Source organism: Hydrotalea flava (assembly GCF_001623405.1).
Classification (GTDB): domain Bacteria; phylum Bacteroidota; class Bacteroidia; order Chitinophagales; family Chitinophagaceae; genus Hydrotalea; species Hydrotalea flava.
The window spans coordinates 1-115,343 of record NZ_LUHG01000050.1; the positions used below are offsets into that span (position 1 = coordinate 1).

A 115,343-nucleotide genomic window follows, 5' to 3' on the forward strand; every position below is an offset into this window, starting at 1 on the left:
GGCGGAATACTGCCGGCAGCTGTAATAAACATGGGGAAATATCTGCCGTAATTTGCAGCGGCCATCACCACAGCTTTATATCCTGCTATGTTAGCCTGACTGCTTAACACATCCATACTTTGTGCACGGGTTGTGCGGGGAATAGCATCTAAACTAAATGTGGTGATGGATTTTGAAGCCCACTCCTGCATGGTTTTAAACGCATACAAGGGTTGAAAGACACCCACTACAATTGTTCCGGGCTTAATCAGTTGTATATCATCATTGGTAAGGGGATGAATAGAAAACAGAACATCAGCCTGCTGCAAAATTGCCGTTCGGTCATTGATATTTGCGCCTGCCTGTGTATAAGCTGCATCAGTTGCATAAGCTGCAATGCCGGCCTGTTGCTGCACCCAAACCTGTATGTTTTTTTTAAAAAGTAACGGTAATTGTTCGGGTAAAAGTGACACCCGATTTTCTCCTGACGGTTCTTTTAATACCCCTGCTATCATGTGCATTACATTATAAAACAAATGTAGGCGATTTGAAGTTGTTCAAGGGATTTTTTACATGAAATACAAGGTCAAAATTTAAGAACCAGGATTTTGCAGATTCTGAATGTATTTTTTCATGTGCTCTTTTATATTGATTTTTGACCACATAGAATTCGCCTATGATCATTCCTGTTGGTATTAAACCTAATGATGGCTCATTGCATGCTAAAAAAAGGTATTGCAACAGTAACAATCAAAATCGTATGGTAAAATGCTGTTTCGATTTAAACGATTTTCGAAACAATACAATGCCAATAAAAAACAAATCTATTGTGGCGGTAACGGCGGGGTTATTTTGAATTTCATGCCAGGCTTGTTCCATTTCTTTACTCCAGTGAATATCATCAAATATCATAATAGTATCTTCATTAGAATGCTTTAATAACCAATGGAAATATTGTAAGGTTGGTTGTAACCGATGATTCCCGTCAATAAATACAAAATCTGTTGCCTTATTAATTTGTTGCAACAATTCGGGTAATACAATATCGAAATTTCCTACATAAGAGCGAATATTCTTCAATCCCAAAATTTCAAAATTTTTATTGGCAGCTGCAGCCACCTCTTGTGCGCCTTCAATGGTAGAAACCGTTGCGTTGGGATTGGCTGCAGCCATATAGGCAGTAGTAATTCCTAAAGAAGTACCCAATTCAATAATGGAAGCGGGTTGATAAAAAGCCACCATTCTGGCCAATAAACTGCTGTATTTTCGGGGCTTTAATGAAGACCGGGCAATGGTAGCAATACTTCTTTTACTCTGCTTCACCACTCTGGATCCGGCTCCAAAATCATCTAACAGTATTTCCTGTTGGCTTATTTTTAGTTGTTGACGCATTCGCTCAATATCAGAAGCAGCTGCTATATGAATTTTAGAGACCAATACCTGCTGAACAAATTCAAATACAAACGGAGAGTGAATACCATGCCCCTTACCGTTAGAGGCTTTTATCCAGTACTGTATATATTTTAAAGCCAGTTTAGTTTTTGAATACATAATATTTTGAGGCTGTATAGCGAAAAAATTTTGTTGCTACATCTGTGAAAATCTTATCCAATTTTATACTTTTCGTTCCCAGCACTGAAAAGCGTAAGCGTACGCATGTTTCGCATCGGCATTATACTTTATTTCCGATGTTAAGCGCCATTCCGTTGTACTGAATGCAGGAAAAAATGCATCGGCATCTTCAAACACATGATGCACTCTTGTAATATACATTTTGTGCGCCAATGCTATGGTTTGCGCATAAATTTCACTCCCACCTAAAACCATCAATTCTTTATAACCCAATTGAAGTGCTTTTTGCCGGGCTTCCTCAAATTCGTGCACTACTGTAATACCCGGTGATTGAAACAATTGATTACGGGTTAATACCATATTATAACGCCCGTTTAAAGGCTGATTATTCAATGCGTTAAAAGTTTTTCGGCCATATACAACCGGCATTGCCCATGTTTTATTTTTAAAAAACTTTAAATCGTTGGGTAAGTGCCAAAGCAATGCATTGTTTTTTCCAATGGCATTATTTTCGGAAGCAGCTACTACCAGTGTAATAATAAATTCTGTTGGATTGAAAGTGGTTAATGACAAAAGTTAAATCATTTAAGTTAAAACTAAACAGCTATAGGTGCTTTAATAACCGGATGGTACTGATAATTTTCTAAGGTAAAATCATTAAAATCGAAATCAAAAATATTGGTAATTTGTTTATTCAGGTGCATTTGCGGTAACGGAAACGGATTTCTGCTCAATTGCAACGCAGCCTGCTCTATGTGATTATTGTATAAATGCACATCTCCAAAAGTATGAATAAACTCACCGGGTTGTAAGTTACAAACCTGCGCTATCATTAAAGTTAACAAAGCATATGATGCAATATTGAAGGGCACCCCTAAAAACACATCGGCACTGCGTTGGTATAACTGGCAACTTAATTTGCCATTGGCAACATAAAACTGAAATAAGGCATGGCAGGGCATTAGGGCCATTTTAGGCAAATCTGCTACATTCCATGCACTGACAATCAGCCTCCTGCTATCCGGATTGGTTTTAATTTGTTGAATTACTTCTGTTATCTGGTCAATGCTTGTACCACCAGCACCCTGCCAGCTTCTCCATTGATGGCCATATACCGGGCCCAGTTCTCCATTTGCATCTGCCCATTCATCCCAAATAGTAACACCATGTTCATTGAGGTATTGAATATTGGTACTACCTTTCAAAAACCACAACAATTCATAAATAATACTTTTTACATGCATTTTTTTAGTAGTAACCAATGGGAAACCTTTTTCTAAATCGAAACGCATTTGATACCCGAAACAACTACGGGTACCGGTGCCGGTGCGGTCATGCTTTTGCTGACCATTTTCAATAACATGCTTTAATAATTGTTGGTATTGCTCCATGCTGCAAAATACAAACAGGCATTGAAACCGGCCTGAAAATCTATTTAAAATGTTCAAAAGCTGTGGATATTTGAGATAATGTATTGAAGGAGTGATATTTATCACTTTTTCTACGCGGCAATTGCTTATATTTATTTCTTATTAGCCTGAAACAATTAATAATATTTTACAAAATTATTCCTATTGAAGTAAGGTTACCGATGCACATCAAATACCGCATTCAAACGAATGATGATTGCTAATGCAAAAGTACCAAAAGCCAATTTTAAGCAGTATGAAAAATAATTTCCTTAGCTGCTTTGCAACAACGCTGGTGTTGGCAACCAATGCCCGGGTAGTTATCGAAAATATTTGGCCTGAGGAAACCCTGCATTTTAAAAACAACAACCAATGGTTGAAGAAAAAATTTCAAAACCTTATTGTTGCAAAAGAGCGCTCTGCTTTTACGGCAGCATTTAAAAATTTTGCTGCTGCATCATTAAAAAAAATAACAATTAAAACTGTTTTGCAAAATGAAAAAGGAAAAAAATTTTCTGCTGAAATAACCATTCAAAAAATTAAAAAATTAAATGTTCCCCTGCAATATGTTTTTACCATTCAAAACATTCAACCCGTTCAAAACAAAACAAAATCTTTTCCGGTTGAATTGCTGTTAAGAGAAAACATTATTGATAATGTACATGCCATTATTGTAATATTGGATCATGCAGGCAATATTACTTACTTAAACAAAGCAGGCGAACAAATTACCGGTTATCAATTATCATCCGTTTTACATCAAAACTGGTTTAAGATTTTTATACCGGAAAATGAGCAATTAAAAGCACTGCAGGTTTTTAAAAACCTGAAAACCGGCAAACAGGCTATTGATTTTGAAAATACAATTCTCACCAAAAAGCAAATACCCAAAACCATACAATGGAAAAATACACCCATATACTCTGGAGGTACTTTTAAAGGAACCTTGAGTGTGGGTATGGATATTTCTGATTTAAAAAATACCATTGCAGCATTACAACAAAGTGAACACAATTTTAAATCACTCACGGAAGCATTGCCCGTGGGTATTTCCTTTTGCAGTACAGAGGGTGAAATTTTATACATCAACAAAGCATTCAAAAAAAATTTTGGATACAGTGCTAAAGAACTGAAAACTATTTACGATTGGTTTAATAAAGCCTATCCTAATAAAATATCCGTACAACAGGCAAAAGAACGCTGGGCCAATCATGTAAAGCAGGTTCAGCAGGAACACATCAGCACCACCCATGAACTTGTTTTGGTTGCAAAAAACGGGGCAAAAAAAAACATAGAAATAAAAACATCTTACAGCAATGGTTTTATATACAATATTTTTATTGATTTAACTGAAAAAAGAAGCATTGAGGCAAAGGCAAAAGAAACTGCTTTAAAATTTAAACGTATTATTGAAAACTTTCCGGTACCCATGGCCAGTTGCGATCTACAATACAATTTATTGTTCGTAAATAATAAATTCAGAGAGGTTTTTGGTTATGAGTTGGACGAAATTAAATTATATCCTGCCTGGTTTAAAAAAATACAATTCGATTCTCCTGAAGCAGAAGCTGAACACGATACTGAATTTTATGGTTATTTAAAAGAAGTACAAACCAATCCCGAAAAAATAGCACCTGTATTATACAGACAGATATACAATAAAAAAGGAGAACTAAGAGATATAAATATAATTTTTAATTTATTTGATAACGAATTATTTGCCATTTTAGAAGATGTTACCGAACAAAACAATTACATCAAATTATTACAGGAAAGTGAAGAACGGTTTAAAGCATTGGCACAAAATATGCCCATTGCCATTGGCAGTTATAATACGGATGGAACTGTAAACTTTATCAATAACTATTTTACCAAAACCATTGGGTATGTGGCAGAAGATTTACCCACCATTGAATACTGGTATTACCGTACACAACCCGACCCGGTAAAAAGAAAACAATATTATGAACACTGGGTAGCATTGATTGATGCTTTCAGTAAAAATCCACAACAGGAAATTCCTTATTTAGAAAGCGATATTACCTGTAAAGATGGCAGCATTAAAACATTCAGCTATTTATTTAGCATTTATAAAAAAACAGTTTACATTATTTTTGTAGATGTTACAGAAAGAAAAAAAGCTGAAAAAGAGTTGATAGCTTCACATATACAATTGCAACGTTTATCGGCTCACCAACACCGAACCAAAGAGCAAGAACGCAAATTTATTGCCGAGCACATACATGATACCATTGGACAACAAATTACAGGTATAAAAATAGATTTAACCGTTCTTAAAAATAAAATTCAAAAAACAGATCCGGGTTTAGCTGAAAAAATTAACCATGATATTGAAATTGCCAATAGTGTTATTTTGGCTATTCGTAAAATGGCCGCTGATTTAAGACCCAGTATTTTAGATGATTTTGGACTGGCTGCTGCCATTGAATGGGAATGCAGGGAATTTGAAAAAAGAACAGGAATTCATTGTTTTTTTGAATATGATAACAGCCTGAAAAATGAATCTGCAGAACTGCAATCCAACTTATACCGAATTGTGCAAGAAGCACTTTTAAACATTGATAAACATGCCAAAGCCAACAAAATAATCATCACCCTCAGCAAATTAAATGGAGAAATTATGCTATCTATCAAAGACAATGGCAACGGGTATGATTGGGAGAAAAAAAACAAAAGTCTTGCCATGATAGGTATAAAAGACAGAGCCAGAAATCTGAAAGGTAATTGCACCTTTCAAAGTATGAAAGGGGCAGCAGGAGGCCAATTGTTGATTAAGATACCTGCCAATACCACTGCTTAGTTTAACAAACTACACTTTACAGCATACAAACGTATGAATTGTAGAAAATACACTACAAATAAATGATACGTTACACTATTTACCATCCCGGCAAGTGGTTGTTACTTTGTTCTATCAAAATACGAATACCTATTGAGAGCCAAATTTACTCCGGTCCGTCTTTAATACCCAATATCCCCTAATCTTATTCCTTTGAAAAGTAGAAACATCCATCTCCCAACAAAAGGGAGCATGATGTATTTTCTAATACGGGATATCAAAATTAAAAAATACTCGTATTTAAAATATAGCACTATGATCATTTATAAAAGTGAAAGATTGGCTATGGCTAAAAATTTGAAAGTATTATTAATAGATGACTCAACCATCATACTTACTGTAATGTCAGAAGTACTGGCCAGTATTTCCTGTGTAGCAAGTATTAAAACCAGTTCAGCACCAGTGCAGGCATTACAAACCATTGAAGAATTTAAACCCGATGTATTATTGTTAGACATTAATATGCCCGAAAAAAATGGCATAGAGGTTTTAAAAGAAGTAAAAGAACATTATCCTGCTGTAAAAGTAATTATGCTCACCAACCACTCAACTGAATATTATAGAAATACCTGCTACAACATTGGTGCTTATCATTTTATAGATAAAGCCAATGAATTTGATCAGATAGCTCCTCTGATGGAAAAAATCAGTACTGAGTCAGATGAAATTTTAAAAGCCATGTAATAAAAGGTTAACCCTGCTTTTAAGCTTTGATGGTACCCGCCAGTTTCCTGCGTTTCAATTCTTTCTTAATTAAACTCAACTCCCTATTGGTTTGTCCGCTTACACTCGAGTTTTCCTGAGCCCTTCGCATTAAATAAGGAATTACATCCCGAATTGGACCAAATGGCACATACTTACTTACATTAAAACCGGCTTTGGCCAAATTAAAGGTGATATGATCGCCCATACCATACAATTGAGAAAAATGAACATGGACATGAGCCGGTGAATCACTTCTTGCATTTAATAGCTCAGCCGCCAATAAATTACTGGCTTCATTGTGAGAGGCTATAATGGTAGAAATTTCGTGCATGTGTTGGATGCAATACCGAACTGCTGCATCAAAATCGCGGTCGGTATTCTCTTTGTTTACCTGTATAGGACTTTCATATCCCATTTGTTGTGCCCTTGCCCGCTCTTTTTCCATATAAGCACCACGTACCAATTTCATACCCAAAATAAAATTTTGGGCTTTTGCAATTTGATGTGAAATCTGTAAAAATTTCAATCTATCGTGCCGGTATAGTTGAATGGTATTGTAAACAACTGCTTTTTCTTTATTAAAAATTTCCATCATTTCCATGGTGAGCCGATCAATGGGATCTTGAATCCAGGTTTCTTCCGCATCAATTAAAACCCCAATATTTTTATCGGCAGCTGTTGCACAAATGGCATACATTCTATCAACCACCCTGTTCCATTCATTCATTTCTGATTCATTATCATGAATACCACTTCGCAACCGGGGTGCTTCATTTAACTTTTGTAACAAATCAAACCGGGCAATTCCCGTAACCTTTACACTTATAAAAGGAATATTTTTTTGAGTTCCGGCATATTCAATGGTTTTAATGAAAGATTCTGTTGCATGATCAAAATCTGCTTCATCTTGTTTTCCTTCCACACCATAATCTAATATTACCTGAACGTTATATTTTGCAAGGGTTTCCACAACAGGTGTAGTTTCCTCTAATGTTTCTCCGCCCACAAATTGTTTAAAAATGGTTTTACGAACAATTCCATGAATTGGCAAGCCCGTTTTCATTAAAAACGGCGTAACACGTGTACCAATAGGCACAAATAATGGATAGCCCATGGTATTAAACAAAAATCTTGATTGTTTAAGTTCCTTATCTGTTTTATAGGCAAAAGCCTGTTCTGTATTTTCAAATGAAATATCCATACTAACAATTGTTCGCGATGCGAATATCGTATGCAAACAGTAAACTAAAAAATAGGATAACGGTTTTAGAACAAAATTTGCAAAAAAGCGAAGCAGAAGCACCAATTCTTATTAGTAAATTAAATAGCCTGATGGTTAAATGGCTGTAAAACCATTTCGCTTACCACACCGCTGGCCGGTTGCTGACAAAGGAACCAGATAGCTTTTGCAGCTTCTTCAGCCACAATCATCTTATCTTTTTGTACACGCAAATCAATATTATCCCAAAATGGAGAATCAACACCTCCTAAATACAAATTAGTGCATCGAATTTCTGTTCTCTTCAGTTCTTCCCGAATACTTTGCATCATGCCCACCAACCCATATTTAGAAGCACCGTAAGCAGCAGCACCTGCCATGGGTACTTTACCCAATACGCCGGGTATATTAATCAAAAGCCCTTTTCTTTGTTGTTTCATGGCGGGTAAAAATGCCTGAATTAACAAGAAGGGTGCCAATAAATTGTATTCTATACTTTTTAAAAAATCGTTGGCTGATAATTGTTCAACAGGCTTGATAATACCTATTCCTGCAGCATTGATTACAATATCTATATTTTCAAATACAGAAAAAAAAAACATTTTTTAATGCAGTTACCTCCTCCTGCTGACTAATATCTGCAACAAACATTTGCTGCGCAGGCAATTTTAGCGATGCTGACAATGCTGCTAACTTTTCCTGATTTCTCCCGGTAATAAACACACGTGCACCTGCATAATGCAACAATGGTAACAATTTACTGCCTATTCCACCGGTTGCTCCTGTTAATAATACGCATTTGTCTTTTAAAGTTTCCATAGTTATTCAATTGCACAATACCAACAAAAAGAAAATGGTTTTGGTTTAACCAACCATATAAACCATACCAATCAATTGGAGTGTAATACAAAACAATTGGTAAAACAATGCACACCTGTTTGAATATGCGCTGTATAACAAGGACCACTTAAAAAAGAATGGCGCAAGTAATATTAAATATCATTATTGTGCAACAAAATTTAACTAAAAAATTGCTGTAATCCTTTGTTGTAAATGATTATAGGCTAAAAAATGGTTGTTTCAAAATTGGAGGAAGTCCCCCATCTTTTGAAATCGGTTGAAATAGGGTTCTGTAAAGGGTTTGAACCATTATTTTACAATTTTAGTCGGACAACAATGATTAAATATTATTTTTTCAAGAACTGATTGAAATTACACGATACAGATGATCTAATGAACTGAGTAGTGAATGGCTTTACTGCAATAAGTCAATATTTCCATCAGCATGGGCCACAACTACTATTGAAGCCATATTGATAAATAAACCATTTTCAACCACACCAACAATATCATTAATACGGTTATGCAATGAAGATATCTCTTCAATTAAACCAAAATCAGCATCTACAATATAATTGTGATTATCGGTTATCAATATATTACCTTCTTTTGTTAGGCGTATTGTAGCAATTGCGCCCAAAGACTGAATTTTACGAATGGTAGATTCGTATCCAAAAGGTACCACTTCAATTGGCACTTTAAACTTACCCAATTTATCAACTACTTTATGTTCATCTACAATGATGATATAAAATTCTGTTGCAGCAGCTACAATTTTTTCACGAAGCAATGCAGCACCGCCACCCTTTATCAATTGACGATCACGGGTGGTTTCATCCGCCCCATCAATGGTAATATCAATTTTTGAGATTTCGGCAAAATTCGTCATTGGTATGCCCAATGAACGGGCCAATTCATCACTTTGTTGTGAAGTAGCAATACATTGAATAGCCAGTCCCTGCTTCACTTTTTCTCCTAAAAATTGAATAGCCCAATAAGCTGTGCTACCGGTGCCTAAACCAACAGTCATTCCACTTTTTACATAAGTAATGGCCTTTTCAGCAGCTTTTTGTTTCAGTTGAATTGTATCCATTGTACAAATATCTATTTTCTTTTTTAAAACTACAGCAACATCATTTTAAATGATGCAACTTGTATACTGCCATATATGCCTCTATAAATGCTGGTTTTTATTTTTTCAACGAACATTGTATAAATTTAGGCCTCACAAAATACCTGAACAGATCAAAATGAAAATAAAATATATTTCAATTTACAAGTATTCAATTCCCATGGTACCTTTCACTATTGCCACCGGCACCATGCATTTTGCTCAGAATATTTTAATTAAAATATTTACGGATGAAGGCATTACAGGGCTGGGTGAATGCTCAGCATTTCCAATGATTGTTGGAGAAAATCAAAATTCCTGCTATACACTGGCGAAAGATTTTGCACTTTTATGGAAAGACAAAGACCCACTTGATATTGAATGCAGGATGCAGGAATTGCATCAACACATCACCGGTAATTATACCATTAAAAGTGCATTTGACATGGCTTTATATGATATAGCTGCTCAATACCAACAGGTACCACTCTATGCATTTCTTGGAGGTAAGAATAAAACGATTGAAAGCGATTTAACGATTGGGATAGATACCCCTGAAGTTATGGCTGAAACTGCATTCAAATTTGCACAAAAGGGTGTGCGTTGTATTAAAGTAAAATTAGGAAAAACCAGAATGGACGATATTGAGCGAATCAAACAAATACGCAACGCAATTGGCAATGCAATTACCTTAAGAATTGATGCCAATCAGGGATGGAGCCCTGCTGATGCATCATCAATTTTACATGTACTTGCCCCCTACCACATTGAATTTTGCGAACAACCCATGGCCAAATACAATGATGACTTTTTGCCTACATTATGTGCCGGTTCGCCTATTCCAATAATGGCAGATGAAAGCGTATTTACACAACATGATGCGGAAAGAATTATCAGAACAAAATCCTGCCATTCCATTAACATCAAATTTTCTAAAAGCGGGGGTATACTGGAAGCAAAAGCAATTCACCAGACAGCTGCTGCACATAGCATACCTTGTATGATGGGGGGAATGTTAGAAAGCAGGCTGGCATTAACTGCCATGGTACATTTTGCAATTGCACACAATAATATTCATTTTTATGATATAGATACATGCTTGTTAGGACATTTAGAAGATCCTGTTTTGGGTGGTGTAACCTATAATGGATTACAACTTACCGCTACTGAGGCACCAGGTATTGGTGCAACGGTAGATGAAAGCTACCTGAACGCACTGGAAAGTACCACAATTTAAAATTGCTTTTTTTACTACAAGGGGCTATTGTACTATCTTCGCACCCAAATCAATCCATCATGCAAGGCAGAAAAGCAAGCAATAGTTTTACCATTATGAATGAATTGGTATTACCAAACGATACCAACAGCTTTGGCAATTTAATGGGTGGTCGTTTAATGTATTGGATGGATATTGCTGCTGCGCTCTCGGCCATGAAGCACAGCAATACACCCTGCATGACTGCGAGTGTAGATAATATTAGTTTTAAAAATCCCATTAAATTAGGAAATATTGTTCATATTGAGGCAAAGGTTACGAGAGCTTTCAACACATCTATGGAAATATTTTTAAAGGTATGGGGGGAAGACAGCCTGCATCAATACCAATATGAAAGCAATGAAGCTTATTTTACATTTGTTGCATTAGATCCAAACGGTAAGCCCAGACCTGTACCGGCATTAATACCAGAAACAGAAGAAGAAATTAAATTATTTGAAGGGGCATTAAGAAGAAGGCAATTAAGGTTAATACTGGCAGGTAAAATGAAACCCGATGATGCCAATGAATTAAAAGCTTTGTTTGGCAAATAAAATTATTGTACCCCTGAATGATCATGCGGACCTTTCAGCATAAATTGTCTGCTTTGTTCTATTGCATCCATTACCTGTTCTAAAATTATATTTACATCAGCATCATAATCAATTTGCAAGGGTGGTTTAAATTGTACGCTTAGCAAAACACCTCTTTTTTTAAACTGCAATCCTTGTTTAGTAAAAGCTCGCCAAAATCCATTAATCACAACAGGTATCACAATTGGCCGGTTATTTTTAATAATATAGGCAGTTCCTTTTCTGCCGGGTGCAAAGGGCTTTGTTGTTCCCTGAGGAAAAGTAATTACCCAGTTTTTTCCCAAAGCACGATGGATTTTTCTGGTATCAAAAGGATCAAGCCCTCTTCTTACTCTTCTTACTTCTGTTGCTTCATGCCGCCAGGTACGTTTAACAGTTAAAGCGCCGGCTAAAATAAATAAACGACTAATCCAACTGCTACGCATGGTCTCTTCAGCAGCAACAAAATAAACATGTGTAAATGGATTGAATAAGCAAAACGGTAATCCTAATCTATTATGTCTGCGCCATTTTACTGCACAAAATATGTGTATAAAAACAATAACATCTGCGAAATATGTTTGATGATTGCTTACAAATAAAACATTATTTTCAGGCAACTGTTCCAGATTTTCGGTTCCCTCAATTTTAAGTCGGTTAAAAATGGCAATTCCCGGATAAGATATCAAACCAGCAATGATATAAATACATCTGCGAACTAGCTTAAAATGTTTTATTTTTTCTATGAAGGACAAGTGCAAGTATTTTAAAAACAAAGCTGCACAATATAAACATTGTTATTAAATTTTCTTTGTTTGATGGAAGTGAATGTGCATTGAATTTATCACTCATCATTTATTGCATTAGAATACCTTTGCGCAAAAAAATAATGGCATTAAATACTGTAATATTTGATATGGATGGTTTATTAATTGATAGTGAGCCATTATGGAAAGAAGCAGCAGATGAAGTTTTTTTGCACTATAATATTCAACTAACCGAAACTGAATACCATACTACTACGGGTTTACGTACCAATGAATTTGTAGCTACTTGGTTTTCCAAATTTAAAATTCCAGATACTGAAATAGGTATTGCTGAAACAAAAATATTGGAGGTTGTTAGTTATAAAATTGCAGAAAAAGGCGAAATAATGCCCGGCGTTGGGTATATTTTTGAATTTTTCCAATCACATCATTTTAAAATTGGGCTGGCCTCCTCATCTCCTCAATTTATTATAGATCAGGTAATACAACAAATAAACATTGCCCCCTACCTTATGGCCACGGCTTCGGCAGGTAATTTAAAATATGGGAAACCGCATCCGGAAGTGTATTTAAATTGCGCGTCAGCACTCAACTCAGTTCCAACTGAATGTCTTTGCTTTGAAGACTCATTTAATGGCATGATTGCAGCGAAAGCTGCCAGAATGAAATGTGTAGTAATCCCAATGTATCATCAGCAAAAAGAAGAGCGGTGGAGTGCTGCAGATTTAAAATTAAGTTCTTTGCAAAATTTTGGAGCCCTGCATCTGAATGTGCTCAATCAATAATTTTTGAAAAAAATTGTGAAAAAAATTGGTGATTGTTAAATTATCTTTAACTTGCTGTGCCGAATAAAAAAAGGGTCATCCCGTAGAAACAGAACGACCTCTAACGATTGCTTGCCATATGAAAATTCTTGAATCTTATTGTTGAAAGGTAGGAACGAAAAGTACTACCTTAAGATTTTGCCTCTAACGATTTGCCACTCTAACGATTGCTTATTGCCTTTAACTCATCTTTCTTCCACAAAAGTAAGGTGGGTTTTTTATTGGTAGAAATCAATTTCGGCACGATTTTATTACCTTAAACCGTAATTAAAATACGAAAAAACCGCATAGAGACTGTGTTTCATAAAAAAAATTACATGATGCCCAACAAAAATTCAGACCCATTATTTCTATTAATTCAATCCTTACAAAAGTCAGAAAAAAGGCATTTTAAACTGTATATTAAAAGAAGTTCTAATAAAGACGATCTAAAAATTGTACAATTGTTCGATGCATTGGAAAAAATGCAGGATTATGATGAAAAAACTTTACTGAAGCGCTTAAATAACATCAATAAACCACAATTAGCCAATTTAAAAACACATCTGTACAAACAGGTTTTAGCCAGTTTGCGTTTACTAAAAAGTACTGACAGTATTGATTTACAATTGAATGAGCAGTTAGATTATGCCAGAATATTGTACAATAAAGGCCTTTTTTTACAAAGCCTTAAAATTTTAGAAAGAGCAAAGGAAATGGCCAAAACTGCCAATAAGTTCAATTTCATGACGCAGGTACTTTCACTGGAAAAGAAAATTGAAACCCTCCATATTACCCGAAGCATGCCTGGTAAAACCATGCAAATCACTTCCGAATCAATAAAAGTAAGTGAGCATGTTACACAGGTTGCTGCATTATCCAACTTGGCTTTACACCTGTATACCTGGTATATTAAAAACGGACATGCCAGAAATGAACAGGATGAGGCAGATGTAAAACTATTCTTTAAAGAAAACCTTCCTGCAAATGCCTATACTCTAAAAGGGTTTTATGAACGTTTGTACCTATACCAAAGCTATACCTGGTATGCATTTATTCGGCAAGATTTTTTAATGTATTATCGTTACAGTGAAAAATGGCTGGGTTTATTTGATGAGCAGCCGAATATGATTGCAGTTGAAACCGGCCATTACATTAAAGGATTGCACAACTTACTCAATGCTCATTTTGATTTAAGGAATTTTGACAAATTTCAACTCATATTGCAACGATTTGAAGCTTTTGCTGCAACGGATGTAGCCAACCAGCACGACAATTTCAGAATTCAAACCTTTATCTATATTCATAGCGCAAAAATTAACTGGCATTTAATGACCGGTACCTTTTCAGAAGGGTTAACCATCGTTCCGTTTATTGAGGCTCAATTACATCAATATGGACGATTTATTGATGCACACCGTATTCTGGTATTTAACTATAAAATAGCCTCATTATACTTTGGCAACCGGCAATTTGCCACCTGTATTGACTATTTGCAAAAAATAATTAATGATAATTTTTCTTTACGAAATGACCTGCAATGTTATGCCCGTTTAATGCATTTATTAGCACATTACGAAATGGGTAATAATGATATTATTGATTCTTTAATAAAATCGGTATACCGATATATGGCCCGCATGCAAAATTTAACCATTGTTGAAGAAGAAATTTTTGCTTTCTTACGGAGATCCTTTTATGTAGCTGAAGAAAAATTACAACCCGAACTGGTTATTTTACTTTCTAAAATAAAACATCTTGAAAAGAACCGTTTTGAAACCCGTGCATTTGCCTACCTGGATATTATTTCATGGGTTGAATCGAAGGTATATCACAAAACCATGAGTGAAATTATTTACAATAAGTACAAGGAAAGTAAAAAAAGAAGATACGCTTAAAGAAGCCTTTTAACTGTATCCGAGCCGACCGTTTCACGAATGATACACTGCTGTACAATTGGTTAAAAATTAAATGTGCTTCAAAAAAAAACGTCCCATGCCGGGTTCGACATGAGACGTTAACTTATTCGAAAAAAGGATTTATTTATTTGCTATCTCCTTCTTTTTCGTCGCCTTCTAATTTGGCACGAATATCGGCCAATGCACCTAAATCGCCTAAAGTTGCTTTTTCAACTTTGCTCTGAATATTCTTTACGGCTTTTTTGGTTTTTTCAGCTTCGGCTTTGGCTTCTTTCTTCACTGATTCTTTTTCTTCAGCATGCGCCTGTTCCCAAATTCTGCTATGGCTCAACACAATTCTTTTTTCATTTCTATCAAACTCAATTACCACAAATTGTGCAGTTTCATCGGCACCAACAGATTTTCCATCTTCTTTAACCAGATGACGGTTAGGAGCAAAACCTTCTAAACCATAAGACAGTTGCACTACGGCACCTTTATCATCTTTACGAATCACAGTTCCTTCATGAACAGTTCCAACGCCAAAGGTTTCTTCCAGTGCATTCCAAGGATCTTCTTCCAATTGTTTGTGGCCCAATTGTAATTTTCTGTTTTCTTTATCAATACCTAAAATGATGGTATCAATATATTCGCCCACTTTTACATATTCACTGGGATGATTGAAGCGTTTTAACCAGCTTAAATCGCTAATATGGATCATTCCACCAATTCCTGCTTCCAATTCAACAAACACACCATAAGGCGTAATGTTTTTCACTAATCCTTTGTGTTTGCTGCCTTCTGCAAATTTGGTTTCAATGGTGCTCCATGGGTCTTCTGTCATTTGTTTGATAGAAAGACTCATTTTGCGTGCTTCTTTATCTAACGTAACCACTTTGGCTTCATACTCATCACCTAATTTAAAGAACTCTTTTGCGTTGATGGGTGTATTTGCCCAGGTAATTTCTGAAACGTGTACCAGGCCTTCAACGCCGGGTTGAATTTCTAAGAAAGCACCATAATCTTCAATATTCACCACTTTACCTTTTACAACTGCACCTTCTGCTAAATCAGCAGGTAATACATCCCATGGATGTGGCGTTAATTGTTTCAGACCCAGACTGATGCGTTTTTTGTCATCATCAAAGTCTAATACAACCACCTGTAATTTTTGATCCATTTTTACCACTTCTGATGGGTGAGAAATTCTTCCCCATGAAATATCGGTAATATATAATAAACCATCTAATCCACCTAAATCCATAAATGCACCAAAGTCTGTAATATTTTTTACAGTACCTTCTAATACCTGACCTTTTTCTAATTTACTCATAATTTCAGCTCTTTGAGCTTCAATATCACTTTCAATCAATGCTTTGTGTGATACAACAGCATTTTTAATGGTTTCATTAATTTTAACCACTTTAAATTCCATTGTTTTTCCAACAAACTGGTCGTAATCAGTAACCGGTTTCACATCAATTTGAGAGCCAGGAAGGAAGGTTTCCATACCAAAAACATCAACAATCAATCCGCCTTTGGTTTTAGAGGTAACAGTTCCGGTAACAACTTCACCGGTTTTGTGTACTTCTACAATTTTTTCCCAAGCACGGAAAATACGGGCAGATTTGCGGCTTAAATGAAGATTGCCATCTCTGTCTTCTTTTTCTACCACCATTACTTCCACTTTATCACCAATTTTCAAACCGGGTGTATCGCGAAATTCATTGAGAGAAATTAAACCATCACTTTTAAACCCGATATTAATAACAGCATCTGTTTTGGTTAAGCCAACAATATCACCCTGTAAAATTTCGCCATCTTCAATTTGCACAAAAGTGTTTTCATACACTTTGTCGTATTTGGCTTTTTCATCAGGGGTGTACAGACTTACATTGCGTTTATCAATACTCCAGTCAAAATCATCATGAGCGGTTGCCACTTCTTCAACCGGCTCAGCTACAGGTGCATTTGTTATCGCTGCAGATTGTTCCTGTACTGCTTCCTGAGCAGCACCGGATACATTCTCCTGTGCATCAGCGTTTAATTGTTTGTTAATAGAAATCATAATAATACCCGATTGTTTTAATTCGGGCTGCAAAAGTATGTATTTCAAGTCAAAAAAACTGATTTTATAGCAATTTTTTCACCAATCTGAAGCCTCATAACAACGTTAATAACCAAAACATTAATAAAATATTAAAAGAGGAATAAATGTTTATTGGTTTAAAATTTTATTTAAATTTAACCGGGTTATTCAAAACAGATAAACCCTGCATTCAACTACTTTATTCACTAAAAACACAAAAAATGAAAAGAATTTTTGCACTGGTGCTGGCTTTAGCTATTTTCTCAACAGCGTCTTTTGCTCAAGCAGCTAAAACTCAGCCTAAAAAAGAGAAAAAAGAAATGACAGCGCCTAAAACAACCCATGTTAAAAAAGATGGTACTGCCGATATGCGTTACAAAGAAAATAAAGGCAAAAAAGAGGCAGCCGGCCCAATGAAAAAAGATGGCACACCGGATATGCGGTATAAAGCCAATAAGCCCGCCGACAAAAAGAAGAAAGGATAAATGTTGCGATGAAATAATAAACTGCTCCTGTTGTTTCAGTGAGCAGTTTTTTTATGCACTTGCAGAACTATCTGCAGCAATGGCTTTCGCTGCCATAAATGCTGTTGTCCATGCGTTTTGAAAATTAAATCCGCCTGTTATACCATCAATATCTAACACTTCACCGGCAAAAAACAAATGGGGTATTTTTTTACTTGCTAAAGTATTGGCATCTACTTCAGATAAATCGATGCCGCCGGCCGTAACAAATTCATCCTTGAAAGTAGTTTTGCCCTGAATGGTATACTTATCCTGCTGCAATTTTAAAACCAGTTGATTGATTTGCTGATTACTGATATCGGCCCATTTTTTTTGAGGTGAAAGATGGATTTGTTCTAAGAAATAAAGCCACAACCTTAGTGGAAAAGAGAAAAAGCATTTAGAACCAATCATTTGCCGGGATGCATTCATTCTGAAACCATTCAGGGTATTTCGCAATACCTGCTCATTCATTTCTGGAATCCAATTGATAAGTAAATCAAAAACATAATTTTTTTCAGCCAAATAACGGGCACCCCATGCCGAAAGCTTTAAAATGGCAGGTCCGCTGAAACCAAAATGGGTAATTAACAGAGGGCCTGTTTGTTTCCATTTTGTTCCGTTAATTTTTATTGCAACAGCAGGAATACTAATACCTGTTAATTCATGAATAGGGTGCGAAGAAAGGTTGAATGTAAACAACGAGGGTACAGGCGGAACAATAGCATGACCTAAATCGGCCAACCAATTCCACTGCAATAATTTAGGAAAACCACCTGTTGTAATACATACATAATCTGCTACCATTTCTTTTCCATTTACAGCAGTTAATTTGAAGTAATTCTCAACAGGCAAAATTTTGATAATATTTGTTTTCAACAGAAGATTAACCTCATAACGTTTTGCTTCGCCTAACAAACAATCAATAATTGTTTGAGAGGTATTGGTATCGCTAAACATCCGCCCATCTGGTTCTGCAATTAGGTTTACATGGCGCTCTTTAAACCACTCAACCGTATGTTTTGCATTAAACCAATGAAAACATTTTTTTAAAAACTGCGCACCACGTGGATAATATTGAATAAACTGATTGAGTTCGAAACATGCATGGGTAACATTACAACGCCCACCACCACTAATTTTTACTTTTGAAAGCACTTTATCTGATTTTTCAACAATCATTACCCGCAAATCAGGGTTCATCCGCGCAGTGTTTACCGCACAAAAAAAACCGGCAGCACCTCCTCCAATTACTATTAAAGATTTTGAATTACGCATTTATTGCATTATCATAATTGAAATGATTTCCTGAATACCATTCCAAAAATTACCCATTTGGATATTTTCATTGGCCGCATGTTGATTATCATCGTAATTGGCAATGGGTATAGAAATGGCTTTGGCATTGAGTTGTTGTTCAATAACATACAAAGGCAAGCTGCCACCTGTGGAAGGCATGATTACTAACCCCTTTGTTGAAGTTGCAGCAAGTGCATGAATGATTTGCTGCGAAACCGGTAAGTACATTGGTGTTTTTTGCGCATTATACCCATCACTACAAATAACTTTGGCAATGAAGGGATGAGCCATTCGTTCCGCATCAGTAGGATCTCTGTTAATGATGTAATAACCTTTATCTTGAATATGTTTAATGACTCTTTCTTGCTGTACTTTGTAATCGTTTCCGGGCACCAAACGTAAATCTAAACTTACTGAAGCGGTAGCAGGAATACTATTGGTAGACAATGCACCAAACTTTCCGCTTTCGATACCATTGATATTTAAAGTGGGTAAAAGAATGGCTTCAGATAAAGCAATATTTTTCATTTCCGGCATAATAAAACCGAATTGATGTTTCAATTCTTCATCATTTTGATCTAATTGTGCCAATACATTTTTTTCCAGATTGGATAAGGGCGTTACATCACTATAAAAATTTTTGATGGTAACATAACCGCTATTGTTTTTCATGGAAGATAATAAGCGAACCAGATTCCATGCAGGATTGGGTGCCCAATTGCCATAGTGACCACTATGTAATGGAAATTTGCTTCCATATAAAGTGATGTCTATATGTGTATCGCCCCGAACGCCAAATGATATCAAATTTTTTCCAGATGAGGGTTGTGGGCCATCGCAAATAATCCAAACATCAGAACAAAGCAGATTTTTGTATTTGAATAATACCTCAGCCAAATGTGGCGAACCGGCTTCTTCTTCGCCTTCAAAAAAGAACTTTACATTTACTGCAGGCGCAATATTTTTCTTTTTTAAAGCAATGTAGGCATTGATGATTGCCATTACACCGGCTTTATCATCGGCAGCACCACGAGCATAAATTCGAAATTCATCCTGCAAATTATTAATAAATTCATCTTTCGTCAATGGCCTACCGCCAAGTTCAATTTTATTACTGTATAAAGCAGGTTGAAAGGGATGTAAACCGATATGCCAGTTAGCGCTATCAACGGGCTGTCCATCATAATGGGCATAAAATACAATAGTTTGCCTGGCTCCGGGCACTATTACTTCTCCATATACTACCGGTGGTGCTGATTCATCTTCAGGAAAAAGAAAACGGGTATGTTCAATACCGGCAGATTGCATTAGCCGCATTAAATATTCCGCATTATTCTGCAAGGCCAACTTATTTACTGCAATATTGGGGATGGCAATAAAATCAATATAATCCTGCAGAATAGTGGCTTTGTTTTGCTGTTGATAATCTTTGAACCAAGGCAATGGATGCTTTTGCTGTGCCTGCACTTGCATGAAAGCTAAAAAAAAAGCAAACGATAAAATAATCAATCTATTCATGTATTTATTTTATTGTACGTAACAATACAGTCAATGCATTAGATTGCAGCCAAGTGAAAACACAATCAAATATACCATGCACTTGATTTTCTGGATTATTTAGAATAAAATCAAGTACTGAAACAGATTATGCGTAATAACTGGTATTTAGATTCGTATTGCTTTTTTCAGCAGCTTCTATAATGCTATAATCAGATAGAATGAGCGGATGCTCCTTCTTCACACAAACATCGTGTTCAAAATGTACAGAAACTTTGCCATCCCTTGTTCTAACCGTCCAGCCATCTTGTTCTGTATACACGTCTTTGGTACCTAAATTAATCATCGGTTCAATAGCCAACACAAGATTTTCTTTCAGCTTTGGCCCATTACCGCGTTTACCATAATTAGGCACTTGTGGCTCTTCATGTAATGAACGTCCTAATCCATGACCTACTAATTCACGTACTACCCCATAACCCATTTTCTTTTCAGTATGTTCTTGAATGGCGAAAGAAATATCGCCTACTCTGTTACCGGCTATTGCTTTTTCAATTCCTTTATAAAGGCTTTCTTTTGTAATTTTTACCAATTGCAATACTTCAGGTGCAACCTCTCCAACAATAAAGGTATACGCATGATCGCCATGCCATCCATTTAAAATGACACCCATATCAATTGAAACAATATCACCTTCTTTAATTAGAGTATGATTCGGAAAACCATGTACCACCACGTCGTTCACCGAAGCACATACTGAGTATGGATATCCGTGATAATTTAGAAATGAAGGAATAGCCTGATGATCTTTCACAAATTCAAAACAAAGTTTATCTATTTGTAAGGTAGTAACGCCGGGTTTTAAAAATGTAGCAACAGCCGTTAATGTTTTACTAACCAGCAAAGCGGCTTCTTTCATCAATGCAATTTCCTGTTCAGTTTTAGCATACATCATATTTACATTATTTCTTCGTGACATTTGAAAATAAAATTAATTGATTCAATTTAAATTAGTGCTATTATCTAAAGTATAAATGGAACGTCAATAAAAAGAAAACCTGCTGAGCCAAGGCTCAACAGGTTAATATTTAAAAAGCAATTCTTCAATATTATAATACAGAAGATGTTACACCTTGCCTTCCCTGTATTCTACCGCCACCAGACATTAATCCATCGTACTGACGCATTAATAAATAGGTTTCTATTTGTTGCAGTGTATCTAAAATTACCGCTACCATAATTAACAAAGAGGTACCTCCATAAAACGTACTGAATGAACTAGTTACACCTAATTTTTGAGCAAAACCTGGCATGATACCTACAATTGCAAGAAAAATGGCACCGGGTAAGGTTACTTTATCCATAATAGCGCCTATAAAGTCTGTTGTAGGTTGGCCGGGTTTAACACCGGGTATAAAACCGTTATTACGCTTTAAATCTTCAGAAATCTGTTTGGGGTTGAATATTAAAGCGGTATACAAGAAGGTAAATCCAATTACCATAACACCATAAATCAGCATGTACCAAGGGTTACTGTGATCATTGAATATTTTTATAATTCCTTTTGCAGATTCAATATTAGTGAAAGAAACCAATGTAGGTAAAAACATAATTGCCTGTGCAAAGATGATAGGCATTACACCTGCACTATTCACTTTTACCGGTAAAAATTGTCTTGCACCGCCAAACTGACGATTGCCTATAATTTGTTTGGCGTAATTCACAGGTATTTTACGTACACCTTGCACCAATATAATTAAGCTCATAATGACAGCAACCAGAATGGCAATTTCAATCAGGAAAATTAATAAACCACCACCCGCTTTTTCACTTTTTGCAGAAAATTCCTGAATGGTTGCCTGAGGAAAACGTGCTAATATACCCACCATGATAATAATAGAGGTACCATTCCCCAAACCTTTATCCTGGATTCTTTCTCCTAACCACATTACAAACAAAGTTCCTGCTGAAAGTGTGATAACAGTGGTAATTGTAAATACTGTTCTGTCTAATAAAATAGCCTGTGCATAACCGCCCTGTGGGTTAGTTAAATAAGCAACATAAGCACCTGCCTGAAAAGCGGTTACAATTACAGTTAAATAACGAGTCCATTGGTTAATTTTATTCTGACCGCTGGTACCTTCTTTTTGAATTTTTTGTAATTGAGGCACTAAAATGGTCATTAACTGCATAAAAATAGAGGCAGATATATAAGGCATAATGCCCAATGCAAAAATGGAAGCTTGTGTAAAAGCTCCACCTGCAAAAGTATCGAACAAACCTAACAGACCTTTATTTGCTGCATTTAATTTTGCCTGATCTAATAAATTCGGGTCAATTCCGGGCAATACCACATGGGTGCCAAACCGGTATACTAATATTAAAGCAAGCGTTACAATAATTTTATCACGCAACTCTTCAATACCCCAAATATTCTTAATTGTTTTGATGAATTTTTTCACAAATACTGTTGTTAAGAGATTAAAACCTAAAGCATTTCAAACGCTAATGAATGCGGGGGGCAATATACAGTAAATTATTTAATTAGCTCTACTGTACCGCCAACGGATTCAATGGCAGCTTTAGCTTTATCGCTAATCGCATTTACTTTAAAGTTTAACTTGGTTTTTAACTCTCCGTTACCCAGAATTTTAACTTTATCGGTTCTGTTCACCAATCCGTTAATGTATAAATTTTCTAGTGAAAATTCAGAGAAGGCATATTTCTCATTCAAGGTTTCAATTTGTCCTAAATTGAATACTTTATATTCAACACGATTGATGTTTTTAAATCCACGTTTGGGCAATCGACGTTGAATGGGCATCTGACCGCCTTCAAAAGCATTTTTACGTTGGTAACCGGCACGACTTTGTCCACCTTTGTTACCTTTTGTAGATGTACCACCTTTACCGGAAGCTTCACCTCTGCCTAATCTTTTTTGTTTGTGCGTTGCACCTTCAGCTGGCTTTAAATTGTGTAGTTTCATTTTTTTGATTTTGTACTTATCGGGGAATCGCCCCTCGCATGATGAATAAATGGTAATGCTAAATGGTATGTGATGAACGTTCACATAATACATTTAGCATGAAAAAATATAATTGATTATTTAACTTCTTCTACCTTAACCAAATGGCTTACTTTGTTTAGCATGCCAACAATTTGTGGTGTTGCTTCCAATTCACGTGATGCATTTAACTTATTTAAACCAAGGGCTTCTAAGGTTTTCTTTTGACGTTCAGACCTGTCGATGCCGCTTTTTATTTGAGTAACTTTAATTTTTTTCATAATCTTCAGAATTTTAACCTCAGCAAAATATGCTAAAGTTTACCCGTTAAAAACTTTATTTAATTTTACGTTACGATTTTTGGCAACTTGAATTGGCTCACGTAATTCGGTTAAAGCTTTAATGGTAGCCTTAACAACATTATGCGGATTGGCAGAACCAAGGCTTTTGGCCAATACGTCGGTAACACCTGCACTTTCCAAAACAGCACGCATGCTGCCTCCAGCAATTACACCGGCTCCGTGTGCTGCGGGTTTAATTAATACTTTGGCTGCACCGGCTTTTGACCATTGTTCGTGTGGTATGGTTCCATGCATTACAGGAACTTTTACCAAGTTCTTTTTTGCATCATCAATACCTTTTGCAATAGCTTCCTGAACTTCTTTTGCTTTTCCCAAACCCTGGCCAACAATTCCTTTTTCGTTACCTACTACTACTAAAGCAGAGAAACTAAAAGTACGTCCGCCTTTTGTAGTTTTTACAACACGGTTAATTGCAACTACTTTTTCTTTCAATTCAATTTCGCCGGTTAGCTTTACTTTATTTTCAGTTATTTTAGACATGGACCTAAATTATTAAGTGTTTGTTTAGATTAGAATTGAAGACCACCTTCTCTGGCACCATCTGCTACACTTTTCACTCTGCCATGGTATAAGTTCCCGCCTCTGTCGAATACACAGGTAGTAATACCTAACTCTTTTGCTTTTTGTGCAATAGCAGCGCCCACCATTTTGGCTTTTTCAATCTTGGTTACTTTTTGAGCCACTAAATGTTTATCTCTTGAAGAGGCAGCAGCCAAGGTTATGCTATTATCATCATCAATTAATTGTGCATAAATTTCTGCATTACTTCTAAAAACCGATAAACGGGGCTTAGTAGCAGTACCGGCAACTTTTTTACGGATACGGTACCGGATTTTTTGTCTTTGAACAAGTTTACTATTCATTTCTATTTATTTTGTCTTCCGATACTGCCGGAAGTGTCATTTATAATTATTATTTACCAGCAGCTTTACCAGCTTTTCTTCTGATAATTTCATCGCTATATTTTACACCTTTTCCTTTGTATGGTTCAGGTTTACGTAATCCGCGTATCTTAGCAGCCACCTGTCCTAATAATTGTTTGTCAATACTTTCTAAAGTAATGGTTGGGTTCTTACCTTTTTCAGTAGCAGTGGCAACTTTCAACTCTTTAGGCACTTCAAAAATAATGTTGTGAGAGTAACCTAATGATAAATCTAAAGTATTTCCCTGATTGGCAGCTTTAAAACCCACACCCACCAATTCCAAGTCTTTTCTAAACCCGTCTGTTACACCTTTCACCATATTGGCTAAAAGAGAACGGTACAAACCATGCATGGCACGATGCCGAATTTGATCAGTAGGTCTTTTTAAATTCACTTCAGTGTCAGAAATTTCAATCACAATATCTCTGTCAACTGCTTGCTTTAATTCACCTTTAGGCCCTTTCACTGTAATTACGTTATCTTTTCCAAGTGTAACAGTAACGCCTTTGGGAAGTATTACGGGTTGTTTTCCAATCCTAGACATAGTCGTTTCGTTTTTTATAATTACAATTTAAGTTGTGTTCAGCCCCGACTAAAAGGCTTAATTATCTACTTAAATCAAAAAGTGATTAATAAATATAACAAAGCACTTCACCACCAACATTTTGCGCTTTTGCCTGTTTGTCGGTTAATACGCCTTTAGAGGTGCTGATAATAGCAATACCCAACCCATTAATAACACGTTTCATATCAGCGGGTTTTGCGTATTGACGTAAACCTGGTCTGCTAATTCTTTCTAAAGAGCGAATAGCAGGTTGTTTACTCGTAGGATCATACTTCAGTGCAATTTTGATAATACCTTGTTTGGTATTTTCTTCAAATTTGTACTTTAAAATATAACCCTGCTCATATAAAATTTCAGTCATCCGCTTTTTTAAATTAGAAGCGGGAATTTCTACCAGTCTGTGACCGGCCATTTGAGCATTACGAATCCTTGTTAAAAAGTCTGCAATAGGATCAGTTACCATTGTATATTAATTAAATGCTGTTCTAAATTTTGTTTACTAAACGGATTAAAATTACCAGCTGGCTTTTGTTACACCAGGAATTTTACCATTTAAAGCCATGTCTCTGAATATTACCCTGGATACACCGAAATAACGCATATATCCACGGGGTCTGCCGGTTAACTGACAACGATTTTTTAATCGTACCGGTGAAGCGTTTTTGGGTAATAAATCTAAAGCAGCATAATCACCTGCAGCTTTCAGAGCAGCACGTTTTTCTGCGTACTTGGCCACCATTGCTTCTCTTTTTGCTTGTCTGGCTATGATTGATTTTTTTGCCATAATTTTAATGTTGATTCTGAATGGGCAATTCGCCCATTTATATTTTAATTATTTTCTTTTTTTGCACTTTTAAAAGGCATTCCCAATTCTTTCAACAGCTCATATGCTTCTTCATTGGTTTGCGCAGTTGTAACAATGGTTATATCAAAACCGGTAATTTTATTAACTTTATCAATATCAATTTCCGGAAATATAATTTGTTCAGTTACGCCTAAAGTATAGTTACCACGCCCATCAAAAGCTTTATCACTAATTCCTTTAAAATCACGTACCCGGGGTAACGCTACAGATACCAGCCTGTCTAAAAATTCATACATTTTTTCGCCACGTAAAGTAACTCTTGCGCCAATGGGCATGCCTTTACGTAATTTAAAATTAGAAATGTCTTTTTTAGAATAAGTAGGTACGGCCTTTTGACCTGTAATTTGTTCTAATTCGTTTACGGCAACATCTACCAATTTTTTATCGGTAACAGCACCGTTCACGCCACGGTTAATACAAATTTTTTCGATTTTAGGAGCCTGCATTACACTTTTATAAGCAAACTTCTTCATCAATACGGGAATTACTTCCTGGCGATATTTTTCCGCCATTCTTGGAGTGTATTTAGTTGTACTCATTATTTAATAACCTCCCCTGATTTTTTTGATATTCTAATTAATTTACCTTCTTCTCGGCTTTTTTTAATTTTTGCAGGGCAGCCGGCTTTTGCATCCCAAAGCATTACATTACTGATATGCACAGGAGCTTCTATTTTAACAATACCACCTTTTGTATTTTGAGCATTGGGTTTGGTATGTTTTGTCACAATGTTTACCCCTTCTACAACAACTCGTGCTTCATCAATCAGAACTTCTAATACCTTTCTGGGTTTTTTCAAGTCCTTGTCTTCACCGGCAATTACTACTACAGTATCGCCTTTTTTGATGTTAAATTTGGGTTTAAATCTTTTACTCATGGTGTTTACCCTTTTATATAACCCTTTTTTAAAGGGTTAGTTATTTGTTTTGTTACCAGCTTTAAAATCTATATTCAGCTTCGTTGCGTCGCACACTTGTACAGTTGTTACGCTATGGAGCGATTTATAAAACCTCAGGTGCCAATGAAATAATTTTCATGTAACCTTTATCTCTTAATTCACGGGCTACCGGTCCAAAAATACGTGTACCACGTGGTTCATCTGCATTGTTTAATAAAACAACGGCATTGTCATCAAAACGAATATAAGAACCATCTTTTCTACGTAATTTGTTTTTGGTTCTTACAATTACGGCTTTAGATACCGTTCCTTTTTTTATACCACCGGCAGGAATGGCATCTTTAACAGTTACCACAATTTTGTCGCCAATTTTGGCATAATCCTGGCCACTATTCCCAAGTACTTTAATACAAAGTACTTCTTTGGCACCGCTATTATCAGCTACATTTAGTCTGCTTTCTTGCTGGATCATTGTTTAATAATTTGATAGTTAACAGGCTGCTATGAGCAGGCTATCGATAATAATTTTATTTGGCTTTTTCAATCACCTCCACTAATCTCCAACGTTTGGTTTTGCTTAGTGGGCGGGTTTCCATTATTTTAACCATATCACCAATTGTGCACTCATCTTTTTCATCGTGTGCATGGAATTTAGTCGTTTTCTTAACGAACTTTCCATAAATAGGGTGTTTTACTTTTCTTTCTACAGCAACGGTAATGGTTTTAGCCATTTTATTACTGGTTACTACCCCAATTCTTGTTTTACGCAAATTTCTTTCAACCATTGTTAGCAATTTATTGGTTATTAAGCCATAGCTCTGTTATGTAATGCCGTTTTTAAACGGGCAATATCTTTTCTTAACTCACGAATACTCATTGGGTTTTCCAATGGAGAAATTGCGTGTGCAAATTCTAATTTCTTTAACCTAAGGGTATCTTCCTCGATTCTGGCTTTAATGTCAGATTCAGTCATCTCCTTCAGGCTCTTATTAAAATCAAATTTTTTTGCCATTGCAAATAATATTAAAATGTTTATTTTATGCTTGCAAATCTCTTCTTACAATAAATTTGGTTGCAATTGGTAATTTTTGAGCTGCCAAATGCAATGCTTCTCTGGCAACTGTTTCACTTACACCATCACACTCAAAAATAATACGACCCGGTTCCACTACAGCAGCCCAAAATTCAGGGTTACCTTTACCTTTACCCATCCTTACCTCTAAAGGTTTACGGGTAATAATTTTATCGGGGAATACTCTAATCCAAACGTTTCCTTCACGCTTCATGGCACGTGTCATACTTTGTCTGGCAGCTTCAATCTGACGATTGGTTAACCAAATGGGTTCTAAAGCTTTTAATGCAAACGAACCGAAAGCAATAGAGGTGCCCCTTTTAGCAACATTCCGAATGCGGCCTTTTTGTTGTTTTCTATGTTTACTTCTTTTTGGCTGTAACATTTTTTTGTTGTTTTTACACAGTATTTACTGTGCGGTATTCAAAAAAAGTATAGCAAATTGCTAGTACCTATTTTAATGTTGTGGTTTTCTTGGTCCTCTGGAATCATTGTTCCTTCCACCGCCACGGTGATCTCCGCGATTACCACCTCCGCGCCTGTCATCTCCACCGGTTCTCTCTCTTCTATCGCTTAGGTCATTTTTCCCGCCAACAAAATTTGGGTTCAATTCGCGTTTACCTAAAACTTCACCTTTACAAATCCAAACTTTGATACCAATTTTACCATATACTGTTTGTGCAAATACACTTGCATAATCAATATCCATACGTAATGTATGCAATGGTACACGGCCTTGTTTAAATTCTTCGCTACGTGCAATTTCAGCACCACCTAAACGCCCACTTACTCTTACTTTAATACCTTCTGCACCCATTCTAAGTGTGGAGGCAATAGCCATTTTAATGGCACGTTTAAAGTTGATACGATTTTCAATTTGCCGTGCAATAGTATCGCCAACAATGGTTGCATCTAATTCAGGACGACGTATTTCAAGAATATTGATTTGAACATCATCCTTACCCGTTAATTTCTTCAATTCTTCCTTAATACTATCTACTTCACCACCACCTTTACCGATGATAATACCTGGTTTTGATGTATGAATGGTAACGATAAGTTTACCAAGCGTACGCTCAATAACTATTTTTGCTATACCACCTTTGTTGATACGGGCATTCAGGTAAGTACGGATTTTTTGATCCTCAATTAACTTAATGGCAAAGTCTTTTTTATTGCCATACCAGTTACTTTCCCATCCGCGGATGATACCTAACCTGTTACCAATTGGATTTGCTTTCTGACCCATAATATGGTTTCAATTAGTTTTTAGAATCTACAATGATTGTTACATGATTGCTGCGTTTTCTTACTCTGTAACCACGACCTTGTGGTGCCGGGCGCATTCTTTTTAGAGTGCGGCCACCATCTACAAAAATTGTTTTTACAATAAGACTACTATCTGCAGCACTGGCTCCATTATTTTTTTGTTCCCAATTATTAATGGCACTCTTCAACAGTTTTGCTAACGGGGTAGCATTGTGTTGCGGGTGAAATTCTAATATAGCCAAAGCCTTTTCTACTTCCATTCCACGGATCACATCGGCTAATAACCGCATTTTCAGCGGACCAGTGGGATAATTTTTCAGTTTAGCTACTGCTTCCATTTTGATTTGATTTCTATCATTCGGCAAACTGTTTTAAGGTTTGCCCTGAATTAATTTATTTTTTTTGTCCTGAGTGACCTCTGAAGTTTCTGGTAGGCGCAAATTCTCCTAATTTATGTCCAACCATAAATTCAGTTACATATACCGGTATAAACTTGTTACCATTGTGTACAGCAAATGTATGCCCAACAAAATCGGGTGTAATTGTACTGCGGCGGCTCCAGGTTTTTATCACCCCTTTCTTTGTTTTACCTTCGTTGATGGCGGTTACTTTTTCATCAAGATTTGCGTCAACGTAAGGACCTTTTTTAATCGAACGACCCATTTGGATTTACGATTTAGTGCGTTTATCTAAATATTGTTACTTGGTAATTTTTTTACCATCTCTTCTTTGAATAATCAGCTTATCACTGGCTTTGCCTCTTGTTCTGGTTTTTTCACCTTTGGCATATTTACCGGTTCTGCTGCGTGGATGACCTCCGGAAGCTTTACCTTCACCACCACCCATTGGGTGATCTACGGGGTTCATGGCTACGCCTCTAACTCTTGGGCGAATTCCTTTCCAACGATTTACACCTGCTTTACCGGCAGTTTGTAAATTATGATCGCTATTAGATACCACTCCAACAGTTGCATAACAGTTAATTAAAACTTTTCTCAACTCACCGGAAGGCATTTTTAATACAGCGTATTTTTCTTCTTTATTGGCCAATTGAGCTGATGCACCGGCACTACGTGCTAGTTTTCCGCCCTGACCGGGTTGCATTTCAATATTATGAATATTGGTACCCAAGGGCATGTTCTTCATTTGAAGCGCATTTCCAATTTCGGGGGCTACTGCATCGCCGGCAATAACTTTGGCACCTACCTGTAAACCCTGTGGAGCCAGAATATACCTTTTTTCACCATCTGCATATTGTAACAAAGCAATAAATGCGGTACGGTTAGGATCGTACTCAATTGATACAACAGTTGCTTCAATATTTTGCTTATTGCGTTTAAAGTCAATAATACGGTAATGTCTTTTATGACCTCCACCTATATAACGCATTGACCTGCGCCCCTGAGCATTACGTCCACCTGTTTTTTTAAGTGGTTCTAACAAGCTTTTTTCAGGCTCATTAGTGGTAATTTCAGCATAAGCATTGCCAATTCTCCAACGGGTGCCGGCAGTGATTGGTTTGTACTTTTTTAATGCCATTGTTTCTTAAATTTTAATGCGAAATTTTCAGCTTCGCTGCTATAACTAAATGTTTGCGTATAAATCAATTGTATCACCTTCAGCAACTGTTACCAATGCCTTTTTATAAGATGATTTTTTTCCTTTGATAAAGCCAGCTTTTGTATAACGGGTTTTATTTTTTCCGGGAACTACAACTGTGTTTACATCCACAACTGTAATGCCATAAAAAGCTTCAATTGCCTGTTTTATTTGAAGTTTATTGGCTGCACGAACTACTTTAAAAGTATAACGGCGTAACTTTTCCTGTTGAGCATTTGCCTTTTCAGATAAAATAGGCTTAATTAAAATATCAGTTGGTTTCATTCTATTTCTTTTGAAACGTTTGTTAAATTATGCTTCTACTATTTCGTTTTCTGCAAATATCTTCGCTGCATTTTCTGTAATTACCAAAACATCCGCATTCATTAGGTCATACGTATTAATATCTGCCAACAATGTACTGGTAATGTTTGGAATATTTCTGGTACTTAAATACACATTATCATTATACTCGGGTAATACAATCATTGCTTTCTTTGCAGCTATCTGCAAAGCACGCATTACATTGGTAATTTCTTTTGTTTTAGGAGCATTCATAGCAATATCTTCTATCACAATAATGGCATTTTCTTTTGCTTTATAGCTTAGGGCAGAAATTTTTGCCAAATCTTTTACTTTACGGTTTAATTTAAAAGCATAAGCATGTGGCTTAGGTCCGAAAATAGTACCACCACCTTTATACAAAGGGTTACGGATATTACCCTTACGAGAACCACCTGTACCTTTTTGTTTGTGTAATTTACGGCTGGCACCATGTACCTCAGCACGGGTTTTTACTTTATGTGTACCCTGACGCTGTGCAGCTAAATGTTGTTTAACAGCCAAATAAATAACATGGTCATTAGGTTCAATACCAAAAATATCTTCCGGTAACTCAACCGTTCTGCCTGTTTTTTCGCCTTTTATATTTAATATTTCTAATTGCATGATTTGTGTGAATTATAGGTGACTACTTCTGGATATAAACAATAGAACCGTTATGACCCGGTACTGAACCACTAATTAACAGATAATTTTTCTCAGAAAAAATTTTTACTATTTTCAATCCTTTCATTTTTACACGGTCATTACCCATTCGACCTGCCATTCTCATTCCTTTAAAAACTCTTGAAGGATAAGATGAACCACCGATTGAACCGGGAGCTCTTGAACGGTCGTGCTGACCATGTGATGCTTCACCAACACCGCTGAAACCATGACGCTTTACAACACCCTGAAAACCTTTTCCTTTTGTGGTGCCAATTACTTCAACAGCATCACCTTCAGAAAAGATATCGAGTGTAATGGTTTCGCCTAATGCTTTTTCAATGGAATAGTTGCGAAATTCTTTTATAAATCTTTTGGGAGAAGTTTGAGCTTTTACGAAATGATTCAGCTCAGATTTAGTGGAGTGTTTTTCTTTTTTATCGGTGAAGCCTAATTGCAAAGCTTCGTAACCGTCTGTTTCTTTGGTTTTCACTTGTGTTACTACACAAGGACCTGCCTCAATAATGGTACATGCCACCTGTTTGCCATCTTGGGCAAAAATGCTGGTCATTCCAATTTTTTTTCCAATAATACCTTTCATGTTTTGCGGTTTTTGCCCCGCTAAGGTGTAGAGGACATTTTGCCATGAAGCAAAATTCAATCCTTGTTTGCTGCCGACCTTTTCCCTTTTGCCACCAAAACCCGGTGGTTTTGCTTGCTCTTTGAAATATACATTTCAAAGACGATGGAAGTACCGGAAGTAAACAAACCTCGAAGGGCCTGTTTATATGTCAAATTTTATATTCAAAAACCAGAGCTCCTTTTTCAATTACGATTGGGAGGTAGCCTACTTAATCAATTTTATCAAGCTTTGATTTCCACTTCAACACCGGAAGGTAAATCTAATTTGCTCAAAGCATCAACCGTTCTGGATGATGATGTATAAATATCTAATAACCGCTTGTGCGTACACAACTGGAATTGCTCTCTGCTTTTTTTATTCACGTGGGGTGAACGCAAAACAGTAAAAATTCTTTTATGCGTAGGCAAAGGAATAGGTCCGGTTACAACGGCACCAGTACTACGAACAGTTTTCACAATTTTCTCGGCAGATTTATCTACCAGATTGTGATCGTATGATTGTAATTTTATTCTGATTCTTTGAGACATAATCTTTACCCAATTTTCCGATTGGGTTGCAAAGGTATGGCTACAGGTTTGAATGGGCAAGAAAAAAGAAAGTTTTTTTAAAAAAATTGAAAAAAAATTGAAAAATTTTTTGTGCATGGTTTGTACTACTAAAAAAAAGGAGCCACATTTTAATGAATGTGGCTCCCCAATTGTGTACTTTTCTATGCTAAAATTAATCTTCTACTTTTACTTTCCCTTTATTTTTGGCCATTACTTCTTCTGCTATGTTATTGGGAGCAGGTGCATAATGAGAAAATTCCATGGTGGAAGTAGCACGACCTGAAGATAAAGAACGTAACTGGGTTACATAACCAAACATTTCACTCAATGGAACTTTGGCTTTAATTACCTGTAAATTGTTACGGTTATCCATTCCTTCCAACATTCCTCTTCTGCGGTTTAAGTCGCCGGTTACATCACCCATGTACTGATCTGGAGTTAATACTTCCACTTTCATAATGGGTTCTAATAAAACCGGCTTTGCTTTTTTTGCAGCTTCACGAAATCCTGATTTGGCACAAAGCTCAAATGACATGGAGTCTGAATCCACATCATGGTAACTACCATCAAAAACTCTGATTTTCATGTTATTAACCGGATATCCTGCCAATACACCGGTTCCCATTGCTGTTTCAAAACCTTTTTGGATAGCAGGTACAAATTCACGAGGAATAGAACCTCCGAATATATCGTTTACAAATTGGAAATTCTTTCCTTCATTTTCTTTTAACCATTCATCGTCGGCGGGGCCAATTTCAAATTGAATATCGGCAAATTTACCGCGACCACCCGTTTGTTTTTTCAATATTTCGCGATGTTGAATGGTTGCCTGGAAGGCTTCTTTGTATGCTACTTGTGGTGCACCCTGATTTACTTCTACTTTAAATTCGCGGCGCATCCTGTCAAGAATAATTTCCAAATGCAATTCTCCCATGCCACGCAAAATGGTTTGCCCGGTATCTTCATCTGTGTTTACACGCAAAGTAGGATCTTCTTCAACCAATTTGGCAATGGCCATACCCATTTTGTCCACATCGGCTTGTGTTTTAGGCTCAATGGCAATGGCAATAACCGGCTCAGGAATAAACATATTTTCCAGTACAATTGGATGTGCTTCATCACAAAGTGTATCTCCGGTTTTAATTTCTTTGAAACCAACTGCAGCAGCAATATCGCCCGCTTCAATAAAATCGATTGGGTTTTGCTTGTTGGCAAACATCTTCATAATACGGCTGATACGCTCTTTTTTACCGCTTCTTACGTTTAATACATAGCTGCCGGCATCTAAATGGCCACTGTAACAGCGGAAGAAAGCCAAACGACCCACAAAAGGATCGGTCATAATTTTGAAAGCCAGGGCTGCAAAAGGTTCTTTGGCATCGGGTTTACGGGTAACTTCTAAACCGGTATCTGGGTTAATACCTGTTACTGCTTCAATATCAACCGGAGAAGGCAAATAGCGACAAACGGCGTCTAAAGCAGTTTGTACGCCTTTGTTTTTGAACGAAGAACCACACATCATGGGCACTATACTTAAATCGATAGTAGCTTTACGAATGGCTTCATGAACCTCATCTTCGCTAATGGTATTCGGATCATCAAAGAATTTTTCCATTAAATGATCATCATATTCTGCAACCGCTTCAACTAAGTTTTGTCTCCAGAAATTTACTTCTTCCAACATATCTTCGGGCACCGGAATTTCATCAAAAGTCATTCCCTCTGTTTCAGCATGCCATACAATGCCTTTCATTTTAATTAAATCTACAACCCCTCTAAAATTATCTTCTGCCCCAATGGGTAATTGTAATGGTACAGCTTTGGCTCCAAGCATTTCTCTTACCTGTTTTACCACATTTAAGAAATCGGCACCGGAACGGTCCATTTTATTGACAAAACCAATACGAGGTACTTTGTAACGATTGGCTTGGCGCCATACGGTTTCTGATTGTGGCTCTACACCATCCACAGCCGAAAACAAGGCAATCAACCCATCTAATACGCGCATTGAACGTTCCACTTCTACAGTAAAGTCAACGTGTCCGGGGGTATCAATAATATTAAAATAATATTTTTTTGTTTCAGGAGTAACTTTACCTAATACGGTTGGAAAATTCCATTGACAGCTTACTGCTGCTGAGGTAATGGTAATACCCCTTTCTTTTTCTTGTTCCATCCAGTCGGTAGTGGCAGCGCCATCGTGCACTTCGCCAATTTTATGTATCATACCGGTATACCGTAGGATACGCTCGGTAGTTGTGGTTTTACCGGCATCAATGTGAGCGGCAATACCAAAATTGCGTTGAAATTTCAAATCCGCCATAAAGTGATTGTTTATTTTTTTTCAGGCGGCAAAGGTAGGGATTTAAGAATTTCTACAAGATTTTAATCAAAGATTTAATGATTAGTTGCTCAAATATGCAATTAATGGGTTAACAGTAAAGCAATTAGAGGAATGAAGCTATGTTTTTTATTGAGAATAATGATTATATGTCAAGAAATTAGCAACCAATATCATTTCTTATAGCTTCTACCAATAAAAAAGGCCACCTGATACAGGCAGCCTTTTTCTATATTATTTTTTATTTACACTTTGAAATGTGAGAAAGCTTTGTTGGCTTCGGCCATTCTATGCACATCTTCTTTCTTTTTGAATGCACCTCCTTCCCCTTTGCTGGCAGCAATAATTTCATTAGCCAGTTTATCGGCCATGGTTCTACCGTTTCTTTCGCGGCTGTAGCGCACCATCCATTTAATACTTAAAGATATTTTTCTGTCGGGGCGCACTTCAGAAGGAATTTGAAAAGTAGCACCTCCAATTCTACGGCTGCGCACTTCTACAGCAGGGGTAATATTAGCTAAAGCTCTTTTCCAAACTTCATAACCATCTTCATTGGTCATTTTAGACACTTTATCGATAGCATCGTAAAATATATTAATGGCGGTACTTTTTTTGCCATCCCACATTATATTATTGATAAAACGGCTTACTAATTTATCATTAAACCTACCGTCGGGTGCTATGGGTAATTTTTTGGCTTGTGCTTTACGCATGTTATATAAAAATTAGCTGTTTAACTGAATTATTTTTTCGCTTTTTCTTTCTTTGTACCGTATTTAGAGCGACTCTTTTTTCTGTCTTTAACACCGGCAGTATCTAAACTACCCCTTACAATATGGTAACGAACACCGGGTAAATCTTTTACACGACCGCCTCTGATTAAAACGATAGAGTGCTCCTGTAGGTTATGACCTTCACCGGGTATATAAGCAATTACCTCAATTTTATTTGTTAAACGTACTTTGGCCACTTTACGTAAAGCTGAGTTTGGCTTTTTAGGAGTTGTAGTGTATACACGGGTACAAACACCACGACGTTGTGGACAAGCGTCTAATGCTCTTGACTTACTTTTAGCCCTGATAATTTCGCGGCCTTTTCTAACTAATTGTTGTATAGTAGGCATTCTACTTTATTTAATTTTTAGGACGGCAAAGGTAATAGCCCTTGCCGTAAATTCCAAAAAGAAAAATCTTAAAAGATAAAATTTATTTAAAAAGCTGGCGTTAGCAGCATAAAAAGCTAAATTTTATACAGCCAGCCATGGGTATCTGCCACTTTTCCATAGCGTATTTGATTGAGTTTTTCACGAATGGCCGGGGCAATTTTCCAATTGTCGGTATCAAAAACCATTTGCTCATTTTTATAACGTAATTCTTTTATAAGGGCTATGGTTGCTGCCGTTCCTGTTCCAAATACTTCTTGTAATGTTCCATTTTTATAGGCTACTGTTACTTCATCTATGTTTATTTTTCTTTCTTCCACCGGTATACCCATTTCTTGCAACAACACCAAAACACTGTTTCTAGTAACGCCATTTAGTATGGTACCTTCTTCTAACGAAGGTGTAATGGCAATATTATTAATAACAAAAACCACATTCATCATGCCCACTTCTTGTAGCCATTTGTGTTCAACAGCATCTGTCCAAAGTACCTGATCATACCCCATTTCATTGGCTTTTTTGGCAGCCATCATGCTACCGGCATAATTGCCTGCATTTTTTGAAAAACCAACGCCACCGCGGGCAGCACGGGTATAGATTTCTTCTACAAATATTTTCATGGGTTTGGCATAATAGGGGCCTGTTGGACTTAATAAAATAATGAAAGTATAGCTTTCAGATGGCTTTACGCCCAGTGTAACATCTGTAGAAAACATAACCGGCCGAATGTATAATGCATGTTCCGCCTTTGACGGAATCCAGTCTTTATCAATAGCCAGTAACTGATGCATGCCATCTATAAAAATATATTCAGGAACTTCCGGCATACACATTCTTTCGGCCGATAAATTAAATCGTATAAAATTATCGTAAGGCCTAAAAATAAAGGCTTCTCCGGAAGCATGTTTGTAAGCTTTAATGCCTTCAAATATAGCCTGGCCATAATGCAAGGCGGCCAAGGAGGGCTCCATTTGTAATGATTGATATGGAATAATTTGCGGATCCTGCCATGCCCCATTTTTATAAGTAGCCATAAACATATGGTCAGAAAAGTATTTCCCAAATGGGATATTCTCTAAACTTAAATTGCTTAACCTGCTGTGCGCAACTTTTGTAACAGGAAAGCCTGATGCCTTTATCATATCTTTATATTTTTGGTGCAAAGAAACAAAAAACTAACAAGTGTTTATTTAAAATTAATTCCGATGAAATTTGAAGAGATACAGTTACCTGCAGACTATATTGCTTCCATGTACAAAGATACATTGGTAGTAATAGATAATCCAAATATAAATGACCAACCACAAAATGCACCCATTCAGGAGCATCAGAAAGCAAAAACTGCAACAACAACACTACAATCCAACAAAAAACAGGTAGTTCAGGCAGACAATTTAGACAATGCAACTGTATTGCCATTTTTAGGAGAGAATAAAAAGAAAATTACCATTTTAGTATGGGATGAAACCGTTCCTTTTATCCGAGAAGAATGGCTGCAATTTTTAAGTAATATACTTTTAGCCTGCAAACTGAATATAGGGGATGTAGCAATCGTAAATCAGTATACAACAATACAAACTTTCAAAACATTACAGCAAACATTACAGTCGAATTATTGCATCATGTTTTTAGCAGATATACAGACCCTTGATTTACCATTTGTTGTACCTGCCTATCAAGTGCAAAAGCATAGCAATTGCAGTTTTTTACCGGCAAAGTCCCTCAGCACTTATTTACCTGATGATGCTATTACAAAAGAAGAAAAAAGAAAACTTTGGTTAAGTTTGAAGAACCTGTTTAACTTAAAATAACCTGCTAATTTTTATGCAAACGCTCCTATTTGCCACCAACAACCAACATAAAGTTGAAGAAATACAAAACGTTCTACCGGCACATTATCATGTAATTACCTTACGCAATGCAGGTATAGATATTGAAATTGAAGAACCATACGATACATTGGAAGAAAATGCGCATAAAAAGGCCCATACCATTTTTGAGATGACCCGCAAAAACTGTTTTAGTGAAGATACCGGACTAGAAGTAGATAGCTTAGAGGGTGCTCCGGGTGTAAAAAGTGCACGATATGCAGGCATTGAAAGAGACTATAAAAAAAACAATGAAAAACTGTTGCAGGAATTGGCTAACAAAAATGATCGCACTGCCAGATTTAGAACAGTATTTTGTTTAATAATGGATAATCATGTGCATTATTTTGAAGGAATTTGTGAAGGTACCATTGCACTTGCACCTAAAGGAATTCAGGGTTTTGGATACGACCCCATATTTATTCCAAAGGGGAGTAACCATAGTTTTGCGGAGATGAATATAGCAGAAAAAAATAAATTCAGTCACCGAAAAAAGGCCATTGATAAAATGGTTGCTTTTTTAGAAAGCCTTCAACATGGAAAGAGTTAAACTGCAACTGCCGGATGTATTTCCATTTTCAACAGAAATGAAACTAAGAGTAACCGACATGAATTATGGTGGACATGTAGGTAATGACCGATTTTTGGCATTACTACAGGAAGCAAGAATGGAATACCTGCAATCACTAGGATATAGTGAACTAGATATGGAAGGTGTTGGACTAATAATGCGTGATGCAGCCATTGAATTTAAAAAGGAACTGCATTATGGCGATACCATTCAGATTGATGTAGCAACTTCCGGAATTGATGCTATGGGTTTTGATTTGTTTTATAAAATTTCTATCAAAAATGCAAACGAATGGATATTGGCAGGCACTGCTAAAACCGGCATGTTGTGTTATCATTATGCGCTGAAGAAGTTAGCGCCAATTCCTTCAAAAGCATTGGAAAAACTGAGTCATTAACCATTCCATATTTTCCAGTTTTCTTCTGCCTGAATTACCAGCATATCATACCCGTTTTGTGTAACACAGCCCCGCTCTCTGCCCTTTTGTAGAAAAAGCGTTTCAGAAGGATTATAAATTAAATCGAACAAATAATGATTTTCATTTAAAAAATGATAAGGAATGGGCGGATGCAAATGCACATCGGGAAATGTACCTAACGGGGTGGTATTGATGATAATAGAATACTCTTGCATTAAAGCCTCAGTTATTTCAGCATATTGAATACCATTTGTTACCTCAGATGGATTTCTGGAAACATATATATATGATATATTCAGTTCATCCAATACAAAAGCAACAGCAGCCGCAGCGCCACCGGTGCCCAAAATCATTGCCTTAGTGTGATGAGCTGCTTTTTTTTGAATGAAAGAATTTTTAAACCCAATTACATCTGTATTAAAACCGGTGAGGTAACCATTTTGAATACGAATACAATTGCAGGCATTCATTTTTTGTACGGCCGGACTCAATTCATGTAAAAAAGGAATAATTTGTTTTTTGTAAGGAATGGTAATTGCCAAGCCTTTCAAATTGGCAACGGTATTTATTAAATTAACAACATCTTCAATTTTTTCAATAGAATACAGAAAAAAATTTGCATCAGTGATGTGTTCTGATGCAAATTTATGATCAAAATATTTTTTTGAAAAAGAATGCGATAATGGATAACCAATTAAACCAAATATGCGCATAATGAATGTTGAATTTAATGCACTCAATTACTTGTTACGATATAAATCAAAAGTATCCCCTCTTAAGCCAATTCGCATGGCTTCTAATGGTATTACTTCATTGGGAGCAATGTTACCAAGGTTCACATTACAGCCTAATAATTGAAGAAAATACAACTGCTGTGCTTTTTGTGGCGCTTCCCATAATATTTTTTCCTCAGGTATTTGTGTCAATATTTCAGCAACTAAACCCTGCCTAACTTCTCCACTGTCTCTGTAAATACCTACATTACCGGCTTCTCTGGCTTCGGCAATTACATAAGAAGCGCCTGCTTCTAATTCTGCACGCATCAATTCAATCCATTTATATGGCGCCATAATATTGGTAGCATCTTTACTTCCAACTTCACTTAAAACGGTTCCATATTTAGTTAATTTTTCAATATATCCGCATTTTTCAGCGTGAGGAATGGTAATGGAGCCATCACTCACTTCCATATAAGTGATATTATATTCCTTACAAATAGCAATATAATCATCGATTTGATTGCGTATTAAAAAAGCTTCAAACAAAGTACCCCCAAAATAAATGGGCATGTTGTATTGATGGTATAAATTAATTTTTTCTTTTAAATTGGGCGTAACTGCAGAAGTACCAAAACCTAATTTTACAATATCAACATGCGGACCCGCGACGCTTAAAAAATTTTCAACTTCATTCATACTAAGGCCTTTATCCATTACCATGGTAATACCATGATTACGGGGCTTTTTCATTCTTTCAGGGATTTGCGTTAGATTAAAATTCATGGGGCTGTTATTAATTGGGCGCAAAATTAAAGCAATTCGGGTAAGTGAATTGCTTTAATTATTGAAAATTGAAATAGAATAGTTAAAATCTTTTCCCTTTTTTGTATCTGGCAATAATATCAATCGCCTTACTGTTTTGTAATAACGATGGGGCCAGTTCAATCAACTTTTTCAGTTGCCTGGGTGCTTTTTCCATAGCACTCTCCAAGTATAAAAGCCCCTCCTTACCTCTGTTTAGCGCAAATGAACAAGCTGCCTGATAAAATATAAACAATGGCTTTTGTTCTGTAGCTTTCATGGCCTGTAAACATTGCCCTGCAGCTTCTTCATAATAACCGGCAATGTACAGACAACGAATTAAAGCCTCCCAACCGGCTATTTTTTTGGGTTTATGTTTTACTACATAACCAAAATAAAACAAGGCTTCTTTAAAATGCTGCTGGTGCAATTTACACTCACCCATAGCCAAATTATATTCTGCCACATTGCGTTGTATGCGCAGTGCGTTTTCTAAATGTTTGATGGCATTATTCCATTGCCCTTCCTGCATATAGGTGGTGGCAATTTTAAAATGTAGCTTGCTATCATCTGTATTGAGATGAACCGCTTTTTTATAGTTGAACCGGGCTTGCCCAGTATGCCCCATTTTATGGTAACAATGCCCAATGGCTTCATAAATTACGTCTTCCGGGCGAGACAATTCCAATACTTTTTCCAGCGCTTCAATTGCTTCCTTGTATTTGCGTAAGCGTAAATATGCATCGCCCATATTTCTGTATGCATATTCAAACTTTTCATCAATCACCAATGCATATTGATAAGCATCAATGGCTTTTTCATACAACTTCAGCCCCTGAAATGCTGCTGCCAAATTAAACCAGGCAATTTCATTGTATGGATAATTATCGATAATTTTTTGGTGAATTTTGATACTTTCTTCATTCCTTCCGGTAAAATCTGTCCAAAAACAAATTTTATACAGTGCTTCTTCATTGTTTGGGTCTTCTTCCAAAATTAGCTGCAGACAATCAAATACTTTATCAAACTCTTCATAATCATCATAAACATCAGCCAACTCAAACAATAAATCAATTCTTTCCTCTCCTTCAAATAAATGAAGGGCCCTTTCCAAAAGCTCTACTGCTTTAGGTTGTTGATCTAGTGCCAGATACGCGTCTGTTTTTAGAATATATAAATTGATGTCTGTACTATCAAACAATTCCGCTTTTTCCAATAATTCAAGCGATTGGGCATACTTTCTGCGGGCAATTAACAAGTCTGCTTTCTTAATCATCAGGTGGGATGAATATGGATACAGTTCTAAGCCTGTTTCAACGGCTTTAAATGCTTCATTCAAATCATCCCTTTCGTCATAGTAATCCACAATTTTTTCAAACGCATCCTCTTCCAGAAAAGAATGGCCCCGACCTGTTTTTAAGTTTTGATACTGCTGTAGCAGCTCTCTTAATGAATCTCTGTCTTCGTCGTGGTAGGATGGCTCTCTCATAGATGTAACGTTTATCTAATGTACAGTAAAAGTTTTACAATTTTGGCATTATTTTGGAAAAGAAAATTGTTAAAAATCAATTAATAAAAAGAAAATTGTTAAAAATTGTAAAAAATGTATAATTTTGTATAAATGTTTAACAACAGATTCATATCCAAACTGGCTTTTCTAACACTATTCATTATTGTTACGAAATGTGCTGTTGCTGCTATTACATTTAGTGGCACAACAGATGAATCAAAAAACAACAGTAAGTATTCTTTAAAAAACTTAAGCCATTACAGCCATAAAACTTTCTCCCTTTCACTTATTAAGGCTGGTTTAGAATACAATGGTACACATATTCTTAAAACTCAGAATTACGCTTCGGGTGCTGAGGTAAATTCAATCATGCAATACAAAAGTGGAAATACGACTTATGTTTTCCCTTATAAATTTAAAGTGCATGTTCCCAAATTTAAAACACCTTCTCCAATAGCTAACTAATAATTGATAATTCTATACCCTTTGGTGGGCAATTCAAATTCTGAAAGTAACACAGGATCTAAACTGATTTTTGTTGCTATAAAATGTACTTTATTCTTTTTATTGTCTTCTGCTTCATACTCAAGTACAAATCCGGGTACATCTTTAAATTCATATTCAAAATCTTTTACTGATGGAACTATAGCGGTTGCATAATAAAGTGTATATACAGAACTATCTTGCAATAAAAGTTGTGCTTTTTTACAATTATATCCCAATATGGTTTTGGTATCGGGTAAAGGAACAAATTGAATGCCTGCAAACTTTTTATTGGCAGCCACCCATTGTGTTTTGGTTAATACAGTCATGTACTTGTTGTTTCCAAAACTTCTTAACACCACTACTTTGCCGGTTGACTGATCAATAATAGTAGAAATTTGATAAGATGGACTAACCACATTTACCCTACTGTTATTCCCTTTTATGTATACCGTTTTATATACCACTTCGTTTGCTGCAGAATAAGGGTTAGCAGACTGATTTACATCAATTACATTTTGAAAATAAATGGTACATTCAGCAACAGTACGTTGCTGCGAAAAAATGTAAATTGATGGAAAAAATAAAGCCACCAAAATTAGTTTCATAATTTTCAATTTAAATAAAATGTATTTGATACAGCGTTAATGAATAATGCAAAGCTAATGTACTTACAAATTACAATGATTTACTTAAAGAAGCTGTTAATTCAGCTCATAAACCAATCAAGTAAGCTGCAAGTAAAAATTGATTACAAATTTTAATAAGCCAAATTTCTTAACTTATCTCAAATTAAAAAGAGACTGTAAGGCTTATTGCAAACAGTCTCTAAAACTATCTTAACAGAACTTTTTACTGTTTTTTCTTTTGAGTTCTTTCTTTTAATTCCTGCACCTTTTTCTGCGATTCCATCATTTGTTCATACCGTTCCTGCCATTTGCTTTTTGTTTTGGCTTTCGGCGATTTGCGTTTCTGGTCAATTTTTGCTAAAATTTTATCGTGGTCAATAATCCTTTTTTGAATGATGAACTGTAATATTAAAGTAACTGTATTTGAAACGGTATAATACCATGTTAAAGCTGATGGCATGCCATTGAAGAAAAACAACATCATAAATGGAAAAATATATGGCATGTATTTTAGTGCCGGATTATCCTGTGTTGGCGTAGAGGCCATATTATAAATGGAAATAAAGAAACTGGTTAATACAGCCGTAATGGTAAACAAACTGATGTGATCACCAAAATTAAAAGGTAAACTAAAAGGTAACCGGGCTATTACATCGTAAGAGGATAAATCTTTACTCCATAAAAATGGCTGTCCACGCAATGCAATGTTAGAATTAAAAAAACTATACAATGCAAAGAATATGGGCACTTGCAGCAGCGCCGGAATACATCCTCCCAATGGATTTACACCTGCCTCCCGATACAACTTCATTTGTTCCATTGCAAATCCCTGCTGGTCTGTTCCAAATTTTTGTTTCAGTGCATCTAATTCAGGTTTTAACACCTTCATTTTTGCGCCACTTAAATAACTGCTATACGTTAAAGGAGAAGTTACCAAACGAATAAACAGTGTTAATAAAAAGATCACCCATCCATAATTGGAAATAAAACCGGCAAAGAAATTAAATACAGGCATAATAACATATAAGTTAATAGGCCTTACAAAAGCATATAAACTTCTACCCAGGTTAACAATTTGGTCCATGCCCTTGGCTTCTTTTTTTAATATGGCATATTCATTGGGACCATAATACAATTGCATGGGAATTGTTACGGATGCCTCTGCAGGTATTTTCATGTGCAGGTTAGCGGTGCTGGTAAATAAAGTTTTTGAAGAATCATCCGTTTCTCTCTTCCACTTTACTTCACCCCCGCTAAAATCGTTTTTTGCAACCCATGTTACATTAAAAAATTGTTGTACATTAGAAAACCAGCTTACCGGTTTTTCGAATTGATGGGTTTCTTTTGAAGATATATAATCAAAATTTCCACCCTCATAAAAGCATAAATTACTAGTTATCCGTTCATAGTGTGCAGAGCGTTCCATTTGCTGAGCATGATCAACCCACATAAAATTCATTTCATTGCCCGTTAACAAACGATTGGCTCCCTGCATAGTAATATTCCAATTCACCATGTAATTATTGGGCTGAATCACAAAACTGTGTACAATACTTTGTCCTCCACCATCATTTAAAGTGTATTGAATGGTTTGTGTGCCATCGGTATTTTTTATAATAGCAGATGGAGTAAAATATAAATCATTGGTGTTGGCTGAACTATTGTTGCCGGTATTGATATTATAACCTAAAGTGTCATCCTTTGAACCCAACATAACCTGTTGGCCGTTGTATGATTTGTAATTTTTTAATATTACAGATTCTATTCTTCCACCTTTATTGGAGAATACAATTTTCATAACATCGTTCTCAACTGTATCGAATGATGTTTTGCCAATGGCTGCGGTTGCAAAATTTCCTGCAGTTGATAATTTAATCAATGAATCCTGTTTCAATGAATCTTTTACAATGGCCTCCGGATTTTGGGTTTGCCGAAGCGCATTGATCCGTGCAATAGAATCCTGCACATGTTTTTGCTGTTTCAGCATTTCCTGCTGAGACTGATTATTCATCCAAAAAAACGCAACAAATAAAATTGCTAACAAACCAAAACCAATAATCGTATTCTTGTCAAAATTCATACTGAAAAAATATTGAGCGGCAAAGGTAGGGATTGACAACTTAATGCGCTTAGGCTATTCCCTAAATATTCATTGATCAGGCAATTATGACCAAAATTTACAATTTTATAATATCCATTTAAAATTGTACAATTATTGCTTTTTAGCGTGGCCCCGGAAGACAATACTGCTGCAAATAGCGGGTATACAAATGAATTAAGTGTTCTCTGGTTCCGGGCGCTTCAGAAATACTATGTGTTCTGTTGGGATAACTCATCATATCAAACTGTTTACCATATTTCACCAATTCATTTACAAGCAGTTCCATATTTTGATAATGTACATTATCATCGCCGGTACCATGAATGAGTAACAAATGCCCCTGTAAGTTTTTGGCATAAGTAATGGGTGAACCGGCAATAAAATCGGCACTGTCTTCCTGCGGCAAGCCCATATACCGTTCCTGATAAATATTATCGTACGTAAATTGACTGGCTACACCAGCCACGGCAATTCCGGTTTTATAAATATTGGGGTATTGGAACATTAAATTTTGAGTAGCCGAACCACCTCCACTCCAACCCCATACAGCAATTCTGGAAGTATCTACATAAGGTAATTTCAATATTTGTGCAGCAGCATCGGCCTGATCGCTAATGTTTAATCGGCCAATTTTTCTATAAATACATTTACGCCATTCGCGGCCTTTGGGTACCGGAGTACCTCGGTTATCAATTGAAATGTATATATATCCATCTTTTGCCATATCGCCATTATATAAAAAATTGTAAGCTATACCATATTCATCTTTTACATTTTGACCCCAGGGTTCGGTATATACATAAAATACAACCGGATATTTTTTGGTAGAATCAAAATGTTCTGGCATCACTTTCCAACCATCCATCTCAATCCCATCTTTATTTTTTATCTTAAAAAATTGAACATTGGAATTAGCAGGATTGGCCTGTGCAATAGCGGTATTCACCAAATTACCATCTAAACCCTGATGATCGGGTAATGAAATCCATTCGCGTACAAAAGGTGTATAATGGTTCGAAAAAATATGTTCAGCAAAAAGAGCTGTTGGCGAAACTGCATATTCATGAAAACCATTTTGGTTTTCGGGCGATAAACGCTCTGCCGTTCCAGTTCCATCTAATTTTGTTCTGTATAAATATTTTTGGGTTGCATTGAAAGGGGAAGCCAAAAAATAGACGTATCCATTTTTTTGATCAATTGCGCTAATACCCATTACATCATAATTACCATTTGTAATTTTTAGTTCTGATTTACCATCTTTACGAATACTGTATAAATGACGCCATCCATCTTTCTCACTGGCCCACAAAAATGCATCACCGTTATTGAGCCAATCCCATCCGCCATAAGAATAATCTTCATCCCATAGTGCCAAAATATCAATCCACGCACTATCGGTTTCATGATAAATGGTTTTAGGCTGGCCTGTTTTTATATTGCAAAGTAAAATATCAGAAACATTTTGTTTTCTGTTTAAATGTTGCAAAATCAATTCTTCATTATTGTTTGCCCATTCCATTCGAGGAACATATGATTGCAACACAGGATCTGTAGGAATCTGCATCCATTTTGTTTTAGCTGTGGCAATTTCAACCACACCAATTTTAAAAGGTGAAGGTGCCTGGCCTGCAATGGGGTATTCTACGGGTTTTATGAAAGGGTAACTTGAATCGGTATTATTAATCATTAAATAATTTCTGGTATTTTTTGTATTGATTTGCCAGTAGGCAATTTTAGTACCATCCGGGCTCCAACGAAAACCATCTCTGCAAAAAAATTCTTCTTCATAAGCCCAATCGAAAGTACCATTGATTAAGAAATAATTACCATCAGTTGTTAAGGCTTTAACAGCATTTGTATTTAAATCTTCCACATATAAATTATGCTCACAAACATAGGCCACTTTATTGCCATCGGGTGAAAATTTTGCAAACATGAGTGAAGATGCCGGCCTCCCTTTTCCTAATTTGGTTAGTTTTTTGTTTATCAGATTCAACACCCAATAATCGCCTCTGGTATCATAGCGCCAAACTTTTTTAGAATTGGTATAAATCAACAATTTATTTTCATCATTGCTAAAGAAAAAATTGCGAACAGCAAGTGGTTCAGTTGCACCTGTTGGAGTTAATTCGGCAGCGCTGATTAAAGTACTACTTTCCATGGCAGGGAATTGCGTAGCCACAATATTATTATCCTGCACTGTAAAAACTGTGTTTCCTGCTTTATTCCAATGAATGCCCTGAGGAGGCTGCGCCATTAAATTGAATAAAATAAAGAAAAGAAAAAATAAAAAAAATGTTTTCATATAAAATAAATTTATCTACCCAATTTCATCCTACTCTCTTTCACACAACAATATAATGATATTCGTTGAAAGCAAATATCATTTTAAATGTTCCTCAAAAAAAAACGAACAATATGATTTAACAAATTGCTCGTTCAGGTATTTAAAAAAATTGTATATTTATATCAATGCATCCTGTATGGCAGGAGAATTTAGCTTCAGTTGTTTTTTTGCTTCATGATATTTTTTTACCGCCTTTACAAAATGTACAAACAGTGGTGCCGGTTTCTCTACAGTACTTTTTAATTCAGGGTGGTATTGTACACCGATAAAGAAAGGATGTGCCGGTAACTCCACAATTTCTACAAGCCCTGATTCAGGATTAATTCCACTCGCAATCATACCATTCTGCTCAAAAATTTCTTTGTAAGCATTATTAAATTCATAACGGTGCCGATGTCTTTCACTAATTAAAGTTTGTTTATAAATATCAAAAGCCAAAGTATCTTCTTTAATAGCACAAGGATATGCACCCAGCCTCATGGTACCTCCTTTTGAAGTAATTTGTTTTTGATCTTCCATTAAATTAATAACCGGATTAAAGGTATTGGGTTCCATTTCTAATGAATGTGCATCTTTAACGCCCAATACGTTTCGTGCATATTCTATCACTGCCATTTGCATTCCTAAACAAATACCAAAAAATGGCAATTTATTTTCACGGGCATATTGCACGGCAAAAATTTTTCCATCAATACCGCGATTACCAAATCCTGGGGCAACCAACAGCCCATCCAGACCCTCCAATTTTTCGGCTACATTTTCTTTTGTAATATGTTCGCTATGCACATTTACAACCTGCACTTTTACTTCATTCACAGCACCGGCATGTATAAAACTTTCTAAAATGGATTTGTAAGCATCTTGTAACTCAATGTATTTACCAATAAGTCCAATCGTTACTTTCCCTTTTGGATATTTGATTTTATCTATATAAGAAATCCATTCATCTAATTTAGGTTCCTGTTTAGAAGTAATTTGCAATTTATTCATACATATCACATCTAATTCCTCACTTTGCATTAACAGTGGCACTTCATAAATAGAAGCAGCATCCATGGCTTCAATTACTGCTTCTTTTTTTACATTACAGAATAAAGCAATTTTGCGTTTTATATCATCATTCAGTGCTTCTTCCGTTCTACATACAATAATATCAGGATGTACACCTGTTTCACTGAGCATTTTAACGCTATGTTGCGTTGGTTTTGTTTTCAGTTCTTTCGCTGCTTTTAAATAGGGTATTAAAGTTAAATGAACTACCACCACATCTTCTTCAGGTAATTCCCATTGTATTTGACGTACAGTTTCAATAAAAGGCAGGCTTTCAATATCGCCCACGGTACCACCTATTTCGGTAATTACAATATCAAACTTACCATCCTTACCCAACAATAACATTCTGCGTTTTATTTCATCGGTAATATGTGGTACTACCTGTACGGTTTTTCCTAAAAAATCGCCGGCTCTTTCTTTATTAATAACGGTTTGATAAATTCTACCCGTTGTAACATTGTTGGCTTGTGAGGTATAAATATTTAAAAACCGCTCATAATGGCCTAAATCCAAATCGGTTTCTGCACCATCTTCGGTAACAAAACACTCGCCGTGTTCATAAGGGTTTAAAGTACCCGGATCTACATTGATGTATGGATCGAATTTTTGGATAGTTACGCTAAAACCACGAGCCTGCAATAGTTTTGCAAGACTGGCTGCAATAATACCCTTTCCTAAACTGCTTGTTACCCCTCCGGTAACAAATATATATTTGGCCATAAAAAATGGATGTTGTTTTAAACTTTTACCTGCACAAAAAGCGTTTCAGCAAATAACATTACATAAAAGGAATACAATTACATCCTTTCATTAACAAAAGCCGGCTTTTGTGTAACTAACAGACCTTAAGAGAATTGAAAATAGTTGAAATGATAACTCTTGGAGGTCGCACAAACCTACGGCAATTTTTTCTCTCTAAAAAATAGCTGTAGAAAAATTAAACAGTTCATTGTATTTTGTGTTAACAAGCGAAGAAAATTTAAAAAAAGAAAGTTTTATTACATTTTAAATCATACCAAACGTGCCAAAAAAAAATGAATGGGCACATTGTTTACAAACCAAAAAAACATTATGAAAAAACTTATGTTTGTTGCGAGTATCGCTTTTGTTGCCGCTGTTTTGTTAAGTGCAACATTGAAACAAAAAGAACCGGATCCGTTAACGCCGGAATGTTATATCAGTTGTTTTAATGCGGAAACCCGCCAGTTAATTGAGTTAGATGCCGCCAAACCAGATTTTGGCAAATTACATCCCAACCCAATTATATTAAAAGATTTTAAAGCATTGGGTAAAACCATTCAATTTGCTACTGCTGATGGAAAAATGGCCTCCGGCTATTTTATTAAAGCTAAAAATCCTTCCAAAAAATGGGTTTTGGTATTTCAGGAATGGTGGGGTTTAAACGATAATATTAAAAATGAAGCCGACAAGTTATATACTGAGCTTGGTGATGTAAATGTTTTGGCGCCTGACATGTACGATGGGAAAGTGGCCACTACACCCGATAGTGCCATGGTGTATATGCGCAATGCCAGTGCCGATAGATTAGATGCCATTGTAAATGGTGCCATTACCTATTCAGGAAAAGATGCAAAAATTTATACAATTGGCTGGTGTTTTGGTGGCGGGTGGAGTTTACAGGCAGCATTATTAGCCGGCAAACAAGCAGCAGGATGTGTGATGTATTATGGCCGACCTGAAAACAATATTGAGCGTTTAAAAGGTTTGAATTGTGATGTAATTGGCTTTTTCGCCAATCAGGATCAAGGTATTAATCCGGAAGTAGTTACCCAATTTGAAGAGAACATGAAGGCTGCCGGAAAAAAATTAACTGTGTACAGATACAATGCCGGACATGGTTTTGCCAACCCATCTAACCCCATTTATAATAAGGAAGCTACTGAAGATGCACATGCTAAGGCACTGGCTTTTTTAGAATCGCATTAATAGCTATTGAGGAAGAACAAAATAAAAATACCCGGCAGCTTTTGAAGTTACCGGGTATTTTCATTGAATAGATTTGTATTTATTGTAAACCAACAATTACTGCCTGATAAGGCTCCATTGAAATGGTTTTGCCGGGCAAGAAAGAATTGTAGTTATTAATAAGCGGGGTTGGTTTTACCTGCATGCCTTCCGGAATATCCCAACCAACATGGTCTTTGCTAAAATTCAATATTACCAATACCTTATCAGTACCTTCACCACGGGTATACGCATAAATTTTAGGATTATCGGGATCTAATAATTGATATTTTCCATACACTAAAACATCTTTATGTGTTTTACGAAGTAGTACCATTTTCTTAAAGTAATTCAAACATGAATTAGGATCTTTTGCTTCGTCTTCCACATTTACCGTTGTATAATCCGGATTTACTTTAAGCCAGGGAATACCAGTTGTAAAACCTGCATTGGGTGTATTACTCCATTGAAATGGAGTCCGACCATTATCTCTTGCCGATATTTTTTGTGCATTCAAAAATTCTTGCAGATTACCCCCTTTATTTTGAATTTGTTTATACATATTGAGTGTTTCAATATCTCGATAATCATCAATTTTATCGAATTTTATGTTACACATGCCCAACTCATCGCCAAAATAATAATAAGGAGTAGCCCGCATAGAAAGCAAAAATGTGGTGAGCATTTTAGAAGATGGCTCTCTAAATTCGGGACTATCATTGCCCCAACGGGTTACCATACGGGGTTGATCATGGTTTCCCAAATAGATGGTACCCCAGCCTTTAGTAGCAAAAACACTATCCCAACGGGTATATATTTGTTTAAATCCGGGAAGTTTGTATCCATCGGGTTCGGGTGTTTTAAATTTGCCGGGCACATATCCATAACTTACCCCATCAAAATTATACAGCATATTTAATTCATGCCGATCGGCATCTACAAATTTATTAGCCGTTTCTAAAGTAACACCAGCGCCTTCTGCAACCGACATATCGGTATATTTACTGAGCACCTGTGCATTCATTTCTCTTAAATATTCATGTAAATTGGGCCCACTGGCATAGTATTGTGCCCAATCGCCATTGTATTTTTCTTTTAAAATTTCAGGCGTTATTACCGGGAAACTGGTATCCTTCGATATGAATGGGATAACATCCATTCTAAACCCATCAATACCTTTATTGAACCAGAACTTCATCATATCAAATATTTCTTTCCGCACTTTTGGATTTTCCCAATTCAAATCGGGTTGGTATTGACTAAAATAATGCAGGTAATAGGAGTTGGTTGCGGCATTAAACGTCCATGCACTGCCGTTTACATCGAAAAAACCTTGGCGAAAAGGTGGTTTACCCTTTTCGGCCGGCCACCAATGGTAATAATCGTAGTAGGGATTTTTGCGACTTTTACGTGCTTCAATAAACCATTTGTTTTGATCGCTGCTATGGTTGGCCACCAAATCTAATACCAACTTAATTCCTCGTTCATGCATACCTTGTAAAAGGGTGTCGAAATCGGCCATGGTGCCAAAATCTTTCATAATGGCTTCATAATTACTAATATCATATCCATTGTCTTTATTAGGCGATTCAAATATTGGATTTAGCCAAACCACATCAATTCCTAAGCTTTTAATATAATCTAATTTAGAAATAATACCTTTTAAATCGCCTACTCCATCTCCATTACTGTCTTTAAAACTTCGTGGGTAAATCTGGTATACCACTACTTCTTTCCACCAGTCTTTTTTGGAGACCATACTATCGGTTTTAACATGCTGTTCTGTGGCAGTATTATTGCAGGCAGTTAAAAAAAATGTCATACCTACCATTGTACTAAGCATAAGATACTTCATAAGGTTACAATTAAAAAGTGAGCCAATTATTTAAAACTGCATAACAAATTGCGTTACAAAGCTTATAAAGCATGCAGCCTGTTAAAAAAAATTACATTAAAGGAATAAAGGTAGGAATTAAAACACTTCGCCAATATTTACATAAAAGCCACCAGAGCCATTTTTACCAAAACCATAATCAACACAAAGGTTGGTACCGGAATGTTTATTTAGTTTAACGCGAATGCCCAAGCCATAACCCGGCAAAAGGGTATTATATTGTTGCGAAAGATCGCCGGAAAAATTTTCGACATTTGCAAAAACAACTCCGCCAATTAATCCGTTTCGTGAAATACGATACCGATACTCACCTTCCAGATAAACCATATTTCTACCACGAAACCTTCCTTGAATATATCCTCTTCCAGTATTATACTGATCATCCCACCCCGTACTGGGCAATAATAAATAAGGAGGTGTTCCGGCAACGGTTAACCAGTTATAGCTCCATAATGCCAATGTGTTTTTGGAGTATTTATGCGGAAATGGAAGATACTTTCTTACATCAATTAAAACCGACTGAAAATTTTGATCACCATCCAAAAATCTAAAACTATTTCTTAATACAAAATTGGCATATAAGCCTTGGGATGGGTTGATTTGATTTTCGCGATTATCATACAAAAATTTTAAGACAGGGCCGGATGCGGTTTCATCGTATCCTAATTCTTTGGTTATAATTGTATTAATGCGTCTTGTGCCAGGATTAATAGCTTTAATATTCCAAAACTGATCATAATAATATCCTATACCCGCATATATATTTTTACCAACCGACCTTAAAATACTTTCATGCAATTTTAACCCAACAAAATCAATCGTGTGTCCTTTATTGGGGTCTGTTCTACCCCCTAAACCGTAAATGCTGGAGGGATAATCAATAAACCGGTTATCAGATACAATATTATATTTATCATTCTTTGTCCATATATTTAATACCAATGGCACTATAATTTGTTGATATTGTGAGTAAGTTATACTGGTAGTAATACTTGAAATTTTATCAGAGCCGGTATTAAAGTATCCAATATTAGTGCTTAATATTCCAGCAAAACCAGTTTGTAAAGTATACCCAACAGCAGGTACAATAGCTAAATTATATTTGTTCGTTGTATTTTTTTTAGCAGAATCCGAATTAGGGTGTTTTTTTTTATCAAAAAGTTTGTGGGTAACATCTACCAAATCCTTTTCCAATGAACTGTCTACACCACGATAAACTGAACGTACTGCTGCATCAGAATTAAAAGTAGTTTGGGCATTTAAAGTAATACATCCCAAAAAAAACAATAAAAAAGTAAAATATATTTTACGCAAACAGGATTAATTTTTTAATAAGACAATTCAGCCTTATAAATGTTTAAGTAAATAAATGTTAAGCCTACTTTAATAAAATAGCGTTCTTGGCAAAAAAGCATCACATATCATCTAAAATTTTTTTATAACTAGTCACGATACCTTTAATCAATGATGAGCTAAAGCCTTGATGTTCCATTTCATTTAATCCGGCAATAGTACAACCTTTAGGCGTAGTTACTTTATCAATTTCCTGCTCGGGATGTGTATTTTTTTGCAGTAATAATTCGGCAGCACCTTTCACTGTTTGTGCTGCTATTAATGATGCAACAGATGCGCTAAAACCAATTTCAATCCCTCCCTGAATATTGGCACGAATGTAACGCATGGCATAAGCGGTGCCACAAGCGCCCAATACTGTAGCTGCATCCATCAATTTTTCTTCAATAAATACTGTTTTACCCAGCTTATTAAATAATTGGGTTACAAACGCCGTTTGTTCAGCAGAAGCCTGAAAGGCACTAATACAGGTTAAACTTTGCTGAATGGCAATGGCTGTATTGGGCATAGCCCTGAAAATAGTATACTTATTGCCAACCATTTCCTGAATATTCTTAATCCAAATACCGGTTGCCACGCTAATTAACACATGTGTATTGGGTTGAAGATGTGTTTGCAATTGCTGTAACACATCTCTTATTTGAAAGGGCTTTATAGCAAATAGTATATAATTGGCAAAATGCACAGCATCGATATTGTTTGAAAACACATGCACTCCTTTATCTTTAAATGCGTTTAATGTTTCTGTATTACGTTTTGTAATACAAAGGTTTTGGGGCGCAATAAAGCCACTATTTAACAATCCTTCTGCAATAGCAGAACCCAAATTACCACCACCTATAATTGCAATTTTTGCTTGTATTTGCATATTTGTATGTTGAAATAAAAAATCAGTAGGATAAATACTTATCAATTATTTTAAGTTGCCTAATAAAATTTTTGTGGTTTAAGATAATGGCGCACATAATCATCCACACCTTTTTCTAAAGAATAAAAAGGTTGTTGATAACCAATATTTCTAAGTTTTTGCATATTGGCCTCGGTAAAATACTGGTATTTATCCCTAATATCTTCCGGCATATCAATAAACTGAATATCGGCTGTTTTATCCAATCCTGCAAAAGTAGCAACAGCTAAATCATAAAAACTACGGGCTTTTCCGGTACCTAAGTTATAAAGACCATTATGACCGGGTAACCATTTATTTTGTAACATTTGCTCCATCATCCAATCAATAACAGCTACCACATCTTTTACATAAACAAAATCGCGAAGTTGTTGGCCATCTTTATAATCGGGCCGATGGCTTTTAAATAGTTTTACAAAACCGTGTTGCGCAATTTGGTGGAAGGCATGAAAAATAACACTGGCCATTCTTCCTTTATGGTATTCATTCGGACCATATACATTAAAAAATTTCAATCCTGCCCAGTAGGGTGGCTGCGAACCTAAAGTAAATGCCTGATGCAATGCCCATTTATCAAATTCATTTTTGCTAACGCCATATGGGTTTAAGGGCTTTAACTGTGCAACAACTGAGTGGTCATCATTGTAACCAAAACTACCATCCCCATAAGTAGCAGCAGATGAAGCATAAATTAAGGGCACTTTATGTTCAGTACAGTAACTCCAAACATCTTTTGAGTATTGTACATTGAGTTTTTCATGAACAGCATAATCAAACTCAGTTGTATCGGTTCTTGCACCAATATGCAGCAATGCAGTAACGTTAGGTTGATGTGTTGCCAACCAGTCAAATAAAGAAAGTCTTTCTACAGTTGCTATAAATTTTTTATGTTCCCAATTCCGGCGCTTGGTTTCCACGCCAAAATCATCTACCAAAACAATATTTTCAATTCCGGCATCATTCAGTTGCTGCACCAAACAGGAGCCAATAAACCCGGCGGCGCCGGTTACAACAATTATATCTTGATTTTTTAATGAAATAGTGGTAGCCATTATTGAATGAGTTTTTGAATTGCAGTTTCATATAAATTTTTCCACTCGATAATAGAACCCCAGTTTTCATTGTTTACAACAATATTGCCTGAAGTAACTTTACCGATAGCGCATACAGGAACCTTAAATTCCTGCGCTAGTTGCTGTATACCCGGCCATTGAATGGCTGAACAGGTTATTACAGCTCTTCCTTGTGCTTCTCCCATCCAAAAAGCATCGGTACGGAGATGCTCAAAACCTTGGGCACTTACCTGAAAGCCGAGTGAACGGTTAAATCCTTTTTCCAACAAGGTTGTAATCAATCCGCCTTCACTAATATCGTGCGCACTTTGAATGGAATGGTTTTTAATTAACTGCAACAAAAACTGCTGCATTAACAACTCTTCCTCCAAATTGAAATAGGGAACATTCGAGAACTCGTGTTTTTTTAATTTATGCAAGTATTCAGATGAACCAATATCATTTACCTGTTTGCCAACTAAAACAATTACATCATCCGCTGATTTAAAATCTAATGTCATTCTGTTTTTAAAATCATCAATCACACCAACCATACCAATAGTAGGAGTTGGATAAACCGGACCATCAGGGTTCTGATTGTAAAAACTAACATTACCACCTGTTACAGGCGTATTAAAGGCACGGCAGGCATCGCCCATACCTTTAATGGCTTCTACAAACTGATAATACACTTCCGGATCATAAGGATTACCAAAATTCAGGCAATTGGTAACCCCCAATGGTTCGCCGCCAGAACATACAATATTTCTGGCAGCCTCTGCTACAGCAATGGCACAACCGGTATAAGGGTCTGCAAATACATATTTGCTATTACAATCAACCGTCATGGCCAACGCTTTCCCTGTGCCTTTTGCTAAAACTACAGCAGCATCGCTGGGTGCATTGGTACTGGCATTGGCAGTACCTACCATACTATCGTATTGTTCGGCCACCCATTTCTTACTTGCAATATTGGGTATTTGAATTAATTCAGTAACAACAGATTTTAAATTTGTTATATCTGAAATAGCTGCAATGTCAAAGCTTTGTATTTTATCTAAATAAGCCGGTTTTTTGTATTCCCGTGTATATTGGGGGGCTCCGCCCCCTAAAACAAGTTCTTCTGCAGGAATTACAGCTTCCAATTTTCCATGATAATAAAATTGCAATAAACCATCATTGGTTACCTCACCAATGTTACGGGCACTTAAATCCCATTTATCAAAAACGGCCAATATCTCTGCTTCTCTTCCTTTTTCTACTACCAATAACATACGTTCCTGACTTTCGCTTAAAAGTAATTCCCATGCTTTCATATTTTGTTGCCGGGTAGGTACTTTCTCTAAATCAATGCGCATACCCACTCCGCCTTTTGCACTCATTTCTGAAGTTGAGCAAATTATACCGGCTGCCCCCATATCCTGCATACCCACAACGGCTCCTGTTTCAATTACTTCTAAACAAGCTTCCAATAATTTTTTTTCCTGAAAGGGGTCACCTACCTGCACTGCCGGCAATTCTTCGGTACTATCGGCTGTGATATCTGCACTGGCAAAACTGGCACCACCAATCCCATCTTTACCGGTAGCACTACCTACAAAAAACACCGGGTTACCGATTCCTTTCGCAGTAGCACTAACCATTTTATCTGCCTTCATAATACCAACACTCATGGCATTTACCAATGGGTTGGTATGATAACAATCTTCAAAATATACTTCACCTCCAACTGTAGGAACGCCAAAACAATTACCATAATGGCCAATGCCTTTCACGACTCCTGAAAGCAAACGTTGCGTTTTTTTATCTTTTAAATTCCCAAATCGAAGGCTATTTAAGGAAGCAATAGGTCGGGCGCCCATTGTAAAAATATCGCGCTGTATTCCACCAACACCTGTTGCGGCACCTTGAAAAGGTTCAATAGCAGAGGGGTGATTGTGGCTTTCAATTTTAAATACAACGCCGAATCCATTTCCCATATCCATTAACCCTGCATTTTCTTCACCGGCAGCAACCAGCATCCTCCCTCCTTCTCTGGGCAGTGTTTTTAGCCATTTGATAGAGTTTTTATAACTGCAGTGTTCGCTCCACATAGCACTAAAGCAGCAGAGCTCTGTAAAATTGGGGATTCTTCCAAGTTTTTGTTGAATAAGCGCAAATTCATCTTCTGTTAAACGAAGTTGTTTTGCAGTAGTAACTGTTATTTCCATTGCTTAAGTTGTAAGAATAACATTGGTGTATTGTACCAACAATGTTGCAAAGGTAATAAAGAGCCGGTTGCCAGCAATTGAAAAACTGCTGCAAGGCACAACAAATTGAGAAATGATTCTATAAATAACTTATGCTGTATGCGAAGTAATTTGCTGATAGGCTTCAATTAATTCAACATCATTTGATTCACTGCGCAGTTCATCAGATAGTAATGGAACCAATTGATGCAAATACCTTTCATTACTGCTTTTACCCGAAATGGTGTCTAACCAAAACATCTTCTTCATATACCTGCTTTTCAGCATGGTATAACTCCATACAATACTTTCTGATTCTGAAGACAGGCCATTTTTGGCAATGTCAATTTTTTGTTGAATCAATTTTTCTGAGAGTTTTACAACTAAACTCGCCAATCTAATTTTGGGAGAATAAGGATGCTGTCTGAACCATGGTTTAATTAAATACATAGCTTTTGGTTTTTGCGGATGGATTTGGATAAAAAATTGAACATTTGAAAACTTAACTTACGTTCACACTCTGTAATTTACAATTTTTTTTCACAAACAAAAATGATTTACTTCTCTTTTAATTAAGTTATCATCCTATCAATAACCAAGCCAAAATGTTAAAATTGTTAAAAAGCTACTCTGCTGAATTGTTCAACTAACTCATCATCAGACAAATAGGGATTTAGTTCCTCTATAATGTAGGGAACTAATTTTTGAATATAGCGTTCATTGCTACTGCATGGAGATAGATCTGTCCAAAAGCCTTTGTACATAAATCGACTTTTTAACATACTATAATTCCAAATAATGCTATCTGAAGCAGCAGCCATGTCTCCAACCGGAAACTCGTATTTTTGTTGAATAATTTGTTCAGTAATTGTTAAAACTAATTTAGCAAACCTAATTTTTTTACAAAATTTTTCTTGTTTAAACCAGGGTTGTAAATACAACATAAAAGAGACAGTTTTAAATTTACAAATATTGCAGCAGAATTTAAAATTTTACACAAAACCAATGCCAATGTTAAAGTATTTGAAATTGAATTATTATTAAAATAAAAATTAATTTTAAGCTACCACATTAACCATTTCATTCGTATTACAGACCCCTCTAGGAAGAAGTATCCGGAAATTAAAATAGTTCAGCAATTCAATATCGAATTGAAAAACATTTACACCAAAAAATAGAAAATATTGGTAAAAATATATTTGTAATACTATTAATAACGCCTAAATATTTTATTTATTGCACCGAATAGTTTGCTTTGCGCAGAACCATAAACTATTTATGTTTATGTTGTGGATATTTTTTATAAAACAGACCTGTAACAGAACATTTTAAAAATTAAATTATTTAAGGCAACAAACTAACTGGATTTTCTATTTTTCATGATTTAGCTACTATTAAAGTTTAAACGTATCTAGCAAATACAAAAAAAATCATTTGCAACTTGGAGCTTGCCAATTAGATTTAGTGTTGTTTTGAAAAAATTTCCAAAGGAAGGCCGGGATAATTATTGGAGAAAATGTATGAAATTCAGTTGAATGGGCTTTCTTATTTATTATTACCCTTTAAAAATCAAAGGAGAGAATAACTGATGTAACTAAAATAATAGTGCCATTCCTATAAACTGCCAAAGCCCTATAGCAGATTCAACTATACATTAATAGTAAACAAATGTTTGCATTTTTAGCTATTTAATCAAAATTTTATAGCCTAATTCTAAATATTTTGCATTATTTCTAAAAAATTGCTTTTATTTTGTAGCTCAAAATCAAAAAAATATGTCATTACGATTTCAGGCAATCAACAACCTTTCTAATCAGCCTGCCGATTTAGCGGTAGCAACCAGCAAAATTTCAGCAATTTTTGGCGAGAATGTGTTTACTTTAAAAACCGCCAGAGAATATTTGAGTGATGATGCATATAAAAGTCTTTTAGGCAGTATTAAAGGCGGCAAAAAAATAGACCGTGCTGTTGCGGCTTCCATTGCCAACGGAATGCGTGCATGGGCCGAAAGCAAAGGTGTTACACACTTTACACACTGGTTTCAACCCTTAACCGGTACTACTGCCGAAAAGCATGATAGCTTTTTTACTTTAAAAGGAGATGGTACTGCTTTGGAACAATTTGACGGAGATGCACTGATTCAACAGGAACCGGACGCTTCTTCTTTCCCAAGTGGCGGTTTAAGGGCTACATTTGAAGCACGTGGATATACTGCCTGGGATCCTTCCTCTCCGGCTTTTATTATAGAAATTGGCCAGGGAAAAACTTTATGTATTCCTACCATCTTTGTTTCCTATACAGGGGAATCTTTGGATTATAAAGCGCCTTTATTAAAAGCCTTAGAATCTTTAAATAAAGCCGCAGTAGATGTATGCAATTATTTTGATAAAAATGTAACCAAAGTAACCGCCACTTTGGGCTGGGAACAGGAATATTTTGTGATTGATGAACGCCTTGCCAATGCACGTCCTGACCTGGTTCAATGCGGACGCACCGTATTTGGAGCTCCCCCGGCAAAAGGACAGCAATTAGAAGACCATTATTTTGGCTCTATTCCGGAAAGAGTATACCATTTCATGCGCGACTTTGAAAATGAGTGTTATAAATTGGGTATTCCTTTAAAAACCAGACACAATGAAGTAGCCCCCTCGCAATTTGAAGTAGCCCCTATTTTTGAAGAAGTTAGTGTAGCAGTAGATCACAATGCTTTATTGATGGATATTATGGATCGTGTTGCACGCCGCCATAAATTAAGAGTATTGATTCATGAAAAACCATTTGCAGGTATTAATGGAAACGGCAAACACAATAACTGGAGTATGGCTACCGATACCGGGGTAAACTTATTATCGCCCGGCAAAACGCCCAAAACCAATTTAATGTTCTTAACCTTTTTTGTGAATACCATTAAAGCTGTTCACGATTACTCAGATTTATTAAGGTCTTCCATTGCATCCGCTGGTAATGATCACCGTTTAGGCGCTAACGAGGCCCCTCCTGCTATCATTTCTGTGTTTGTTGGACAATATTTGGCCAAAGTATTGAATGAAATTGAAACCCGTGTTAGCGATAAATTTGACGAACAGGATGAAGCTATTCTAAAATTAGACATACACAGGTCTATTCCTGAATTGATGTTAGATAATACTGACAGAAACCGAACATCCCCCTTTGCCTTTACCGGTAATAAATTTGAATTTAGAGCAGTTGGTTCTTCTGCAAACTGCGCCAACCCTATGACGGTTTTAAATGTAATTATGGCTGAAACACTCCAACAATTCAAAAAGGATGTAGATGCATTAATTGAGAAAGGCGATAAAAAAGAAATTGCCATTATGCAAACCATTCAAAAATACATTGTTGAAAGCAAAAAAGTATTATTTGAAGGTGATGGTTACAGTGAAGCCTGGCACCACGAAGCAGAACGTAGAGGATTACCAAATGTGCCCACTACACCTTTAGCGCTTGATGCCATGGTTACAAAAAAAGCTAAAGAATTATTTGAGAAGAACAATGTATTTTCTGTTGCAGAATTAGAAGCCAGACATGAAATAGAACTGGAAAAGTATATCAAGAAAGTGCAAATAGAAGCCAGAATTATGGGCGATTTGGCGCTAAATCATATTATACCCACTGCCATTAAATATCAAAATGAACTGATTCAGAATATTACCGGTTTAAAAGCAGCAGGTATACCGGAAAGCCAATATAAAAGCCAGTTAGAAATTTTGAATAAAGTGAGTGAACATATACAAGTGGTATATGAAAAAGTGCATGCTTTGGTTGAAGCCAGAAAAGTTGCGAATAATATTGAAAATACAAGAACCAAAGCTATTGCTTATTGTACACAGGTGAAGGAAACGTATTTTGATGTAATCAGATACCATGTTGATAAATTAGAAGCTTTGGTAGATGATGAACACTGGAGTTTACCCAAATACCGTGAGTTGTTATTTTTAAGATAAAGCCTAAATTAATCCAAATTTTAACCCCAAAGGCCCTGTTCATTTTTTTGTTCAGGGCTTTTGAATTTAACCGCATTTTTATTCATTTCGCCGAATAGAATAATAATGTAATAAACCCTGTTGTAGCTTTAAGGTGGTAATAAACAAATATTAAAAACAAATAAACAAAATTGTATGAAAAAAATTTTTATTACACTAATTATTTTTACCGTTGGTTTTGCAGGTAAAAGTATGGCCCAGCGGATAGGCGGTAATTTTGATCCGGCACAAATGAAAGCCCGTCAGTTAGAGCAACTGAAAGACTCCAACTTACATTTAACCGATGTTCAGGCTGATTCGGTTGTTTCCATTAATATGGACATGATGCAGCAAATGCGTGGCATGCGTGATTTAAGTCGGGATGAAAGAATGGCCAAAATGAAAGCATTGAATGATTTACGAATGAAACGCTGGACTGCCGCTTTAAAAAACGATCCGGCACTTGCACAAAAAGTAGCAGATTTTTATGAACAGCAACGCAAACAACGGATGCAAAACCGAAACCAACAATAATGCAACAGAATAAAAAATGATATTATTACCCCCGCTTATTTTAGATATATTTCAAAAAAACCCTCTAAAAAGTTTAATCTTCCAGAGGGTTTTTATTTTTCATTCAGGCAAATCTTTTTTATTGCAATTTAAATGTTTCTAAAAACTTAGTTGTAAAGTTGCCACTCCTGAAATCTTCATTCTTCATTAATTGCAAATGAAAAGGAATGGTAGTTTTTACACCCTCAATTACATACTCACTTAAAGCCCTGTACATAGTATCAATGGCTTCTTCACGGGTTTGTGCAACGGTAATTAATTTACCAATCATAGAATCATAATAGGGTGGAATTACATATCCGGCATATACATGGCTATCCACCCGAACCCCGTGCCCACCTGGTGTATGTAAGGTAGTAATTTTTCCGGGCGATGGTCTGAAATCATTGTAGGGATCTTCTGCATTGATTCTGCACTCAATAGCATGCATTTGCGGAAAATAGTTTTTCCCAGAAATCCGTTCACCCAATGCAATCTTGATTTGTTCTTTAATTAAATCGTGATTAATTACTTCTTCCGTTACACAATGCTCTACCTGAATACGGGTATTCATTTCCATGAAGTAAAAATTGCGGTGTTTGTCTACCAAAAACTCAATGGTACCAACGCTTTCATAATTAATGGCTGAAGCAGCTTTAATAGCTGCAGCACCCATCGTTTCACGCAATTCGGGAGTCATGAAGGGTGATGGAGATTCTTCTATTAACTTTTGGTGCCTTCTTTGAATGGAGCAATCTCTCTCACTTAAATGGCAAACATTTCCATACTGATCACCGGCTATCTGAATTTCAATATGGCGGGGTTCTTCTACAAATTTTTCCATATATACCCCATCATTTTTAAAAGAAGCACCTGCCTCGGCTTTAGCTGTATTAAAGGCTCTTTCCATTTCGCTTTCATGCCATACTTCACGCATACCTTTTCCACCACCACCTGCAGTTGCTTTTAAAATTACAGGATAGCCAATTTCTTTTGCCAATACTTTTGCTTGCTCTACACTTTCTAATAAACCGCCACTACCCGGAACTACAGGTACGCCAGCTTTAATCATAGTTTCTTTGGCAGTAATTTTATCGCCCATTGCATTAATCATTTCCGGAGTTGGCCCAATGAACTTAATGCCATGATCGGCACATATTTGAGAGAATTTTGCATTTTCTGCTAGAAACCCATATCCGGGGTGAATGGCATCTGCATTGGTAATTTCAGCAGCAGCCATTATATGGGGTATATTTAAATACGATTCAGAGCCTGCAGGTTTTCCAATACAAACGGCTTCATCGGCAAATCGAACGTGCAAACTGTCTTTATCAGCAGTTGAATAAACGGCTACAGTTTTAATACCCATTTCTCTACAGGTTCTAATAACTCTTAAAGCAATTTCACCCCTGTTTGCGATTAGTATTTTTTTAAACATTTTTTTTAAGTTGTACTGTTGAAAACAAATAAAATAATTGAACTACACTAATAGAACTGATTTTCAATGGATGAATTTCAGTAATTGATAGGATGTGCAGCTTTTGTAATTGAACAGATCAAAAACTTGGCTACATCAATACATCAACAATGATTTGGTAATAATAATGCTTAGTTAGGTTCTACCAAAAATAATGGTTGATCATATTCTACAGGAGTACTGTCTTCCACTAACACTTTAACTATAGTACCTTTCACTTCACTTTCTATTTCATTAAATAATTTCATTGCTTCGATGATACATACCACGGTACCTACTTCAACTTCGCTTCCCACTTCTACAAAATTGGGTTTACCGGGTGCTGATTTTCGATAAAAAGTACCAATCATTGGGCTTTTGATAGTTAATAACTTACTTTCTTCAGTAGGCTTTGGAGTTGCAGGTGCAGCAGTGGGTGCAGGGGCTGGAGCTGATGCTACTGTGGGGGCAGCAGGCGGGGCAACATTGTATACTTGCTGTGGCGGTGCCGACATCGTAATTACCTGTTCTTCTTTTTGCTTGATGGTTACTTTACCATCTTTGTCTTCAATACTTATTTCTCCGATGTTGCTTTTATTAATAATCTTAATGAGTTCGTGAATTTGCTTTAAGTCCATAGTGCATGTTTTTTGCTTAAAAAAGGGTTTTTTTAACTAAAAGTGGGGCAAAATAGCTAATTTTTGTTCAAATTAAGTCATTTTTTGGAATTTGATTTTTTTTCCTGTTCCAAACAAACCTTGTATAATAAAAAATAGCCCCGCAATTTGCGAAGCTATTTTCATTGTAACGTGAATTTATTCTTTTACGCGTTCAATATAATCACCGGTTTTAGTATTCACTCTTATGAGTTCACCTTCTTCTACAAACAACGGTACATTCACAGTTGCACCGGTTTCAATGGTTGCAGCCTTTAGTGCACGGGTAGCGGTATCGCCTCTTAATCCGGGTTCGCAATACGTAATTTTTACAACAATTTTCTCCGGCAATTCTGCACCAATTGGTGTTTCTGTTTCGGTATTGATGTAAACAAATACTTCTGAACCATCCTTCAAAAACTGAGGTGCATCAATCATTTCTTCTGAAAGGCTAATTTGCTCAAAAGTTTCATTATTCATTAAATTATAACCACTATCATCTTTATACAAAAACTGAAAAGCTTTTTTTTCTACCCGAACAGGAAAAATATTTTCACCACTATTCCAGGTTTTTTCAATGGTACGTTTATTATCTACACCTTTTAATTTTGCCCAAACTTTTGCAGCGGCACGTGCTGTTTTATTCTCTCCAAAATCAACAACACTGTAAAGGCTTCCGTCTAATTTAATGATTAAGCCGCGGCTGATGTCTGCTGTAGTTGCCATTATTCAATAATTTAAATAAAATTTAATTAAGGTTGCAAATGTAGGGATTGCTTGGAAAAATACACAAAACTAACCATGAATCATCCTGGTGATTTTTTATTTGCCAAAGTTTTCATGTAATTCATAAACCGGCATCATCTTATTGGGGCATAATTCATTATTTTTGCACATCTTTTTAATTTCAATTTTTTATTATGTCTGTATTAGTAAATAAAAGTTCCAGAGTTTTGGTACAAGGATTCACAGGAACGGAAGGCACTTTTCATGCCACGCAAATGATTGAATATGGCACCAAGGTTGTTGGTGGTGTAACACCCAATAAAGGCGGTACCAGCCATTTAGACAGGCCTGTTTTTAATACGGTAGCCGATGCTGTAAAAGCAACCCAGGCCAATGTAAGCATCATTTTTGTTCCTCCTGCCTTTGCTGCTGATGCCATCTTGGAAGCAACTGAAGCAGGTATTGAACTGGTGGTTTGTATTACAGAAGGAATTCCCGTACAAGATATGGTGAAAGTAAAAAATTACTTACAAGGTACAAATACCCGCTTAATAGGACCCAATTGCCCAGGTGTGATCACAGCAGGCGAAGCAAAAATTGGCATTATGCCCGGCTTTATTTTTAAACCCGGTAAAATAGGCATCGTTTCAAAATCAGGCACTTTAACTTATGAAGCGGCTGACCAAATTGTAAAAGCAGGTTTAGGTATCAGCACTGCCATTGGTATTGGTGGCGACCCCATTATCGGCACCCCAACTGTTGAAGCAGTAAAACTTTTAATGAATGATCCTAAAACAGAAGGCATTGTAATGATCGGTGAAATTGGCGGTAGTATGGAAGCTGATGCTGCCCGTTGGATTAAAGAGAATGCAACCAAACCTGTAGTAGGCTTTATTGCCGGACAAACCGCACCTCCCGGTAGAAGAATGGGACACGCAGGTGCCATTATTGGCGGCGCAGAAGATACTGCTGCTGCAAAAATGAAAATTATGGCCGACTGTGGTATTCATGTAGTAGCCAGCCCTGCAGATATTGGCAAAACCATGGCTGCTGTTCTGAAAAAATAATACAATAGTAATCTATAGAATGAATCCTGCTTATGGCAGGATTTTTTATTGCCCTATCATGAATGAACTCATGTTTGCAAGCCCATTCTTAATTTTTTATCACTAATATTGTTACATGCACTTAAAAAAAACGGCAGTAATTATTTTTTTATTTTGTAGCCTTTTAGTCTTTACACAAGTAGAATCAAAAACCAATTTCAATACGCGGAATGGAATAGAAATTCATTTAAAAACACCTGCTTTTTTAAGAGAGGGCGATTTGGTATATCTAACCGTAAACATTCACAATAAAACCAATGCCGAATTAACCGGACAAATGCAATTACAACTTACAGATGCAGCAACAGGAGATCCGGTAGATGGCTGGTTTGTCAACACCTTTCCGGTACAGTATTTTACTGCATCCCAAAAAGATAGTGTTGCTATCAATTTTCCAATTCAGGTTCCATACGGATTCAATCAACCTATACTACTTTCTGTAAAAGCAGTATCCGGTAATTGTACAGATAGTGCCAAAAACACAATCCCTATTTTCCCGAACCGTGCCATCATTCATAAAAACTTTTCATGCACATTTCATACAGGCAATGGCAATTCTATTTATTTGAAAGATTTGAACAATGCCAATGAAGAAAGTATTTCCAACAAATCATTTACAGCAATTATTGCAACACAACCAATATGGCAGGCCATAGAAGCCCTGAAAAAATTGCAATTTGCAAACAGAAACAATCCAATGTCAGTCGTATCACAATTCTTTTCCCAACAACTTTTACGAAATTATCAAGCATTACCTGCCTGTTTATCATTATTGCCCTCGCCTGTTTTTACGGCATCAAATAACACCCAGCCCACTTCTAAATTCAATTTCTTTCATTTAAGTAGTAATGCACCACAAAAAGAATTGCAAGATGAAAATGCTATTGAAAGTTTAAAAAAATTACAACAAAGTAATGGCAGTTTTGCAACAGGTTTGAATAAAGAAGCCAATGCACTGCTTACAGCAAAAATTATTACCATCTTAAGTAAGGTATATATAAACCATCAAACTGACAGTGCTACCAAAGCAGCATTATTTCCTTTGATGCAACAGGGATTGTTGTTTGTTCAAAAATCACTATCCAACACAATAGCACCTGATTTAACAACTACAACATTACTTTACTGCTATAGTAAAAGCCTGTTGAAAAATTGGCTGGTTACCTGCCCTTCAAATACTATTCTTTTCAACAGCTTAAAAAAACATGCTACTCAATACACACTGGCTAATCAGGCATTAATGGGAGCCATATTACAACAATATAACGATACCGGATTGCTGTATAAAACCATACTGCAAACCATTCAACAGAGCGTTATTACAAGTGCAAACAATGCAACTGCAAGCTGGCCATCGGGAACAAAAGATATTTTTTCACCCAATGCGTTTGACACGCAAATTCAGATCATTCAGTTTTTACAAAATGCAGACGTGCACCAATATCCATTTATCAAAACCGTTTTACCCAAAGCCTTACACACATTGGCTTTGCAGATACAACACAATAATATTGCCGAAAGCTGGTTAATAGCGCAGGCAGGTGCTTTAATATTGCAGGAAAGAATATTGTTAAATCCTCCTGCTACTCTTACACTGGGGAATCATGTTTTTTCAATTGAAAAAAATTGTAACGTTCGTATTTCCGGCAATAGCATAGACTCAACTCTGGCCCATATTACTATTCAAACCTCACAAACCGAAACCTCAATCTTTTATGGCAATATTCAATGGCAATATTTGCAGGATGTTGCTGCAATTCCTGCTACCCATCAATCATGGAAGCTGAGTAAAAAACTTTTTGTACAAAAAACATTCAACCACCAAACACAATTACAGCTTTTATCAGAAAATGAACCACTTGCCATTGGCGATACAATTATGATTCAACTCTCCATTCAAAATACATTACCTTCAGTTAAGGTAGTTACCATTACAGATAATTATTCTGCTTGTATGCAAATCATTGCCCATCCTCGCCAATCAACTGTTCTTGTAGCTGAACAAACCAACCTTTCTGGCCATCATTTTTTCATTGCTTCCCTACCTAAAGGAAAAACTAATCTGCAATATTTTGCTGTCATTACACAACCCGGACGATTTTCATCGGGCATTGCAAGTATCGCAGCCGAACTTCAGGAATACAAAAGCTATGCGCCTTCAATACAAATCAATGTTTCAAAAAAAACAAATTAGCCTCATCCGGTTCATTTTATTTATATTTTTGAAAAATGGAAGTGGATTATTTAATTGTTGGGCAAGGCATTGCAGGCACTATGCTCAGTTATTATTTATTACAACAAAGCAATACCGTTACTATTATTGATAATTACAATCCGTCATCTGCTTCTAATATTGCCAGCGGTGTAATAAATCCTATTACAGGCAGAAGATTTGTAAGAACCTGGATGATTGAAACGCTTATGCCATTTGCAGTAAACGCCTATCGGGCATTAGAAAAAGAATTGAATATTTCGTTGATACAACAAACCAATTTACTCGATTTTCATTCCACGCCACAAATGCAGTTGGCATTTACAAATCAATTACCCACCGAAACTGAATATTTACGTGTTCCAGAAAATTCGCTTCAATGGAAAAAATATTTTAACTACCCATTCGGTGTTGGCGAAACCCATCCTACCTGGTTGGTGAACCTGCAACTGCTCATTCAAACCTGGCGGAAAAAATTAAGTACACAGCAATTACTGATTGCAGAACATTTTAGCATAGAGGCATTACAAATCCATCCCTCTTATATTCAATATCAGGGTATCCAAGCAAAAGCTATTATTTTTTGTAATGGTACCCAGGCTGTCAATTTACCTTATTTTCAAAAACTTCCTTTTGCACCCAATAAAGGAGAAGCATTGATTTTAGCAATACAACAATTACCAAGGCAACACATTTATAAACAGGGACTTAGTCTGGTACCCTGGCAAAGCAACCTGTGGTGGGCAGGGTCTTCGTATGAATGGAGTTATGAACACGCTAATCCAACAGAAATTTTTCGTCAAAAAACCCTGCAACAATTACAGCAATGGCTACAATTGCCTTTTGAAATAAAGGCACATGTTGCTGCTGAGCGGCCTGCCACACTGGAACGAAGACCTTTTATAGGAATGCACCCCTATTTTCCGCAAATTGGCATATTCAATGGATTGGGTACCAAAGGTTGTTCATTGGCACCTTATTTTGCTAAAGTATTCAGCGAACATTTAAAGTATGGTCAGCCACTTATACCGGAGGTGGCCATCCATCGTTTCCATAAAATTTTAGCTCCCTGATTTGTTCATAAAAAATTAATATTGCAGACTATTTGCTTAATTCATCAACCCAAACGAATGAAAGTGCCCCAACCTGCAATAATTGCCAATGGTTTAGCCAATCCAATGGATGCGAATATCAATACAATCACTTCCGAAAAACAATATAATATTCCATTAAAATACCGAAAAATGGAAAACCTGCACATTGTTTTCTGGCTGTTTAAAGACATTAGCTGGTGCATATTTTGGCGCCCGTTAGGCATTGCCATGATTTTTCCAACCCTGATTATTTCTATTGTTATTGCATATCGCACCCGGCAATTTATGTCAGAGCTATGCCATAATTTAGCCATTACGGTTTGGATTACCGCCAATTCCTATTGGATGATTAGCGAGTTTTTACATTTTGATGAAAAACTCGTTGCCCCCGGTATTACCTTCAAACATCTGGCCATGATTCCCTTTAGTATTGGTATTCTCATTTTGGCCTTCTACTATTTGTATTGGAAACCCAAACACAAAAATGCATTGGATAGTTTGTAAAACAGCAATAGCCGTACTTACACACAACATTATCGGCAAAAGGCCATACAACTAACGGCATAATTCTGCATCCATCAATCGCATTTCAGCTATATTTGCAGCCCATAAAGTTAGTTATGTTACCGGCTTTTGTAATAGGTTCAGCTTCGTTGCGCCGCACACTGCAGCACCTTCCTTACTACCCGGCAACCTTCTAACAGGGGTTACCCTTACAAAAAATAACCCATTTTAAAACATACTTTGGCAATATAAATACAAATATTAAAAAAATAATAATGTATAGAACGCATACCTGTGGAGAATTAAACAGCAACGATGTACAAAAAAATGTAACCCTGGCAGGCTGGGTGCAAACCATTCGGAAATTTGGCAGCATCACTTTTGTAGATATCAGAGACCGGTATGGCATTACGCAACTGCTTTTTAATGAAAGTTTGAACGATACTTTAGAAGCCAATCCTTTAGGCCGCGAATTTGTAATTCAGGCAAAAGGCATGGTGCATGAAAGAAGCAATAAAAACCCTCAATTAGCTACCGGCGATATTGAAGTAGTGGTGACTGAATTTAGCATTTTAAATAAATCGGCTGTACCACCTTTTACTATTCAGGATGATACCGATGGTGGTGATGATGTGCGCATGAAATACCGATTTCTCGACTTACGCAGAAATACTGTAAAGAAAAATTTAGTGCTTCGATACGAAGTGAGTCGTGCAACCCGTAACTACCTGCACGAACACGGTTTTATGGATATAGAAACGCCTTTCCTTATTAAATCTACCCCCGAAGGGGCCAGAGATTTTGTGGTACCCAGCCGCATGAATCCGGGACAATTTTATGCACTGCCGCAAAGCCCGCAAACATTTAAGCAATTGCTAATGGTAAGCGGTTACGACCGATACTACCAAATTGTAAAATGTTTTAGAGATGAAGATTTAAGAGCCGACCGCCAGCCCGAGTTTACACAAATAGATTGTGAAATGAGTTTTGTGGAACAGGAAGATATTTTAAACATGTTTGAAGGGTTGGTGAAACACATTTTTAAAGCAGTAAAAAATATTGACTATACAGCACCGGTTGAACGCATGTCGTGGGAAGAAGCGATGTGGCAATTTGGAAACGACAAACCCGATATTCGTTTTAATATGCCCCTGTGTAATATTAAATTTCCGGCACATGCATTTCCCGGTAAACAAAATCAGGCATATCTTATTAATGGTGCCGATTTTAAAGTGTTTGATGAAGCCGAAACCGTTATTGCCATTGCCATTCCGGGCTGTAGTGAATATACCCGCAAACAAACCGACGAATTAACCGAATGGATAAAAAGACCACAAATTGGCATGAAAGGCTTGGCATTTATTAAGTACAATACCGATGGAACACTCAAAAGCAGTGTAGATAAGTTTTACAGCGAGGATAAGCTAAAAGCCATTGCAGCCGCAGCCAATGCACAACCCGGCGATTTAATTGTATTATTAGCCGGAACAGAAGAAAAAACACGTAAGGCCATGAGCGAATTGAGGCTTGAAATGGCCAACCGTTTGGGCTTACGCAAAAAAGATGAATTTAAATTATTGTGGGTACTTGATTTTCCATTGTTTGAATATGATCCAGAAAACAACCGGTGGGTTGCCAGGCACCATCCTTTCACCTCGCCCAAACCGGAATACATTGAAACCATGATTCAACACTCGCCAGTTATTACTGATCCTGCAAAATATTTAGAACACCCCTATGCCAATATAAAAGCCAATGCCTACGATATGGTATTGAATGGCAATGAAATTGGCGGTGGTTCTGTTCGTATTTATCAACGCCAACTCCAGGAAAAAATGTTTGATGCACTGGGTATGGATGAAGCAGAACAACAACACAAATTTGGATTTTTACTCGGTGCATTTGAATATGGTGCACCACCACACGGCGGATTGGCATTTGGGTTCGATCGGCTTTGCGCCATTTTAGGCGGCAGCGAAAGTATCCGCGATTTTATTGCATTCCCCAAAAACAACAGCGGCAGAGATGTGATGTTAGATGCCCCCGGCCCTATTGATGAAAAACAATTTAAAGAGTTACAAATAAAACTGAACCTACAGTAACCGATTCAAATAACAACACCTCAGCAGTCTGAAAAATTGAAACAGTAAAAAATAAGTATGAAAATATTAAGTATTTATAGAATTCTTACCATCATTTTACTTCCCTTTGCTATCCTGTTTGGCTTTGAGAGTGTAATTTCCATTTTTGCCGGCATTGGCAATCCAACTGTTATGCTAAGTGCTGTGATATTGGCCTGTGTGGTAATTTATATTTTTGCCAGTGCTGTTTTTTTATACAAAGGCATCTTAAAAAACAGCCCTTGTAAAGCAACCTTGAAAGATTGGATTAAAATTAATGCTGTAATAGCTATTATCTTTTCAGTATTAGCCATTATATCTTGTGTTTCCATTTTATATTTCTTTTCCAACAAGGACATGTATGCCAAATTTTTAGCTGTATTAAACGAATCTAAACCAGCTAACTTGCCTGCCAACATCACTTCACCCGAATTAATGGCTGCCATGCACAATGCCATTTTAATTATGCTGCCTTTTTCTATTGTTTTATTTGTGCATATTTTAATCACCTACCAACTCATGAAAAAATATGCAGCTTTATTCTTAAAATAATTTTTTGTTGGCCATACCCTGAATATTTTTTTTTACTTTTCAGGCATGAACACAATGCCTCCTTTGGCGGAAAGAATGCGTCCAAAGTCTTTACAGGAATTATCCGGCCAACAGCACCTTACCGGAAAAGACAGTATTCTCAATAAAGCGCTGATACAAGGTTATATTCCTTCCATCATTTTATGGGGACCACCTGGCGTGGGTAAAACAACCTTAGCCAATATTATTGCTAATACTTTACAGGTACCTTACTTTCAACTCAGCGCCATAAGCAGCGGCGTAAAAGAAGTAAGAGAAGTCATTGAAACAGCCAGGCAAACCAAACGTGCCATTTTATTTATAGATGAAATTCATCGCTTCAACAAAGGCCAACAAGATGCATTATTAGGCGCTGTTGAACAAGGCATTATTACCTTAATTGGTGCAACAACCGAAAATCCTTCTTTCGAAGTTAATGCAGCTTTGCTGAGCCGTTGCCAGGTATATCTTTTAAAACCATTACAGGAAAATGATTTGTTGCAACTATTACAAACCGCTATTGAGAAAGATGCAATACTGCAAACCTACTCCATTCAATTAAAAGAAACCACTGTGCTATTGCAACTTTCCGGTGGTGATGCCCGAAAATTGCTCAATTTATTTGAACTGGTTATTCTATCCTCCAAAGAAAAAAATATTACAATCACCAACGAAATGGTAACAGCCATTGCCCAACAAAAAGTGGCGTTGTATGATAAAAATGGCGAGCAACACTATGATATTATATCTGCCTTTATTAAAAGCATGCGAGGAAGCGATCCGAATGCTGCTGTATACTGGCTGGCACGTATGATAGAAGGCGGGGAAGATGTAAAATTTATTGCCCGGCGTATGGTTATTTTTGCCAGTGAAGATATTGGCAACGCCAATCCCAATGCGTTATTATTAGCTAATGCAACTTTTGATGCCGTGAATAAAATTGGTTATCCTGAAAGCAGGATAATTTTAAGCCAGTGTGCCACGTATTTAGCAGGTTCACCAAAAAGTAATGCTGCATACGAAGCCATTAATAAAGCATTGCAAACAGCAAGAACTACCGGCGATCTTTCCGTTCCATTTCACATTCGCAATGCCCCTACTACTTTAATGAAAAATTTAGATTATGGAAAAAACTACCAATATCCGCATTTAGGTGAAGGTAATTTTTTGGATCAGGAATATTTGCCCAAAGAAATATCTGGCACAACGTTTTATTCACCCGGAAACAATGCCAGAGAAAATGAAATCAGAAAATTTTTAAAAGAACGCTGGAAAAACAAATACAATTACTAATCTTCAAAACCATCTTTCTATTTATCTTTAAACAATAAACAAATGCTATGAGAAAATTTTATTGCACCCTACTGCTTTTAGCAGTTAGCACTTCAGCTATTTACAGCCAAACCATTATTGACCGCGATCCTGAAATTGCAGCAATGGTAAAAGAAGTATCTGCCGATTCACTACACAGTTACATTAAAACTTTAGTAAACTTTGGCACACGCAATACGCTCAGCACACAAACCAATCCTAAAAGAGGTATTGGTGCTGCCAGAAAATGGGTATTACAAAAATTCAATGAATTTGCTGCTGCCAGTAACGGCCGTTTAACTGCTTTTATTGACACGGTTACGTATCAGCCGGATGGAAAAAGAGTAGATAGTACCATTATTTTAGGCAATGTAGTAGCTACTTTAAAAGGCACTGATCCGAACGACCATCGTATTTTTATCATCAGCGGGCATTTAGATAATATGCGCACCAATGTAATGGATCGGGTAAATGAAGCACCCGGTGCCAACGACGACGGCAGCGGTTCAGCAGCTGTAATTGAATGTGCCAGAATTATGAGCCGGCATACTTTTCCTGCTACTGTAATTTTTGTAACAGTGAGTGGAGAAGAGCAGGGTTTATTAGGTGCATACTATATGGCCAAAAAAGCCAAAAAAGAAGGCTGGGATATTGAAGCTGTGCTAAACAACGATATCATGGGCAGCAACAACAGCAGCGAAACCAACATTATTGACAATACAAGAATCAGAGTTTTTAGCGAAGGATTACCGGCTTATGAAACAGAAAAACAAGCCAAACGTATTCGGGCATTAGGTTTGGAAAACGACGGTAAGGCCCGTCAGTTAGCCCGTTATGTAAAAGAAATTGGCGAAAGATATGTAGACAATATTCAGGTGGTAATGATTTACAGAAACGACCGCTTTTTAAGAGGTGGCGACCATTTACCTTATGTTGAAAATGGGTTTGCAGCCGTAAGAATTACTGAAATGAACGAAAACTACTATCACCAGCATCAGGATGTAAGAAAAGAAAATGGCATTCAATATGGCGATTTGCCAGAATTTATGGACTATGAATACCTAAGAAAAAACACAGCCATTAACTTAGCCAACCTTGCAAATTTAGCCAAAGCACCTGCCATGCCACAAAATGTAACTGTAGAAGTAAAAAAATTAAGCAATTATACCAGCCTGCATTGGGATAAACCGGCAACAGGCAATGTAAAAGGATATTATATTTTAATGCGTGAAACGACCAGCGCTTTCTGGCAAAAGAAATTATTTACCACTGCTATCAATGCTGATTTGCCATATTCTAAGGACAATTATTTTTTTGCAGTACAATCAGTTGGTGAAGCTGGAAATGAGAGCCTGCCTGTTGTTCCGAGTATTGCAGGAAGATAATGATGGATGAAAACTGCCTTAGAATTGGTAATGCAAATTATACCGGTAGAGGCTAAGCCATCATTTTTTTTAAAAAAAGATAATAGTAAATGGTTGAAGAAACAGTAGCAGGTTAATCAATAAAGTTTTAATTAACTTTATTCCAATAACAAAGCTGCATGAAAGTCATCAACCGTTTCTGTTATCTTTTTTTTATTGGAATAATGCTAACCCTCTTTTTAGCATGCAACAAACATAACATAACAGCTAATCATGCACCGTTGGCTGCGCAAAACCTGATGAATGTTGCTTATGTACCAGACCCTTTACAAAAAATGGATGTGTATTTACCGGTAGGGAGAGATACAATACACACCAAAGTATTAATGCTCATTCATGGTGGCGCATGGACATCAGGCGACAAAACAGATTTTGATACCGCCATACTAACATTGCAAAATAGTTTACCCAATTTTGCATTGTGCAATATCAATTCCCGTTTGGCAACCATTCAGGGAGCCAATGTATGGCCTACACAATTATCAGATATCAATAGTGCATTTCAATCCCTGCAACAGCAGCAAGCCAAGTATGTTATTAACACCAGTCAATCGGCTGTTTTTGGTGCCAGTGCCGGAGCCCAATTGGCCTTGTTATTGGGATATACGCATTCTGATAAAATTAAAGCAATCATTGATTTATTCGGACATACAGATTTGGCTGCTTTGTATTACAATGCCCCCAATCTGTTGTACCCCTCATTACTATCCATTTTCCTGAACGGAACACCTGCTACCAATATGCCGGCCTACATCAGCGCCAGTCCTCTATATTTGGTCAATACATCAAAACTACCACTTACTATTATTTTTCATGGAACTGCAGATGATGTGGTACCCATTAGTCAAAGTGATAGTTTAAATAATCGGTTAAGCAACTATGACATTACTCATCAATATATTCAATATGCCGGTGCAGGACATGGGGGGACAGGAGTAAACTTAATTGACACATACAACAAAAGCATCCAGTTTTTACAACAGATAATGCCCAATTAAAAATTACACAATGGAAGATATAAATCAAACAATTGAGTGGAAGTTAAAAACATTCGACACACTAACGCCTCATGAATTATACAATGTACTGAGGCTGAGAAGTGAAGTATTTGTGGTAGAACAAAATTGCGTGTTTTTAGATATGGATAATAAAGACCAGTTCAGTTACCATTGTATGGGTTTTATTAACGAGCAATTAGTTGCTTATACACGTTTAATAGCACCGGGCAAGGTATACCAATTTATGAGTATAGGAAGAGTGGTTACTGCACCAAATTTTCGTAAACAGAAAATAGGGCGTGCATTAATGCTACATTCAATTGCATCTTGCTATGAATTGTTTGGAAAAGCTCCTATACAAATTGGTGCGCAATTGTATTTAAAACAGTTTTATGAATCGCTTGGTTTTGTACAAAGCAGTGATGTATATGATGAAGATGGAATAGATCACATAGAAATGATTAAACAGCCAGATTAAATGTATGGGAATTAGCCTACAAAATAAGCATAGTGATTACCAACAGTTATAGTGCATAAAAGAATATGATATGAGTAAAGCAAGAATCCCGGGTAATTTTGCATAGTTGAAAATAAAGAAAATATATGCGTAAAAACGGGTTTATCATTATACTGGCATTATTGGTGATTATTGTGTTGGGTACAGTTTTTTATACATCTGCACGGACAACCGGATGCAGCTACTGCTTTATTCATGCGCTTTGCAACCAAAACTAACATAGAATGACATACCAAATAAGATAAGTATCATAAAACATAAAGCGACCGAAAATTACTTCCCGGTCGCTTTTTATTTATCAGTAATGCTATTTATGCATGAATGGTACTTCCATCTTTAATATCATCACTTGGATTACTAATTATTTCTTCACCGGGTTGTATTGCACCATACACTTCAATCTGAGTGCCATCATCATTTCCGGTATGTACATCTACTTTAACTGCTTTTCCATTTCTGACAACAATTACATACTTTCTTTCAGTAGAAGTAATTACGGCCGATTTTGGAACTACCATTGCATTGGGATTTCCTTTTGTAAACAATTGTACTTCTACAAACATACCTGGAGAAAGCATGTAATTATTATTATACACGTCAACCTCCATCCGTTGGGTTCTAAATTGAGGATTAACATTATAAGAATTTCTGCTTACAAAACCAATATTCCTTTTTCCCGGAAAAGCACTGGTATAAAAGGCAATTGTATCTTTATCTTTAAAATGAGCAGCAATATCTTCCGGTACATCAATTTGTAAACGCAGGTGTGCTATATCTTTCAGTTCTAACATACGTTGATCTTTAATAGCTGCACTTACCAGCGCACCGGGATGCACATTTCTTTCAGTTATCACTCCGGAAAAAGGTGCAAACACTTTTAAATAACCCAGCATGGTTTCCTGGTATTTCCAGTTGGCCTTTTCGGCATTACTTAATGAACTATCGGCTTGCACTTTGGTTCGCGCTGCAGATACATCTAATGGAGAAATAGCACCGGGTGTTTTAGCTGCTTCTAACAAACGAACATAATTTTCTTTGTCAATAGACAAATCTGCCTTAGACCGTTCGTATCTTTCTTTGGCTTGTAACATGGCTTGTTCTAATTCCGGATCTTCCAACACCATTAAAAGCTGGCCTTTTGAAACCCTGGAACCAATATCCACCAAAACACTGTTTACATAGCCATTCACCTTGGGAAAGATACTTACTTCCTGATAGGCAGCGAGTTTGGCCGGTAATTTTAATGCCACACTTACGCCACCTTTCTTTACAGTTGCTATTGTATAATGTGTGGTGGTATCTACGGTAGGCGGGTCTTTTTGCTTTTCTACTTTTTTAGAAGAGCAGGATGCAAGCATCAATAAAGTACTGAAAAGAACAATATAATATTTCATTGTGGTAAATTTTATAGTTAATTATTGAATAAAATGAATAGCATATAAAATAAAATAGTTATTTTATGTTACGCGGGATTGGGTGCAGGGTCATCTTTTGCCCCATCTTCAGGTAACAGAGATACATCCTTGAATGAAGCTTTTTGTTGTACCCATCCATATACCAAAGGCACTATGAATAAGGCAGCTACTGTAGATGCAGCCAATCCGCCTATCACCGCACGACCTAATGGAGCTGATTCATCGCCTGCTTCACCCAAACCACTTGCCATAGGTATCATACCTGCTATCATGGCAAGGCTGGTCATTAAGATAGGCCTTAGCCTGATACTGGCAGCTACTACTGCTGCTTTAAACGGATCTTTATATTCTAACCGTAAAGACTCAGCATTGGTTACAATAAGAATGGCATTAGCTACCGATACACCCGTTGACATAATAATACCCATATAAGATTGCAGGTTCAGCGTTGCACCTGTGGCCAGCAACATGAGCATGGAACCCAGCAATACTGCAGGTACAGTTGCCAATACTGATACTGCTAAACCAAATGATTGATAATTTGCTGCCAATAACAACAATATTACAATAATGGCTGCTAACAATCCACTTTGCAATGAATCTAATGTTTCAACCAGCAGCGAAGACATTCCTTTTACCTGTGTAACTAATCCGGCTGGCGGTGTGCCAGATTGATGAATCGCTGCCTGCACTGCAGTAGTAGCAGCTCCTAAATCTTTTTTATAAATGTTGGCACTAATTACAACAAAACGTCTGGGGCCACTTCTGTCATATTCACCCGGTAAACTATCCACTGAAAGCGTAGCTACATCTGATAATACCGGTCTGGCTTGCCCTTTTACCAGCGGAGTAGCCTGTAATTCTTCCAATGAATTCATGGCATATTCCGGAATTTGTACCTGTGTTTGATAGGTATAAGAGTTATTGGGATCTAACCAGAAATTTTTATTGGTATAACGACTGGAAGAGGTACTGGCAGTAATACTTCGCGAAACATTATCAATGGTTAAACCCATTAACGCCAATTTTTCACGATCTACTTTTATATTGATGGTAGGATATTTTAAAGGCTCTGCAATTTGCACATCGCGCAGAAAAGAAATTGCCTTCATATTTCCCATTACCCGATTGGCATAATTCTCAATATCGGTCATATTCTTACCCGCTACGCGAACCTCAATGGGTGTTGATGCACCTTGTGCCATAATTTTCTCGGTTAATTCAATGGGCTCAAAAGAAATTTTAATATCAGGATATGCTTTGGCAATGGCATACCGTAATTTTTCTTTTAAGTTTTCCATATTCACCTTATACTTTTCATTCAAATTAATTTGAATAACGGCTTCATGCGTACCACTATTAAAAATATATAAATTACTGGTACCAAAATTACTGGGCACCAATCCTACATAGGCAGAAGATATTTCAACATTATTATCAACTGTTGAATCAATAATATTCAAAACACCTTTGGTAGCCCGCTCTGTAACTTCTAAACGGGTTCCATCGGGTTCTCTTAACCGAAGTTGCAATTCTCCGGTGTTGGTTTTAGGCAATAAATCTTTACCTATAATCACAAAACAAAATCCGGCTGCTCCAAATGCCAATATCAAATAAACAATTACAATCAGTTTACGCTTGGGCATCCACTTGGTTAAGCGGCTGGCTAATGCCACTTTAATCCGTTGAAAGAAGTTGTCTTCTTCCTGGTGTTCTTCGTCTTCTTTGGTATGCTCAATTACTTCGGCATCTTCCTGCTGGTCTAATGCCAAACCTGCATGTGCATGTTGTTTGGTATGGCTGTATTTGTTGAACATATCTTCTTTCAACAACCAGTTTGAAATAACCGGCACCAAAGTTTGAGCACCAACATAAGATACAATCATTGCAAAGGCAATGGATAATGATAATGGAAGGAACATGGCTCTGGGTACGCCCGACATTACAAATGCAGGTGCAAACACCGCCAGAATACATAATAAAATTAATAAAAGCGGGAACGATATTTCCTGACAGGCATCTAAAATGGCTTGCTTCTTGGGCTTACCCATTTCTAAATGCTGGTGTATATTTTCAATGGTTACCGTTGCCTGATCCACCAATATTCCAATAGCCAAAGCCAAACCACTCAAAGTCATAATGTTAATGGTTTGTCCCGCCATTTTTAAGAAGAACACAGCACTCAAAATGGCTACCGGAATTGTAATAATTACCACCACACTACTTCGCCAATCCTGCAAAAACAGCAATACCATTAACCCCGTTAATATGGCTCCCAAAATACCTTCTGTCATTAAGCTTTTTGCCGAGTTAATTACAAACACCGACTGGTCAAACGCATATTGAATATGCACATCGCTGGGCAAAAGGCTCTGCATTTCAGGAAGTTTTGCACGTAAGTTTTGCACTACTCCCCAAGTTGAGGCACTGGCTGTTTTTACTACCGGTATATAAACCGAACGTTTGCCATTAATTAATGCATAGTCTACCGTAATATCCGCCCCATCGGTAACTTTTGCTACATCTTTTACAAAAATAGAAGTAGCATTGTTACTCACAATGGGTATGTTTTCAAAGTCTTTTACTTTGGTTTCTAAAGAATTTACCGAAGTAACATACATGGTACTGTCAATACGTATGTTACCGGAAGGAGAAATGGCATTATTCTTTGCAATAGCTTCTACCACCTGATCGGCCGATAAGTTAAATGAGCTTAATTTGGTAGGGTCAATATTGATTAATACTGTACGTGCATTAGAACCGAAAGGTGGAGGTGCAGACAAACCCGGTACCGTTGCAAACAAGGGACGAATACGTGTAACGGCCAGGTCAAAGATATCTTTTAGCGGTCGGGTCTTGCTGCTGAATACCAACTCACCTACCGGTAATGATGAAGCATCGAACCGAATTACGGTAGGAGGCAATGCACTTGGCGGGAAGAATGCCATGGTTCGGTTTACCTGTAAGGCTACCTGCGCCGAAGCTTCCGCCATATTTGCATCTTCATAAAAGGTAAGTTTAATTAAAGTTAAGCCCTGAATATTTTTACTTTCAATATTCTTTACTCCATCTATATACAAAAACTGATCGGCCATACGGGTTGCAAAAAAGCCTTCCATTTGTGCGGCCGACATACCACCATATTGCTCAATGACATAAATGGTGGGTGAATTAAGTTTAGGGAATATATCAATAGGTATGGTTCGTAAAGCCATTACTGCAAACAGCAATAACCCTGCAAACAATACAATTACCGTAATGGGCCTTTTAAGGGCTGCTCGTACCATATAAATTATTTTATTGTTTGGATGAATGAATCAATTGTGCCTGCTGCGGCAGATTTATCTAAATTAGCCTGTAACCAGTTGGTAATAGTTTGAATATAATCTGTTTGGCTGCGATATAATACAAAAGCAGAGTTGGTTAAATCAATCAGATTAATTAAACCGGCATTGTATTGCGCAACTTTTTGATGATAGGCATCGCGAGCCGATTGTAATTGAATGGGTATTTCCTGCAAATTTTTCTGAATGATGTCAATAGAAGCCAATGACTTTTGATAGGCATTCGATAAATATAATTTTTGCTGTTGCAAATCATAGTCGCTGGATTGTGTAGCAAACTTGTTCACAGCCATTTGATCTTTGCGATGAATACCATCAAATAAATTATAGGTAAATGCCAAACCCAGTGCGTAGTTATACCGTTGGTACCCAAATCCGGTACCGATAGTTTTGTATTGATCCTGATAATCGATGCTGGAACCGCGACCCCAAAAACCACCTGCTAAATAAATTTTAGGCTGGTAAGTTTTTTGAATCAACTTACCCTGTGCCATATATCTATTTTTGATTTGCTGATAATAATCAATCAGCGGATTGCCAAGGGTATCTATAGCATTACTAAAATTATTTTGCTGTATAAGATTATTAAATCGTCCAACCGCGGTATCAACATTTAATCTTTGAATAGGTATTCCGGTAAGCATAGAAAGTTGTTCGCGTAAACGAAGCACCACATCTGACTGATTATTTAAATTAATACGCGCTTTGGCTAATTCTGCCTTAGCTAAAGAAGAATCTACACCGGGCTTTAAACCACTGGCAGTTTGTGCTCTAATTACACTAAATAAGGTTTCATAACGCCGAACATTATCTTGTTCTACACCTAACTGCTGTATATTTTTTAATAAGGCCAGATAATAATTCGCAACATTTAGTTTCAGCAGATATGATTCTTTTGCATAATCTGCTTCACTAAATTTTTCATTGGCCTTTGCATCTTCTACACGTGCTTTATTCAATCCAAAATTATACAACTCATACTGGCTGTATATCATACCCAGATTGCCTGAGGCAGCTTGTGAATTATTATCGGCGGTTATGCCACCTGCTGTTGGAATAGCAATTCCCAAAGGAAGAAAGGTTCCGGTAACACCATTGGCAGTGGCCATTGTTATCTGATCATGCACCTGAAGTGATGGCAATGCAGCATGTTTGGCATCCATAATACCCGCTTTAGCACTGGCTATTAAAGCCTGCTTACTCATAATAGATGGATAATACTGCAATGCAGAATCTGTTAATTGAGGTAATGAGTAAAATGGCTGGGTTGTTTGGCCGGTAACAGTTACACTACTACCTATCCATACAACAATTAGCATACAGCCAATTATTGACTTTCTGTTTAATACAAACATATAACCTGTTGGTTTTTAAAATGAAATAAAAGAAATGATTGGTTTACATACCTGCGGGTGGCCCTCTCAGCGCCAGGGTATGCTGAAAATAAGATACAAAAGATTCCCTATATTTGCAATAGGGAATGTAAATAAATAATAGCGGAATAATGGCTAATACAAAGAAAGTAGAAGCTGCTACAGTTTCCGGCTGATAACGTTTGTTTAAACGAATATTATCTCCCCGTTGAGAACTATTGTGCGTGTAAACTGCTTTTTTAAAATATTGATGCGGCTGATAAGTTTCATGTAAATGAAGCTGTGTATAAATAATTTGATCTTCAGGTACTGCATCAAAATTAAATAGCAACTGTACCCCAAAAAAAAGTATATACAGGATAAAAAAAAGTAACTTAACAATTAAATTATATGCTTTGTAAAAGCGATGCATGGGTTACTGCTATTTCTACTGCAAAGCTAAACAGGAACAATAAAATTTTTTGTTAGAAATGCAAAGAATAGATTAGAAGTGGATTAGAATTTTTAAATTGCAGCATATTGCATCTGATTATAGATGAAAACACAGCCAATACAAACAGTTGTAAGTATTATCCGCCTACTCTTTTATTTGTTTTCTTTGAAGTAGTTTGAATAAATTGTTTTAATTCTAATGCCAGAAAATGTCCCGTATGACTGTCTTTTACAGCACACAAACCCTCTGGCGTTCCTTCAAATAATACTTTTCCGCCACCTGCACCACCTTCCGGACCTAAATCAATAACATAATCTGCTTGTTTAATTACATCCAGATTATGTTCAATCACCAATACAGTATTACCCCGGTTCACTAATTTTTGTAATACATCCATTAACAACATAATATCTTGAAAATGGAGACCGGTAGTAGGTTCATCTAAAATATAAAAGGTTTTACCGGTATCTTTTTTTCCTAACTCGGTTGCTAATTTTACCCGTTGTGCCTCACCCCCACTCAGTGTTACAGCACTTTGCCCTAAAGTAATATAACCCAGCCCTACATCTTGTAGTATTTTTATTTTACGATAAATCCAGGGAACAGGTTGAAAAAAATCACAGGCCTCATCTACCGACATATCCAACACATCGCTAATAGATTTGCCTTTATATCTTATTTCAAGTGTTTCGCGGTTGTACCGCTTGCCATTGCATTTTTCGCAGGGCACATATACATCAGGTAAAAAATTCATTTCAATTACACGCATCCCGCCGCCCTCACATACCTCACAACGGCCTGTTTTTACATTAAAAGAAAATCGTCCGGCATTATAGCCGCGTATTTTTGCCTCCGGTACCGATGCAAACAAGGTACGTATATCTGTAAAAAATCCACAATAAGTAGCAGGGTTACTGCGTGGTGTGCGACCAATGGGCGATTGGTCAATTTCAATTACCTTGTCTATATATTCCAACCCTTTAATGGCTTTGAAGGGCATGGGTTTTATGCGCGAATGATAAGCATGTGCCGCCAATAGCGGATAAAGCGTTTCATTAATCAGGCTAGATTTACCACTACCACTAACACCAGTAACCAATATTAAAGTACCTAAAGGAAAATGTACCGAAACATTCTTTAAATTATTACCCGATGCACCTTTCAATTCAATCAATTGGCCAGTCCCTTTTCGTCTTCCCGCCGGTATAGGAATATGAATGCTTCCATTTAAATAACCGGCTGTGGGTGTTTGTAACTGCATTACTTCTGCAGGTGTTCCTGCAGCAACCACACTACCACCCATTTTACCGGCACGCGGTCCAATATCTATTAAATAGTCAGCAGCCAGCATAATGTCTTTATCATGTTCCACTACCAGCACACTATTGCCTATATCTCTTAAATTTTGCAAAGCCTGTATGAGCCTGTGATTATCCCGCTGATGTAATCCGATAGATGGTTCATCTAAAATATAGGTAATACCCTGCAGTTGTGAACCGATTTGTGTAGCAAGCCGTATCCGTTGACTTTCTCCTCCACTCAATGAGCGGGATGGTCGGTTTAAATGCAAATAAGTTAAGCCTACGTTGGTTAAAAACCCTAAACGATCATTAATTTCTTTTAAAACATCTTTAGCAATAACGCTTTGCTTTTTGCTTAATTTTTTGGGTAGTTGCTGAAACCATTGGGTTAATAAATCCAAACTCATATCACCCAATTCTGCAATATTTTTACCATCAATTTTAAACCATAAACTTTCTTTTTTTAAACGGGCACCATTGCAGGAGGGGCAGGTTTTCAGCTCCATAAATTGCTCCACCCATTCTCTGGTAGTTTCAGTACTACCAGAAGAAGTAAACCATCTCTTCAACATAGGAATTATACCTTCAAAAGATCCGGTATATCCCTGGCTTGCTATGAATGCATCATCTGAGGCATTCAATAAAGTATTGGCATCGTCTGGCAATTCGGTACCGTATAACAATAAATTCAGTTCAGTGTTACTGAGGGTGGCAATAGGTTTATCAATATTGATTTTATGTTTTTTTGCAAATGCAGCCATTTGCTGAAACAATTGGGCGTTTCGCTCCTGACCCAGGGGGGCAATTCCACCATCTTTTACTGAAACATTTTTATCAGGAATAATTTGCGTTAAACTAACTGAATAAATGGAACCCAGGCCCTTACATACCGGGCAGGCACCATAAGGCGAGTTAAAAGAAAATGCATTGGGCGATGGCTCTTCATAGCTAATACCAGTATCCATACACATAAGCCTGCTGCTGTATTGCACTAATTTATTGGTATCATTTATCAATAAAAACATCAGGTCTTTACCCATTTTTAAAGCCTGCTCCACACTTTTTGTAATACGCAAGTGCATATCCGTTGAAACCGGCATACGGTCAATTACCACTTCAATATCATGCACTTTATACCGGTCAACCTGCAGTTTAGCCGTTAAATCTTTTATCTCACCATCAATTCGTACCTTTAAAAAGCCTTTTTTTCTTATTTCTTCAAATAATTCGCGATAGTGCCCCTTGCGGCCTCTTACCAATGGCGCAAGAATGGAAATTTTTTGATTGGGAAATGAAGTATAAATATGATCAATGATTTCTTTTTCAGAGAATTTTACCATCTTTTTCCCGGTTTCATAACTGTAGGCATCTGCTACACGTGCATACAACAAACGTAGAAAATCATACACCTCAGTTACCGTACCTACTGTTGAGCGCGGATTTTTATTGGTAGTTTTTTGTTCTATAGAAATAACGGGCGATAAACCGGTAATTTTATCAACTTCAGGCCGCTCCATATCGCCAATAAACTGGCGGGCATAGGCACTAAAACTCTCCATGTAACGGCGTTGGCCTTCATTATAAATAGTATCAAAAGCCAGGGATGATTTACCACTGCCACTTACACCGGTAATAACTACCAATTTATTTTTAGGAATAGAAACATCTATATTTTTTAAATTATGTTCCCTTGCACCCATTATTTCAATAGCATCGGTAACACCGGCACCATCTGTCACTACCTTATTCTTCATTTTTTTTGCCATAAAATTGTATCAAAGATAGGAACAAGCCTTTGAAGGAATTGTTGACTCGTTTTGCAACAGCATAGAAAGCTAATTCCATCCGATTAAAAAAAATATTTGGAAATTTGAAACCGCTCATTGTACTTTTGCGCCAGTTCTTTTTTATCACTTATCAAGAAAGGCAGAGGGAATTGGCCCAATGAAGCCTTGGCAACCCATGTTTTTATAACATGAAGGTGCCAACTCCATCCCATACCAATGGGAAAGATAAGTCAGTCAATTTTTATTTACATCCCCCTAATATAGATGTATTATATAAAGCCTGCCTGATTTATCAATGGCGGGCTTTTTTGTTACCGGTTCTTTTGTCCAGATGATTTTTAATTAATTATAACTAGAATTTATTATGCAACATCAATCATTACACATTGGTTTATTTGGCTTTGGGATAGTAGGAGAAGGTTTATACAAAGTATTGCAGCAAACCCCCTCATTAAAGGCAGAGTTAACAAAAGTGTGTATTAAACACCCGCAGAAAAAAAGAAATGCGCCCGACCAGTTATTTACAACCGATAAAAACAGTTTATTATTTGATGAACACATTAATGTAATTGTAGAAGTAACCGATGATGCTGAAGCCGCATTTGAAATTGTTGCTACTGCATTGCGCAATGGAAAGGCAGTGGTAAGTGCCAATAAAAAAATGCTGGCAGAACATTTACCTGAGCTGCTGCAGATACAATTGGAAACCGGTTGCTCCTTATTGTATGAGAGTGCCGCCTGTGCATCCATTCCTGTTATCAGAAATTTAGAAGAATACTATGATAATGATTTGTTGCATGCCATTAAAGCTATAGTCAACGGATCTACCAATTTTATTTTAACCAAAATGTTTGAAGATCAACTGAGTTTTTCGGAGGCACTTTTACTGGCGCAACAATCGGGTTTTGCAGAAAGCAATCCTGTGTTGGATGTGGAAGGATATGATGCTGTAAACAAATGGTCGCTTTTATTAAATCATGCTTACGGAATTGTAGAGCATCCTAAAAATATTCTGTTTACAGGCATCCAAAGCATACAAACTGCAGATGCACAGGTAGCCCAGGAAAAAAAATATGAAATAAAATTAGTAGCACAAGCTAAGAAATTAAAAGATGGTAACGTATCTGCATTTGTGTTACCTCAATTTACAAAAACAGACGAACCTCTTTCATTTGTTAAAAATGAATACAATGGCGTAGTCATTGAAAGCGGCTTTGCCGACAAACAGTTTTTTTATGGAAAAGGAGCAGGCAGCTTCCCAACGGCATCGGCTGTTTTGAGTGATATTGCCGCTCTGCGCTACCAGTACAAATATGAATATAAAAAACTATATCACCACCAGCCGCATACCCTTACACATGATTTTTACCTGAAAATATACCTTAGTTTTACCGATTGGCACTACATCCCAAAAGATGATTTTGAGTGGATAGAAGAATGGCATGCCGGCGAAGCAAGAAAATATTTGATTGGTGTTATACATGCCAGTCATTTATATGACCAAACATGGTGGAAGGAAAATGAAACCTCTTTGATTGTAATGCCCGAACCCATTATTGAAAATGTAGAAATTGTAAAACTGAAAAAAAGAAGTTTAGAACTGGCAGGTGTAAATTTATAGATAAAATAAAACATTTTGCTACACTTAAAAGATGGGAAAGTTTCGAGTGCTTTCCCATCTTAATTTACTTAATTATTCTAAAATTTGTTTTACCAAATTTTGTGATGACTCTTTCACAAACCGGGTAATTACTTCACGGGTAATTAATCTTTGTGCAGTAATTTTTACATCTCCCTGTTGAACATAAGGCTCACTGCAATTATCACCCAAACAACTCACCAAATAATCGCAGGGTGCATTATTACAGGGTGAATAGTTATAGGTAAAAGAACCAATATAATCGTTATCTTTTACCCTAATTAATTTAAACTCAAGTTTTAACCCATATAAATAAATGGTATGGGCACAGTTGTGTATATTGGTATTGATAACACCATGCCGGCCTTTGGTATGGTAACTGAATGCATTAAAGGCATAAGGCACATACTGAATATTGCTTAATTCCAGTATCAAATCCGTTTCTGTTAATTCCTTTATTTTAGAATAATCGCTCACACTTTTGTCGCCCAGCACTTTATCAAACAATGCCCTGTCGCGAACCGTAAAGCCCCCTTTTAGCAACTCCTTTTCAATAGTATTATATACATTTAAATCATACAAATTGTTATTCGGATCAAAGATTCCGGAAGAGCTAATGTTATTGGCATTTGTATTTTTATCTTGTTCCAGAATCTGCTGATTGGCATGTGGAACCCTTAATACAATACTCGGACTAACACTATTCTTAATAAAGCCCACTTTGGCGGCATTTTTTACTACTTCATCTCTATCAGCTTTGTAACTAAAAATACCGTCAAAAACAACCGGGGAAGGTGCTTTCGGAGGGGTGCTGGCAATGGCCATACACAAAAATAGAGCAATGACCAGCATTGGTGCAATGAGCGAGGTAAATCTTTTCATGTTATTGTTTTTTTAGCAAGGTTGAAAAAAGCAGGAAGACCAAAATAATAAGCAGGTAAGTCAGTATATCCAACCAATCAAACGTACCCCCAATAAAGCCAAAGTATTGTAATATTTCCGTTAAAAATGGTACTACTAATATAGTTATTATTCCGGCTTTCTTCAAATAATTTAATTCTTTTAATAGTAAGGTTAGCAGGCATAGGGCAAGACACCACAACCCGTCTGCAAAGTAACCAAGCAAAAAATGCCTGATACAAGTGGAATGAATCACAAAAACAGGATGAATAGAACGTTGCAGCACATGAAACAGAAATATATTGGGCTGCAGTAAAAAATAATTCAGAAAACCTATAACCAAACAGATGGCGATACAGATAATGAATACTTTATGATGGGTCGAAAAATGAAAATGAAACATTTTTTCGTTTTAATTTTTAATTCCTCCCTCGTAATATGTGAAAAAAAGTACTAAAAAAACTTTTAAATTAATCTTATTAATCATACTGAATTTACTCTGAATACAATTTGAAATCTTAAAAATCAACACCTAAGCCATCTAATTTACAATAAAATCAGGCTCTATCGCACTATTTATTTGCATTTCCATCTAAATTTCCAAATTATTCATATTTATCACCTGACCGGTTTGGCTGATAAAACAGCAATATCAAAAATTATTTCTGGCATAAAAATTGTTTTTGGAATAAATATTCATCCAATTCTATTTTCAAACTTTAAAAATTACAATTATGAAAACAATGATTCAATCAACCATTTTCATGACTGCCCTGTTTTTTTGTATCAGAACAGATGCACAAATTATTAATGTAGGAGGAACTATAAGAAGCACTACTGCTGCAACTGTTAATGCCGAAAGAGCAACAACTGCTGCTTCAAGAGCCGTTATCAATACTTCTAATGCAGTCAATGCAGAAAGTAAAGCTGCAACAAAAGAATCAAAAAGTGCAGCCAGACGTACTTCAAAACAACTGAAAGCAGAATCAAACAATAATGTTTCAGGAAGTACAAATTCAAATAGCTATTTGAATACTGAACATCAAGGCAGCAATACGAATATGAATGCTTCAATAGAAAGTAACACCGAGGTATCAGGGAATAGCGAATTACACAAAAATATGGCAGGCAGTGCAAATACAATCAAAAGCGATGCTACAAAAGAAGCTACCAATGTTAAGGGCGTTTTAGAGTCTTCAGCACATGCCAATGCAAGTGTTCAAACAAATGCAAATGAAAATGCTGCCTTTAAGAGTGGTTCTGATAAAGGTTCTCTACAAAATAATTTAAATGCAGACAATTCTGCTCATGTTAATGCAGATCTTAATACTAAACCAGCAAAAAAGTATGTGAAATCTAAAGAAAACGAGGCTAATCAGACTATTCACTCAGCAAGGAATAAAGCTTCCCAAGAAAAGAAAGAAGCAAAAATTAAAGTTGCTGCTAAAGCCAACTCAGAAACTTCCATCCATAATTAATTTCAAAGAAAAGAGGCTACTTAAAAAAATTAATAGCCTCTTTTCCTTAATATAATGCGCATACAAATTTTTAGGTTTTCAATGGTTTTCAGGAAATCTGTTCTATAAAAAGTGTTTTATTTTATTAATTTTAATAAATATTTATATGATTAATAAAATTGCAATAATAATGTTGGGTACTTTCAGCTTTATTTTATCAATTGTGCAACTTTATGCACAGAATGATACCACACGTTCTAATGAATTCTCTTTCGGAATAAATGGTGTTTCCAGATTCCAATATTTTGGAAGAACAGATAGTTTACAGAGCAGCGGTATGGTGCCTTATATTGGTTATCAACTCAAATGTGGCTTATATGCACAGGGAAGCTTTATATTTTTAGAAAATTCTACCACCAGTTTAAACTATACAGGAGCATTGGGAGAAATTGGTTATAGATTCCAATCTACGAAAAATTTTAATGGCAATATTTTTTTTACTAAATTATTCTACAATGAAAATAGCACTTTAGTGCAATCGGCTTTACAATACCAAAGTGGTATCAATGCTGCTTATACCAACAAAGTAATTAATTTTAATTTCAGTGCTGATCTAAAATTCAGTAACAAAACTGATATTGGAATTTCTCCAGGTTTAGACCATATATTTATTCTAAAAATAAGAAATAAAATTCCCATGGCACTTGCAATTGATCCAACAGCCTATGCATATTTTGGTACTCAAAATTTTTCAAGAACGTATCTTGAAAAAAGTTCAATATTATTTATCCCCATTTCTCAACAAACTGTTACAGATAATAGTGTAAAATTTAATTTACTTTCATATGAATTTTCAGTGCCGATTGTTTTTGTAGCAGGAAAATTTAATATTAATATTACTCCCTCCTATACAATACCCATGAATCTTATTCCGGGCGAATATGGTAAAAATTTGTTTTACATTGCTTTTGGATTGGGTATTAGAATTTAATAAGCGTTCGGCTGGCTGTAAATTATATTTTAAACTACACAAATACGGAACTACTATGAGATGTTCATAAAATCAATAAAATTTAAAACCAATAGATTTTTTATCGTAATAAAGTAGTGCTTCCTTCCCTGTAAATTCTTTGGCCTTTTTCATTAGAAGCTTCGGCTACCCAAACATAGGTATCAATAGGTTGTAAAGTACCATTTACGGTGCCATCCCATCCATTGCCTTCATCGGCCGTTTGAAACAATAGCCTGCCTTTACGATCGTATACTCTAAAGAAATTCAAACGGTTGTAGCCAATTAAATTCACCAACAATCTATCATTTTGCCCATCGCCATTGGGTGAAAATACATTGGCCACATAAATGCCGGCATTGGCTGTGGCATTTACTGCTACTGTATCAGTAACAGTACAACCGGATGCGGCAGTTACCATAACGGTATATTGCTGACGGCCGGCAGTTACATTCAATAACGGATTAGCAGTATTGGCATTTACAAAAGCTGTAGCAGGTTGCCATTGGTACTGAACCCCTACTCTGCCGGTCTGTAAACGGATGGCAGTTTGTTCTGTTTCTATAACAGGCAATAGCTTTCCTGCATCAGGACGATCAATATGAAGGGTTTTCGTGAAAGCAGTGGTAAACCCAATACAAACCTGTGAAGTAATTTTTAATTGTACTTTTACATCACCTGCACTAGCATAAGTAAAAGCAGGATTCGCTGCATTGCTGGTATTGCCTTTATCATCAGTCCACTCAAAATTTACCGGGCCACTATTGTTTACATCAGATAAATTCTGGAACTGCACCGGCAGGTTCGCACAATAATTAGTATAGCTAAATCCAACTTTGGGTTTTGCAATACCGGTTATGGTTACCTGCACAATGGCCGGATTGGAACAACCATTTGTATCTGTCAATTTAACGCCATAATTCCCCGGGGTGTTAACCGGCAATATTTGTGCATTTTCCTGCAATGGCTGTTGATTCTTAAACCATTGGTAAGCCGCTGCATTGGGAGCCATCAATTGTAATTGACTACCCTCGCAAAGTATGGTTCCTTTGGGTGCCATTACTTTGTTCACCGGTACATCATGCACTTGTATACTGGTACTGGTAGTAGTGGTACAACCGCTGCTATCTTTTACGGCATAGTATAATTGAACTGAACCGGGATAATTGGCCATTAAAGTACCATCGGCTTGTAAACTGGCAGGTAAATTAGTAGCCGCACCATTTGATATTACTGTAGTGGTAAGGCTCCAAACTCCATTAGCAGGCGTACCTTTCAGTGTAACTTTTTCTCCTTTGCATACACTATTCTTTGTATCAATGGTAACAGTACTGGCGGCACCCATTACTTCCAATACAATTGGAACCTGAATCAACAACACATCATTATCCTGAATGGTCAATTGTAACTGCACCACCCCGGCATAAGCAGGTGTGGCAGTAAAATGAAGCAGTCTGTTTCCATTGGCACCTAATACCTGCACTGCAGAATCCGGCAGAAAAGTTTGATTTGAAGAGGTTACCAGGCATGAAAGATGTGCTAATTCTATTGGATCACCGGTAATGGTAACCGGAATATCAGTGATGGCATTACCCAGACAAATTTTTTGTGCTGCAATGGGCTGCACACGAATAGATGTATGGTTATCAGCATATTTCAAAGCTTCATCCAATACCAAGGTAACCAAAGAGCCATCCATCAGCCCATTGTGTTCAATGGTAACATTGGTAAAAGGCTCGGAAGCGTGCACCTGTATGCATGTACCCGCATCGACCCCCTTACAGGTTAACTGATTACCGGCAATCGTCCATTTATCAGCACAACCGGAAAGTATACTAATTTGAACGTTCCCCCTGTTTACTGAAAAAGTAAAGGTTTCAGTAGTATCAGCAGCATTGATATTGTACACCATATCATTTACCCCTTGTGAAAATGTATTGGTAAATGAAGCAGGCCCATAGGCACCCAGCCATATACTGCCCGGTTTGGTAGCCACACCACAACTGCTCCAGGCAGCACCATAATCAACAAAAGAACCGGAACCAAAAGATGTAACTGCAATGTTGTTATAGGTAAAAGGAAAATCAGCAAACCCTTTTTCAAACTGAAAAGACTGTGCGCCTGCACTAAAAAAAATCACCATTCCCATGAAGCTCATCATGTACTTCAACAGGAATGGTAGTCTTTGAAAAATTATATGGTTTTTCACAGTTTTCATGGAAATCAGACAGGGAACATCGTTCCCTCTAATAAAGGTAGTTATGCATATTCAAAGACATTGTAACAAAGGGAAGTAAAGAAAAGCCGTAGCTTTTGATAATATTGTGTAGTAATCATAATAGTTGAATGTAGTAAAGATTTTGGCTTCAGTTATTTTAAATTAAATAATGGATGGTATTTGAAAGAAATTGAATTAATTCAATCAAAAAAATGGCGTATCCATGCTTTTTTTTCAAAAGAATAATAAAAGCAATACAGGTTTTGTAGTAATATTCAAATTTGGATTCATTGAATTAACCTCACCTTGACAATCTATTACAGGCAGTAGCATCAAAGATGCTATGTTACGCATGATTAGCAATCATACACAGGAGCACAAAAAAGTAAAACTTAATTTATATACTATATTTTTATTTATTATTCGGAGATGAATAAAAACGACAGAAATAATAAAATTACAATCTGATCACTTTCATTGGTACCAACAAAATGCCGGTAAATGCATGATGCATACCGGCATTTGTTTTGGTTTCAAGCAGTTTATAATTATGTTATACTCCCCTGTAATTTGTTTAATTGCATATATTTGTTATTAGCAACATTGTTTAATACTGTATAATCTTCTTAACGGGCCTTGGTTGGTGTTTGGCAGAAAAGAACTGCCAGGCAAAACTCAACTCCATACTCTGTACACTGTTGGATGCTGTTTTTACGCCTGAAGTAACCACGTCATACGTTAAACCCGCTATCCATCTTTCTGATTCTAATCCAATGTATGGATACACTGCATCGCCAAACCGATCCCATACTCCCACATTAAAACTCCTTAATGTTTTGTCCTTCACACTAATTTTATAAACAGCTCCTAAGGAATGAATGCTGTTCTGACCCTGCATCTCCGATATTTCACTAAACAATAACTGGTTGTGGTTCGCTAAATTAAAATACACGCCTCCCTGTATACTATACCTTGCTTCAACAGTATAGGTTGAGTTTAAATACACGCCATCTCTGGGTTTGGATGCATGAAATACTGCTGCACCTAAATTAAAGCCCCACTTCGTATCTGTATAATTGTAGTTTAAACCGGCATTCACTTCTAAGTAATGATTGCTTTGTATGGTTACCGGATCGTTAGAAGGAACACTTCTTTGAAAACCCATGCTACCAAACTGCGACTGAAACTCAAACTTACTGGGATCAACCAATCGGCCTGCATAGTTGGCGGTTAAACCGGCACCTAAATGATGATGGCCTGCTCTATCCAATGTTATATTATAAGCTGCACCCAAACTTAGATAAGTATCTTTCAATAACCCGTTATTCGACTCATCACTGAATAGCATCATGCCAATACCTAACTGATTATCGCCGGTGCTATTCGTGGCTATCCGTTTTTCAATGGAAGCAGTATAGGTATTATAAGGTGCTACGGTTCCTCCCCACCATTGGCGCCGTAATGTGCTGGTTAAACGCCAATCTTCCACATCTTTTCCAATCAGGGATGGATTAATGGTCATGGGTGAACTAAAGTATTGCGAAAAATGCGGATCTTGTGCATTGGCACTGTTAACGGCTCCAGCTAATATTAGTATAATCCACATTATGAAATTGTAAATACATCTATTAGGCATATTGCAGGATTAAGATATTGAATTAAAATGGCGAATGAATAGCCGCATTTTATTCATGATTTAATTATTTTATATTAAATAAAATTCAATCACTAAAACTTTATTTAAATTTTCTCTGACAATTCATTTGTATTGTCAAAATAGTATTCAAATTTTTAATTAATTAACAATAGTTAATAATAAAACAAATAACACTAATAAGCGAACTCGGATTTATTCCATTTTATCAATTGCAGGTAAGAAATAACTAAACAAAATTAGTAATACATTAATGGAAAGATTTTAAAAGAAATTTAATCTGATTTAAAAGAAAAACAAAATAAATTTAATATAAATTTATAAATTATTGATAAATAATAATTTAAAGTTAAATTGAAGAATTTGTAGTAGTATTCTTACAATTTTTTTTAAATTAATACTATAAAATTTTAAACAGTATTGAAACTGAAATGTAACAAATTTATCAATCAAATATTTTTATTTGCAAATATAAAAAGGCTCTTTATCACCAATCCACCTTTAAATAGTCAACTCATTAGGAAATTAAATAAGTATTCTACTAACGTTTATCTCAATCTGTCTACACTTTTCACCAATTGTTCATCCTTATACATGCCACGCATGGCCAATATTAACCAAGCAGGCATAGCGATATAAACCAGTACCGAAATTTCATAAGCGCCCTGCACAAATTGTTTGGTTTGAAGGTAGAGCAGAAATAGCTGTAAAAGTGATACCAGAAACAATAGTAGCGTTAACCACAACTGCTGCTTACGGTTTTTGTATAGAAAAATAAATACCAAGGCTATTATTCCAATTGCTACCGTAATAATATTCAACAATATGGTTGTATTGCCGGTAACTGATTGATAACTGCCGGCCTGGTCAGCAATTTTATTTCCACTGTAAAATGGCAGTTTTAAAGTGGCAAAAGCACAAACAGCGGTTAACAGTAACCAAAAAGATTGAATACGTTGTATCATAAAACAGTAATTGATTCATTCAGAAATGATTATACAAACTCCTTTAACCCAATTCAGGATACAATGGGAACTGCAGCATCCAATCATTCACCTGTTTTTTCACCTTTTCAACAGTGGATGTATCATCAGCATTCATTAATACCGTATCGATGGCATTTACCACAAATTGCATATGCTCTTCCTTGCACCCTCTGGTTGTAATAGCAGGCACGCCAAAACGAATACCGGAAGTTACAAAAGCACTTTTATCATCATAGGGTACCATGTTTTTATTGGCTGTAATATCAGCCCGGCCCAGTACCTGTTCTGCTTTTTTTCCGCTGATATTTTTATTACGCAAGTCAATGAGCATTAGATGATTATCGGTTCCGCCACTTATAATCTTGTATTCTTTGTCCACAAAAGCCTTTGCCATGGCTTGTGCATTCAATTGTACTTGTTTGGCATATTGTGTAAATTCGTCTGAAAGTATTTCACCAAAAGCCACTGCTTTGGCTGCAATAACATGTTCCAACGGACCGCCTTGTGTGCCTGGAAATACGGCCATATCAATTAAATGGCTCATCATTCTAATATTTCCTTTCATATCTTTTAATCCAAACGGATTCTCAAAATCTTTTCCCATCATAATCACACCACCTCTCGGACCTCTTAAAGTTTTGTGGGTTGTTGATGTTACAAAATGGCAATGTTCAAATGGATTTCCTAACAACCCTTTGGCAATTAATCCTGCCGGATGTGCAATATCTGCCATTACAAAAGCACCTACTTCATCGGCCACTTTTCTAATACGGGCATAATCAATATCTCTGCTATAGGCACTGGCACCACAAATAATGAGTTTAGGTTTAACACTGCGGGCTTTTTCTTCCAGCATGGCATAATCTAATAAGCCTTCTTCTTTGGTAACTCCATAAAAATGAGGTTGGTATAACTTACCGCTAAAATTCACGGCCGCACCATGGGTTAAGTGGCCGCCCATACTTAAATCCAATCCTAAAATAGCATCGCCAGGTTGCAAAACAGCCAGCATTAATGCAGCATTGGCCTGCGCGCCGCTATGTGGTTGTACGTTTGCATACTCAATATTAAATATTTGCTTTAAACGGTCAATAGCCAATTGTTCAGTTTGGTCAACTATTTCACAACCACCATAATACCTTCTGCCTGGGTATCCTTCGGCATATTTATTTGTCATTACCCCACCCATGGCCTGCATTACCTGTAAACTGGTAAAATTTTCTGAAGCAATTAATTCAATGCCTCTGCGCTGTCTTTCTAATTCCTGCTGTATAAGGTTAAAAACCAAGGTATCTCTTTGCATAAATTGGCGTATTTAAAATAAGGGGTAAAATGATGAAACAAATAATATTTCCTGCAAAAATAGTTCTTCATATTTAGCTTGCCATAACTTGTTTATAACACTGTAAAAAAAGATGATTTGCTGATAAAAAAAAGTTTTCCCTATTTTCACACCCCAAAATATTGGTTGGAAAGGTTTGTAAAGATGCTACTGCCCTGTAATTAAGCATCCCGCATTCCAAACAAATTTTTACGAAACCAATCCGAATGCATAGTTTTAATGAGCAGAATCGTTTAATCAACGAAACAAAACCGACTCTCTAGTAATGAAAGCAATCATACCTGTTGCTGGTGCTGGTACTAAATTAAGGCCCCACACCTATACACAACCCAAAGCATTAATACCCATTGCAGGTAAAACCATATTAAGTTTTATTGTTGACCAATTGCATGAAGCCGGCATCAATGAATTTATTTTTATAGTAGGTTATTTAGGCGAAAAAATTCAAGAATATGTTGCCCAAACTTACCCTCATTTAATCACACACTTTGTTTACCAGAATGAAAGACAGGGCACCGGGCATGCCATTGAATTAACCAAAAATATTGTAGGTGATGATGAAGTGTTTGTAACCCTGGGAGATACAATTTGCGAATTTGATGTAAAAGAAGTTTTAAACAGCCCTCATAGCATGTTGGGTGTAAAAAAAGTAGATGATCCCAGACATTTTGGTGTAGCAGCAATTGATGAAAATGGATTTATTGAGCAAGTGGTAGAAAAACCTGCTATCCCTAAAAGCAATATGGCATTGGTGGGTCTTTATAAAATTAAAGAAACCAATTTTTTGTATGAATGTCTACATCACATTTTTACGCAAAACATCCGAACCCTGGGTGAATATAATTTAACTGATGCATTGGAATGTATGATTGCAAGGGGTGCAAAATTTCAATCTTTTAAAGTAAAAAACTGGTTCGATTGTGGTAAAAAAGAAACACTTTTAGAAAGTAATGCCACTTTATTAAAAAAATTTGGCGGCAAAACTGATGATACAGCTAAATTAGAAAATACCATTATTATTCCACCGGTTAGTATTGGTGCAGGTTGTACCTTAAAAAATGCCATTGTAGGCCCGCATGTAGCGATTGGTGCCAATACCCATATTCAATTTTCTATTTTGCGTGATAGCATTATTGGCTCTTATACACATTTATTTGAAGTAGTACTCGATAATTCGCTGATTGGGAGCGATGCTTCAGTAAAAGGTTTAAGCCGAAGTTTAAATATTGGCGATAATACTGAAATTGATTTCGGATAACGAAAATATGATAATTAATATTTATCCGGTATTTTATATAATGAATTAATGTATGCTATGTTTTCGAACAGGATTACAAAGCTTTTCTCTATTGAGTATCCCATCATTCAGGCAGGTATGGTATGGGCCAGTGGGTGGAAATTAGCAGCTGCCGTAAGCAATGCAGGTGGATTAGGAATTATTGGCGCAGGCAGCATGTATCCTGAAGTTTTAAAAAAACATATACAACAATGCAAAAAAGCAACCGGAAAACCTTTTGCAGTGAATTTGCCTTTAATGTATCCGGATATTGACCAGCATATTGCTATCATTATTGAAGCGCAGGTACCCATTGTTTTCACCAGTGCAGGAAATCCAAAAACCTTTACCCCACTTTTAAAAAGCAAAGGCATTACCGTTGTTCATGTTGTAAGCAGCAGTTTGTTTGCACAAAAAGCAGTAGCTGCAGGTGTTGATGCGGTAGTTGCAGAAGGTTTTGAAGCAGGTGGGCACAATGGAAGAGAAGAAACAACCACCTTTGTTTTAATCCCTTTGGTTCGTAAAGCAATCAACATTCCGGTAATTGCTGCAGGAGGCATTGCTACCGGAAGACAAATGCTTGCTGCCATGGTATTGGGCGCCGATGGAGTACAGATTGGAAGTAGGTTTGTATGCACACCAGAAGCCTCCTCACACATCAACTTCAAGCAAAAAATAATAGCAGCAAAAGAGGGTGATACTGTTTTAAGCCTGAAAAAACACATACCTGTCCGACTATTAAAAAACCCGTTCTACCAACAAATTCATGAAGCAGAAATGAATGGAGCCGATGCTGCCACATTACAACAACTACTAGGGAAAGGACGTGCTAAAAAAGGTATGTTTGAAGGCGATATGGAAGAAGGTGAATTAGAAATTGGCCAGGTAAGTGCTTTAATTGATGATATAAAACCGGCCGCTGATATTGTCCATGAAATATGGAACGAATTTAATGTTGCATTACAACAGCCACTGGTATTTTCCGATAATATTATATAAAAAAACAGGCAGCCCAAAAGCTGCCTGATTCATCATTACAAAATATTTTTTAATTCTTGATAAATGCCCATTTCCACATCTCTTTCCATGTAGGTTTTTTTCCATACATTAAAATACCCACTCTGTAAATTTTTGCAGCCAGCCAGGTAGTGGCTAAAAAACCGCCCACCAGCAAAGTCATACTCAACAATAATTGCCAAAGTGGAACACCATCAGGCACACCATGTGCAATACGGGCCATCATAACTATGGGCGATGTAAGTGGAAACATGCTGCCAAATACCGCCAATGAACTGTTGGGCTCATTCACTGCTTTTGTCATAATAACCATTGCAAAAATAATGGGCATTGTAATAGGCAATAACAAACTTTGTGCATCCTGCGGATCTTCATTCACGGCACTACCCACAGCCGCAAATAATGAAGCATACAGTAAATAACCACCAAGAAAATAAAATATGAATGTGCCAATAATGAAAGGAAAATTAATGGTACTTAATCCGGCCATTACTTCCTGTAACCCGCCACTATTTTTCATGGAAGCAGCAGCCTGCATTGCACCCGGTTGCATAGGCAGCTCAGTTGTCTGTTGACCAATCTGCGGAAATATAAAAGGAAGTAACATGGTTAATCCGAGAATTAACACAATCCAAATAATAAATTGAACCAGACCTACGGCACCAATACCGGTTATTTTTCCCATCATTAATTTAAATGGTTTAACACTGCTCACAATTACCTCGGCAATGCGATTCATTTTTTCTTCCATTACACCACGCATAACCATTGTTCCATAAATAAACAGAATAATATATATTAAGAACCCGCTAAAATAACCTACCCCATAACTAACCCCGGCTTTGGCATCAGAGTCTTTTTTTCCTTCCAGACTTGTAAACTGTAAAGTATTTGCATTTTGTATGCTATCAATTTGTTTTTTATTCAGGTTCAATGCAATTAACCTTTTTTCTTCCAATAAATCAGAAAATTTTTTTTGAATTTTTTCGCGTGTCAGCAACCCGATAGATTTATCTGATTTTAATGAGAGGGTATCAAACCCCATAATATTATAATGCGCGGGTACAAGAATATAGCCGGTAATCTTTTTTTGTAGTATTTGATTATCCAAATCGTTTAAAGATGCATCTTTCAAGATAATGAACTGTACATCATCACTATGTTTCGGCAAAATATTATCCATAATATGTGCACGGTCTACAATTGCAATTTGAATATTATCACTCGTTTTAACTGAGAAATAAATAATCAGCGCATAAAAACCAAAAATGAAGAGTGGCAATAAAATAGTGGTTAATAGAAATGTTTTCTTTTGTACCCGGCTTAAAAATTCTCGGCGGGCTATTAAAAAAGTTTTATTCATACTGTTAATTTAAATCGTTTTAAATGGAATAGATGATGCATAAACTTTTGAAAATACGGTTGAATCATTTTGTTGTAATGAATCAATAAAAATTAACTATTGTACTGTTTCAAAACTTCTTGCAGCACTATGTGTTGATTCAACCAATTGAATAAATATATCATTCAGTGATGGTAATATTTCATTGAAAGCAACCACATTTACATTTTGTGCAATAAAAAACTGCAATACATCATTGCTCCTAAACCCGGAATGAATAATCAGGGTAAAATCATTGCCTTTCTGATGCACGACTTCAAAAGATGGATGTATAAGACTTGCAGGAGCCGTGTCAAAAGCAATATTAAAGGTATGCTGTTTAAACTGTTGTTTAATATCCTGTACTTTACCATCCAGAATTTTCTTACCCAGATTAACTAAAACAATATGGTTACAAATTTCCTCTACCTGCTCCATACGATGCGTACTGAAAATAACGGTACTGCCTTGTTGTGCCAACCGGTAAATTTCATCTTTTATCAAATTAGCATTCACCGGATCTAAGCCACTAAAAGGTTCATCTAATATAATTAATTTAGGCTCGTGTAAAACAGTGGTAACAAATTGTAGTTTTTGGCTCATCCCCTTACTCAGGTCTTCCACCTTTTTATTCCACCAGCTTTCCATTTCTAACTTCTTAAACCAAAAACGAATTTTGGAAAGTGCTTCTGCCCTGCTTAATCCTTTTAATTGTGCCAGGTATAAAGCCTGCTCTCCTATTTTCATTTTTTTATACAAACCCCGTTCCTCCGGCATATACCCAATTTTAACCGTATCATCTAAGGGATTAAATGGTTTGCCATCAAATGTTATTTCACCTTCATCCGGATAAATGATGCCCGTTATCATGCGCAGCAAAGTAGTTTTACCGGCACCATTGGGTCCCAGCAAGCCAAATATGCTGCCAGCTTCAATTTCAAAACTAATATCATCTACCGCTTTTTGGGTAGCATAATATTTTTTTAAATGGTGTAATTGCAAAATAGCATTCATAACATTGTAATAATTAATGTTGGGTTCATGATTGATTGGAATAAACAACCATTAGCAATTTTAATATATTTTATTGAAATAACGTATTAAATATTTTAAGTGTTATGAATAATTGAGCAGTCGGTATACAATACCTTTTATACATACTGTTGTGCAATAGCAGCCGCAACCAACTCACCATCAATGGCGGCGCTAACAATACCTCCGGCGTATCCGGCGCCTTCCCCACAAGGATATAGATATTGAATTTGCGGATGTTGCAATGTATGGGCATTTCGAGGAATACGTACCGGTGAAGATGTACGACTTTCAGTAGCTACCACCACTGCTTCATTGGTTAAGTAACCTTTCATTTTTTTACCGAAATTTTTAAACCCTTGTTGCAATGATTGATAAATAAAATCAGGAAGAACGCCTTTTAAATCTACAGATTGCAGACCGGGTATGTAACTACAATCGGGTAAAGAGGATGACATTTTATTATTTGTAAAATCAATTAATCGTTGAGCAGGTGCAACAAAATGACCACCACCTGCTGTAAAAGCCAATTGCTCAACCCATTGCTGAAAATACAACAGTGCCAATGGATGCTGTTCAGGTGGAATTACTTTAGAAGGAATAGATAATGCAACCTGTTGTTCCCGATACCAATTTTCATGTTGCTGCAACCAATGCGCTGCATCTTTTAAACCAACCTGTACTACCATACCGCTATTGGCAAATGGATTATTGCGCTTAGAAGGGCTCCACCCATTCACCACCAATTCGTTGGGTGATGTTGCTGAAGGTGCAATAATGCCGCCGGGACACATACAAAAACTAAATACCCCTCTTCCATTTACCTGTTCTACCAAACTATAAGCAGCAGGCGGCAAATATGGATCTCTGTTACTTACAGTATTATTAGCATCAGGAATGGGGCAATGGTACTGAATGGCATCTATCAACGCCTGCGGATGTTCTACACGTACACCCAATGCAAAAGGTTTAGCTTCTATCCCTATTTTTTTTTGGAAAAACAAATGAAAAATATCTCTGGCCGAATGCCCTGTTGCCAGAATTACCGCATCTGCTTTCCAAACTGCATTGTTTGCTGTGAGAACGCCTTTTATTTGATTGTGCTCTATCAAAAAATCAACCACACGCTGTTCAAAATAGCAAGCGCCTCCGGCATCAATAATTTGCTGCCGCATCGCAGTAATAATATGTGGCAATTTATTGGTACCAATGTGCGGATGGGCCTGGTATAAAATTTTTTCATCTGCCCCAAATTGCACAAACAATTGTAAAATTCTGTTTACATCACCCCGCTTGGTACTTCGGGTATATAATTTACCATCACTGTAAGTACCGGCTCCCCCTTCCCCAAAACAATAATTACTATCTGTATGTACAATACCTTCTTTATTGAGCCTGGCTAAATCTCTTCTTCTTTCCCTAACTGCTTTTCCCCGTTCCAGGATAATGGGTTGAATGCCTTTTTCAATTAATGAAAGCGCTGCAAATAAACCTGCAGGGCCAGCGCCAATAATAATCACTTTTTTTGTGGCATGATGTACAGAAGGAAATTGAATAATATGGCGTGGCCTTTCGATAAAAGGTTCATCCACATGTACCCGAATGGTTTTATTCATCCATACCTGCTGCCTGCTTCGAGCATCCATTGATTCTTTTTCAACAAAAAAACCACTCAGTCGTTCAGGTGCAATGCCCAGTTCTTTTGCCAGATAATTTTCTACAAATAAGGCATCGGCTGCCTGTGCAGGTGTTAAACGAAGTGAAATACTTTTTTGCATGTTGATAGGTTTTTATCCTATAAAACCATGTACATTTTTTAGAACGGCAAATCATCTGCTATCATATCAGCAGCCGGCGCATCAGGAATATAATCGCCGGTTGCAGTATTACCTTCAGATAGTTTGGCCGATTCCATTCTCCAGGCATCTAAATTGGTAATATAATTTTCCTTACCATCTTTTACCCATTTGGTGCCTTTAATATTAAACAGCACTTTTACAGTTTCGCCAAGGGTAAATCTATCAGGCATTGCAGTTTTATCCTGTACACATTGAAATTTTACATAGTTGGTAATGGTGCGTCCGCCAATATCTTCCGACTTTTCAATTACAAACTCACGTGTTTTAAAAGTTTCAGTGCGTTGCACAATATCAAAGCGGGCCACTAATTTTCCTGTAATCTCGTAACTCATAAAAATAATTTATTGCGGCAAAAGTAACTTTTTACAAATGCAATACCTTATCTAAAATTTATTCTTTTCGCAAAATAAATTTTGTATCTTACTTTTTCCAATACTACTGTTCTATGATGCGCTCTATTTTAAGTATTCTGACTTTTTATTTATTATACACACAAAGCCTTAGCGCACAGGCCATACAGGTCAATTATCAATATCATGCCATATATACTACTAATGAAAAAGATACAGTTGTGCAGCAATGGTTACAACCCTATGCCGATAGTCTGCACAATTACCTGAATCAGGTCATAGGGTTTTCATTAGAAAAAGTTTATAAAAAAAGTGGCGGAGGGCCATTGGGAAATTTTATTACGGAAGCCATGTTACAGCAGGCAACCTTACAAACCGGAACGAAGATTGATGCCGCATTTATGCATCCTGCCAGTATTAAAGGTTTTCTTCCGCAAGGCAATATAACCATTGGCACATTATATGCTATGTTTCCCTACACCAATCGTTTAGTTGTGCAACAAATAAGAGGAGATGTTTTACAATTATTTTTCGACAGGATGGCAACCGATGGCGGTTGGCCTGCCGCCGGCGTTCAATACGCTATTGATATTCATGGTAAGGCAAAAAAAATTATGATACAACAACAACCTATTGTACCCGACGCAGTATATAACATTGTGGTAACTGATTATATGGCTAATGGAGGAAGTAATTGTGGTATGCTGCGAATGCTGCCTGCCATTCATTTACAAACTACCGTATTAGAAACATGTAAAAATTACATTCAATCATTTACACAAAACAGTGAACCTATTGCTATCAAAAAAGAGGATAGCGTTACCAATATCTATGAATAGAAGAAACTTTATACAAAATACTGTGCAAGCCGGTCTGTTCACCGGTGCATTATTGCCTGTAGGTACTTTCTTTGCAAAAACTGCTGTAAATGAAACTTATCTTACCCTACTGCACACCAACGATACACATAGCAAACTATTTCCATTTGAAAAAGGCAGTGGCCCCTATGAAGGCATGGGCGGTATTGAAAGCAGAAAAAGAATCATTGAAAAAATAAAAAGTTCAGGATGGCCTACCCTATTATTAGATGCAGGCGACTTTTGTGATGATAGTGCTATTTATGATACTTTTAAAGGAAAGGCTGAATTAGAAGCCATGCGTTTATTGGGTTATGATGCTTTTACCTTAGGTGAAAAAGATTTTTTAGGAGGTATCGACAATCTTGCTACACAAATACAGGCCACGGGTATGAAACCTATCATTTGCAATTATGATTTTACGCATACTGCGCTTCAAAATTATTATCAGCCTTACACCATTATTCATAGAGAAAACCTGAAAATAGGAGTGCTGGGTGTATTACTGCCATTGCATGACAAAATTTCTATTTCAGGGATAGAAAATTTAGTTTACCTTGATGCGGTGGAACAAGCCAATAAAACAGCCAACATTTTACAACAGCAGCAATGTGATATCATCATATGTTTATCACATTTAGGTGATCGGTATGCTGATGGCCGAATCAGTGATGAAGTACTGGCAAAAAATAATGATTGTATTGATGTAATTATTGGCGGACATACACATAAATTTTTTAATCAACCACGTGTATATCAAAACAAAAGCAGTGGCCATACACTTGTAAATCAGGCAGGATGGGGCGGTATACAAATGGGGCAATTAGATTATGTATTCACCAATACAACCCATAAAAAATTAATTCGAACGCGAAACATTTTCATAAAGGAAAAAAAAGAATGAATAAAAAATTTTTTTTTCAACATAAAGTCTACATATTCGCAGTCCGTCTAAATTTTTTTGTGCAGTTTGATGCTGAGGTACTATATCGGGCATTCGAAAAAAATATTTCTTTAACTTATTGATAAATTGTTGCAAATAGTATGGTAAAAACTGCTGAATCAATCTGGGACAATTGCCTTAAAATTATTAAAGACATTGTAGAATGGCAACATTACAAAACCTGGTTTGAACCTATCAAACCCATTGAGCTTAAAAATAATGTGTTACTGATTCAGGTACCCAGCCAATTTTTCTATGAATATTTAGAAGAACACTACGTTAATTTATTAGCAAAAACACTAAAGCGTGAATTAGGAAAAGATGCCCGTTTAGAATACCGTATTATGGTAGACAGTGGCAATGGCCGCAATGGCAGTATGGACTTACCCGCCAGCGGCATGAAAATTTATGCCAACAATGAAATGAATTTTCCGCTGGTAATTGATAATCCGGTAAAAAATCCCTTCATTATTCCCGGGTTAAAGAAAATGCAAATAGACCCTCAGTTGAATGCATCTTACATTTTCGATTCATTTATTGAAGGCGATTGTAACCGTGTTGCCCGCAGGGCCGGAAAAACCGTAGCTGAAAAACCAGGCGCCAATTCATTCAACCCATTGGTAATTTATGGTGGCGTGGGTTTGGGTAAAACACATTTGGCACAAGCTATTGGAAATGAAGTGAAACGATTGCATCCCGGTAAAGTAGTGTTATATGTAAGTAGTGAAAAATTTATTAATCAGTTTCAGGACCACAGCCGTAATAATGCCATCAACGATTTCATTCATTTTTACCAGTTAATAGATGTATTGATTATTGATGATGTGCAATTTTTTAATCGTGCTGAAAAATCGCAGGATGCCTTCTTTGCCATTTTTAACCATTTACACCAAAGTGGCAAACAATTGGTACTTACTTCCGATAAATCGCCGAAAGATTTAGACGGCATGCAGGAACGCCTGTTAAGCCGTTTCCGCTGGGGCTTAAGCACCGATTTGCAATTACCCGATTATGATACCCGTATTGAAATTTTAGAACATAAAATGAAGAACGACGGGTTAGACATGAGTAAAGAGGTAGTAAAATATGTGGCCTACAATATTAATACCAATGTAAGAGAATTAGAAGGAGCCTTAATATCGTTATTGGCACAATCGTCTTTAAACAAGAAAGAAATTGATTTAGAGTTGGCTAAAAAGGTACTACGCAATTTTGTAAAAACCAGCAGTAAAGAAATTACCATAGAAGCCATTCAGAAAATGGTATGCGAATATTTTGATGTACCTTATGAACGTTTATTACATAAAACCAGAAAGCGTGAAATAGTACAGGCCCGGCAAATTACCATGTACTTAGCCAAAGCTTTTACCAAAAACTCATTAAAAACCATTGGAGAACATTTTGGCGGAAGAGATCATACCACCGTTATTCACTCCTGCCAAACGGTAAAAGATTTAATGGATACCGATACCATATTCAGAGAAAATGTAATGGAATTAACGCAAAAAGTGCAGTTAGCTGCTATGTAATGGGTCAAAAAAAATAAAGGCCAAAAAATATTTTAAGAATTAGCAAAGCTGATTTTAGGATTTTACAACTGGTGTCCCTATTTTTGCAACCCCAAACGAAAGAATGGGAATGGTGAGGTGGGTGAGTGGCTCAAACCAGTAGTTTGCTAAACTGCCGTACGGGTTAAACTGTACCGAGGGTTCGAATCCCTCCCTCACCGCAAAATATACGCACAAACAAAGTGCGTTTTTTTATCCATAGGGCTTCGGGAGGTAGTTCAGCCCGGTAGAATACCTGGTTTGGGACCAGGGGGTCGCAGGTTCGAATCCTGTCCTCCCGACAATAGCTTCAAAAAGGCAATCTTGCAAAAGGTTGCCTTTTTCTCTCATTTGGCATTTGGTCGCTAAAAAACAAGTTTTTGTCGCAGCTACATCAACATTCTATCATAACTACATTATTTTAGTACCATGAAACAACAGTGGTATGCAAAAAAATGGGTAGTCATTGCGATGCATATTGCTGCATGGACCCTCCTATTCTCTTTACCCTTTTTACTAAGGCCTTCCTATGAATCCAATAACGCTCATCAATCTAACAACCATAACGATTCGTTTTCGTTAATGAAATATGTGCTTACCAGCTGGCTATGGGCTGCCTTTTTTTATTTGAATGCTTATGTATTAATGCCCAAATTCATCTACAAAAAAAAGTATTGGGAATTTGCATTATTACAATTCATCATTTTTGTTATACAGATTATTTTTGACTGGATATTATTTGAAACATTTTTAACAGGAAGAAACTATCAATTAAAACCCGCTATCCTATTTGTATTTTTTCCTTACATCTTTATGCTGGCTACCAGTACCGCATATAGAATGATTAGCGATAAAATAAAATACGACCATATATTCCAACAAAAAGAAAAAGAAAATTTAACTACAGAGCTTTCCTTTTTAAGATCGCAGGTTAGCCCTCATTTTATGTTTAATGTACTGAACAATATGGTAGCTATGGCAAGAAAAAAGTCTGACCTGCTGGAGCCATCACTCATTAAATTATCCTCTTTAATGCGTTATATGTTATACGAAGCCGATGAAGAAAAAGTACCACTTGAAAAAGAAACAGAATACCTTCAAAGCTATATTGATTTGCAGCAACAGCGCTTTGGAAATAATGTGTCCGTTAATTTTTATACGGAAGTGCCTGATAAAAGTTATACTATAGAACCGATGCTTTTAATTCCATTTGTTGAAAATGCTTTTAAACATGGCACAGGCATTATTGATAACGCTACGATAAATATTGAACTAAAAGCAAAAAACAATTTGCTTCAATTTATGGTAAGCAACAAATTCAATCCTGCTTCAAATGAAATAAAAGATAAAACCTCCGGTATTGGATTAACGAATGTTGAAAGAAGATTGAACTTGTTATATGGTGAAAGTCATTCGCTTTTGATTACAAAAAATAACGATTGGTTTATGGTGTCATTACAATTAAACTTTCATTGATGATACATTGTATTGCTGTTGATGATGAACCCTTAGCACTTGAGCTTTTGGCAGATAATATTAGCCAATTGCCCTATTTACAATTAGAAGCTTCCTGCAATAATGCAATGGAAACCATGAAAGTATTACAAGCCAAGCCTATTGATCTTATTTTTTTAGATATACAAATGCCGGGGCTTACCGGTATTCAATTTATTCAAAGCCTGCCTAAAAAACCAATGATTATATTGGTTACCGCGTATGAAAAATTTGCACTGGAAGGTTTTAATCTGGATGTAGTAGATTATCTTGTAAAACCGGTATCGTTAGAAAGATTTGTGAAAGCTTGTAACAAAGCATGGGAGTTGTACCAACTCAAAAATACGCCTACACCTGCAGCCAATACGCCTAACTATTTTTTTGTAAATGTTGATTATACACTTTTGAAAATTACATTTACCGACATTATTTGGATAGAAGGGTTAAAAGATTACATTAAAATACACCTGCATAGCTCATCAAAACCGGTTATTACCAGAATGAGTATGAAAACACTGGAAGACGAATTGCCGGCTACACTATTTCTTAGAATTCATAAATCTTACTTTGTATCTATTGAACATATTACTGCCATAAAAAAAAGTAGCGTATTTATTGGCACTATTGAACTTCCGGTTGGCGATAATTACAAAGAAGCAGTTGCTGCTTTAACCGGCAAAACATCCTAACTTTTACCGTCATTCAACAAATTATTTTTTACCTAATACCTTTTGTAACAACTGCTTTTTAGTAAGTTGGAAACAATGAATACATCGTACAAAAAACAAACCGCCCCCAAAATTTGGAAGGCGGCTTTTGCTTGAAACAATCCTCCTGATTATTGAACACCCTGTAACGCGTCCATACCTGACGTATTTGTATTTTTTCTTTTAAATAAGGATACATCCATTTTTCCAAATCGATAAGTAAAGTTTAACCGCAACATTTGCGGGTTACGCAGCCTATTATAATCCTGTACAAAAAAGGCACTCTCTGAATATTGATCAGAATACCTTGAACGGAATATATCGCTAATACTTAAGCTAATGGTGGCTGCATCATTCTTTAAAAAGCTTCGGCTAATAGCAGCATCTACACTATAAAATGAACGAATATAACCCTGTGAAGCACTCTGCGATTGCATCATAGGCGGGCCCATTTGTTGTCCGCTATTGTTATTAACCGGCAAATTTGTTTTGGATTGATACAATCCGGTTAATTGTAATTTGAATTTAGCGGGTAATTTAAAATTATTGTTCACCTTACCAAACCAACTCCATAATGCAGCTTGCGAATTGCCAATAATATTGTTGGTATTGATTTGAGAATTGTAAATGTTTACATTCATCGTCATATCCCACCACTTGGTTAACTTGGTTACACCTGTTAATTCAGCACCTACTGTATAACTTGAATTGGCATTTACATAGGTGTTAATAATATCCTGCTTACCGGTTAAATAGTTTTGTGCAGTATCCAGGTATCTTGTTATCAAGCCCTCGGTATGTTTATAATATAAAGAAGCCAGGAAAGTATTATTATGAGGTAATGTTTTTAAATAGGATAGTTCAAATGAGCTGGTAAACTCAGGCACCAAGTTAGGATTACCTCTGGTAATGTTTAAGCTGTCTGAATAGTCGGTATATGGAATAAGCTGAAAAAAGTTGGGCCTGTTAATACGGCGTGTATAGCTGAATTGCACTTCATTATTACCTTTAAACTTCTGACTTAAAAAAACAGAAGGGAATAAACTAATGGGATAGCTATTACTAAAATGCTGCTGAGTGTTCAATAAATCGCCCGAATAATCTGAACGTTCAGCACGCAACCCTAACTGGTAACCAAAATTTTTAATGGCACTGGTAACCGATGCATAAGCTGCATATACATTATTGGTGTTTTTATAATTAATAGAGGCTGCATTAGATAATATAAAATTTTTACTTGTATTATCCATATAATAATTATCGGTTCCGTTGGTCAACTTTTGCTGTTGAAAACGCAAACCGGTTTCTATTTTCGATTTTTTACCAAAGGGTTTTACATAATCGGTTTGTGCAGTAAGAAACTGATTGTAGCCCGTACCAATGGTTTGTTGTTGTGTGTTATTATTGATTGCACTTCCTGCTCCATTCAAATAATAATTGGTGTTGTACAATACGTTATTAGAATTATTACCCGAGAAATAATTCATATCGGCAGTTAGGGTTTCACCTTCTTTTTTAAATAACTGCTTAAACCCAAACTGCGCACCGGTTCCATTAAAAATTCGTTTGGTATTGGCATATCGTTCGCTATATTGTGTAGTAGTACCTGTATTGAGTAAACTATCAATGTTTGTAGTTAAGAACTGATAAGGGCTCATATCTGCATGCACCCGAACCATGCCGGCCGAAAAAGATGTTCGGTTGGTCATAAAATAATCCAAACCTACTCTTCCAAATATAAAGCCCCCATTGTCTTTATCGGTTGATATTTGATGCACGGCAGTACTTGTATCGCCAAAGTTGTTACGGTCAGTTGTTCCAAAAGTTTTACCCTTGTTTTGGTTTACAAATGCCGAGGCATTAAAATTGAACTTTCCCTGACGAATATTAAAATCGGCACCTCCATTAATAGCACCATAACTGTCAACACCAGCACGCAAATTGCCATTATAACCGGTTTTTCTATTCTTCTTTAAAATAATATTCAAGATACCTGCACCACCACCTGATGCATCGTATTTGGCAGAAGGATTGGTAATTACTTCCACACTTTCAATAGCATCGGCAGGTATTTGATCAAGGGTTAAAGTAGTAGGCCTTCCTTCAATATATATTTGCGGTGTGGCATTACGCAGTGTTACATTTCCATCAATATCAACATTTACAGAAGGTACATTCTTCATTACATCTAAAGCAGTACCACCGGCATTCACAATATCTTTTTCAACATTATACACCTTCTTATCAATATCCATTTTCAAAGTAGGTTTAGAAGTAGCCGTTACTACCACTCCCTGCAATTGATTCACATCTTCAGCTAACTTAATATTGCCTAAATCTTTATCAAATGCATTCAATGCCTGGCTCATATCACCCATTGCAGGCTGATTGGCAGGTTTGGGCATACTAAAGCTTACATTTTGTTCTATCGACTTAAAGCCGGTTGCTGAAATCTTTAATTTCAACGTACCTATTATGGGCAACTCTTCAAAATTAAAGTCGCCATTGGCTTTTGTGGTAATACCTTTATACAACACTTCTTTCATTTTTTTGGTAGCAGCATCCATTCGGGTATGCAATAACAGCACGGTAGCATCATGAATTGGCTTTCCTGCACTATCTAATACCCGGCCATATATATGTCCAATGTTTGCAGCAGCTTGCGCTTTACCCATACCGGGCATTTGGCTAAAAACAGAAAAACTGAGTAGGGTTGCAGCAATAAGAACGATGGTTTTTTTCATAAACATTCATTATAAAGCACGAAATTATTAGTACGCACAACCATTTTAAGTGTAATTGCGACCATATTTGAAAATGTTGCGACGAAACGCATGTATTTGTACACTTTAATAATGAATTGGCAAACGTTTTATGAAACCCATAGCAATAAACCATATTAAATAAAAGATATTATTCATAAAAAAAATTGCTAAAAGGTTTGTATTATTCAATTATTTAGCTATCTTAACCATCTAACAGCACCTCTCATATCCCACGAAGCCTTTCACCATTCTTATCCTTAGTTTTTTAAACCTATAATACAACAACTACCATGAAAACAATGCTCACATTGGCCGTTTTGGCCTTTTTACTTTCCTGTAACCAGAAAAATGCGTCAAAAGTGGCGTCCACCTCATCTGTAAAAGATTCAATGGGAATGGCTATTCAATCTCCTTACCCAATTCTGTATTCTTCTAATTTTACAATGGGCAACCCAAAAAATGCCGAAAACCTATTAATGCTATGGAAGGATTGGGATGACGGTAATTTGCTTGCGCACAGAAATTTTTTCGCCGATTCAGTAACCATGTTTTTTGCAGATGGTTCTTCTATGCACTCCAGTAGTGACAGCGCTTTGGCACATGCACAGCGCGAAAGAAACAACCTAACTTCCTCTGTTAGTACCATCAACGCCATTATACCCGTAAAAAGTGTGGACAAAAATGAAAACTGGGCTTTGATATGGGGCAAAGAAGTAGATACGGATAAAAAAGGAAAAAAAGACTCCGCATATGTTCAGGAAACCTGGCGATTTAATAAGGACGGAAAGGTTGATTTATTCTATCAGTTTAAAGCAGCAGGCTCCCCTCCCAAAAAATCATAATAGCTATACAGCCCCCGGTTACGGGGCTTTTTTTTGCGTCCTAAAAATCAGTTTATCACAAGGGGTAAATCACAATATTTACTACTTCTGCTTCTACCTTTTCCTATCACACAAACACAATACCGCCTGTTGTAACATGCTACACCTTCTACTCCGGCTAAATACGTAAGGGTATGGCGGTAGGATGGGCAAAAATACCCGGAGGTATTTTTTGTTGCCATGGTGCAGATAGCAATGTAACGAGCTGTGCCAATGTTGTAGCTGTGCTTGCATTAGCCGGTTCTTCCCATTGTGGCGATAAGTATGCCTGCATCAGTAATTCAGTAGCCGCATATACACTATAGCCTTGTTTCAGCCACCGCATTACCTGACCTGTCATTTTTTGCTGCAAACCCTTTTGCCTCGGTAATTGTCGGTAAATTTTACTGGCAATGGGCGATGCTATTTGCAACCATTCACTGTATTGGCGTTGGGTAACAAAAGCAGGATCTTGCTGAAAACGATTTTTATCAATAGAGGTTTTGCTACGCACCAACTGGCGGCCTTTTATCGTATAAAAAGTAAGTTAGCCATAGGTACCGCTAATATGAAAATAAGCCAGGGTTGCCATTGTATATGGGTTTTTGTTATTTTCAATATACAACTTTCAGAGGGCGGTTTCCAAAATTTTT

The 115,343-nt window shown here is 36.5% G+C and carries 106 protein-coding genes, 2 tRNA genes, 1 pseudogene and 1 riboswitch; of the genes and pseudogenes, 37 read left to right on the forward strand and 72 right to left on the reverse strand.

Annotated features, from left to right (window positions below; all coding sequences use genetic code 11):
* The 4 genes and pseudogenes from A0F92_RS05405 to A0F92_RS05425 all read right to left on the reverse strand — a co-directional run.
* A pseudogene (locus A0F92_RS05405) lies at window positions 1-494 on the reverse strand (NAD(P)(+) transhydrogenase (Re/Si-specific) subunit alpha); the annotation flags it as partial.
* 235 nt (window positions 495-729) lie between these two features.
* The gene (locus A0F92_RS05415; RefSeq protein ID WP_068242521.1) at window positions 730-1,530 is read right to left on the reverse strand and encodes an O-methyltransferase; all 801 of its coding nucleotides are present in this window, start codon (window positions 1,528-1,530) and stop codon (window positions 730-732) included.
* A 63-nt stretch (window positions 1,531-1,593) separates the two neighbouring features.
* Entirely contained in the window at window positions 1,594-2,124 is a 531-nt protein-coding gene (locus A0F92_RS05420; RefSeq protein ID WP_253810192.1) for a dihydrofolate reductase, read from the reverse strand.
* A gap of 23 nt (window positions 2,125-2,147) precedes the next feature.
* Window positions 2,148-2,942, reverse strand: coding sequence for a thymidylate synthase (locus tag A0F92_RS05425; protein ID WP_068242524.1), 795 nt, complete (start codon window positions 2,940-2,942; stop codon window positions 2,148-2,150).
* A gap of 274 nt (window positions 2,943-3,216) precedes the next feature.
* Between A0F92_RS05425 and A0F92_RS05430 the strand changes: the two genes are divergently transcribed.
* A complete protein-coding gene (locus tag A0F92_RS05430; protein WP_167516833.1) occupies window positions 3,217-5,781 on the forward strand; it encodes a PAS domain-containing sensor histidine kinase in 2,565 nt (854 codons plus the stop codon).
* A 294-nt stretch (window positions 5,782-6,075) separates the two neighbouring features.
* Entirely contained in the window at window positions 6,076-6,504 is a 429-nt protein-coding gene (locus A0F92_RS05435; RefSeq protein WP_068242530.1) for a response regulator transcription factor, read from the forward strand.
* A gap of 19 nt (window positions 6,505-6,523) precedes the next feature.
* Here the strand turns inward: A0F92_RS05435 and A0F92_RS05440 are convergent, their stop codons facing one another.
* From A0F92_RS05440 to rpiA, 4 genes are all read right to left on the reverse strand, one after another.
* Window positions 6,524-7,726: a proline dehydrogenase family protein gene (locus tag A0F92_RS05440; protein WP_068242533.1), complete on the reverse strand. Its 1,203-nt coding sequence runs from the start codon at window positions 7,724-7,726 to the stop codon at window positions 6,524-6,526.
* A 119-nt stretch (window positions 7,727-7,845) separates the two neighbouring features.
* On the reverse strand, window positions 7,846-8,346 hold the full coding sequence (locus tag A0F92_RS05445) for an SDR family oxidoreductase (protein WP_167516834.1): 501 nt from the start codon (window positions 8,344-8,346) through the stop codon (window positions 7,846-7,848).
* Complete coding sequence (locus A0F92_RS15520; protein WP_167516835.1) at window positions 8,324-8,563, reverse strand: SDR family NAD(P)-dependent oxidoreductase; 240 nt, start codon at window positions 8,561-8,563, stop codon at window positions 8,324-8,326. The genes A0F92_RS05445 and A0F92_RS15520 overlap by 23 nt, the downstream gene beginning before the upstream one ends.
* A gap of 436 nt (window positions 8,564-8,999) precedes the next feature.
* A complete protein-coding gene (rpiA, locus tag A0F92_RS05450) occupies window positions 9,000-9,677 on the reverse strand; it encodes a ribose-5-phosphate isomerase RpiA (protein ID WP_253810194.1) in 678 nt (225 codons plus the stop codon).
* Between the two features lie 199 nt (window positions 9,678-9,876).
* Here rpiA and A0F92_RS05455 point away from each other — a divergent pair, with 199 nt between their 5' ends.
* Together A0F92_RS05455 and A0F92_RS05460 are read left to right on the forward strand one after the other, a co-directional pair.
* Window positions 9,877-10,932: a mandelate racemase/muconate lactonizing enzyme family protein gene (locus A0F92_RS05455; RefSeq protein ID WP_253810196.1), complete on the forward strand. Its 1,056-nt coding sequence runs from the start codon at window positions 9,877-9,879 to the stop codon at window positions 10,930-10,932.
* A 59-nt stretch (window positions 10,933-10,991) separates the two neighbouring features.
* On the forward strand, window positions 10,992-11,504 hold the full coding sequence (locus tag A0F92_RS05460; protein WP_068242537.1) for an acyl-CoA thioesterase: 513 nt from the start codon (window positions 10,992-10,994) through the stop codon (window positions 11,502-11,504).
* Window positions 11,505-11,506: 2 nt separating this feature from the next.
* Here the strand turns inward: A0F92_RS05460 and A0F92_RS05465 are convergent, their stop codons facing one another.
* Window positions 11,507-12,211, reverse strand: a complete 705-nt coding sequence (locus A0F92_RS05465) for a lysophospholipid acyltransferase family protein (RefSeq protein WP_253810198.1) — start codon at window positions 12,209-12,211, stop codon at window positions 11,507-11,509.
* 200 nt (window positions 12,212-12,411) lie between these two features.
* Here A0F92_RS05465 and hxpB point away from each other — a divergent pair, with 200 nt between their 5' ends.
* Complete coding sequence (hxpB, locus tag A0F92_RS05470) at window positions 12,412-13,074, forward strand: hexitol phosphatase HxpB (protein ID WP_068242544.1); 663 nt, start codon at window positions 12,412-12,414, stop codon at window positions 13,072-13,074.
* Between the two features lie 356 nt (window positions 13,075-13,430).
* On the forward strand, window positions 13,431-14,990 hold the full coding sequence (locus tag A0F92_RS05475; RefSeq protein ID WP_317038889.1) for a hypothetical protein: 1,560 nt from the start codon (window positions 13,431-13,433) through the stop codon (window positions 14,988-14,990).
* Between the two features lie 145 nt (window positions 14,991-15,135).
* Here the strand turns inward: A0F92_RS05475 and rpsA are convergent, their stop codons facing one another.
* On the reverse strand, window positions 15,136-17,106 hold the full coding sequence (gene rpsA / locus A0F92_RS05480; RefSeq protein ID WP_253810200.1) for a 30S ribosomal protein S1: 1,971 nt from the start codon (window positions 17,104-17,106) through the stop codon (window positions 15,136-15,138).
* 194 nt (window positions 17,107-17,300) lie between these two features.
* On the opposite strand from rpsA, the gene A0F92_RS05485 reads away from it, so the two are divergent.
* Window positions 17,301-17,564 carry a hypothetical protein gene (locus A0F92_RS05485; RefSeq protein ID WP_068242822.1) on the forward strand — a complete coding sequence of 88 codons (264 nt, stop codon included), beginning with the start codon at window positions 17,301-17,303 and terminating at the stop codon, window positions 17,562-17,564.
* Between the two features lie 51 nt (window positions 17,565-17,615).
* Here A0F92_RS05485 and A0F92_RS05490 read toward each other — a convergent pair whose 3' ends face one another.
* The 29 genes from A0F92_RS05490 to A0F92_RS05630 form a co-directional block, all read right to left on the reverse strand.
* Window positions 17,616-18,860: a BaiN/RdsA family NAD(P)/FAD-dependent oxidoreductase gene (locus A0F92_RS05490; RefSeq protein WP_068242547.1), complete on the reverse strand. Its 1,245-nt coding sequence runs from the start codon at window positions 18,858-18,860 to the stop codon at window positions 17,616-17,618.
* Complete coding sequence (locus A0F92_RS05495) at window positions 18,861-20,399, reverse strand: M20/M25/M40 family metallo-hydrolase (protein ID WP_068242551.1); 1,539 nt, start codon at window positions 20,397-20,399, stop codon at window positions 18,861-18,863.
* A gap of 127 nt (window positions 20,400-20,526) precedes the next feature.
* Entirely contained in the window at window positions 20,527-21,357 is an 831-nt protein-coding gene (gene map / locus A0F92_RS05500; RefSeq protein ID WP_253810201.1) for a type I methionyl aminopeptidase, read from the reverse strand.
* A gap of 130 nt (window positions 21,358-21,487) precedes the next feature.
* A complete protein-coding gene (gene secY / locus A0F92_RS05505; protein ID WP_068242557.1) occupies window positions 21,488-22,840 on the reverse strand; it encodes a preprotein translocase subunit SecY in 1,353 nt (450 codons plus the stop codon).
* Between the two features lie 74 nt (window positions 22,841-22,914).
* Window positions 22,915-23,364 carry a 50S ribosomal protein L15 gene (gene rplO / locus A0F92_RS05510; RefSeq protein ID WP_068242825.1) on the reverse strand — a complete coding sequence of 150 codons (450 nt, stop codon included), beginning with the start codon at window positions 23,362-23,364 and terminating at the stop codon, window positions 22,915-22,917.
* A 116-nt stretch (window positions 23,365-23,480) separates the two neighbouring features.
* Window positions 23,481-23,663, reverse strand: a complete 183-nt coding sequence (rpmD, locus tag A0F92_RS05515; RefSeq protein WP_068242560.1) for a 50S ribosomal protein L30 — start codon at window positions 23,661-23,663, stop codon at window positions 23,481-23,483.
* Window positions 23,664-23,702: 39 nt separating this feature from the next.
* Window positions 23,703-24,224, reverse strand: a complete 522-nt coding sequence (rpsE, locus tag A0F92_RS05520; RefSeq protein ID WP_068242564.1) for a 30S ribosomal protein S5 — start codon at window positions 24,222-24,224, stop codon at window positions 23,703-23,705.
* Window positions 24,225-24,253: 29 nt separating this feature from the next.
* On the reverse strand, window positions 24,254-24,607 hold the full coding sequence (rplR, locus tag A0F92_RS05525; protein WP_068242567.1) for a 50S ribosomal protein L18: 354 nt from the start codon (window positions 24,605-24,607) through the stop codon (window positions 24,254-24,256).
* Between the two features lie 49 nt (window positions 24,608-24,656).
* On the reverse strand, window positions 24,657-25,211 hold the full coding sequence (rplF, locus tag A0F92_RS05530; RefSeq protein WP_068242570.1) for a 50S ribosomal protein L6: 555 nt from the start codon (window positions 25,209-25,211) through the stop codon (window positions 24,657-24,659).
* Between the two features lie 85 nt (window positions 25,212-25,296).
* The gene (rpsH, locus tag A0F92_RS05535; RefSeq protein ID WP_068242573.1) at window positions 25,297-25,695 is read right to left on the reverse strand and encodes a 30S ribosomal protein S8; all 399 of its coding nucleotides are present in this window, start codon (window positions 25,693-25,695) and stop codon (window positions 25,297-25,299) included.
* Window positions 25,696-25,746: 51 nt separating this feature from the next.
* Complete coding sequence (gene rpsN / locus A0F92_RS05540) at window positions 25,747-26,016, reverse strand: 30S ribosomal protein S14 (protein ID WP_068242576.1); 270 nt, start codon at window positions 26,014-26,016, stop codon at window positions 25,747-25,749.
* A gap of 44 nt (window positions 26,017-26,060) precedes the next feature.
* A complete protein-coding gene (rplE, locus tag A0F92_RS05545; RefSeq protein ID WP_068242580.1) occupies window positions 26,061-26,636 on the reverse strand; it encodes a 50S ribosomal protein L5 in 576 nt (191 codons plus the stop codon).
* Complete coding sequence (gene rplX / locus A0F92_RS05550) at window positions 26,636-26,974, reverse strand: 50S ribosomal protein L24 (protein ID WP_068242583.1); 339 nt, start codon at window positions 26,972-26,974, stop codon at window positions 26,636-26,638. The genes rplE and rplX overlap by 1 nt, the downstream gene beginning before the upstream one ends.
* A gap of 124 nt (window positions 26,975-27,098) precedes the next feature.
* Window positions 27,099-27,467 carry a 50S ribosomal protein L14 gene (rplN, locus tag A0F92_RS05555; protein ID WP_068242586.1) on the reverse strand — a complete coding sequence of 123 codons (369 nt, stop codon included), beginning with the start codon at window positions 27,465-27,467 and terminating at the stop codon, window positions 27,099-27,101.
* Window positions 27,468-27,522: 55 nt separating this feature from the next.
* On the reverse strand, window positions 27,523-27,780 hold the full coding sequence (gene rpsQ / locus A0F92_RS05560; RefSeq protein ID WP_068242590.1) for a 30S ribosomal protein S17: 258 nt from the start codon (window positions 27,778-27,780) through the stop codon (window positions 27,523-27,525).
* 20 nt (window positions 27,781-27,800) lie between these two features.
* The gene (rpmC, locus tag A0F92_RS05565) at window positions 27,801-27,968 is read right to left on the reverse strand and encodes a 50S ribosomal protein L29 (protein ID WP_253810202.1); all 168 of its coding nucleotides are present in this window, start codon (window positions 27,966-27,968) and stop codon (window positions 27,801-27,803) included.
* Window positions 27,969-28,032: 64 nt separating this feature from the next.
* Window positions 28,033-28,452, reverse strand: a complete 420-nt coding sequence (gene rplP, locus A0F92_RS05570; RefSeq protein WP_068242597.1) for a 50S ribosomal protein L16 — start codon at window positions 28,450-28,452, stop codon at window positions 28,033-28,035.
* Between the two features lie 72 nt (window positions 28,453-28,524).
* Entirely contained in the window at window positions 28,525-29,316 is a 792-nt protein-coding gene (gene rpsC, locus A0F92_RS05575; protein WP_068242600.1) for a 30S ribosomal protein S3, read from the reverse strand.
* A 13-nt stretch (window positions 29,317-29,329) separates the two neighbouring features.
* On the reverse strand, window positions 29,330-29,674 hold the full coding sequence (gene rplV / locus A0F92_RS05580; RefSeq protein WP_068242603.1) for a 50S ribosomal protein L22: 345 nt from the start codon (window positions 29,672-29,674) through the stop codon (window positions 29,330-29,332).
* Between the two features lie 55 nt (window positions 29,675-29,729).
* Window positions 29,730-29,999, reverse strand: a complete 270-nt coding sequence (gene rpsS / locus A0F92_RS05585; protein ID WP_068242606.1) for a 30S ribosomal protein S19 — start codon at window positions 29,997-29,999, stop codon at window positions 29,730-29,732.
* A gap of 36 nt (window positions 30,000-30,035) precedes the next feature.
* Window positions 30,036-30,875, reverse strand: a complete 840-nt coding sequence (gene rplB, locus A0F92_RS05590) for a 50S ribosomal protein L2 (RefSeq protein WP_068242609.1) — start codon at window positions 30,873-30,875, stop codon at window positions 30,036-30,038.
* Window positions 30,876-30,920: 45 nt separating this feature from the next.
* Window positions 30,921-31,220 carry a 50S ribosomal protein L23 gene (gene rplW / locus A0F92_RS05595; protein ID WP_068242611.1) on the reverse strand — a complete coding sequence of 100 codons (300 nt, stop codon included), beginning with the start codon at window positions 31,218-31,220 and terminating at the stop codon, window positions 30,921-30,923.
* Between the two features lie 27 nt (window positions 31,221-31,247).
* Window positions 31,248-31,883: a 50S ribosomal protein L4 gene (gene rplD, locus A0F92_RS05600; RefSeq protein WP_068242614.1), complete on the reverse strand. Its 636-nt coding sequence runs from the start codon at window positions 31,881-31,883 to the stop codon at window positions 31,248-31,250.
* Between the two features lie 22 nt (window positions 31,884-31,905).
* Window positions 31,906-32,523: a 50S ribosomal protein L3 gene (rplC, locus tag A0F92_RS05605; RefSeq protein WP_068242828.1), complete on the reverse strand. Its 618-nt coding sequence runs from the start codon at window positions 32,521-32,523 to the stop codon at window positions 31,906-31,908.
* 263 nt (window positions 32,524-32,786) lie between these two features.
* Window positions 32,787-33,092, reverse strand: coding sequence for a 30S ribosomal protein S10 (gene rpsJ / locus A0F92_RS05610; protein ID WP_068242832.1), 306 nt, complete (start codon window positions 33,090-33,092; stop codon window positions 32,787-32,789).
* Between the two features lie 193 nt (window positions 33,093-33,285).
* Window positions 33,286-35,436, reverse strand: a complete 2,151-nt coding sequence (gene fusA / locus A0F92_RS05615) for an elongation factor G (RefSeq protein WP_068242618.1) — start codon at window positions 35,434-35,436, stop codon at window positions 33,286-33,288.
* A 263-nt stretch (window positions 35,437-35,699) separates the two neighbouring features.
* Window positions 35,700-36,167, reverse strand: coding sequence for a 30S ribosomal protein S7 (rpsG, locus tag A0F92_RS05620; protein WP_068242621.1), 468 nt, complete (start codon window positions 36,165-36,167; stop codon window positions 35,700-35,702).
* A 29-nt stretch (window positions 36,168-36,196) separates the two neighbouring features.
* Window positions 36,197-36,577 (reverse strand): 30S ribosomal protein S12, encoded by a 381-nt coding sequence (rpsL, locus tag A0F92_RS05625; RefSeq protein WP_068242627.1) that lies wholly within the window; start codon window positions 36,575-36,577, stop codon window positions 36,197-36,199.
* A gap of 116 nt (window positions 36,578-36,693) precedes the next feature.
* On the reverse strand, window positions 36,694-37,758 hold the full coding sequence (locus A0F92_RS05630; protein WP_068242630.1) for a branched-chain amino acid aminotransferase: 1,065 nt from the start codon (window positions 37,756-37,758) through the stop codon (window positions 36,694-36,696).
* A 63-nt stretch (window positions 37,759-37,821) separates the two neighbouring features.
* Here A0F92_RS05630 and A0F92_RS05635 point away from each other — a divergent pair, with 63 nt between their 5' ends.
* The 3 genes from A0F92_RS05635 to A0F92_RS05645 are packed head-to-tail and all read left to right on the forward strand — an operon-like array spanning window position 37,822 to window position 39,452.
* The gene (locus A0F92_RS05635; RefSeq protein ID WP_167516836.1) at window positions 37,822-38,427 is read left to right on the forward strand and encodes a hypothetical protein; all 606 of its coding nucleotides are present in this window, start codon (window positions 37,822-37,824) and stop codon (window positions 38,425-38,427) included.
* Between the two features lie 13 nt (window positions 38,428-38,440).
* Window positions 38,441-39,034, forward strand: a complete 594-nt coding sequence (gene rdgB, locus A0F92_RS05640; protein WP_068242636.1) for an RdgB/HAM1 family non-canonical purine NTP pyrophosphatase — start codon at window positions 38,441-38,443, stop codon at window positions 39,032-39,034.
* Window positions 39,021-39,452, forward strand: a complete 432-nt coding sequence (locus A0F92_RS05645; protein WP_068242639.1) for an acyl-CoA thioesterase — start codon at window positions 39,021-39,023, stop codon at window positions 39,450-39,452. Before rdgB ends, A0F92_RS05645 begins: the two co-directional genes overlap by 14 nt.
* Here A0F92_RS05645 and A0F92_RS05650 read toward each other — a convergent pair.
* From A0F92_RS05650 to A0F92_RS05660, 3 genes are all read right to left on the reverse strand, one after another.
* Window positions 39,449-40,186 (reverse strand): shikimate dehydrogenase family protein, encoded by a 738-nt coding sequence (locus A0F92_RS05650; protein ID WP_068242835.1) that lies wholly within the window; start codon window positions 40,184-40,186, stop codon window positions 39,449-39,451. The two genes, A0F92_RS05645 and A0F92_RS05650, sit on opposite strands and share 4 nt — an antisense overlap.
* 27 nt (window positions 40,187-40,213) lie before the next feature.
* The gene (locus tag A0F92_RS05655) at window positions 40,214-40,975 is read right to left on the reverse strand and encodes a phosphosulfolactate synthase (protein ID WP_068242642.1); all 762 of its coding nucleotides are present in this window, start codon (window positions 40,973-40,975) and stop codon (window positions 40,214-40,216) included.
* 82 nt (window positions 40,976-41,057) lie between these two features.
* Window positions 41,058-42,482, reverse strand: coding sequence for a tetratricopeptide repeat protein (locus tag A0F92_RS05660; RefSeq protein ID WP_068242645.1), 1,425 nt, complete (start codon window positions 42,480-42,482; stop codon window positions 41,058-41,060).
* Window positions 42,483-42,614: 132 nt separating this feature from the next.
* On the opposite strand from A0F92_RS05660, the gene A0F92_RS05665 reads away from it, so the two are divergent.
* The gene (locus A0F92_RS05665) at window positions 42,615-42,968 is read left to right on the forward strand and encodes a hypothetical protein (protein WP_068242648.1); all 354 of its coding nucleotides are present in this window, start codon (window positions 42,615-42,617) and stop codon (window positions 42,966-42,968) included.
* Here A0F92_RS05665 and A0F92_RS05670 read toward each other — a convergent pair.
* The 4 genes from A0F92_RS05670 to A0F92_RS05685 all read right to left on the reverse strand — a co-directional run bounded on the left by A0F92_RS05670 (window position 42,965) and on the right by A0F92_RS05685 (window position 49,836).
* Entirely contained in the window at window positions 42,965-43,594 is a 630-nt protein-coding gene (locus A0F92_RS05670) for a hypothetical protein (protein WP_068242651.1), read from the reverse strand. The two genes, A0F92_RS05665 and A0F92_RS05670, sit on opposite strands and share 4 nt — an antisense overlap.
* Window positions 43,595-43,838: 244 nt before the next feature.
* Window positions 43,839-45,695, reverse strand: coding sequence for a membrane protein insertase YidC (gene yidC, locus A0F92_RS05675; protein WP_068242654.1), 1,857 nt, complete (start codon window positions 45,693-45,695; stop codon window positions 43,839-43,841).
* A 142-nt stretch (window positions 45,696-45,837) separates the two neighbouring features.
* Window positions 45,838-48,021, reverse strand: a complete 2,184-nt coding sequence (locus tag A0F92_RS05680; RefSeq protein ID WP_068242657.1) for a S9 family peptidase — start codon at window positions 48,019-48,021, stop codon at window positions 45,838-45,840.
* Between the two features lie 159 nt (window positions 48,022-48,180).
* The gene (locus A0F92_RS05685) at window positions 48,181-49,836 is read right to left on the reverse strand and encodes a CTP synthase (protein ID WP_068242660.1); all 1,656 of its coding nucleotides are present in this window, start codon (window positions 49,834-49,836) and stop codon (window positions 48,181-48,183) included.
* A gap of 351 nt (window positions 49,837-50,187) precedes the next feature.
* On the opposite strand from A0F92_RS05685, the gene A0F92_RS05690 reads away from it, so the two are divergent.
* Complete coding sequence (locus A0F92_RS05690) at window positions 50,188-51,063, forward strand: dienelactone hydrolase family protein (RefSeq protein WP_068242838.1); 876 nt, start codon at window positions 50,188-50,190, stop codon at window positions 51,061-51,063.
* Window positions 51,064-51,142: 79 nt separating this feature from the next.
* On the opposite strand, the gene A0F92_RS05695 is transcribed toward A0F92_RS05690, so the two are convergent.
* From A0F92_RS05695 to A0F92_RS05725, 7 genes are all read right to left on the reverse strand, one after another.
* Complete coding sequence (locus A0F92_RS05695; RefSeq protein WP_253810205.1) at window positions 51,143-52,936, reverse strand: glycoside hydrolase family 13 protein; 1,794 nt, start codon at window positions 52,934-52,936, stop codon at window positions 51,143-51,145.
* Between the two features lie 117 nt (window positions 52,937-53,053).
* Window positions 53,054-54,289 (reverse strand): BamA/TamA family outer membrane protein, encoded by a 1,236-nt coding sequence (locus tag A0F92_RS05700; RefSeq protein WP_068242662.1) that lies wholly within the window; start codon window positions 54,287-54,289, stop codon window positions 53,054-53,056.
* A 100-nt stretch (window positions 54,290-54,389) separates the two neighbouring features.
* The gene (gene proC, locus A0F92_RS05705) at window positions 54,390-55,196 is read right to left on the reverse strand and encodes a pyrroline-5-carboxylate reductase (protein ID WP_068242844.1); all 807 of its coding nucleotides are present in this window, start codon (window positions 55,194-55,196) and stop codon (window positions 54,390-54,392) included.
* Window positions 55,197-55,255: 59 nt separating this feature from the next.
* Window positions 55,256-56,287, reverse strand: coding sequence for an ADP-glyceromanno-heptose 6-epimerase (rfaD, locus tag A0F92_RS05710; protein ID WP_253810207.1), 1,032 nt, complete (start codon window positions 56,285-56,287; stop codon window positions 55,256-55,258).
* The gene (purL, locus tag A0F92_RS05715) at window positions 56,287-58,497 is read right to left on the reverse strand and encodes a phosphoribosylformylglycinamidine synthase subunit PurL (RefSeq protein ID WP_068242665.1); all 2,211 of its coding nucleotides are present in this window, start codon (window positions 58,495-58,497) and stop codon (window positions 56,287-56,289) included. The genes rfaD and purL overlap by 1 nt, the downstream gene beginning before the upstream one ends.
* Window positions 58,498-58,626: 129 nt before the next feature.
* Window positions 58,627-58,965, reverse strand: coding sequence for a hypothetical protein (locus tag A0F92_RS05720; RefSeq protein ID WP_068242669.1), 339 nt, complete (start codon window positions 58,963-58,965; stop codon window positions 58,627-58,629).
* 167 nt (window positions 58,966-59,132) lie between these two features.
* Entirely contained in the window at window positions 59,133-59,459 is a 327-nt protein-coding gene (locus A0F92_RS05725; RefSeq protein WP_068242672.1) for a hypothetical protein, read from the reverse strand.
* An 831-nt stretch (window positions 59,460-60,290) separates the two neighbouring features.
* Between A0F92_RS05725 and A0F92_RS05730 the strand changes: the two genes are divergently transcribed.
* Both A0F92_RS05730 and A0F92_RS05735 read left to right on the forward strand, forming a co-directional pair.
* Window positions 60,291-62,480: a glutamine synthetase III family protein gene (locus tag A0F92_RS05730; protein ID WP_068242675.1), complete on the forward strand. Its 2,190-nt coding sequence runs from the start codon at window positions 60,291-60,293 to the stop codon at window positions 62,478-62,480.
* A 174-nt stretch (window positions 62,481-62,654) separates the two neighbouring features.
* A complete protein-coding gene (locus A0F92_RS05735) occupies window positions 62,655-63,032 on the forward strand; it encodes a hypothetical protein (RefSeq protein WP_068242678.1) in 378 nt (125 codons plus the stop codon).
* A 118-nt stretch (window positions 63,033-63,150) separates the two neighbouring features.
* Here the strand turns inward: A0F92_RS05735 and accC are convergent, their stop codons facing one another.
* From accC to efp, 3 genes are all read right to left on the reverse strand, one after another.
* The gene (gene accC, locus A0F92_RS05740; RefSeq protein WP_068242681.1) at window positions 63,151-64,488 is read right to left on the reverse strand and encodes an acetyl-CoA carboxylase biotin carboxylase subunit; all 1,338 of its coding nucleotides are present in this window, start codon (window positions 64,486-64,488) and stop codon (window positions 63,151-63,153) included.
* A gap of 170 nt (window positions 64,489-64,658) precedes the next feature.
* Window positions 64,659-65,144, reverse strand: coding sequence for an acetyl-CoA carboxylase biotin carboxyl carrier protein (gene accB / locus A0F92_RS05745; RefSeq protein ID WP_068242683.1), 486 nt, complete (start codon window positions 65,142-65,144; stop codon window positions 64,659-64,661).
* Between the two features lie 177 nt (window positions 65,145-65,321).
* Window positions 65,322-65,888, reverse strand: a complete 567-nt coding sequence (gene efp, locus A0F92_RS05750; RefSeq protein WP_068242686.1) for an elongation factor P — start codon at window positions 65,886-65,888, stop codon at window positions 65,322-65,324.
* Window positions 65,889-66,082: 194 nt separating this feature from the next.
* Between efp and sucD the strand changes: the two genes are divergently transcribed.
* The 10 genes from sucD to A0F92_RS05800 all read left to right on the forward strand — a co-directional run bounded on the left by sucD (window position 66,083) and on the right by A0F92_RS05800 (window position 77,705).
* Window positions 66,083-66,955, forward strand: a complete 873-nt coding sequence (sucD, locus tag A0F92_RS05755; protein WP_068242689.1) for a succinate--CoA ligase subunit alpha — start codon at window positions 66,083-66,085, stop codon at window positions 66,953-66,955.
* Between the two features lie 115 nt (window positions 66,956-67,070).
* On the forward strand, window positions 67,071-69,188 hold the full coding sequence (locus A0F92_RS05760) for an alpha-2-macroglobulin family protein (protein ID WP_068242692.1): 2,118 nt from the start codon (window positions 67,071-67,073) through the stop codon (window positions 69,186-69,188).
* A gap of 35 nt (window positions 69,189-69,223) precedes the next feature.
* Window positions 69,224-70,279, forward strand: coding sequence for an NAD(P)/FAD-dependent oxidoreductase (locus tag A0F92_RS05765; RefSeq protein ID WP_068242695.1), 1,056 nt, complete (start codon window positions 69,224-69,226; stop codon window positions 70,277-70,279).
* A gap of 57 nt (window positions 70,280-70,336) precedes the next feature.
* Window positions 70,337-70,804: a hypothetical protein gene (locus tag A0F92_RS05770; protein ID WP_253810209.1), complete on the forward strand. Its 468-nt coding sequence runs from the start codon at window positions 70,337-70,339 to the stop codon at window positions 70,802-70,804.
* 275 nt (window positions 70,805-71,079) lie between these two features.
* Window positions 71,080-72,906 (forward strand): aspartate--tRNA ligase, encoded by a 1,827-nt coding sequence (gene aspS, locus A0F92_RS05775; RefSeq protein WP_068242697.1) that lies wholly within the window; start codon window positions 71,080-71,082, stop codon window positions 72,904-72,906.
* Between the two features lie 57 nt (window positions 72,907-72,963).
* Window positions 72,964-73,476, forward strand: a complete 513-nt coding sequence (locus A0F92_RS05780) for a hypothetical protein (RefSeq protein ID WP_068242700.1) — start codon at window positions 72,964-72,966, stop codon at window positions 73,474-73,476.
* Between the two features lie 45 nt (window positions 73,477-73,521).
* Complete coding sequence (locus tag A0F92_RS05785) at window positions 73,522-74,787, forward strand: replication-associated recombination protein A (protein ID WP_068242703.1); 1,266 nt, start codon at window positions 73,522-73,524, stop codon at window positions 74,785-74,787.
* 47 nt (window positions 74,788-74,834) lie between these two features.
* The gene (locus A0F92_RS05790) at window positions 74,835-76,190 is read left to right on the forward strand and encodes a M20/M25/M40 family metallo-hydrolase (protein ID WP_068242706.1); all 1,356 of its coding nucleotides are present in this window, start codon (window positions 74,835-74,837) and stop codon (window positions 76,188-76,190) included.
* 158 nt (window positions 76,191-76,348) lie between these two features.
* Window positions 76,349-77,227, forward strand: coding sequence for an alpha/beta hydrolase (locus A0F92_RS05795; protein WP_167516837.1), 879 nt, complete (start codon window positions 76,349-76,351; stop codon window positions 77,225-77,227).
* 10 nt (window positions 77,228-77,237) lie between these two features.
* Window positions 77,238-77,705 carry a GNAT family N-acetyltransferase gene (locus A0F92_RS05800; protein WP_068242713.1) on the forward strand — a complete coding sequence of 156 codons (468 nt, stop codon included), beginning with the start codon at window positions 77,238-77,240 and terminating at the stop codon, window positions 77,703-77,705.
* 350 nt (window positions 77,706-78,055) lie between these two features.
* On the opposite strand, the gene A0F92_RS05805 is transcribed toward A0F92_RS05800, so the two are convergent.
* From A0F92_RS05805 to uvrA, 5 genes are all read right to left on the reverse strand, one after another.
* Complete coding sequence (locus A0F92_RS05805; RefSeq protein WP_068242716.1) at window positions 78,056-79,138, reverse strand: efflux RND transporter periplasmic adaptor subunit; 1,083 nt, start codon at window positions 79,136-79,138, stop codon at window positions 78,056-78,058.
* Window positions 79,139-79,206: 68 nt separating this feature from the next.
* Window positions 79,207-82,446 carry an efflux RND transporter permease subunit gene (locus A0F92_RS05810; RefSeq protein ID WP_253810211.1) on the reverse strand — a complete coding sequence of 1,080 codons (3,240 nt, stop codon included), beginning with the start codon at window positions 82,444-82,446 and terminating at the stop codon, window positions 79,207-79,209.
* Window positions 82,447-82,451: 5 nt separating this feature from the next.
* Window positions 82,452-83,858: a TolC family protein gene (locus A0F92_RS05815; protein WP_068242722.1), complete on the reverse strand. Its 1,407-nt coding sequence runs from the start codon at window positions 83,856-83,858 to the stop codon at window positions 82,452-82,454.
* A 43-nt stretch (window positions 83,859-83,901) separates the two neighbouring features.
* Window positions 83,902-84,288, reverse strand: coding sequence for a hypothetical protein (locus A0F92_RS05820; protein ID WP_068242725.1), 387 nt, complete (start codon window positions 84,286-84,288; stop codon window positions 83,902-83,904).
* 157 nt (window positions 84,289-84,445) lie between these two features.
* Window positions 84,446-87,364, reverse strand: a complete 2,919-nt coding sequence (uvrA, locus tag A0F92_RS05825) for an excinuclease ABC subunit UvrA (protein ID WP_068242854.1) — start codon at window positions 87,362-87,364, stop codon at window positions 84,446-84,448.
* Between the two features lie 157 nt (window positions 87,365-87,521).
* A riboswitch (SAM riboswitch) is annotated at window positions 87,522-87,629 on the forward strand.
* 132 nt (window positions 87,630-87,761) lie between these two features.
* On the opposite strand from uvrA, the gene A0F92_RS05830 reads away from it, so the two are divergent.
* Window positions 87,762-89,018: a homoserine dehydrogenase gene (locus A0F92_RS05830; protein WP_068242728.1), complete on the forward strand. Its 1,257-nt coding sequence runs from the start codon at window positions 87,762-87,764 to the stop codon at window positions 89,016-89,018.
* A 72-nt stretch (window positions 89,019-89,090) separates the two neighbouring features.
* Here the strand turns inward: A0F92_RS05830 and A0F92_RS05835 are convergent, their stop codons facing one another.
* Complete coding sequence (locus tag A0F92_RS05835) at window positions 89,091-89,918, reverse strand: hypothetical protein (RefSeq protein ID WP_167516839.1); 828 nt, start codon at window positions 89,916-89,918, stop codon at window positions 89,091-89,093.
* 752 nt (window positions 89,919-90,670) lie between these two features.
* On the opposite strand from A0F92_RS05835, the gene A0F92_RS05840 reads away from it, so the two are divergent.
* A complete protein-coding gene (locus A0F92_RS05840) occupies window positions 90,671-91,414 on the forward strand; it encodes a hypothetical protein (RefSeq protein ID WP_068242734.1) in 744 nt (247 codons plus the stop codon).
* 145 nt (window positions 91,415-91,559) lie between these two features.
* Window positions 91,560-92,384: a hypothetical protein gene (locus tag A0F92_RS05845; protein WP_068242737.1), complete on the forward strand. Its 825-nt coding sequence runs from the start codon at window positions 91,560-91,562 to the stop codon at window positions 92,382-92,384.
* A 100-nt stretch (window positions 92,385-92,484) separates the two neighbouring features.
* On the opposite strand, the gene A0F92_RS05850 is transcribed toward A0F92_RS05845, so the two are convergent.
* From A0F92_RS05850 to A0F92_RS05865, 4 genes are all read right to left on the reverse strand, one after another.
* Window positions 92,485-94,563, reverse strand: a complete 2,079-nt coding sequence (locus A0F92_RS05850) for a T9SS type B sorting domain-containing protein (RefSeq protein WP_068242740.1) — start codon at window positions 94,561-94,563, stop codon at window positions 92,485-92,487.
* Between the two features lie 664 nt (window positions 94,564-95,227).
* Window positions 95,228-96,226 carry a PorP/SprF family type IX secretion system membrane protein gene (locus A0F92_RS05855; RefSeq protein ID WP_068242743.1) on the reverse strand — a complete coding sequence of 333 codons (999 nt, stop codon included), beginning with the start codon at window positions 96,224-96,226 and terminating at the stop codon, window positions 95,228-95,230.
* Between the two features lie 596 nt (window positions 96,227-96,822).
* Entirely contained in the window at window positions 96,823-97,239 is a 417-nt protein-coding gene (locus A0F92_RS05860) for a DUF4293 family protein (RefSeq protein WP_068242746.1), read from the reverse strand.
* 43 nt (window positions 97,240-97,282) lie between these two features.
* A complete protein-coding gene (locus tag A0F92_RS05865) occupies window positions 97,283-98,563 on the reverse strand; it encodes a serine hydroxymethyltransferase (RefSeq protein ID WP_007743935.1) in 1,281 nt (426 codons plus the stop codon).
* A gap of 304 nt (window positions 98,564-98,867) precedes the next feature.
* On the opposite strand from A0F92_RS05865, the gene A0F92_RS05870 reads away from it, so the two are divergent.
* Together A0F92_RS05870 and A0F92_RS05875 are read left to right on the forward strand one after the other, a co-directional pair.
* Window positions 98,868-99,860 carry a sugar phosphate nucleotidyltransferase gene (locus A0F92_RS05870; RefSeq protein ID WP_068242748.1) on the forward strand — a complete coding sequence of 331 codons (993 nt, stop codon included), beginning with the start codon at window positions 98,868-98,870 and terminating at the stop codon, window positions 99,858-99,860.
* Between the two features lie 57 nt (window positions 99,861-99,917).
* On the forward strand, window positions 99,918-100,877 hold the full coding sequence (locus tag A0F92_RS05875) for an NAD(P)H-dependent flavin oxidoreductase (protein WP_167516841.1): 960 nt from the start codon (window positions 99,918-99,920) through the stop codon (window positions 100,875-100,877).
* A 49-nt stretch (window positions 100,878-100,926) separates the two neighbouring features.
* Here the strand turns inward: A0F92_RS05875 and A0F92_RS05880 are convergent, their stop codons facing one another.
* The 4 genes from A0F92_RS05880 to A0F92_RS05895 all read right to left on the reverse strand — a co-directional run bounded on the left by A0F92_RS05880 (window position 100,927) and on the right by A0F92_RS05895 (window position 105,499).
* Window positions 100,927-102,258, reverse strand: a complete 1,332-nt coding sequence (locus A0F92_RS05880; RefSeq protein WP_068242755.1) for an ABC transporter permease — start codon at window positions 102,256-102,258, stop codon at window positions 100,927-100,929.
* A 96-nt stretch (window positions 102,259-102,354) separates the two neighbouring features.
* A complete protein-coding gene (locus A0F92_RS05885; protein ID WP_068242858.1) occupies window positions 102,355-103,290 on the reverse strand; it encodes an ABC transporter ATP-binding protein in 936 nt (311 codons plus the stop codon).
* A 137-nt stretch (window positions 103,291-103,427) separates the two neighbouring features.
* Window positions 103,428-105,086 carry an NAD(P)/FAD-dependent oxidoreductase gene (locus tag A0F92_RS05890; protein ID WP_068242758.1) on the reverse strand — a complete coding sequence of 553 codons (1,659 nt, stop codon included), beginning with the start codon at window positions 105,084-105,086 and terminating at the stop codon, window positions 103,428-103,430.
* A 38-nt stretch (window positions 105,087-105,124) separates the two neighbouring features.
* Window positions 105,125-105,499, reverse strand: coding sequence for a DUF3127 domain-containing protein (locus tag A0F92_RS05895; RefSeq protein ID WP_068242761.1), 375 nt, complete (start codon window positions 105,497-105,499; stop codon window positions 105,125-105,127).
* A gap of 113 nt (window positions 105,500-105,612) precedes the next feature.
* Between A0F92_RS05895 and A0F92_RS05900 the strand changes: the two genes are divergently transcribed.
* The 7 genes from A0F92_RS05900 (at window position 105,613) to A0F92_RS05930 (ending at window position 111,047) form a co-directional block, all read left to right on the forward strand.
* Window positions 105,613-106,356, forward strand: a complete 744-nt coding sequence (locus tag A0F92_RS05900) for a 5'-nucleotidase C-terminal domain-containing protein (RefSeq protein WP_068242765.1) — start codon at window positions 105,613-105,615, stop codon at window positions 106,354-106,356.
* Window positions 106,349-107,278, forward strand: a complete 930-nt coding sequence (locus tag A0F92_RS05905) for a bifunctional metallophosphatase/5'-nucleotidase (RefSeq protein ID WP_068242769.1) — start codon at window positions 106,349-106,351, stop codon at window positions 107,276-107,278. The genes A0F92_RS05900 and A0F92_RS05905 overlap by 8 nt, the downstream gene beginning before the upstream one ends.
* A gap of 140 nt (window positions 107,279-107,418) precedes the next feature.
* On the forward strand, window positions 107,419-108,846 hold the full coding sequence (gene dnaA, locus A0F92_RS05910; RefSeq protein WP_068242772.1) for a chromosomal replication initiator protein DnaA: 1,428 nt from the start codon (window positions 107,419-107,421) through the stop codon (window positions 108,844-108,846).
* 111 nt (window positions 108,847-108,957) lie between these two features.
* Window positions 108,958-109,046 (forward strand) — tRNA-Ser (locus A0F92_RS05915).
* Between the two features lie 46 nt (window positions 109,047-109,092).
* Window positions 109,093-109,166 (forward strand) — tRNA-Pro (locus A0F92_RS05920).
* A gap of 127 nt (window positions 109,167-109,293) precedes the next feature.
* The gene (locus A0F92_RS05925) at window positions 109,294-110,340 is read left to right on the forward strand and encodes a sensor histidine kinase (RefSeq protein WP_068242775.1); all 1,047 of its coding nucleotides are present in this window, start codon (window positions 109,294-109,296) and stop codon (window positions 110,338-110,340) included.
* A complete protein-coding gene (locus A0F92_RS05930) occupies window positions 110,340-111,047 on the forward strand; it encodes a LytR/AlgR family response regulator transcription factor (protein WP_068242778.1) in 708 nt (235 codons plus the stop codon). Before A0F92_RS05925 ends, A0F92_RS05930 begins: the two co-directional genes overlap by 1 nt.
* A gap of 149 nt (window positions 111,048-111,196) precedes the next feature.
* On the opposite strand, the gene A0F92_RS05935 is transcribed toward A0F92_RS05930, so the two are convergent.
* Complete coding sequence (locus A0F92_RS05935; protein ID WP_068242781.1) at window positions 111,197-113,809, reverse strand: TonB dependent receptor; 2,613 nt, start codon at window positions 113,807-113,809, stop codon at window positions 111,197-111,199.
* A gap of 311 nt (window positions 113,810-114,120) precedes the next feature.
* On the opposite strand from A0F92_RS05935, the gene A0F92_RS05940 reads away from it, so the two are divergent.
* The gene (locus A0F92_RS05940) at window positions 114,121-114,672 is read left to right on the forward strand and encodes a hypothetical protein (RefSeq protein WP_068242784.1); all 552 of its coding nucleotides are present in this window, start codon (window positions 114,121-114,123) and stop codon (window positions 114,670-114,672) included.
* 157 nt (window positions 114,673-114,829) lie between these two features.
* On the opposite strand, the gene A0F92_RS05945 is transcribed toward A0F92_RS05940, so the two are convergent.
* The gene (locus tag A0F92_RS05945; RefSeq protein WP_068242787.1) at window positions 114,830-115,207 is read right to left on the reverse strand and encodes a hypothetical protein; all 378 of its coding nucleotides are present in this window, start codon (window positions 115,205-115,207) and stop codon (window positions 114,830-114,832) included.
* Window positions 115,208-115,343 lie beyond the last annotated feature (136 nt).

Excerpts from the sequence above, each read along its gene's own strand:
- A0F92_RS05415 (WP_068242521.1), bottom strand. The coding sequence starts at position 1,530 with ATGTATTCAAAAACTAAACTGGCTTTAAAATATATACAGTACTGGATA.
- A0F92_RS05425 (WP_068242524.1), bottom strand. The coding sequence starts at position 2,942 with ATGGAGCAATACCAACAATTATTAAAGCATGTTATTGAAAATGGTCAG.
- A0F92_RS05430 (WP_167516833.1), top strand. The coding sequence starts at position 3,217 with ATGAAAAATAATTTCCTTAGCTGCTTTGCAACAACGCTGGTGTTGGCA.
- A0F92_RS05435 (WP_068242530.1), top strand. The coding sequence starts at position 6,076 with ATGATCATTTATAAAAGTGAAAGATTGGCTATGGCTAAAAATTTGAAA.
- A0F92_RS05440 (WP_068242533.1), bottom strand. The coding sequence starts at position 7,726 with ATGGATATTTCATTTGAAAATACAGAACAGGCTTTTGCCTATAAAACA.
- A0F92_RS05445 (WP_167516834.1), bottom strand. The coding sequence starts at position 8,346 with ATGTTTTTTTTTTCTGTATTTGAAAATATAGATATTGTAATCAATGCT.
- A0F92_RS15520 (WP_167516835.1), bottom strand. The coding sequence starts at position 8,563 with ATGGAAACTTTAAAAGACAAATGCGTATTATTAACAGGAGCAACCGGT.
- rpiA (WP_253810194.1), bottom strand. The coding sequence starts at position 9,677 with ATGGATACAATTCAACTGAAACAAAAAGCTGCTGAAAAGGCCATTACT.
- A0F92_RS05455 (WP_253810196.1), top strand. The coding sequence starts at position 9,877 with ATGGTACCTTTCACTATTGCCACCGGCACCATGCATTTTGCTCAGAAT.
- A0F92_RS05460 (WP_068242537.1), top strand. The coding sequence starts at position 10,992 with ATGCAAGGCAGAAAAGCAAGCAATAGTTTTACCATTATGAATGAATTG.
- hxpB (WP_068242544.1), top strand. The coding sequence starts at position 12,412 with ATGGCATTAAATACTGTAATATTTGATATGGATGGTTTATTAATTGAT.
- A0F92_RS05475 (WP_317038889.1), top strand. The coding sequence starts at position 13,431 with ATGATGCCCAACAAAAATTCAGACCCATTATTTCTATTAATTCAATCC.
- A0F92_RS05485 (WP_068242822.1), top strand. The coding sequence starts at position 17,301 with ATGAAAAGAATTTTTGCACTGGTGCTGGCTTTAGCTATTTTCTCAACA.
- A0F92_RS05490 (WP_068242547.1), bottom strand. The coding sequence starts at position 18,860 with ATGCGTAATTCAAAATCTTTAATAGTAATTGGAGGAGGTGCTGCCGGT.
- A0F92_RS05495 (WP_068242551.1), bottom strand. The coding sequence starts at position 20,399 with ATGAATAGATTGATTATTTTATCGTTTGCTTTTTTTTTAGCTTTCATG.
- map (WP_253810201.1), bottom strand. The coding sequence starts at position 21,357 with ATGTCACGAAGAAATAATGTAAATATGATGTATGCTAAAACTGAACAG.
- rplO (WP_068242825.1), bottom strand. The coding sequence starts at position 23,364 with ATGAAACTACACAATTTAAAGCCAGCTGAAGGTGCAACGCACAAACAA.
- rpmD (WP_068242560.1), bottom strand. The coding sequence starts at position 23,663 with ATGAAAAAAATTAAAGTTACTCAAATAAAAAGCGGCATCGACAGGTCT.
- rpsE (WP_068242564.1), bottom strand. The coding sequence starts at position 24,224 with ATGTCTAAAATAACTGAAAATAAAGTAAAGCTAACCGGCGAAATTGAA.
- rplR (WP_068242567.1), bottom strand. The coding sequence starts at position 24,607 with ATGAATAGTAAACTTGTTCAAAGACAAAAAATCCGGTACCGTATCCGT.
- rplF (WP_068242570.1), bottom strand. The coding sequence starts at position 25,211 with ATGTCTAGGATTGGAAAACAACCCGTAATACTTCCCAAAGGCGTTACT.
- rpsH (WP_068242573.1), bottom strand. The coding sequence starts at position 25,695 with ATGGTAACTGATCCTATTGCAGACTTTTTAACAAGGATTCGTAATGCT.
- rpsN (WP_068242576.1), bottom strand. The coding sequence starts at position 26,016 with ATGGCAAAAAAATCAATCATAGCCAGACAAGCAAAAAGAGAAGCAATG.
- rplE (WP_068242580.1), bottom strand. The coding sequence starts at position 26,636 with ATGAGTACAACTAAATACACTCCAAGAATGGCGGAAAAATATCGCCAG.
- rplX (WP_068242583.1), bottom strand. The coding sequence starts at position 26,974 with ATGAGTAAAAGATTTAAACCCAAATTTAACATCAAAAAAGGCGATACT.
- rplN (WP_068242586.1), bottom strand. The coding sequence starts at position 27,467 with ATGATCCAGCAAGAAAGCAGACTAAATGTAGCTGATAATAGCGGTGCC.
- rpsQ (WP_068242590.1), bottom strand. The coding sequence starts at position 27,780 with ATGGTTGAAAGAAATTTGCGTAAAACAAGAATTGGGGTAGTAACCAGT.
- rpmC (WP_253810202.1), bottom strand. The coding sequence starts at position 27,968 with ATGACTGAATCTGACATTAAAGCCAGAATCGAGGAAGATACCCTTAGG.
- rplP (WP_068242597.1), bottom strand. The coding sequence starts at position 28,452 with ATGTTACAGCCAAAAAGAAGTAAACATAGAAAACAACAAAAAGGCCGC.
- rpsC (WP_068242600.1), bottom strand. The coding sequence starts at position 29,316 with ATGGGTCAGAAAGCAAATCCAATTGGTAACAGGTTAGGTATCATCCGC.
- rplV (WP_068242603.1), bottom strand. The coding sequence starts at position 29,674 with ATGGAAGCAGTAGCTAAACTGAAAAATTATCCCACTGGTCCGCTGAAA.
- rpsS (WP_068242606.1), bottom strand. The coding sequence starts at position 29,999 with ATGGGTCGTTCGATTAAAAAAGGTCCTTACGTTGACGCAAATCTTGAT.
- rplB (WP_068242609.1), bottom strand. The coding sequence starts at position 30,875 with ATGGCATTAAAAAAGTACAAACCAATCACTGCCGGCACCCGTTGGAGA.
- rplW (WP_068242611.1), bottom strand. The coding sequence starts at position 31,220 with ATGAAACCAACTGATATTTTAATTAAGCCTATTTTATCTGAAAAGGCA.
- rplD (WP_068242614.1), bottom strand. The coding sequence starts at position 31,883 with ATGCAATTAGAAATATTAAATATAAAAGGCGAAAAAACAGGCAGAACG.
- rplC (WP_068242828.1), bottom strand. The coding sequence starts at position 32,523 with ATGAAAGGTATTATTGGAAAAAAAATTGGAATGACCAGCATTTTTGCC.
- rpsJ (WP_068242832.1), bottom strand. The coding sequence starts at position 33,092 with ATGTCTCAAAGAATCAGAATAAAATTACAATCATACGATCACAATCTG.
- fusA (WP_068242618.1), bottom strand. The coding sequence starts at position 35,436 with ATGGCGGATTTGAAATTTCAACGCAATTTTGGTATTGCCGCTCACATT.
- rpsG (WP_068242621.1), bottom strand. The coding sequence starts at position 36,167 with ATGCGTAAAGCACAAGCCAAAAAATTACCCATAGCACCCGACGGTAGG.
- rpsL (WP_068242627.1), bottom strand. The coding sequence starts at position 36,577 with ATGCCTACTATACAACAATTAGTTAGAAAAGGCCGCGAAATTATCAGG.
- A0F92_RS05630 (WP_068242630.1), bottom strand. The coding sequence starts at position 37,758 with ATGATAAAGGCATCAGGCTTTCCTGTTACAAAAGTTGCGCACAGCAGG.
- A0F92_RS05635 (WP_167516836.1), top strand. The coding sequence starts at position 37,822 with ATGAAATTTGAAGAGATACAGTTACCTGCAGACTATATTGCTTCCATG.
- rdgB (WP_068242636.1), top strand. The coding sequence starts at position 38,441 with ATGCAAACGCTCCTATTTGCCACCAACAACCAACATAAAGTTGAAGAA.
- A0F92_RS05645 (WP_068242639.1), top strand. The coding sequence starts at position 39,021 with ATGGAAAGAGTTAAACTGCAACTGCCGGATGTATTTCCATTTTCAACA.
- A0F92_RS05650 (WP_068242835.1), bottom strand. The coding sequence starts at position 40,186 with ATGCGCATATTTGGTTTAATTGGTTATCCATTATCGCATTCTTTTTCA.
- A0F92_RS05655 (WP_068242642.1), bottom strand. The coding sequence starts at position 40,975 with ATGAATTTTAATCTAACGCAAATCCCTGAAAGAATGAAAAAGCCCCGT.
- A0F92_RS05660 (WP_068242645.1), bottom strand. The coding sequence starts at position 42,482 with ATGAGAGAGCCATCCTACCACGACGAAGACAGAGATTCATTAAGAGAG.
- A0F92_RS05665 (WP_068242648.1), top strand. The coding sequence starts at position 42,615 with ATGTTTAACAACAGATTCATATCCAAACTGGCTTTTCTAACACTATTC.
- A0F92_RS05670 (WP_068242651.1), bottom strand. The coding sequence starts at position 43,594 with ATGAAACTAATTTTGGTGGCTTTATTTTTTCCATCAATTTACATTTTT.
- yidC (WP_068242654.1), bottom strand. The coding sequence starts at position 45,695 with ATGAATTTTGACAAGAATACGATTATTGGTTTTGGTTTGTTAGCAATT.
- A0F92_RS05680 (WP_068242657.1), bottom strand. The coding sequence starts at position 48,021 with ATGAAAACATTTTTTTTATTTTTTCTTTTCTTTATTTTATTCAATTTA.
- A0F92_RS05685 (WP_068242660.1), bottom strand. The coding sequence starts at position 49,836 with ATGGCCAAATATATATTTGTTACCGGAGGGGTAACAAGCAGTTTAGGA.
- A0F92_RS05690 (WP_068242838.1), top strand. The coding sequence starts at position 50,188 with ATGAAAAAACTTATGTTTGTTGCGAGTATCGCTTTTGTTGCCGCTGTT.
- A0F92_RS05695 (WP_253810205.1), bottom strand. The coding sequence starts at position 52,936 with ATGAAGTATCTTATGCTTAGTACAATGGTAGGTATGACATTTTTTTTA.
- proC (WP_068242844.1), bottom strand. The coding sequence starts at position 55,196 with ATGCAAATACAAGCAAAAATTGCAATTATAGGTGGTGGTAATTTGGGT.
- rfaD (WP_253810207.1), bottom strand. The coding sequence starts at position 56,287 with ATGGCTACCACTATTTCATTAAAAAATCAAGATATAATTGTTGTAACC.
- purL (WP_068242665.1), bottom strand. The coding sequence starts at position 58,497 with ATGGAAATAACAGTTACTACTGCAAAACAACTTCGTTTAACAGAAGAT.
- A0F92_RS05720 (WP_068242669.1), bottom strand. The coding sequence starts at position 58,965 with ATGTATTTAATTAAACCATGGTTCAGACAGCATCCTTATTCTCCCAAA.
- A0F92_RS05725 (WP_068242672.1), bottom strand. The coding sequence starts at position 59,459 with ATGTTGTATTTACAACCCTGGTTTAAACAAGAAAAATTTTGTAAAAAA.
- A0F92_RS05730 (WP_068242675.1), top strand. The coding sequence starts at position 60,291 with ATGTCATTACGATTTCAGGCAATCAACAACCTTTCTAATCAGCCTGCC.
- A0F92_RS05735 (WP_068242678.1), top strand. The coding sequence starts at position 62,655 with ATGAAAAAAATTTTTATTACACTAATTATTTTTACCGTTGGTTTTGCA.
- accC (WP_068242681.1), bottom strand. The coding sequence starts at position 64,488 with ATGTTTAAAAAAATACTAATCGCAAACAGGGGTGAAATTGCTTTAAGA.
- accB (WP_068242683.1), bottom strand. The coding sequence starts at position 65,144 with ATGGACTTAAAGCAAATTCACGAACTCATTAAGATTATTAATAAAAGC.
- efp (WP_068242686.1), bottom strand. The coding sequence starts at position 65,888 with ATGGCAACTACAGCAGACATCAGCCGCGGCTTAATCATTAAATTAGAC.
- sucD (WP_068242689.1), top strand. The coding sequence starts at position 66,083 with ATGTCTGTATTAGTAAATAAAAGTTCCAGAGTTTTGGTACAAGGATTC.
- A0F92_RS05760 (WP_068242692.1), top strand. The coding sequence starts at position 67,071 with ATGCACTTAAAAAAAACGGCAGTAATTATTTTTTTATTTTGTAGCCTT.
- A0F92_RS05765 (WP_068242695.1), top strand. The coding sequence starts at position 69,224 with ATGGAAGTGGATTATTTAATTGTTGGGCAAGGCATTGCAGGCACTATG.
- A0F92_RS05770 (WP_253810209.1), top strand. The coding sequence starts at position 70,337 with ATGAAAGTGCCCCAACCTGCAATAATTGCCAATGGTTTAGCCAATCCA.
- aspS (WP_068242697.1), top strand. The coding sequence starts at position 71,080 with ATGTATAGAACGCATACCTGTGGAGAATTAAACAGCAACGATGTACAA.
- A0F92_RS05780 (WP_068242700.1), top strand. The coding sequence starts at position 72,964 with ATGAAAATATTAAGTATTTATAGAATTCTTACCATCATTTTACTTCCC.
- A0F92_RS05785 (WP_068242703.1), top strand. The coding sequence starts at position 73,522 with ATGAACACAATGCCTCCTTTGGCGGAAAGAATGCGTCCAAAGTCTTTA.
- A0F92_RS05790 (WP_068242706.1), top strand. The coding sequence starts at position 74,835 with ATGAGAAAATTTTATTGCACCCTACTGCTTTTAGCAGTTAGCACTTCA.
- A0F92_RS05795 (WP_167516837.1), top strand. The coding sequence starts at position 76,349 with ATGAAAGTCATCAACCGTTTCTGTTATCTTTTTTTTATTGGAATAATG.
- A0F92_RS05800 (WP_068242713.1), top strand. The coding sequence starts at position 77,238 with ATGGAAGATATAAATCAAACAATTGAGTGGAAGTTAAAAACATTCGAC.
- A0F92_RS05805 (WP_068242716.1), bottom strand. The coding sequence starts at position 79,138 with ATGAAATATTATATTGTTCTTTTCAGTACTTTATTGATGCTTGCATCC.
- A0F92_RS05810 (WP_253810211.1), bottom strand. The coding sequence starts at position 82,446 with ATGGTACGAGCAGCCCTTAAAAGGCCCATTACGGTAATTGTATTGTTT.
- A0F92_RS05815 (WP_068242722.1), bottom strand. The coding sequence starts at position 83,858 with ATGTTTGTATTAAACAGAAAGTCAATAATTGGCTGTATGCTAATTGTT.
- A0F92_RS05820 (WP_068242725.1), bottom strand. The coding sequence starts at position 84,288 with ATGCATCGCTTTTACAAAGCATATAATTTAATTGTTAAGTTACTTTTT.
- uvrA (WP_068242854.1), bottom strand. The coding sequence starts at position 87,364 with ATGAAGAATAAGGTAGTGACAGATGGTGCCGGTGTTACCGATGCTATT.
- A0F92_RS05830 (WP_068242728.1), top strand. The coding sequence starts at position 87,762 with ATGCAACATCAATCATTACACATTGGTTTATTTGGCTTTGGGATAGTA.
- A0F92_RS05835 (WP_167516839.1), bottom strand. The coding sequence starts at position 89,918 with ATGAAAAGATTTACCTCGCTCATTGCACCAATGCTGGTCATTGCTCTA.
- A0F92_RS05840 (WP_068242734.1), top strand. The coding sequence starts at position 90,671 with ATGAAAACAATGATTCAATCAACCATTTTCATGACTGCCCTGTTTTTT.
- A0F92_RS05845 (WP_068242737.1), top strand. The coding sequence starts at position 91,560 with ATGATTAATAAAATTGCAATAATAATGTTGGGTACTTTCAGCTTTATT.
- A0F92_RS05850 (WP_068242740.1), bottom strand. The coding sequence starts at position 94,563 with ATGATGAGCTTCATGGGAATGGTGATTTTTTTTAGTGCAGGCGCACAG.
- A0F92_RS05855 (WP_068242743.1), bottom strand. The coding sequence starts at position 96,226 with ATGTGGATTATACTAATATTAGCTGGAGCCGTTAACAGTGCCAATGCA.
- A0F92_RS05860 (WP_068242746.1), bottom strand. The coding sequence starts at position 97,239 with ATGATACAACGTATTCAATCTTTTTGGTTACTGTTAACCGCTGTTTGT.
- A0F92_RS05865 (WP_007743935.1), bottom strand. The coding sequence starts at position 98,563 with ATGCAAAGAGATACCTTGGTTTTTAACCTTATACAGCAGGAATTAGAA.
- A0F92_RS05870 (WP_068242748.1), top strand. The coding sequence starts at position 98,868 with ATGAAAGCAATCATACCTGTTGCTGGTGCTGGTACTAAATTAAGGCCC.
- A0F92_RS05875 (WP_167516841.1), top strand. The coding sequence starts at position 99,918 with ATGTTTTCGAACAGGATTACAAAGCTTTTCTCTATTGAGTATCCCATC.
- A0F92_RS05880 (WP_068242755.1), bottom strand. The coding sequence starts at position 102,258 with ATGAATAAAACTTTTTTAATAGCCCGCCGAGAATTTTTAAGCCGGGTA.
- A0F92_RS05885 (WP_068242858.1), bottom strand. The coding sequence starts at position 103,290 with ATGAATGCTATTTTGCAATTACACCATTTAAAAAAATATTATGCTACC.
- A0F92_RS05890 (WP_068242758.1), bottom strand. The coding sequence starts at position 105,086 with ATGCAAAAAAGTATTTCACTTCGTTTAACACCTGCACAGGCAGCCGAT.
- A0F92_RS05895 (WP_068242761.1), bottom strand. The coding sequence starts at position 105,499 with ATGAGTTACGAGATTACAGGAAAATTAGTGGCCCGCTTTGATATTGTG.
- A0F92_RS05900 (WP_068242765.1), top strand. The coding sequence starts at position 105,613 with ATGATGCGCTCTATTTTAAGTATTCTGACTTTTTATTTATTATACACA.
- A0F92_RS05905 (WP_068242769.1), top strand. The coding sequence starts at position 106,349 with ATGAATAGAAGAAACTTTATACAAAATACTGTGCAAGCCGGTCTGTTC.
- dnaA (WP_068242772.1), top strand. The coding sequence starts at position 107,419 with ATGGTAAAAACTGCTGAATCAATCTGGGACAATTGCCTTAAAATTATT.
- A0F92_RS05925 (WP_068242775.1), top strand. The coding sequence starts at position 109,294 with ATGAAACAACAGTGGTATGCAAAAAAATGGGTAGTCATTGCGATGCAT.
- A0F92_RS05930 (WP_068242778.1), top strand. The coding sequence starts at position 110,340 with ATGATACATTGTATTGCTGTTGATGATGAACCCTTAGCACTTGAGCTT.
- A0F92_RS05935 (WP_068242781.1), bottom strand. The coding sequence starts at position 113,809 with ATGAAAAAAACCATCGTTCTTATTGCTGCAACCCTACTCAGTTTTTCT.
- A0F92_RS05940 (WP_068242784.1), top strand. The coding sequence starts at position 114,121 with ATGAAAACAATGCTCACATTGGCCGTTTTGGCCTTTTTACTTTCCTGT.